At 62.8% G+C, this 113869-nt stretch carries 110 protein-coding genes, 1 tRNA gene and 1 pseudogene (1 of these 112 cut by a window edge); 34 read left to right on the forward strand and 78 right to left on the reverse strand.

Annotation, left to right across the window (positions count from 1 at the left end):
• From E4M07_RS29130 to E4M07_RS17315, 6 genes and pseudogenes are all read left to right on the forward strand, one after another.
• Positions 1 to 182: pseudogene (locus E4M07_RS29130) on the forward strand (ammonium transporter); the annotation flags it as partial.
• Between the two features lie 13 nt (positions 183 to 195).
• A complete protein-coding gene (locus E4M07_RS17295; RefSeq protein WP_136659645.1) occupies positions 196 to 414 on the forward strand; it encodes a hypothetical protein in 219 nt (72 codons plus the stop codon).
• Between the two features lie 189 nt (positions 415 to 603).
• Positions 604 to 1236: a LysE family translocator gene (locus E4M07_RS17300; RefSeq protein ID WP_136659646.1), complete on the forward strand. Its 633-nt coding sequence runs from the start codon at positions 604 to 606 to the stop codon at positions 1234 to 1236.
• A gap of 8 nt (positions 1237 to 1244) precedes the next feature.
• Positions 1245 to 1889 (forward strand): hypothetical protein, encoded by a 645-nt coding sequence (locus E4M07_RS17305; protein ID WP_136659647.1) that lies wholly within the window; start codon positions 1245 to 1247, stop codon positions 1887 to 1889.
• Between the two features lie 31 nt (positions 1890 to 1920).
• Positions 1921 to 2655: a 16S rRNA (uracil(1498)-N(3))-methyltransferase gene (locus E4M07_RS17310; protein WP_136659648.1), complete on the forward strand. Its 735-nt coding sequence runs from the start codon at positions 1921 to 1923 to the stop codon at positions 2653 to 2655.
• 209 nt (positions 2656 to 2864) lie between these two features.
• Complete coding sequence (locus E4M07_RS17315; protein WP_136659649.1) at positions 2865 to 4238, forward strand: glutamate--cysteine ligase; 1374 nt, start codon at positions 2865 to 2867, stop codon at positions 4236 to 4238.
• Between the two features lie 56 nt (positions 4239 to 4294).
• Here E4M07_RS17315 and E4M07_RS17320 read toward each other — a convergent pair whose 3' ends face one another.
• From E4M07_RS17320 to E4M07_RS17330, 3 genes are read right to left on the reverse strand one after another with little or no spacing between them, the layout of a single operon-like run.
• Positions 4295 to 5830, reverse strand: a complete 1536-nt coding sequence (locus E4M07_RS17320) for an SAF domain-containing protein (RefSeq protein WP_136659650.1) — start codon at positions 5828 to 5830, stop codon at positions 4295 to 4297.
• 15 nt (positions 5831 to 5845) lie between these two features.
• Positions 5846 to 7036, reverse strand: coding sequence for a hypothetical protein (locus E4M07_RS17325; RefSeq protein WP_136659651.1), 1191 nt, complete (start codon positions 7034 to 7036; stop codon positions 5846 to 5848).
• Positions 7037 to 7048: 12 nt separating this feature from the next.
• Positions 7049 to 7585 (reverse strand): hypothetical protein, encoded by a 537-nt coding sequence (locus E4M07_RS17330; RefSeq protein WP_136659652.1) that lies wholly within the window; start codon positions 7583 to 7585, stop codon positions 7049 to 7051.
• Positions 7586 to 7829: 244 nt separating this feature from the next.
• On the opposite strand from E4M07_RS17330, the gene E4M07_RS17335 reads away from it, so the two are divergent.
• Positions 7830 to 8621: a DUF937 domain-containing protein gene (locus tag E4M07_RS17335; protein WP_136659653.1), complete on the forward strand. Its 792-nt coding sequence runs from the start codon at positions 7830 to 7832 to the stop codon at positions 8619 to 8621.
• Positions 8622 to 8822: 201 nt separating this feature from the next.
• On the opposite strand, the gene E4M07_RS17340 is transcribed toward E4M07_RS17335, so the two are convergent.
• Positions 8823 to 9098, reverse strand: a complete 276-nt coding sequence (locus E4M07_RS17340; protein ID WP_136659654.1) for a DUF1127 domain-containing protein — start codon at positions 9096 to 9098, stop codon at positions 8823 to 8825.
• Between the two features lie 217 nt (positions 9099 to 9315).
• On the opposite strand from E4M07_RS17340, the gene E4M07_RS17345 reads away from it, so the two are divergent.
• From E4M07_RS17345 to E4M07_RS17355, 3 genes are read left to right on the forward strand one after another with little or no spacing between them, the layout of a single operon-like run.
• Positions 9316 to 10260 carry a LysR substrate-binding domain-containing protein gene (locus tag E4M07_RS17345; RefSeq protein WP_136659655.1) on the forward strand — a complete coding sequence of 315 codons (945 nt, stop codon included), beginning with the start codon at positions 9316 to 9318 and terminating at the stop codon, positions 10258 to 10260.
• A 42-nt stretch (positions 10261 to 10302) separates the two neighbouring features.
• Positions 10303 to 11889: an exodeoxyribonuclease VII large subunit gene (gene xseA, locus E4M07_RS17350; RefSeq protein WP_136659656.1), complete on the forward strand. Its 1587-nt coding sequence runs from the start codon at positions 10303 to 10305 to the stop codon at positions 11887 to 11889.
• Between the two features lie 60 nt (positions 11890 to 11949).
• Positions 11950 to 12459, forward strand: a complete 510-nt coding sequence (locus tag E4M07_RS17355) for a cupin domain-containing protein (protein ID WP_136659657.1) — start codon at positions 11950 to 11952, stop codon at positions 12457 to 12459.
• A 9-nt stretch (positions 12460 to 12468) separates the two neighbouring features.
• On the opposite strand, the gene E4M07_RS17360 is transcribed toward E4M07_RS17355, so the two are convergent.
• The 4 genes from E4M07_RS17360 to E4M07_RS17375 form a co-directional block, all read right to left on the reverse strand.
• A complete protein-coding gene (locus tag E4M07_RS17360; protein WP_136659658.1) occupies positions 12469 to 13140 on the reverse strand; it encodes an AcvB/VirJ family lysyl-phosphatidylglycerol hydrolase in 672 nt (223 codons plus the stop codon).
• 11 nt (positions 13141 to 13151) lie between these two features.
• Entirely contained in the window at positions 13152 to 15719 is a 2568-nt protein-coding gene (mprF, locus tag E4M07_RS17365; protein WP_136659659.1) for a bifunctional lysylphosphatidylglycerol flippase/synthetase MprF, read from the reverse strand.
• 122 nt (positions 15720 to 15841) lie between these two features.
• Positions 15842 to 15918, reverse strand: a tRNA-His gene (locus tag E4M07_RS17370).
• A gap of 140 nt (positions 15919 to 16058) precedes the next feature.
• Complete coding sequence (locus tag E4M07_RS17375; protein WP_136659660.1) at positions 16059 to 16514, reverse strand: phasin; 456 nt, start codon at positions 16512 to 16514, stop codon at positions 16059 to 16061.
• A 333-nt stretch (positions 16515 to 16847) separates the two neighbouring features.
• Between E4M07_RS17375 and E4M07_RS17380 the strand changes: the two genes are divergently transcribed.
• A complete protein-coding gene (locus E4M07_RS17380; protein ID WP_136659661.1) occupies positions 16848 to 20159 on the forward strand; it encodes a PAS domain S-box protein in 3312 nt (1103 codons plus the stop codon).
• A 113-nt stretch (positions 20160 to 20272) separates the two neighbouring features.
• Positions 20273 to 22018 carry an iron ABC transporter permease gene (locus E4M07_RS17385; protein WP_136659662.1) on the forward strand — a complete coding sequence of 582 codons (1746 nt, stop codon included), beginning with the start codon at positions 20273 to 20275 and terminating at the stop codon, positions 22016 to 22018.
• 288 nt (positions 22019 to 22306) lie between these two features.
• On the opposite strand, the gene E4M07_RS17390 is transcribed toward E4M07_RS17385, so the two are convergent.
• A complete protein-coding gene (locus tag E4M07_RS17390; protein WP_136659663.1) occupies positions 22307 to 24259 on the reverse strand; it encodes an acetoacetate--CoA ligase in 1953 nt (650 codons plus the stop codon).
• A 249-nt stretch (positions 24260 to 24508) separates the two neighbouring features.
• On the opposite strand from E4M07_RS17390, the gene E4M07_RS17395 reads away from it, so the two are divergent.
• From E4M07_RS17395 to E4M07_RS17415, 5 genes are all read left to right on the forward strand, one after another.
• Positions 24509 to 26326, forward strand: a complete 1818-nt coding sequence (locus E4M07_RS17395; RefSeq protein WP_169054265.1) for an AsmA-like C-terminal region-containing protein — start codon at positions 24509 to 24511, stop codon at positions 26324 to 26326.
• 121 nt (positions 26327 to 26447) lie between these two features.
• A complete protein-coding gene (locus E4M07_RS17400) occupies positions 26448 to 27053 on the forward strand; it encodes a 2-hydroxychromene-2-carboxylate isomerase (RefSeq protein ID WP_136659665.1) in 606 nt (201 codons plus the stop codon).
• Positions 27054 to 27119: 66 nt separating this feature from the next.
• On the forward strand, positions 27120 to 28661 hold the full coding sequence (locus tag E4M07_RS17405) for an alpha/beta fold hydrolase (RefSeq protein ID WP_136659666.1): 1542 nt from the start codon (positions 27120 to 27122) through the stop codon (positions 28659 to 28661).
• Positions 28662 to 28905: 244 nt separating this feature from the next.
• Positions 28906 to 29313 carry a hypothetical protein gene (locus E4M07_RS17410; RefSeq protein WP_136659667.1) on the forward strand — a complete coding sequence of 136 codons (408 nt, stop codon included), beginning with the start codon at positions 28906 to 28908 and terminating at the stop codon, positions 29311 to 29313.
• Entirely contained in the window at positions 29303 to 30337 is a 1035-nt protein-coding gene (locus E4M07_RS17415) for an aldehyde reductase (protein ID WP_136659668.1), read from the forward strand. The genes E4M07_RS17410 and E4M07_RS17415 overlap by 11 nt, the downstream gene beginning before the upstream one ends.
• A gap of 18 nt (positions 30338 to 30355) precedes the next feature.
• Here the strand turns inward: E4M07_RS17415 and E4M07_RS17420 are convergent, their stop codons facing one another.
• A complete protein-coding gene (locus E4M07_RS17420) occupies positions 30356 to 31777 on the reverse strand; it encodes an XRE family transcriptional regulator (RefSeq protein WP_136659669.1) in 1422 nt (473 codons plus the stop codon).
• Positions 31778 to 32007: 230 nt separating this feature from the next.
• On the opposite strand from E4M07_RS17420, the gene aceA reads away from it, so the two are divergent.
• Both aceA and E4M07_RS17430 read left to right on the forward strand, forming a co-directional pair.
• Entirely contained in the window at positions 32008 to 33297 is a 1290-nt protein-coding gene (gene aceA / locus E4M07_RS17425; protein WP_136659670.1) for an isocitrate lyase, read from the forward strand.
• Between the two features lie 77 nt (positions 33298 to 33374).
• Positions 33375 to 33611, forward strand: coding sequence for a hypothetical protein (locus E4M07_RS17430; RefSeq protein WP_136659671.1), 237 nt, complete (start codon positions 33375 to 33377; stop codon positions 33609 to 33611).
• Positions 33612 to 33765: 154 nt separating this feature from the next.
• Here E4M07_RS17430 and tmpT read toward each other — a convergent pair whose 3' ends face one another.
• Entirely contained in the window at positions 33766 to 34422 is a 657-nt protein-coding gene (tmpT, locus tag E4M07_RS17435) for a thiopurine S-methyltransferase (RefSeq protein WP_136659672.1), read from the reverse strand.
• Positions 34423 to 34470: 48 nt separating this feature from the next.
• Entirely contained in the window at positions 34471 to 34593 is a 123-nt protein-coding gene (locus E4M07_RS29890; RefSeq protein WP_281404990.1) for a hypothetical protein, read from the reverse strand.
• Between the two features lie 104 nt (positions 34594 to 34697).
• Here E4M07_RS29890 and E4M07_RS17440 point away from each other — a divergent pair, with 104 nt between their 5' ends.
• The 5 genes from E4M07_RS17440 (at position 34698) to edd (ending at position 41221) form a co-directional block, all read left to right on the forward strand.
• Positions 34698 to 36143: a glutamine synthetase family protein gene (locus E4M07_RS17440; protein ID WP_136659673.1), complete on the forward strand. Its 1446-nt coding sequence runs from the start codon at positions 34698 to 34700 to the stop codon at positions 36141 to 36143.
• Between the two features lie 258 nt (positions 36144 to 36401).
• Positions 36402 to 36860 carry a DUF3237 domain-containing protein gene (locus E4M07_RS17445; protein WP_169054266.1) on the forward strand — a complete coding sequence of 153 codons (459 nt, stop codon included), beginning with the start codon at positions 36402 to 36404 and terminating at the stop codon, positions 36858 to 36860.
• 244 nt (positions 36861 to 37104) lie between these two features.
• Complete coding sequence (gene zwf / locus E4M07_RS17450; RefSeq protein ID WP_136659675.1) at positions 37105 to 38580, forward strand: glucose-6-phosphate dehydrogenase; 1476 nt, start codon at positions 37105 to 37107, stop codon at positions 38578 to 38580.
• Entirely contained in the window at positions 38567 to 39280 is a 714-nt protein-coding gene (pgl, locus tag E4M07_RS17455) for a 6-phosphogluconolactonase (protein WP_136659676.1), read from the forward strand. Before zwf ends, pgl begins: the two co-directional genes overlap by 14 nt.
• A 120-nt stretch (positions 39281 to 39400) precedes the next feature.
• Positions 39401 to 41221, forward strand: coding sequence for a phosphogluconate dehydratase (edd, locus tag E4M07_RS17460; RefSeq protein ID WP_136659677.1), 1821 nt, complete (start codon positions 39401 to 39403; stop codon positions 41219 to 41221).
• Between the two features lie 6 nt (positions 41222 to 41227).
• Here the strand turns inward: edd and folD are convergent, their stop codons facing one another.
• The 3 genes from folD to E4M07_RS17475 all read right to left on the reverse strand — a co-directional run bounded on the left by folD (position 41228) and on the right by E4M07_RS17475 (position 45563).
• The gene (gene folD, locus E4M07_RS17465) at positions 41228 to 42145 is read right to left on the reverse strand and encodes a bifunctional methylenetetrahydrofolate dehydrogenase/methenyltetrahydrofolate cyclohydrolase FolD (RefSeq protein ID WP_136659678.1); all 918 of its coding nucleotides are present in this window, start codon (positions 42143 to 42145) and stop codon (positions 41228 to 41230) included.
• Positions 42146 to 42325: 180 nt separating this feature from the next.
• Positions 42326 to 44398 carry a GumC family protein gene (locus E4M07_RS17470; protein WP_136659679.1) on the reverse strand — a complete coding sequence of 691 codons (2073 nt, stop codon included), beginning with the start codon at positions 44396 to 44398 and terminating at the stop codon, positions 42326 to 42328.
• Positions 44399 to 44543: 145 nt separating this feature from the next.
• Positions 44544 to 45563 (reverse strand): endo-1,4-beta-xylanase, encoded by a 1020-nt coding sequence (locus E4M07_RS17475; RefSeq protein ID WP_246660491.1) that lies wholly within the window; start codon positions 45561 to 45563, stop codon positions 44544 to 44546.
• 128 nt (positions 45564 to 45691) lie between these two features.
• On the opposite strand from E4M07_RS17475, the gene E4M07_RS17480 reads away from it, so the two are divergent.
• Positions 45692 to 46957, forward strand: a complete 1266-nt coding sequence (locus tag E4M07_RS17480; protein ID WP_246660492.1) for a lipopolysaccharide biosynthesis protein — start codon at positions 45692 to 45694, stop codon at positions 46955 to 46957.
• Positions 46958 to 46975: 18 nt separating this feature from the next.
• Here the strand turns inward: E4M07_RS17480 and E4M07_RS17485 are convergent, their stop codons facing one another.
• From E4M07_RS17485 to E4M07_RS17495, 3 genes are all read right to left on the reverse strand, one after another.
• On the reverse strand, positions 46976 to 47848 hold the full coding sequence (locus tag E4M07_RS17485; RefSeq protein ID WP_136659681.1) for a DUF6492 family protein: 873 nt from the start codon (positions 47846 to 47848) through the stop codon (positions 46976 to 46978).
• Between the two features lie 19 nt (positions 47849 to 47867).
• On the reverse strand, positions 47868 to 48662 hold the full coding sequence (locus tag E4M07_RS17490) for a WecB/TagA/CpsF family glycosyltransferase (RefSeq protein ID WP_169054267.1): 795 nt from the start codon (positions 48660 to 48662) through the stop codon (positions 47868 to 47870).
• Positions 48663 to 48851: 189 nt separating this feature from the next.
• A complete protein-coding gene (locus tag E4M07_RS17495) occupies positions 48852 to 50027 on the reverse strand; it encodes a glycosyltransferase family 4 protein (RefSeq protein ID WP_136659683.1) in 1176 nt (391 codons plus the stop codon).
• A 139-nt stretch (positions 50028 to 50166) separates the two neighbouring features.
• On the opposite strand from E4M07_RS17495, the gene E4M07_RS17500 reads away from it, so the two are divergent.
• Together E4M07_RS17500 and E4M07_RS29345 are read left to right on the forward strand one after the other, a co-directional pair.
• Positions 50167 to 51156 (forward strand): glycosyltransferase, encoded by a 990-nt coding sequence (locus E4M07_RS17500; protein ID WP_136659684.1) that lies wholly within the window; start codon positions 50167 to 50169, stop codon positions 51154 to 51156.
• A gap of 31 nt (positions 51157 to 51187) precedes the next feature.
• The gene (locus tag E4M07_RS29345; RefSeq protein WP_206057306.1) at positions 51188 to 51334 is read left to right on the forward strand and encodes a hypothetical protein; all 147 of its coding nucleotides are present in this window, start codon (positions 51188 to 51190) and stop codon (positions 51332 to 51334) included.
• On the opposite strand, the gene E4M07_RS17505 is transcribed toward E4M07_RS29345, so the two are convergent.
• From E4M07_RS17505 to flhA, 9 genes are all read right to left on the reverse strand, one after another.
• Complete coding sequence (locus E4M07_RS17505) at positions 51327 to 52691, reverse strand: hypothetical protein (RefSeq protein WP_136659685.1); 1365 nt, start codon at positions 52689 to 52691, stop codon at positions 51327 to 51329. The genes E4M07_RS29345 and E4M07_RS17505 overlap by 8 nt on opposite strands.
• 519 nt (positions 52692 to 53210) lie before the next feature.
• Positions 53211 to 54017 carry a hypothetical protein gene (locus tag E4M07_RS17510; RefSeq protein ID WP_136659686.1) on the reverse strand — a complete coding sequence of 269 codons (807 nt, stop codon included), beginning with the start codon at positions 54015 to 54017 and terminating at the stop codon, positions 53211 to 53213.
• Positions 54018 to 54066: 49 nt separating this feature from the next.
• A complete protein-coding gene (locus E4M07_RS17515) occupies positions 54067 to 54438 on the reverse strand; it encodes a hypothetical protein (RefSeq protein ID WP_136659687.1) in 372 nt (123 codons plus the stop codon).
• Positions 54439 to 54787: 349 nt separating this feature from the next.
• The gene (locus tag E4M07_RS17520; protein WP_136659688.1) at positions 54788 to 55297 is read right to left on the reverse strand and encodes a hypothetical protein; all 510 of its coding nucleotides are present in this window, start codon (positions 55295 to 55297) and stop codon (positions 54788 to 54790) included.
• Positions 55294 to 55662, reverse strand: coding sequence for a hypothetical protein (locus tag E4M07_RS17525; protein ID WP_136659689.1), 369 nt, complete (start codon positions 55660 to 55662; stop codon positions 55294 to 55296). Before E4M07_RS17525 ends, E4M07_RS17520 begins: the two co-directional genes overlap by 4 nt.
• A 38-nt stretch (positions 55663 to 55700) precedes the next feature.
• Entirely contained in the window at positions 55701 to 56213 is a 513-nt protein-coding gene (locus E4M07_RS17530) for a rod-binding protein (protein WP_136659690.1), read from the reverse strand.
• 29 nt (positions 56214 to 56242) lie between these two features.
• On the reverse strand, positions 56243 to 56692 hold the full coding sequence (locus E4M07_RS17535; protein ID WP_136659691.1) for a hypothetical protein: 450 nt from the start codon (positions 56690 to 56692) through the stop codon (positions 56243 to 56245).
• Positions 56682 to 57434 (reverse strand): flagellar biosynthetic protein FliR, encoded by a 753-nt coding sequence (gene fliR, locus E4M07_RS17540; RefSeq protein ID WP_136659692.1) that lies wholly within the window; start codon positions 57432 to 57434, stop codon positions 56682 to 56684. The genes E4M07_RS17535 and fliR overlap by 11 nt, the downstream gene beginning before the upstream one ends.
• Positions 57431 to 59518, reverse strand: a complete 2088-nt coding sequence (gene flhA / locus E4M07_RS17545) for a flagellar biosynthesis protein FlhA (RefSeq protein ID WP_136659693.1) — start codon at positions 59516 to 59518, stop codon at positions 57431 to 57433. The genes fliR and flhA overlap by 4 nt, the downstream gene beginning before the upstream one ends.
• A 206-nt stretch (positions 59519 to 59724) precedes the next feature.
• Between flhA and E4M07_RS17550 the strand changes: the two genes are divergently transcribed.
• A complete protein-coding gene (locus E4M07_RS17550; protein WP_136659694.1) occupies positions 59725 to 60141 on the forward strand; it encodes a metallopeptidase family protein in 417 nt (138 codons plus the stop codon).
• Between the two features lie 20 nt (positions 60142 to 60161).
• On the opposite strand, the gene E4M07_RS17555 is transcribed toward E4M07_RS17550, so the two are convergent.
• The 33 genes from E4M07_RS17555 to E4M07_RS17715 form a co-directional block, all read right to left on the reverse strand.
• The gene (locus E4M07_RS17555) at positions 60162 to 60983 is read right to left on the reverse strand and encodes a citryl-CoA lyase (RefSeq protein WP_136659695.1); all 822 of its coding nucleotides are present in this window, start codon (positions 60981 to 60983) and stop codon (positions 60162 to 60164) included.
• Positions 60980 to 62173 (reverse strand): CaiB/BaiF CoA-transferase family protein, encoded by a 1194-nt coding sequence (locus E4M07_RS17560; RefSeq protein WP_136659696.1) that lies wholly within the window; start codon positions 62171 to 62173, stop codon positions 60980 to 60982. The genes E4M07_RS17555 and E4M07_RS17560 overlap by 4 nt, the downstream gene beginning before the upstream one ends.
• 59 nt (positions 62174 to 62232) lie before the next feature.
• Positions 62233 to 63255 (reverse strand): glycosyltransferase, encoded by a 1023-nt coding sequence (locus tag E4M07_RS17565; RefSeq protein WP_169054268.1) that lies wholly within the window; start codon positions 63253 to 63255, stop codon positions 62233 to 62235.
• A 299-nt stretch (positions 63256 to 63554) separates the two neighbouring features.
• Complete coding sequence (gene fliQ / locus E4M07_RS17570; RefSeq protein WP_136659698.1) at positions 63555 to 63821, reverse strand: flagellar biosynthesis protein FliQ; 267 nt, start codon at positions 63819 to 63821, stop codon at positions 63555 to 63557.
• A 13-nt stretch (positions 63822 to 63834) separates the two neighbouring features.
• Positions 63835 to 64236 carry a flagellar hook assembly protein FlgD gene (gene flgD, locus E4M07_RS17575; RefSeq protein WP_136659699.1) on the reverse strand — a complete coding sequence of 134 codons (402 nt, stop codon included), beginning with the start codon at positions 64234 to 64236 and terminating at the stop codon, positions 63835 to 63837.
• A complete protein-coding gene (gene flbT / locus E4M07_RS17580; protein WP_136659700.1) occupies positions 64227 to 64676 on the reverse strand; it encodes a flagellar biosynthesis repressor FlbT in 450 nt (149 codons plus the stop codon). Before flbT ends, flgD begins: the two co-directional genes overlap by 10 nt.
• Positions 64673 to 65020 (reverse strand): flagellar biosynthesis regulator FlaF, encoded by a 348-nt coding sequence (gene flaF, locus E4M07_RS17585; RefSeq protein ID WP_136659701.1) that lies wholly within the window; start codon positions 65018 to 65020, stop codon positions 64673 to 64675. Before flaF ends, flbT begins: the two co-directional genes overlap by 4 nt.
• 45 nt (positions 65021 to 65065) lie before the next feature.
• Entirely contained in the window at positions 65066 to 66118 is a 1053-nt protein-coding gene (locus E4M07_RS17590; RefSeq protein WP_136659702.1) for a flagellar hook-associated family protein, read from the reverse strand.
• Positions 66119 to 66122: 4 nt separating this feature from the next.
• On the reverse strand, positions 66123 to 67577 hold the full coding sequence (flgK, locus tag E4M07_RS17595; RefSeq protein ID WP_136659703.1) for a flagellar hook-associated protein FlgK: 1455 nt from the start codon (positions 67575 to 67577) through the stop codon (positions 66123 to 66125).
• Between the two features lie 35 nt (positions 67578 to 67612).
• Complete coding sequence (locus E4M07_RS17600) at positions 67613 to 68869, reverse strand: flagellar hook protein FlgE (protein ID WP_136659704.1); 1257 nt, start codon at positions 68867 to 68869, stop codon at positions 67613 to 67615.
• A gap of 136 nt (positions 68870 to 69005) precedes the next feature.
• Complete coding sequence (locus tag E4M07_RS17605; protein ID WP_136659705.1) at positions 69006 to 69677, reverse strand: response regulator transcription factor; 672 nt, start codon at positions 69675 to 69677, stop codon at positions 69006 to 69008.
• Positions 69678 to 69958: 281 nt separating this feature from the next.
• A complete protein-coding gene (locus tag E4M07_RS17610; RefSeq protein WP_136659990.1) occupies positions 69959 to 70498 on the reverse strand; it encodes a transglycosylase SLT domain-containing protein in 540 nt (179 codons plus the stop codon).
• Complete coding sequence (locus E4M07_RS17615; protein ID WP_136659706.1) at positions 70461 to 71894, reverse strand: flagellar hook-length control protein FliK; 1434 nt, start codon at positions 71892 to 71894, stop codon at positions 70461 to 70463. Before E4M07_RS17615 ends, E4M07_RS17610 begins: the two co-directional genes overlap by 38 nt.
• Positions 71887 to 73152 carry a chemotaxis protein gene (locus E4M07_RS17620; RefSeq protein WP_136659707.1) on the reverse strand — a complete coding sequence of 422 codons (1266 nt, stop codon included), beginning with the start codon at positions 73150 to 73152 and terminating at the stop codon, positions 71887 to 71889. The genes E4M07_RS17615 and E4M07_RS17620 overlap by 8 nt, the downstream gene beginning before the upstream one ends.
• Positions 73153 to 73158: 6 nt before the next feature.
• Positions 73159 to 74448: a MotB family protein gene (locus tag E4M07_RS17625; RefSeq protein WP_246660493.1), complete on the reverse strand. Its 1290-nt coding sequence runs from the start codon at positions 74446 to 74448 to the stop codon at positions 73159 to 73161.
• The gene (locus E4M07_RS17630; RefSeq protein ID WP_136659709.1) at positions 74445 to 75104 is read right to left on the reverse strand and encodes a hypothetical protein; all 660 of its coding nucleotides are present in this window, start codon (positions 75102 to 75104) and stop codon (positions 74445 to 74447) included. The genes E4M07_RS17625 and E4M07_RS17630 overlap by 4 nt, the downstream gene beginning before the upstream one ends.
• Positions 75105 to 75271: 167 nt before the next feature.
• Complete coding sequence (locus E4M07_RS17635; protein ID WP_136659710.1) at positions 75272 to 76237, reverse strand: flagellin; 966 nt, start codon at positions 76235 to 76237, stop codon at positions 75272 to 75274.
• 351 nt (positions 76238 to 76588) lie between these two features.
• The gene (locus E4M07_RS17640; protein WP_136659711.1) at positions 76589 to 77551 is read right to left on the reverse strand and encodes a flagellin; all 963 of its coding nucleotides are present in this window, start codon (positions 77549 to 77551) and stop codon (positions 76589 to 76591) included.
• Positions 77552 to 77951: 400 nt separating this feature from the next.
• The gene (locus E4M07_RS17645) at positions 77952 to 78914 is read right to left on the reverse strand and encodes a flagellin (RefSeq protein WP_136659712.1); all 963 of its coding nucleotides are present in this window, start codon (positions 78912 to 78914) and stop codon (positions 77952 to 77954) included.
• 242 nt (positions 78915 to 79156) lie between these two features.
• Complete coding sequence (gene fliP / locus E4M07_RS17650; RefSeq protein ID WP_136659713.1) at positions 79157 to 79894, reverse strand: flagellar type III secretion system pore protein FliP; 738 nt, start codon at positions 79892 to 79894, stop codon at positions 79157 to 79159.
• The gene (locus tag E4M07_RS17655) at positions 79891 to 80409 is read right to left on the reverse strand and encodes a flagellar basal body-associated FliL family protein (RefSeq protein ID WP_136659714.1); all 519 of its coding nucleotides are present in this window, start codon (positions 80407 to 80409) and stop codon (positions 79891 to 79893) included. The genes fliP and E4M07_RS17655 overlap by 4 nt, the downstream gene beginning before the upstream one ends.
• Before the next feature lie 17 nt (positions 80410 to 80426).
• The gene (flgH, locus tag E4M07_RS17660; protein WP_136659715.1) at positions 80427 to 81137 is read right to left on the reverse strand and encodes a flagellar basal body L-ring protein FlgH; all 711 of its coding nucleotides are present in this window, start codon (positions 81135 to 81137) and stop codon (positions 80427 to 80429) included.
• Positions 81134 to 81670: a MotE family protein gene (locus E4M07_RS17665; protein WP_246660494.1), complete on the reverse strand. Its 537-nt coding sequence runs from the start codon at positions 81668 to 81670 to the stop codon at positions 81134 to 81136. The genes flgH and E4M07_RS17665 overlap by 4 nt, the downstream gene beginning before the upstream one ends.
• Before the next feature lie 5 nt (positions 81671 to 81675).
• Positions 81676 to 82782, reverse strand: a complete 1107-nt coding sequence (locus E4M07_RS17670) for a flagellar basal body P-ring protein FlgI (protein WP_136659717.1) — start codon at positions 82780 to 82782, stop codon at positions 81676 to 81678.
• Positions 82779 to 83234, reverse strand: coding sequence for a flagellar basal body P-ring formation chaperone FlgA (gene flgA, locus E4M07_RS17675; protein WP_136659718.1), 456 nt, complete (start codon positions 83232 to 83234; stop codon positions 82779 to 82781). Before flgA ends, E4M07_RS17670 begins: the two co-directional genes overlap by 4 nt.
• Before the next feature lie 11 nt (positions 83235 to 83245).
• A complete protein-coding gene (gene flgG, locus E4M07_RS17680) occupies positions 83246 to 84031 on the reverse strand; it encodes a flagellar basal-body rod protein FlgG (protein WP_136659719.1) in 786 nt (261 codons plus the stop codon).
• 11 nt (positions 84032 to 84042) lie between these two features.
• Complete coding sequence (locus E4M07_RS17685; protein ID WP_136659720.1) at positions 84043 to 84360, reverse strand: flagellar hook-basal body complex protein FliE; 318 nt, start codon at positions 84358 to 84360, stop codon at positions 84043 to 84045.
• Positions 84357 to 84776 (reverse strand): flagellar basal body rod protein FlgC, encoded by a 420-nt coding sequence (flgC, locus tag E4M07_RS17690; protein ID WP_136659991.1) that lies wholly within the window; start codon positions 84774 to 84776, stop codon positions 84357 to 84359. Before flgC ends, E4M07_RS17685 begins: the two co-directional genes overlap by 4 nt.
• A gap of 5 nt (positions 84777 to 84781) precedes the next feature.
• Positions 84782 to 85159: a flagellar basal body rod protein FlgB gene (flgB, locus tag E4M07_RS17695; RefSeq protein WP_136659721.1), complete on the reverse strand. Its 378-nt coding sequence runs from the start codon at positions 85157 to 85159 to the stop codon at positions 84782 to 84784.
• A 98-nt stretch (positions 85160 to 85257) separates the two neighbouring features.
• Positions 85258 to 85821 (reverse strand): flagellar protein, encoded by a 564-nt coding sequence (locus E4M07_RS17700; RefSeq protein WP_169054269.1) that lies wholly within the window; start codon positions 85819 to 85821, stop codon positions 85258 to 85260.
• 14 nt (positions 85822 to 85835) lie between these two features.
• Positions 85836 to 87230, reverse strand: a complete 1395-nt coding sequence (fliI, locus tag E4M07_RS17705; protein ID WP_136659993.1) for a flagellar protein export ATPase FliI — start codon at positions 87228 to 87230, stop codon at positions 85836 to 85838.
• Positions 87231 to 87267: 37 nt separating this feature from the next.
• Positions 87268 to 87978 (reverse strand): flagellar basal-body rod protein FlgF, encoded by a 711-nt coding sequence (flgF, locus tag E4M07_RS17710; protein ID WP_136659722.1) that lies wholly within the window; start codon positions 87976 to 87978, stop codon positions 87268 to 87270.
• A gap of 10 nt (positions 87979 to 87988) precedes the next feature.
• Entirely contained in the window at positions 87989 to 88765 is a 777-nt protein-coding gene (locus E4M07_RS17715) for a DUF1217 domain-containing protein (RefSeq protein ID WP_136659723.1), read from the reverse strand.
• A 188-nt stretch (positions 88766 to 88953) separates the two neighbouring features.
• On the opposite strand from E4M07_RS17715, the gene motA reads away from it, so the two are divergent.
• From motA to E4M07_RS17745, 6 genes are all read left to right on the forward strand, one after another.
• On the forward strand, positions 88954 to 89832 hold the full coding sequence (gene motA, locus E4M07_RS17720) for a flagellar motor stator protein MotA (protein ID WP_136659724.1): 879 nt from the start codon (positions 88954 to 88956) through the stop codon (positions 89830 to 89832).
• A 4-nt stretch (positions 89833 to 89836) separates the two neighbouring features.
• Complete coding sequence (locus E4M07_RS17725) at positions 89837 to 90781, forward strand: FliM/FliN family flagellar motor switch protein (protein WP_169054270.1); 945 nt, start codon at positions 89837 to 89839, stop codon at positions 90779 to 90781.
• 59 nt (positions 90782 to 90840) lie between these two features.
• Complete coding sequence (fliN, locus tag E4M07_RS17730) at positions 90841 to 91389, forward strand: flagellar motor switch protein FliN (protein WP_246660495.1); 549 nt, start codon at positions 90841 to 90843, stop codon at positions 91387 to 91389.
• A complete protein-coding gene (locus E4M07_RS17735; RefSeq protein WP_136659995.1) occupies positions 91389 to 92429 on the forward strand; it encodes a flagellar motor switch protein FliG in 1041 nt (346 codons plus the stop codon). The genes fliN and E4M07_RS17735 overlap by 1 nt, the downstream gene beginning before the upstream one ends.
• Before the next feature lie 238 nt (positions 92430 to 92667).
• Complete coding sequence (gene flhB, locus E4M07_RS17740; protein ID WP_136659726.1) at positions 92668 to 93744, forward strand: flagellar biosynthesis protein FlhB; 1077 nt, start codon at positions 92668 to 92670, stop codon at positions 93742 to 93744.
• 7 nt (positions 93745 to 93751) lie between these two features.
• Entirely contained in the window at positions 93752 to 94189 is a 438-nt protein-coding gene (locus tag E4M07_RS17745) for a hypothetical protein (RefSeq protein ID WP_136659727.1), read from the forward strand.
• 16 nt (positions 94190 to 94205) lie between these two features.
• Here E4M07_RS17745 and E4M07_RS17750 read toward each other — a convergent pair whose 3' ends face one another.
• The 18 genes from E4M07_RS17750 to E4M07_RS17835 form a co-directional block, all read right to left on the reverse strand.
• Positions 94206 to 94814: a helix-turn-helix transcriptional regulator gene (locus tag E4M07_RS17750; protein WP_136659728.1), complete on the reverse strand. Its 609-nt coding sequence runs from the start codon at positions 94812 to 94814 to the stop codon at positions 94206 to 94208.
• A gap of 223 nt (positions 94815 to 95037) precedes the next feature.
• Positions 95038 to 95706 (reverse strand): helix-turn-helix transcriptional regulator, encoded by a 669-nt coding sequence (locus tag E4M07_RS17755; RefSeq protein WP_136659729.1) that lies wholly within the window; start codon positions 95704 to 95706, stop codon positions 95038 to 95040.
• Between the two features lie 343 nt (positions 95707 to 96049).
• A complete protein-coding gene (fliF, locus tag E4M07_RS17760) occupies positions 96050 to 97771 on the reverse strand; it encodes a flagellar basal-body MS-ring/collar protein FliF (protein ID WP_136659730.1) in 1722 nt (573 codons plus the stop codon).
• 181 nt (positions 97772 to 97952) lie between these two features.
• Positions 97953 to 98357, reverse strand: a complete 405-nt coding sequence (locus E4M07_RS17765) for a hypothetical protein (protein WP_136659731.1) — start codon at positions 98355 to 98357, stop codon at positions 97953 to 97955.
• A 71-nt stretch (positions 98358 to 98428) separates the two neighbouring features.
• A complete protein-coding gene (locus tag E4M07_RS17770; RefSeq protein WP_136659732.1) occupies positions 98429 to 98977 on the reverse strand; it encodes a chemotaxis protein CheD in 549 nt (182 codons plus the stop codon).
• Positions 98977 to 99363: a response regulator gene (locus E4M07_RS17775; RefSeq protein WP_136659733.1), complete on the reverse strand. Its 387-nt coding sequence runs from the start codon at positions 99361 to 99363 to the stop codon at positions 98977 to 98979. The genes E4M07_RS17770 and E4M07_RS17775 overlap by 1 nt, the downstream gene beginning before the upstream one ends.
• Positions 99363 to 100421 carry a chemotaxis response regulator protein-glutamate methylesterase gene (locus tag E4M07_RS17780; RefSeq protein WP_281404991.1) on the reverse strand — a complete coding sequence of 353 codons (1059 nt, stop codon included), beginning with the start codon at positions 100419 to 100421 and terminating at the stop codon, positions 99363 to 99365. The genes E4M07_RS17775 and E4M07_RS17780 overlap by 1 nt, the downstream gene beginning before the upstream one ends.
• The gene (locus tag E4M07_RS17785) at positions 100421 to 101242 is read right to left on the reverse strand and encodes a protein-glutamate O-methyltransferase (RefSeq protein ID WP_246660511.1); all 822 of its coding nucleotides are present in this window, start codon (positions 101240 to 101242) and stop codon (positions 100421 to 100423) included. Before E4M07_RS17785 ends, E4M07_RS17780 begins: the two co-directional genes overlap by 1 nt.
• A gap of 104 nt (positions 101243 to 101346) precedes the next feature.
• Positions 101347 to 101814 carry a chemotaxis protein CheW gene (locus E4M07_RS17790; protein WP_136659734.1) on the reverse strand — a complete coding sequence of 156 codons (468 nt, stop codon included), beginning with the start codon at positions 101812 to 101814 and terminating at the stop codon, positions 101347 to 101349.
• Between the two features lie 4 nt (positions 101815 to 101818).
• Positions 101819 to 104125 (reverse strand): chemotaxis protein CheA, encoded by a 2307-nt coding sequence (locus E4M07_RS17795; RefSeq protein ID WP_136659735.1) that lies wholly within the window; start codon positions 104123 to 104125, stop codon positions 101819 to 101821.
• A gap of 13 nt (positions 104126 to 104138) precedes the next feature.
• On the reverse strand, positions 104139 to 104507 hold the full coding sequence (locus E4M07_RS17800; RefSeq protein ID WP_136659736.1) for a response regulator: 369 nt from the start codon (positions 104505 to 104507) through the stop codon (positions 104139 to 104141).
• The gene (locus E4M07_RS17805; protein WP_136659737.1) at positions 104504 to 104806 is read right to left on the reverse strand and encodes an STAS domain-containing protein; all 303 of its coding nucleotides are present in this window, start codon (positions 104804 to 104806) and stop codon (positions 104504 to 104506) included. Before E4M07_RS17805 ends, E4M07_RS17800 begins: the two co-directional genes overlap by 4 nt.
• A 47-nt stretch (positions 104807 to 104853) precedes the next feature.
• Positions 104854 to 106821, reverse strand: a complete 1968-nt coding sequence (locus tag E4M07_RS17810) for a HAMP domain-containing methyl-accepting chemotaxis protein (protein WP_136659738.1) — start codon at positions 106819 to 106821, stop codon at positions 104854 to 104856.
• Between the two features lie 82 nt (positions 106822 to 106903).
• Positions 106904 to 108514, reverse strand: coding sequence for a methyl-accepting chemotaxis protein (locus tag E4M07_RS29350; protein ID WP_206057307.1), 1611 nt, complete (start codon positions 108512 to 108514; stop codon positions 106904 to 106906).
• Between the two features lie 755 nt (positions 108515 to 109269).
• Complete coding sequence (locus tag E4M07_RS17820) at positions 109270 to 110214, reverse strand: LysR family transcriptional regulator (RefSeq protein ID WP_136659739.1); 945 nt, start codon at positions 110212 to 110214, stop codon at positions 109270 to 109272.
• Between the two features lie 138 nt (positions 110215 to 110352).
• Positions 110353 to 111312, reverse strand: a complete 960-nt coding sequence (locus E4M07_RS17825; RefSeq protein WP_136659740.1) for a 2-dehydro-3-deoxygalactonokinase — start codon at positions 111310 to 111312, stop codon at positions 110353 to 110355.
• 19 nt (positions 111313 to 111331) lie between these two features.
• Positions 111332 to 112498, reverse strand: a complete 1167-nt coding sequence (locus tag E4M07_RS17830) for a mandelate racemase/muconate lactonizing enzyme family protein (protein ID WP_136659741.1) — start codon at positions 112496 to 112498, stop codon at positions 111332 to 111334.
• Positions 112495 to 113869 carry the 3' portion of an aldehyde dehydrogenase family protein gene (locus tag E4M07_RS17835; protein WP_136659742.1) on the reverse strand. It continues 71 nt past the right edge of the window, so the window shows 1375 of its 1446 coding nt (coding positions 72–1446); the start codon falls outside the window, past its right edge; the stop codon is at positions 112495 to 112497. The genes E4M07_RS17830 and E4M07_RS17835 overlap by 4 nt, the downstream gene beginning before the upstream one ends.

Genomic DNA, 113869 nt, shown 5'->3' on the forward strand with positions numbered 1-113869 from the left:
TCATCATGTTCTTCGTGCTCGGCTTCCTGCCGGCCTGGATCGGATCGAAGGTGCTCAATGCCATGGGGCTCCTGCGGGTTCCGGAGAAGGTCGAGCTCGAGGGTCTCGATTTCGAATCCGAACAGCAATACCAGGCCGCGATGGCCGACGTCATCTCCGCCGAGCAGGCGCTCGTGAAATAGAAGGAGCACGATCATGTCCACGAACGGAATGAGCGACTGGGCCGTTGACCTGGCCGAAACCGGGGCGGTCTACCCGCTGCAGGGCTGGGAAGTGCCGATGTACGTCATCGGACTGGCATTCTGGCTGTGGTGGCACTGGGCGCAGCTGCGCCAGGAAGCCACCGAAATCCGCCACGAAACCGAGGCCGACGCTTCCGGCGACCAGGCCAGAGACGCAATAGCACGGTACTGAAACCCAAACCCGCGGGAGCCGGCGTCATCGCCGGCTCCCGCACAGGTGCCGATCCGGGGCAGCGAACCGGCACCGCCTGTCCGACACCGGCGGAACTCCCGGACGAAAGCCGTGCATTTTTTGATCGCTTTTTTGTGTCCGATCTGCATTTAGTGGCGGGATCGAAGCAAACAAGCCAAGGTCCGCGGCATGCCGGTCTCCTACGAAACCCTTCTGACATTCGCCATCGCAAGCATGGTCCTGCTGGTCATTCCGGGTCCGACAATCATCATGGTCGTCTCCCAGGCGCTCGCCCACGGCCGCAAGGTGGCGTTCGCCAGCATTGCCGGCGTCGGGCTCGGCGATCTCGCCGCCGCGTCGCTGTCGATCATCGGCGTGGGGACGATCCTCGCCGCCTCGGCCACGGTCTTTGCTATCATAAAGTGGGCCGGCGCGGTCTACCTCGTCTATATCGGCATCAAGATGTGGACGACGCCCGTATCGGTGCCCGACATCGGCGCATTGCCCCTCAAGGACGGCCGCTGGTCGGTGTTCCGCGATTCCTTTCTCGTTACGCTGCTTAACCCGAAGGGCATCGTCTTCTTCATGGCGTTCGTGCCGCAATTCATTACACCGAGCGCGGACTTCGCGCCGCAGGCGGCGGTCTTCGTCGTCGTGTTCGTCGTGCTCGGCATCGTCAATGCCTGGGGCTACGCCATGCTGGCGAGCGGGGCCCGCAAGGTCATCCGGCGCCCGTCGGTGCTGCGGGCAGCCACGCGTACGGGCGCCTGTTTCCTGATCGGCGCGGGCGTTTTCTCGGCGCTGGCGCGCAGAAGCGCCTGACGGCCGCCATGCCGCTGCAGAACAGGGTCACACCGTTCGGCGAGCTGGTGCGCACACCGGCCCGGGGTACCATGATGGGCAACCGCGGCGGGCGAATCCACGACAACGAAAAACGGGTTTTGTTGCGCCGCCGCTGGGCCAACCGGCGGTGGATCGTGTGCGTGACCGCGTTCCGCGGCCGCAGGCGGCCGGTCATGCAGCCGAACCGCTACACGGAGATGTTCTTTCTCGACGAGGCGACGGCGTTTGCCGCCGGACACAGGCCCTGTTTCGAGTGCCGCAACCGGGATGCCAAAACCTTTGCTGCTGCGTTCTTCGACGGTGCGGCGTACGAGAAAGAAGGCGCCGACGCAATGGACGCGATATTGCACACGGAGCGGTGCCTGAGCGGAACCGGCGCCGTCGACCTGACACCCGAGGAAACCCGCTCTCTTCCGCGGGGTGCCGTGTTCGCGCTTGGATCGGACTGCGTTGCCGTCGGCGATGACGGGCTCTTTCTTTGGCAATTCGAGGGATACCGCAGGTTACCGGCAGACTGGCTGGATACCGGACTTTCCCAGCGGGCCATGCCGAGACTGCTGACGCCGCCGTCCATTGTCGCGGCATTGCGCGCCGGTTACCGGGTGCAGATGCATCCGTCCGCCGGCGCTTGAGTTTCCCGGCACGGTCAGGCACACAGCAATCATGCGCGCGAACTACAAGATACAGCGGCTCTTCGTGGAGGACAGTCTGCATGCCGGCGCCGACATAAACGCCGACAAGGACCAGTTCACCTATCTTGCGCATGTCCTGCGCATGGGCGAAGGCGACGCGCTGCTGGTGTTCAACGGGCGCGACGGCGAGTGGTCTGCGCGCCTCGGTTTCGAAGGCAAGAAGAAGATCGTCCTGCGCATCGGGGAGCAGGTGCGCCCGCAGCCCGAGGCCTCCGACCTTGTCTACCTCTTCGCGCCCCTGAAACAGGCGCGGCTCGACTACATCGTGCAAAAGGCCGTCGAAATGGGCGCCGGCGTGCTTCAGCCGGTGCTGACGCACCACACGCAGACGAGCCGGATCAGCAATCACCGGCTCCTGCGCAACGCCATCGAGGCGGCGGAACAATGCGGCATCCTGTCGATCCCTGAATGCCCGGATCCGGTCAGGCTGGCGCCTCTCCTCGAGAACTGGGACGCGGACCGGCGCATCATCTATTGCGACGAATCGGCAAAGACGCACAATCCGCTGCCGATCCTCCAGTCGATCACCGAGCGCCGTCTCGCTGTTCTGATCGGCCCGGAAGGCGGCTTGTCCGACGACGAGCGCGGCCTGCTCCAGTCCCGCGATTTCGTCACCGCCATACCGCTCGGGCCGCGCATCCTGAGGGCCGACACGGCGGCCGTGGCGGCCATGGCCGTCATCCAGGCAACCATAGGCGACTGGTGAGGCTTTTGCGGACATCAACAAATTCTGAACGCTGCGATCAACGATTTTTGCTTGCACAGCGGCGCAAAGCAGTCCAAGCAGCGCTGGTGCCGCCGGAAACGGCGCGCAACAGAGTTTACGGCTGACGGTGGAGCGGGAGGAGCTCACTTTGCACGCGTTGACCCCATTGGCCCGGGTCCGGGCAACCTTGATCGGGAACTAGTATAGCCATGGCGCGCGATACGACCGACCAGACGCCCGTTAGCTCGATGGAAGAGCTCGTTTCGTACCTTGCCGATGGCTGCAAGCCGGCGGACGACTTCCGCATCGGAACCGAGCACGAAAAGTTTGCCTTCTTTCTCGATGACAATTCACCGGTTCCATATGAAGGGGAGCGCTCGATCTCGGCCCTGCTGACGGGCATGCGGGACGTCCTCGGCTGGGAGCCGATCCTGGATGAGGGCAAGATCATCGGCCTCGTCGAGCCGACGGGCATGGGCGCGATTTCGCTGGAGCCCGGCGGCCAGTTCGAGCTTTCCGGCGCGGCGCTCGAAAACATCCACCAGACCTGCCGCGAATCGAATGCCCACCTTGCACAGCTCCGGGAAATCGCCGAGCCGCTGGGCATCGGCTTCCTCGGCCTCGGCGGCAGCCCGCTATGGACCCGCGAACAGACACCGCGCATGCCGAAATCGCGCTACGACATCATGACGGCCTATATGCCGAAGGTCGGCAGCCAGGGCATCGACATGATGTACCGCACCTGCACGATCCAGGTGAACCTGGACTTCTCGTCCGAGGCCGACATGCGCCGCAAGATGCAGGTTTCCATGCGCCTGCAGCCGCTGGCGACCGCGCTTTTCGCCCTGTCGCCGTTTACCGACGGCAAGCCCAACGGGCTGTTATCGTGGCGCTCGGACATCTGGCGCGACACCGACAACAACCGCTCCGGCATCCTGCCCTTCGTGTTCGCAGAGGATTTCGGCTTCGCCGACTATGCGGAATGGGCGCTCGACGTTCCGATGTATTTCGTCGTGCGTGACGGCCACTATCACGACTGCACGCATGTGACGTTCCGCCAGTTCATGGACGGCGCGCTGTCGAACGCGGTTCCGGACGGGCAGCCGACGATGGGCGACTGGACGAACCATCTGTCGACGCTGTTTCCCGAAGTGCGGCTGAAGCGGTTCCTGGAAATGCGCGGTGCCGACGGCGGGCCGTGGCGCAAGATCTGCGCACTGCCGGCTTTCTGGGTCGGGCTGCTCTACGACGATGGCGCGCTCGATGCGGCGATGGAGCTGACCAAGGGCTGGCGCTTCGAGGAGGTCAAGGCATTGCGCGACAGCGTGCCGCGGTCCGGCCTCGACTCGGAGATCGCCGGCAAGAGCCTGCACAAGATATCGCGCGAGGTGCTGGCCATCGCCCGGGCCGGGCTCCAGGCGCGCGGCAGGCTGAACGAGGAAGACAATGACGAGGCGCATTTCCTCGCGCCGCTCGAAGAGACGGTGGCACGCGGCAAGACGGGCGCGGGCGAACTGCTCGATCTCTACAACGGCCCCTGGGGCGCCTCCGTCGAGCCGGTCTTTACCGAATACGCCTATTAGAAACCGGGTCCCGGCTCATCTTGAGTACAATATTGGTGCGGCACCGCTGATGCCGGCTATTCCTGTTCTGATGGAAGTACAAGCGGCGCGTTGCAGTGGAACTCGACCTCGACTCTGCGGTTGGACTGCTTGTCGGCGCCGTCGTCGGTCCATTCCGCAAGCCGCCGCTCGCCCCACCAGGTCACGACGATCATCTTCTTGCCCTTCTCGTCTTCACTGTAAAGCTCTGAATTAACGGTGTTCCTGCGCTCCTTATCGGACTTCCAGAGCGATCCGTAGAGATCCGTTGACTTGGCGTATCCCGCACCGGCGAGTTCGTACACCAGTCGATCGGCGACAGTTTCGGCGCGGTCCTTCGAAATCTGGAGATTGAGCGCGTCGTTCCCCGTGGCGTCGGCGTGTCCCGTTACGAGGAAGAGGCAGTTGACATCATCCGGCATATGCCGCGCGATATCGGTCAGGACGAGGAGGCTGTCGCTCTGTTCGCCGGTGATGAGATCACGCGGGTCCGTGTAGTGAAGGAGGATTTCCCGGCTTTTCGGTCCCATCGGCGGCTTCGATTGCCCCGTCAGGACACCAAAAATGCGCCTTGCAACGGCAGACAGCAGGTCGTCCGTGCGACCAGCGGCTATTTTGCCAAGCTCCCTTTTGTATGCTTCGACGAACGCATTTTCGGTTACCTGTTCGCCGCTGCTGGTTATTTGCGCCCATGCAGTGCCGCCGGCCGTTACCAGTTTGGCGATATTGTCCACCAGCGAGGATTTGCCGCTGGACCCGGCCTGCAACTGCTCCAGCAACCTCCGCAGCTCGTCCAACTTCTCATCGGGGACGGAGCTTTCGCCATTCCCCGCTTCCTTGTCGCCACCGGTTTCGATTGCCGATTGGATGGCACCCAATTTGTCCTCGATCTCTTCAAGAACTTCCAGGAGCGTCTCAAACTCCTTTGTGTCAGCGGGCGGTTGCTCGCTGGTCTGCGATCCCTCTTCGTTTTCCCCCATACCCGGGAACTTCCGCAATTCCACAATAATCTCACGCATGAGACGGATCGTCTTCAACGCGTCAGACAGCCTTTGGGTCGGCGGTATGGGTTGGGTCACTGTCCCGTCGTCGACCGTTTCGGGGGCCATGACGACGACCCTCGGCAGAACCGCGACGAGCATGTTTGCGATATCGGCCAACACGGCAAGGCGATCGCCATCGATCAGGCCGCCTCCATCCTTGCCTCCCCCGTCTGGTTTTTTGGGAGGCGGCGCCAGATCCGCCCTCAACAGCGGCTGGCCGCCCTTGATCAGCGAATTGGTCACCAGGCCGACCGCCTGCCTCGGCTGCGTGACCAGTTTGTGTTTTTTGTCCGGCCGCCTGGCCAGTTTGACGTACAGATCCTCGTTGGTGATCTTCTGCCCCTTGCCGATATCGCGCGCCGCCTCGACATAGACGGTCAGGGGCCGCAAGCGGTCACTTCCGAGAATCTCGTGGCTGAGGACCGCCGCCCACAGCGCCAGGATCGCCGTCACGAAAACGGGGGTAAGCAGCCGGATGCGGACGGTCGGTCCGTCCGGCCTGTATTCCAGATTTTCCGAAGTGTCGGTCACGTAAACGCCACTCCCTCAGGACCCTTTGTCTTCATCGATCTCTTTCAGCGTGAAATTCTGGATCGTTCCGTAGGCCGCGAGCTGGTGGAGTTCCGTCCACTGGGCCCTCTCGGCCTCCAGGTCCTCCGGCCGCGGCCGGTTCAGGGCATCCATCAGATCAAGACGGAACAGGTCGCAGGCGGCGCGCAGTGTGCTGCCGAATTCCTTCGCCGCGGGAACAGCCATTTCGTAGGACAGTCCCGCGACGATTGCCGCAAAAAGCGATGCGATGAACCAGGCGAACCAGGAAACGTCTCCGTTGACCCACGGCCCGTATGCGGGGATCAGCACGGCGGTAACGGCGGCGGAGTTCGCCATCGCAAGGGAAAAATCCAGATAGGCCTTCTTGTCCTGGATCACCGTGTTGTAGTTGTCCGGCGTGACCTGGACCAGGCGCGGCCAGAACAGCACGCCGGACATTCCATAGCGGCCGTCGGGATAGTCGTTGTAGGATTCGACGATATTGCCGAGACGGGTCGGGCGAATACGCGCATAGGACCCGTAGTCGAGATCGAATTGAATCCGGCTCGCATCGATCCCTTTGTCGACTTTATCGCTTCGGCGCAACAGGGTCTGGTTGACAAACCGGTACAGTTTACGGAGTTCGTCAGGTTTGTACCTCACGAACAGCGGCACAATCTGTTCTTCCAGGATATTCATGAACAATGCGGGATCTTCCTTGGCCTCGACGGCGGCCATGACGCGCCGCGCTTTTCGCCGTCCCGCTGCGTCCAGTTCGCTCTTTCCCTGCGTGACGTTCCAATGGGGATCGAGCTGTTCCCTCAATTCGCTAACCAGATCGCCCCATTGATCCTCCTCGAACTGGATCGCCCGCAGCTTGATGTATCGTTCCCGGTTGTATTGGAGCAGCTCACGCGTCAGCAACGGAATCCAGATCAGGCGACCGCTCCAGAGCAGGAGCGTCGGACCGCGCAGCGACGCATAGATATAAGCCAGGACAAACGTGCCGACGAAAAGGGCGAACGGAAGAAGCGTCAGGTAGACGCCGTCCAGTGCCCCGTACCAGACCGCCACGGAACCGGGTCCGATCATGAGGACAACGAACAAGACGTTTGCAGAAATGAACAGCAGGGCCGGCAGGAAGGAGGCGAACATGAACGTCCGGTTCAGGAACCCGCCCAGCGCATTCAGCAACGTGTCGATCACGTGCGGATACTCTTACTGTCGTATGGGTGCCGGACAGTCATAGCAGAAACCGTTATCCATGTCCGGGTTGGGATGTCCCCGTTCGCAGTAGAACACGGGCGCCTTACCGAGCAGGCTGTTGAGCAACTCGCCCTGATAGAAGTACCAGCCGATCCATCGATGCGTCGGGTCCTGAACCGGAAACAACGGATTGCCACCGTACCGGGTCACCGATTCAACGGTCGACGTCACCGGCAAAGCCGGGCCGACCATCGCCGGCTGTGTCTTCAGATGTCCCAGAAATGTGCCGATCGGCAATTCCGCGATATTGGCCCCGGCGGCAAACGCAGCAGGGTCCTTGCCCGCGATCTCGTCCCTGTTCATTTTCTCGTAGGCCGGCTTCAGCCAGTCGCCGGAGACGAACCAGTGCGGCCGGTCCCCGCTGCTTATGATGACGGCGCCGGTCTGCCGGTCGCTCATTTTCCGGAACGTGGAACGCACGGTCGCGCCCAGATCCAATTGGGGTATTGCGTTGTAACCCACAAAGGCGTTTGTTTCGGTCAGTTTCATGCGCACCCCCGCAACATAAAATTTCCCTCGCGATAAATTACAATCTAAAACTGCAATTGACCATAGTTATCGCCAATTCGCCGCCGCAGAGCGTTCCCGCGCGCAAGCAATTTCTCAGGTGCGCGCCGATATTCGGGGCCTCCGGCGAAAGCCGCTCGCATTGCCTGACCCGGTCAAATCTGATTCTATGCGGCGTGCGAGCCCGGTTCGGTCGAGCTGCTCGCCGACCAAGGAGGATCACAGGATGCTGCCGCTTTACGAGATGATGATGCGGGCCCAGAACGGAGAGGCCATGCGCGCCATGGCCGGCCAGTTCGGCCTGGACGAGGACCAGGTGACACGCGCGATGGAAGCGCTGATGCCGGCCTTTGCGACCGGTTTCAGGCGCAGCACCGCCAACCCGCAGGATTTCGGCAGCCTGATGCAGTCCATGGCGAGCGGCAACTACGCGGACTATTTCAACAACCTCGCCGCCGCGTTCACGCCACAGGGCATCGCCGACGGCAACGCGATGCTCGGCAAGATCTTCGGCTCGAAACAGATCAGCGACGCCATCGCGCAGCAGGCGGCCCTGGCAACCGGCATCGCACAGGATATCTACAACCGGATGCTTCCGGTCGTCGCGTCGGTGCTGGCGGGCGGCCTCTTCTCGCAAGGCGGCAACATGGCTTCGGGCGGAAATCCGTTCGCCGATATGATGGGGCAGATGATGTCGCACGCCGCTGCCTCGCAAAAACAGGCCGCGGACTTCACCGAGCAGCTCGGCAAGATGATGGAAAACACGTTCGGCGGCGGCAAGGCGTCCGACAAGGACGGTTCCCAGACGGCCAATCCGTTCGCGGACATGATGGACACGATGATGAAGGCCGGATTTCCGGGAATGGCGGAGGAGGCCGAGCCAGAAGATCCGGAGAACCCCTACTCGAAATTCGTCAGCGACATGTTCGACGCCGGCATCAAGGTGCAGAAGGACTACCAGAAGAGCCTGGACACCATCTTCGACAGTTACATGAACGGCATGAAAAAAGACGGCTAAGCTTCTGAATGGCAAAAGCCCGACGACTGTCGAGCAGCCGTCGGGAAGGAGCGGGCACAGGGCATGCGGCCCGCTGGGGAAGCGGCGTCGGATATGCGCCGGGGAAAACGCATCCGCCACGGTGTGCCGCCCGCCGGGAGGGAACGCGGGCCAGCTTCTTTAAGATCCGAAACGGATATGGACGCCGCCGGGGGGACTCGGTCAGAGCGCGGTCATTCGGGAGCGACGGCGCAGGGCCGCGCGCATCAGGTCCATCGAATGATCGTCAAACGCTCCGCCGCGAAGGGCGAAGCGCAGATCGTCCCGTGTCAATCCGATATCGGCAAGCTGATGATCGTTGAATTCATTCAGCGAAACCACCTGCCGACGATTGCGATAGCGCACGAAGAGAGAAACGATCGCGCTCTGCAATGCGCTCCAAATCGTACGATGCTTGCCGGTTGCCGATGTGTCGAGGCTTCTGTGAATAGTGGTCATTTCATCTCTCCTTTCCGAGCCCGCGCCTCTCGTTGGGCAGTCGGGACTCCAGTGATCGCGGCATGAATCGTCGTCAGCAGTAGGTTCAAGAATTTTGGAAACAAGCCGCCGCCGCGACCCCGGAAGGTGCGGCAGGAGGCAATATTTCAGAGCTTGACTAATTAATCCAGTGAATGTTTCTAATGATAAAGATCAACATATTTGATGGACAAAACACATGGCCGCCCCGCTGGATATCGATCAACTCAAAACATTCATCGCCATCGTCGACATGGGCAGCTTCACGCGCGCCGCCGAGGAGGTCAACAAGACCCAGTCGGCCGTCTCCATGCAGATGCGGCGCCTGGAGGAGCGCGTCGGCAAGGTGCTGTTCGAGAAGGACGGGCGGATCAACCGGCTGACCGGGGACGGCGAGCGGCTTCTGGCCTATGCGCGCCGGCTGGTTCGGCTCAACAACGAGACGCTCGCCGCCTTCGACGAGGAGGCGCTCGCCGGGACGATCCGGCTCGGCACGCCGGACGACTACGCCGACCGCTACATGCCCGACATCATTGCGCGGTTCGCCAAGACCAATCCGCATGTCGAGCTGACCATTACGTGTGAGCCGTCGAAGGACCTGATCGAGAAGCTCAACCGCAACGAGCTTGATATCGCGCTGGTCACCCACAATCCGAAGGTCCGCAACTCCATCATGGTCCGCTCGGAGCCGCTGCTGTGGGTCACGTCGATGGCCCATTCCGCGCACTCGGAAACGCCGGTGCCGCTGGCGGTGGGGCGGCGCGACTGCGACTGGCGGCAGCTCGGCTGCGCGGCGCTCGACTCGGTCGGGCGGGAATACGGCATCCTCTTTACCAGCTGGTCGTCGACGGTCGTCGCCTCCGCCGTTCTGGCCGGTCTTGCCGTGTCGCTGCTGCCGGAATCGGCGCTGCGGCCGGGCATGCGCATCCTGACCCCCGCGGACGGGTTTCCCGCCCTGCCCCCGGCGGAGATCGGCATGATCCGGCGGCCCGGCGTTCCGACCGTGCTGATGGATGCGATCACCGACCATATCGCCGCGAGCCTCGACAACATGACGCCGCCGGAGGATGGCAGCGACCCGCGGTCGCCGAACCGCAAGGGGCGCAACCGGCAAAAGGGCCACCTGATGATGTCGAGCTGGTAAGGCGGTCTTGACCCCTGCCGGCGATCAATGCGCTATAGGGTCATGGCGAGCACATTTTTCGACGATTCGCAGAGCAATCTGACCGAGTACACGGTCAGCGAGATCTCCGGTTCCATAAAACGCACCGTCGAGGACGCGTTCGGCCATGTGCGCATCCGCGGCGAGATTTCGGGCTATCGCGGCCCGCATTCCTCCGGCCACGCCTATTTCGCGCTCAAGGACGAGCGGGCGCGCATCGAGGCGGTGATCTGGCGGGGCGTCTTCGGCAAGCTCAAGTTCAAGCCAGAGGAAGGCATGGAGATGATCGCCACCGGCAAGGTAACGACCTATCCGGGCTCGTCCAAGTACCAGATCGTCATCGATTCGCTCGAACCGGCCGGCGCCGGCGCGCTGATGGCATTGCTCGAGGAACGGCGCAGGAAGCTCGCCGCCGAGGGGCTGTTCGACGAGACCCGCAAGCAGCTCCTGCCGCATATGCCCAGGGTAATCGGCGTAGTGACCTCTCCGACGGGCGCCGTTATCCGTGACATCCTGCACCGCATCACGGACCGGTTTCCGGTGCATGTGATCGTCTGGCCCGTGCGGGTGCAGGGCGAAACGAGCGGCGACGAAGTCGCGGCGGCGATCCGCGGCTTCAACGCGCTTAAGCCCGGCGATCCCATCGCACGGCCGGACGTCCTCATAGTCGCGCGCGGCGGAGGAAGCCTCGAGGACCTGTGGGGCTTCAACGATGAGGCGGTGGTGCGCGCCGCCGCCGCATCGGATATCCCGTTGATTTCGGCGGTCGGCCACGAGACCGACTGGACGCTGCTCGACCACGTGGCCGACAGGCGGGCGCCGACACCCACGGGTGCGGCGGAGATTGCCGTTCCGGTCAGGGCCGAACTGGAGGCCGGGCTGGCGATGCTCTCGGCCAGGCTCTCCGGCGGCATGTCGCGCGGGCTGGACGGCAACCGGCAGAAGCTGCGGGCACTTGCGCGCGCCCTGCCCTCGATCGACATGCTCCTGGCATTGCCAAGGCGGCGCTTCGACGAATCGGCCGCCGGCCTCGGCCGCGCACTGCGGCTCAACACTGCCAACAAGAGGCAGGTGTTCGAGCGCCGCGCCGCGCAACTGACGCCGGCGACATTGCAGCGTCGCGTGCTCGAAAAAAGACAGCGGGTCGGCGAGCTCGGCAACCGCGCCGAACGCCGTGTGGACCGGGCAATCGACCGTTCGGCGGCGCGGCTCTCAAACGCCGCCGCACGGCTCACCCTGCGCCCGGCGACCGACCGCATCGCACGCAGCCGCGAGCGCCTGCAGGTGCTGGCCGGCCGCTCGGGCCAGCTGATCTCGCTGCTGTCCGAACGGCGGCGGCGCCAGTTGCAGGAAGCCGCGCGGCTCCTGAACTCAATGTCCTATCGCAACGTGCTCAAGCGCGGATACGCCGTCGTGCGCGATGCCGGCGAGCGGGCCGTCGACAGCGCCGGGGCGCTTTCTGCCGGGGACCCCGTCTCGCTGGAATTCGCAGACGGCCGGGTCAATGCCGTCACGACGGACGGGACAAAGCCGGCACCCGCCAAACCGGCGGCGAAACGACCGGAAAAGAAGGCCGCCCGCGCCAGCAAGGACCAGGGCAGCCTGTTTTAAGCGACCGTTACATCAGGCGCCTAATACGGCGGCCACACGCCATCCAAGGCAGGAGCGCACATGTCGAAATCCGAACAATATGTCGTCCGCACGTCGCAAATACCGCAGGAGCAGACATTTCACTTCAGCCATCCGCTGAACCGGGCGTCGGAAATGCGCATCATGCCGCTGTCGGACCGGATCGGGCTGAAGCGGCTCGGCGTCAGCATCGGACGAATCCCGCCGGGCAAGGAGGGGTTCCTGCCCCATGCGCACACGGCCCAAGAGGAGTTCGTCTTCGTTCTCGAAGGCGAAGGAACGCTGACGATCGACGGCGACAGCACGACCATCGGCCCGGGCGACTATGTCGGTTTTCCAACCGACGGTTCCGTCCATCACATCGAGAACAGGGGCATGCGCGACCTCGTCTATCTGATGGGCGGCGAGCGCACGATGACGGACGTCGCCTTTTTCCCGACCATCGGCAAGACCGGTTACTGGGCCAACGGCGCGATGCACTACGTTGATGACGACGCGGTCCGGACGTTCAGGCCGGAGGAATTTGCCGCCCCGAAAGACAGCGACAGTTAGCAGCCGATCTCAGTCGGACCGGCGGCGGTCGAACGCCGCATGGACGATATCGGCGATCAGCAGCCAGTTCCTGTCGTAATTGTGTCCGCCGGGCACGCTGTCCACCTCGTAGCCCGCCGACAGGCTGCAAGCCATGCCGGTCTCCTCTTCGCCGGTCAGGCACAGAACACGGTCCGAGGGCAGCGCTTCGATAGCCGGCGCGACATCATGATCGCCGTGAACAATGCCGAGCATGCCGCGGAAGGAGACTTCGAAATCGGTCTTCCTGAAGGGGCTGAGAAGCGCAATCAGGACGGTTTTGTCCTGCGTCTCGGCGGACATCGCCGGCCAGGCAAAGGGAATCGTGTCGGCGCCGAAGGAGTAACCGGCCAGGATCACGTGGTCGGTCCGCCATCGATCGGTGAAATGGGCGACAAGCCGGTCGATGTCCCGCGCCATCGTCTCGGGCGCCTTCTCGGACCAGAAATAACGCAGCGCACTGATGCCGACGACACCGTAGCCGCGTTCGGCGAGCCCGTCGGCGATACCTTGCATTGTGCCCGTCCAGCCCGTGTCGCCGGACCACAGGATGACCACCGCGCGGACATTGCCCGCCTGCGGCCCGGTCAGGTGGATAGGCAGGTCGGTCAAAGGAATGCCGGCGCGGGCCGGCGCGAGGCCGATGGCCAGCAGCAACGCCATCAAGAGCGCCCTCACCTGCGGACCGCCTTGAGCCTGCCGCCGGAAAGCAGCGTGGTGACGTCAATGAGCACCTTGGGCACCGCGAAACCGCCGGGACAGGCGAGATAGTTGGGCGACCAGGCGGGGCCGAACTTCTCCTTGAATGCCCGCAGCCCCTCGAAATGGTAGAACTCCTCGCCATGCTGGTAGATCATCGTGCCGATGCGGTTCCACGAGGTCGCCAGCGGGTGATCGGCCAGGCCGGCGAGCGGCGCGGCACCGAGATCGAACCACTTGTAGCCCTCCGCCTGAGCGTCGAGCAGCACCTCGGCGAACAGGAAATCCATCATCACCGGCGAGACCTTCGGCCGGTAGCGCATCAGGTCGACGGACATCTCGTTCTTCTGCGCGCCGCGCAGAATGTTGGCGAAGGCGACAACCTCGCCGTCCTTGCGTACAACGGCGCAGTCGAAGCAGCTCAGGTAGTCCTCCTTGAAATAGCCCAGAGCGAAGCGTTTCTCGCCGCCCGTCTTGATCGACAGCCAGGCATCCGACACCTGCTTGAGTTCCGGCAGAAGGGGCGGAATGTCCTCCTTCGGAACGATGGCGAAGCTCAGTCCGTCCTTTTCCGCGCGCCGCCGCGCATAGCGCATGTCCTTTTGCTGCGGCACGTCCAGCGTGAATGTGGACAGATCGACGCGCGCCACTTCGCCGATCTTCAGGATCGACAGTCCCATGTCGAGATAGAGCGGCAGATAGTCCGACTTGGCGGCATAAAAGACGGTGCGATAGCCGCTCTCATCCGCCATTTCCCGGAACCGCCAGGCCAGCGCCTCGCCCTCCTGCCGGTCGCCGACCGGATCGCCCTTGGAAATGAAACTGCCGCCCGAAACGCCGTACATCAAAAACGCGCTTTCGTCCTCGGAGACCAGGAAGTGCTTGTCGCCCAGCAGCGCGATCGTCGAATCGGGATCGGGCGACTGGTCGACCAGCCTGCGGACGCTGTCGGGCACCGGCTCGAGCGCCGGCACCTGGATGGTGCGCCGGTTGAGGATCATGTGCAGGCCGAGCGCGAACAGCGCGGCGACGACGGCAACGCTGGTGCGCAGGAAACGCGGCGCATCGCCGCTCCACGAAAACTCCCACCAGAGCTGGTTGGAGTATTCGACATGGCGGTAGGCAAAGAAACCCAGCCAGACGGCCGCCGCGACGGTGATGGCCATGACCGACAGCCACGCCGGCGTTACCGCGAGGACCGAGCCGCCCGACTTGCGGTAGAAGGCGGACCGGAACGGCAGCAGAAAGAGGACGATTGCGACCAGGAGCACGGCCTCCTCGTAATCGAGGCCCTTGGTCAGTGCGAAGACCGCCCCGGCCCCCAGTAGCGCGATCGCCAAGTAAAAGGCGCTCTCGCGCCGGCGCAGCAGGGCATGCGCGACCACCAGCAGCGCAAGGCCAACCATACTGGCCAGGAGGTGCGACGATTCAACGAACGGCAGCGGCAGGACCGAGCGGATCCATTCATGCTGTGCGGCGCTGTCCGGCAGCGACCCGGACAGCAGCAGCACCAGCCCGCCGACAAAGGTAACACCCGCAGCGATCGGCGGCACCAGCGGCTCGGACGCCCTGCCGATCTCGCGGACGGACTGGCGGATCGCCCGGTGTCCGCGCGCGACCTCGAGAAAGAGCAGGGTCAGCGACACCGGCACCAGCGGCAGGAAATAGTAGATAAAGCGGTAAAGCAGCAGCGCGCCGAGCACGTCGGAGCGCCCCGCGACACCCAGCCCGGCCATCATCGTCGCCTCGAAGACCCCGAGTCCGCCCGGCGAATGGCTGATCGCGCCGAGGATGACCGCGGACATGTAGACGACGAAAAAGCCGCTCAACGTGTGCACCGCGTCCGCCGGCAGCAGAATGTAGAGCGTCGTGGCGGACGCGCCGATATCGACCACGCCAGCGACCAGCATCAGAACGCTGGTGCCGCCGGCGGGCAGGCCAACCCGCAATCCGCGCACGGCAATCGAGCGGCGCCCGGTCGCCACCCACAGGATATAAAGCGCGAACAGTGCCAGCACGGCAAAGCCGACGGCGCGGATCGCATCGGTCGGCAGGCCGTTCAGCACAAGTGCGCCGCCCGGGAACAGCGCCAGCGCGGTTCCGACGGTGAAGGCCATGCCAAGCCACAGCGACATCCAGGAAAGTGCCACGATGTGGCCGATCAGCGGCACCTCCAGCCCCTTCTGGCTGTAGACCCGGTAGCGCAGCGCACCGCCCGTCAGGACATGGAAACCGGCGACATCGGAAATGGCGAACCCGGCAACGCCGGCCCAGGCGGCCGTCAGATACGAGACGCGCCCGGGGGCAGCGGTGCGCACCGCGAGGATTTCGTAGAACGCGATCGCCGTAAAGCTGACGGACGTTGCCAGGACCGCAAGAAGCACATGGCTCGTCGGCGTCTGCCGAATATCCCTGACGACGTCCGCCAGCGACATGTCGGCCGTGAAATGATGCAGCAGGTAGAAGGAGAAAACGGTAATGGCGATCGCGAATACGCCTGTCAGAACGGTTCTGACATTGATGCCGTGTTTCTGTTGCGCCATGGGCGTTCGCGATCCTTTGTCCACGCTCTCTGCAAATTACTAGCAGAGTCGCGGATCAAAAGGCAGCCGGCTGTTTTCTTCGGAGTTCGCTGTGTCCGGGAGGAGCGGCAGATTATCGAGAATGGTACGGTTGGGTGGGTTCGAACCACCGACCTCTGGATCCACAATCCAGCGCTCTAACCAGCTGAGCTACAACCGCACGGCACCGCTTGAGATGCTAGAGGCGTGACATACGGCTCAATGGCGGTTTTGGCAAGGGGTCGGCCGGGTGCAAACAACAAAAAACCGGACCCGAAGGCCCGGTTCTGGATTGGCGCTTTGTCGCTTCCGCCGGCGTTGTCAGCCGACCTTGAAGTTCTTGGCGGCCTTCTCGTAAGCGTCCTTGCCCGGCTTGGAAACCTGGTCGGCGACCTTGCGGGCGGCTTCCTGGAGTTCCTTGGCCTGGTCGACGGCAGCTTCAGCCTGCTTGCGGATGAAAGCGGACTGCAGTTCGAAAAGCTCGGCCACCGACTTGACGCCCAGCAGGGCTTCAAGATGGGTCAGCGAGGAGTCGGCGTTGGCACGGGCGGCGTCGATAGCCTTCATGCTCAGCTCGACGGTGCCGGCCTGGGCGTTTTCGAGGGTCTGTTCAACGGTCTTGGTGGCATCCTCGGCAGCGGTCTTCAGCTTGTCGTAAGCTTCTTTGGACTGGACGAGGCCCTTTTCAGCGAATTCACGGTAGGTTTCCGTGAGCTTCGAGGGGTCCATTGCGACGAATGCGAATGCATCTTCGGTTGCGGTCTTCTTGGTAGCCATGATCTGCGCTCCTTTTCATGCGGGCCCTTCCATAGGCGCCCGCGACGTTCATCGTGGTCGCAGCGTATATAGCAACGATTATTGTGCATTGCAACATAATTTTTGCAATGCACAATAATCCCGTTAACCCTGTTGGCAGGAAAGGGCCGGATGTGGCCCGGTCGTTCTAGACCCGGCCACTATTGCGACTTATTAACTAAGTCTTAACTAATAATGCGCGGACAGGCTGGAATTCGGCATTTTCGGGTCCCAGCCAAAGCAACCGTCCGGGGACATCAGGCCGCCGAACCACGGGAACCGCCGGCGACCCGACAGAGTGAAGCAGGAGCAGCCATGCCGACGGGGCGTTACCCTTTCATCGATATCGCCGTGCATGACAAGGTTCGCGCGCATTTCGCGTCCGGCGAGGCGGTGATCGTGTTGTCGGCGACGCTCGATGCGATCCACTGGGTCAACGGCAGCGGCGCACGCCTTTTCGGGCATGAATCCCTTTACGAATGCATGGACGAGGGGCTCGATCCGGCCACGGTCGCCTATCGCCAGATCGAGGCCGCGGCGAAGGCCGTCCGCAGCCGCGATGCCGGCACCGCCTACGCGTTCGTCATGCGCGCCGGCGCGGGTTTCCGCCGTCCGCTCCTTTCCGCCAGCATGGAACAGATCGCCCTGCCCGACGGCCAGAACGCGCTGCTGCTGACAGCCGGAGAGGGGGAAGCAGCGGCGAGTGCCGAAGAGATGGCGTCGCATATCCTGGACGGTTTCGAGGAAATGGACACGCACGCGGCGGTGCTCGATGACAACGGCGCGGTGCTCGAGGCGACCCATTCCTTCGAAAGGCTGCAGCTCGGCGACGCGGTCCGGCGGGAAATCGTCTCGGAAGCATCGGCCGGCAGCGAGCGCCTCGTCAAGCACCCGATCCCGACGGCCCTCGGGCAGTTGCCGGCGGCGGTTGCGCGCATCTGCGACACCCCGGCACTGTTCCTGCTCTTCGCCGTCGAATTGCCGGCCGGCGAAACCCTACCCGCCGCCGCGGAGCCCGCGGCGCAACGGGTTCCGGAAGCGCCCAAAAGACCGGTTGCAAAAGCGGCGCCGCCAGCGCCCCGACGGGACGCGATCCCGTCCGTCCTCAACATGGCGCCGGAAAAACCGGCGGCGAAACCGGCTCCCGCCGAACCGGGCAGTTCCGGGTCCGCTGCCGAAAAACCGGCGGCAGCCGCACCGATCGAAAAACCGTCATTCGTGTTCGATCCGGACAAGCGGCCGACGCGCTTCGTCTGGAAAATCGACGCCGAGGGCTGTTTCGACGAAATCTCGCGGGAGTTCGCCGAGACCGTCGGCCCCAATGCCGCCGACGTGCAGGGACGCAAATTCGCCGACGTGGCGCAGGTCTTCAACATCGATCCGGACCATACGATCGGCGATCTGCTGCACAAGCGCGATACCTGGTCCGGCAAAACCGTCATGTGGCCCGTGCAGGGCACCGATCTGCGCGTCCCGGTCGATCTGGCGGCGCTTCCCACCTATTCGCGCGAGCGCGAATTCGACGGCTTCCGTGGCTTCGGCATCGTCAGGCCGGCGGATTCGGTCAGCGATCCGGAACGCATCGGCCTGGCGCTTTCAAGCGCCGGCGTGTTGAACCTGGACCAGATCGGGCAGCAGGTGCCGGCGGAAGACACAGATACACCGGAACCGGTTGCGGGCGCGGAAACCGGCGACGGCGATACAGCACCGACCAACGAGGCGGAGCCGGCCGGAACCGACGCGGGTCCTGAAGGTGAAAGCGCACCGGACGACCAGCCGGCGCTGGAAATCAGCGACACACCGGGCCGGCGCCACACCGATAAGGTCATCCGGCTGGAGGAGCGCCGACAGCGCTCGCGCGAGGGCCTCAGCAAAACCGAGAAACAGGCTTTGCGCGAGATCGCGGAGCAGCTTGGCGGAGAAGGCGGCGAGGACGATGAGCAGCCGGCGCAGCCTTTCGGCAAGCGCAGCGCTCCGCCGGAGACGGCACACAATGACGATGCGGCCGGAGCCGGTGAGCCGGCCGCCGATCAGCGCCGGCCCGATGTCTTCGAACCGGAAGAGCCGCAGGCGGACGAAAGCGAAGCCTCGCATCAGGCGGACAGGTCGGTTACGGCGGCGGTCCTCGAACAGCTGCCGGTGCCCGTCATTATCCATGACGGCACGACCATCTTTTACATCAACGAAGAGTTCCGTCAGTTCACCGGATACCTGACGAAGACGGAACTCAACGAGGCCGGGGGAATGGTCGCCCTGTTCGATGACGGCAACGGCGGCGCCGGCGACGAGGCAGTCTCGACCGGCGGGAACCTGGTGCTGTGCACCTACGACGGCGCACGCGCCAGCGTCCGGGCGAAACTGCGGTCGGTGCTTTGGGACGGCGGCCGTGCGCTCATGCTCGCCCTGCAGCCGATGTCAGACGCCTCGCCCGATGTGGCACCGGATGAACCGGAGACGGCCGCCCGCGAAATGACCCGCGCACAGGAGCCCGACCAGCAGCTGTCGGCGCTCGAGGTCGAGGTGGACGAATTGCGGTCCATTCTCGAGACAGCCACCGACGGTGTGGTTCTGATCGGCGAAGACGGCATCATCCGGTCGATGAACAACTCCGCCTGCGCGCTGTTCGACTACGACGAGACGGAAACCAGCGGCCGGCCGTTCGCCATGCTGTTTGCCCACGAAAGCCAGCGCGCCGTCCAGGACTATCTTTCCGGCCTGACCGGCAATGGCGTGGCCAGCGTGCTCAATGACGGCCGCGAGGTCATCGGACGCGAAGCCTCAGGCGGTTTCCTGCCGCTGTTCATGACCATCGGCCATCTTTCCGGCTCGAACGGGTATTGCGCCGTCATGCGCGACATCACCCAGTGGAAGCGCGCGGAGGAAGAACTGCGCTCGGCCAAGCGGGAGGCGGAAACCGCAAGCTCGCACAAAAGCGAGTTCCTTGCCCGGGTCAGCCACGAGATCCGCACGCCGCTCAACGCGATCATCGGCTTCGCCGAACTGATGGCCGAGGAGCGGTTCGGCCCGATCGGCAGCCCGCGCTACGTCGAATATGCCAACGATATCCGCCGTTCCGGCAAGCATGTGCTCGACATCGTCAACGACCTGCTCGACATCTCCAAGATCGAGGCCGGCGAGCAGGAGCTTGATTTCAGCGCCGTTTCGCTGAACGACGCGCTGCTGGAGACGATTTCGATCCTGCAGCCACAAGCCAACAGCCAGCGTGTCATCGTGCGCACGAGCCTTTCGTCGGCCGTTCCGGAAGTGGTCGCCGACAGGCGCTCCATCAAGCAGATCGCCATCAATATTCTGTCCAACGCAATCCGCTTCACGCCCGCAGGGGGACAAATCGTCGTCTCGACGACCTACGAGCCCAGCGGCAATGTCAGCCTGCGCATTCGTGATACCGGCGTCGGCATGACGCGCTTCCAGCTTGAACAGGCGATGAAACCGTTCAAACAGGTCGCCGGATTCCATCGTCAGCGCGGCGAAGGCACGGGCCTCGGACTGCCTCTCGCCAAGGCAATGGCCGAGGCGAACCGGGCGCAGTTCGCGATGAATTCGCAGCCCGGACAGGGCACGCTGGTGGAGATCATCTTCCCCTCGCAGCGCGTCCTGGCCGAATAGGCATCATGGGGTCGCGAGCCAGTTTAGAACATTTCTAAACTATTGATTTTGCAGATTTTCTTGACGCTGGACCTCATATCTGCTTTCGAGGCCTGTTAGGACGGCGCGCGCACATGCGGGCGCTGTGCCACTGGAAGTCACCCGGTCGGGGTCAGTCGAAATTGCACAAGCCGCTCCTGCAAATCAGCACAAGCACGATCCGCAGCGAGAATCCGTTTCTCCTGGCGCTGGCCGGCTTCGTTGCCGTGTTCGTACTGGTGCCGGTCGCGGCGCTGGTCTACCTGGCCGTCACCGGGCAAAGCAGCGAATGGCCGCACCTGATCCGCTATGTGATTCCGCATTCGGTGTGGACGACGGCCGCGCTCCTTGCCGGCGTTGCCGTAACCGCGGGCTCCATGGGTATCCTCAGCGCCTGGCTCGTCGTCTCATTCGATTTTCCTGCACGGCGGGTCCTGTCCTGGGCCCTGGTTCTGCCTTTTGCCGTGCCCACCTACCTTGCCGCCTATTCCTATGGTGAGTTTCTCGATTTCACCGGGCCGGTCCAGTCGACGCTGCGCTCGATTTTCGGGTTCCGGTCCGGCACGGATTACTGGTTTCCGGAGGTCCGGTCGCTTCCCGGCGCGACGCTCGTGCTTTCGAGCGTGCTTTATCCGTATGTCTACCTGACGACACGGGCGCTGTTCCTTATGCAGGGCCGCACGGCCAGCGACGTCGCAAGGACCCTCGGCGCCGGTCCGCTGCTTGTCTTCTGGCGGGTCCAGCTGCCCATGGCACGCCCCGCCATTGTCATCGGCATTACCCTGGCGCTGATGGAAACGGTCAACGACATCGGCGCGGTTGAATATCTCGGCGTCAACACGCTGACCTTCGCCATATACGACACCTGGCTCAATCGCGGCGACCTTGCCGGCGCCGTGCAGATAGCCTGCGCGATGCTGTTCCTTGCCGTGGCCGCCGTGTTCGTCGAGCGATGGGGCCGCCGCAGGCAGCGCTACAATATGAACCGAACGACGGGTGCGGTTCACGATGCGGTGCCGGTGCCGCTACGGGGCGTTCGAAAATGGCTGGCGACCGCACTATGCCTGATGCCGATCGCACTGGGTTTCGGCATTCCGGGCTACGTCATGGGCAGCTACGCGGTCAAGCGCTTCGAACAGCTTCTTGACGGGCGGATCTATTCGGCCCTCATGGACAGTCTGATGGTGTCAAGCGCGACGGCAGTCTGCACGGTGCTGCTGGCTTTCGCGCTCGCCTACGCGGCGCGGGTCTCGCGGCAGCGCTTCGTATCGCTGACGAGCAAGATCGCATCCTTCGGCTACGCAATTCCCGGTACCGTACTCGCTCTCGGCGTCCTGATACCCTTTTCAGCCCTCGACGGCGCAATCAATACATTCACGCGGGACAATTTCGATTTCAGCGTCGGCCTCATATTCACCGGATCCGGCATCGCGATCATCTACGCCTGCAGCATCCGCTTTCTGACCATGGCGGAAGGTTCGATCGAATCCGGGTTCCAGAAACTCTCGCCGCATCTGGATATGGCCGCACGCACCCTCGGCCGCAGCGCAGGCCAGACCTTCTGGAGCGTCCTGCTGCCGGTCATGAAACCGGCGGTTGTAACGGCGGCACTCCTGGTTTTCATCGACACGCTCAAGGAGCTGTCGGCCACGTTGCTGCTGCGGCCGTTCAACTTCAACACGCTCGCCACCCTCGTCTACGAGGATGCCTCGCGGGCAAGGGTCGAGGAGGCGTCCGTCGCCGCCCTCATCATCATCATCGCCGGGATTGTGCCGGTGATCTTCCTGTCGCGCAGCATGATCGACAACGGCAACCGGTTTCGGGGCCTGATCCGGCGCTGACAGAAATTTCCGTTTGTTTTCAACGGGTAAAAAAAAGGTGCGCGGAGCGCACCTTTAATGTCTGTATGCTGTTTGCGGGGCACGGTATTCAATGTCCGGACATTGTCGCGGGCACGTCGGAGAATACGTTAATGGTTGGTATCGTAAGGCCTTGATTGCTAACGCATCCTTAACAAAGCTTCACGAATTGTAACCAATGGCCTGTTGTGGCGAAGACGGTAAATTTCCCGGTAACGGTCCGTTAACCAAAGCCGGCGTGCGTTCGGTGAACCGCAGGTTGATTGCCGCCTATTTCAGTTCCGCCAGATCGGCATAAAGATCGAGCGCTTCGGGGTTGGCAAGCGCCTCCTTGTTCTTCACCGGCCGTCCGTGAACGACATCGCGCACCGCAAGCTCCGTGATCTTGCCCGACTTCGTGCGCGGGATGTCGGCGACGGCGATCACCAGCGCCGGCACGTGACGCGGAGAAGCGCCGGTGCGTATGCGCGTCTTGATGCGGCTAACGAGATCGTCATCGAGGACCGCACCGTCGGCCAGGCGAACGAACAGCAGCACGCGGACATCGTCCTGCCAGTCCTGGCCGATGCAGATCGCCTCCAGGACCTCGTCCATCTGCTCGACCTGATTGTAGATTTCGGCTGTGCCGATGCGCACGCCGCCGGGATTGAGCGTCGCGTCCGACCGCCCGTGGATGACAAGGCCGCCATGAGCCGTCCACTCGGCGAAATCCCCGTGGCACCAGATATTGTCGAAGCGCTCGAAATAGGCGGACCGGTATTTGGCGCCATCGGGATCGTTCCAAAACATGATGGGCATGCAGGGAAAGGCCCTGGTGCAGACCAGTTCGCCCTTTTCGCCGGTGACCGGTCTGCCGTCGTCGTCCCACACGTCCACCGCCATGCCAAGACCCGCTCCCTGGATCTCCCCGCGCCACACGGGTTTCAGCGGAATCCCCAGAACGAAGCACGACACGATGTCCGTGCCGCCCGATATGGATGCCAGGTGCACGTCCGATTTGATGCCGTCATAGACGAACGAAAATCCTTCCGGAGAAAGCGGCGAGCCCGTCGACGCGACCATGCGCAGCGACGACAGATCGTGGGTGGTTTTCGGTGTGAGCCCGGATTTTCGCAACGCGTCGATGAACTTCGCCGATGTGCCGAACACCGCGAATTTCTCCTCCGCCGCATAGTCGAAGAGAACGTTCCCGTCCGGATAGAAGGGCGAGCCGTCAAACAGGCACAGCGTCGCGCCGGTCGCGAGGCCCGATGCCAGCCAGTTCCACATCATCCAGCCGCAGGTGGTGAAATAGAACAGCCGTTCGCCCGACCGCAGGTTGGAATGGAGCTGTTGCTCCTTCAGGTGCTGCAGCAATGTGCCGCCGGCGGAGTGGACGATGCATTTCGGAATGCCCGTCGTGCCGGAGGAAAACAGGATGTAAAGGGGATGATCGAACGGAAGCTGTTCGAACGTGACCGCGCGCGCATCGAACGGCTCGATGAAACCGTTCAGCGTCAGCGCGTTTTCAAGCGACGCGGCCAGCGTTTCGGCATCTCCGGCATAGGGCACGATGACGGTGCGCAGCGGCTTCAGTTCGGCCTCGACTGTCCGCAATTTCTCCGAAACGTCCTGGCGCTTGCCGTTGTACCAGTAGCCGTCGCAGGCAATGAACAGCTTCGGCTCGATCTGGCCGAACCGGTCGAGAACGCCCTTGTCGCCGAAATCGGGAGAACACGAAGACCAGATGGCGCCGATCGAGGCGACCGCCAGCATCGCGGCGACGGTCTCGGGCAGGTTGGGCATCATCGCGGCGACACGGTCGCCCTTGCCGATGCCGAGGGCGCGGATCGCCTGCTGCAGTCGCGATACCAGCGCGTGAAGCTCATCCCAGCTCATGCTGGTGCGGACCTTGTCCTCGCCGCGAAACAGCATCGCGGTATCGCCGCCGGTGCGGCTCAGGAGGTTTTCGGCGAAATTCAACGTGGCCTGCGGGAAAAACCGCGCACCGGGCATGGCGCCGCCGTTTTCCAGCACGACATCGCCCTTCTGCCCCCTGACGCCGCAAAAATCCCAAATGGCCGACCAGAAGTCGGCGCGGTTTTCGACAGACCAGGCATGGAGCGCGTCATAATCGGTCAGTTCGTGACCGGACCGTTCCGCGCAGAACCGGGCAAAGGCCGTCATTACGGCCGTATCCTTCAACTCCTCAGACGGCGTCCATAACGGTTTGTCGTCGATCATCCGGCCCTCCCAGCGCGCACGTATTCGATTGGCGGCCTCTTTAACATGTTGCATCGCAACAAATAAAGCACCCGCCGCCGAAATCGGCATGTTAAGCCAATTTTTAAGCTTCAATTGCTTTCGCCCGCGCAACCAATTACCCCTATGGCCGTTGGTGCGTTGTGGCGCGCACCGAAACAAAAGGTCAGACGGGACTTGGAACACAGGAGACTATATCGAAGGCGCTGGTTTCGCTGGATCCTGGCCGCCGTGATCGTCGCGAGCCTCGTGATCGTGGTCAGCGGCATCGCCCTGCCTTTTGCGATTTCCACCGATCTCGTCCGCGACCGGCTCGAGCGCGACATCTCGGAATGGACCGGTCACGAGGTGGAACTGCTCGACAACCCGGAAATCGGTTTCTGGCCCGTCCCGCGCATCGAACTGAACCGCATCAGCGTCTCGTCACGAACCAACGAGGAAGCCCAACCGATCGTCTTCGCGGACGAACTGAAGGCCGATTTTAGCATTCTGTCCGCGCTGCGCGGCAAGCCGAGCTTCTCGAATTTCATCCTGGTCCGGCCGGTCTTTACGGTTGAACGGTTCCCGGAAGGCATCACCAGCTGGAACAGCGAATCCGGGCGCATCGCCGAGGGAATGAGCATTTCGGTCACGCATGCCGACACGAATGGCGACAGCGAAGCCAATCTGCAACCGATACCTGCCTATCGGCTCGGCGAGGTCACGGTCGAAAACGGCACCTTCACATGGATCGATCACGACACGGGCGATACGGAAAAGGTCACCGCCATCAACGGCGCCATCAGCTGGCCCAGGCTGAACGGCGGCATCAGGGCCGATATCAGCGGCATTTACCGGGGCGAGGCCGCCTCTCTCGGCCTGACATCCAGCCAGCCGCTGCTCCTGCTTTCGCAAAGAACCGCGCAGGTCTCCGTCAACCTGCAGTCGACGCCCATGAGCGCCAGTTTCGAAGGCACGGCAAGCCTGTCCGATCCGCCCTTCGCCAACGGAACGGTTACCATGCAGAGCCCGTCCATGCGCCAGGCTCTCGAGTGGGTCGGCACGCAGATCAAGCCGGGTGAGGCGATCGGCGCGCTGTCGCTGGACGCGGAACTGCAGTGGCAGAACGGCCGCGCCATGTTCGACAAACTCATCGTCGAGCTGGAGGGAAACCGCGGAATAGGCGTGCTCGACTTCAAGCAGTATGACGACAAGCCCGGGATTTCCGGCACGCTGGCATTCAACTCGCTCGATATCGCCTCGTTCCTGCGCGCCTTCACGCCGCTGCCGAGGACCGGGGAGGACATTGCCCAGACGATCGACACCTCGTTCCTCAGTCAGCTCATGCTCGATATGCGGCTTTCCTCGCAGTCGGCGAGCTTCGGCCCCATCAGCATGACGAATGTCGCCGCCACGGCGAAAATCGACGAGGGGCGCGCGACCTTCGATATCGGCGACGCGACCGCCTATAACGGCTCCGTGCTCGGCCGCATAACGCTCGCCGAAAGCGGCATAGAGGGCGGCGGCGAAATCCGCTTTTCCGCCAGGAACATCAATCTTGAACAGGCCCTCAACGATCTCGGGATCAGCGGCCCGTTCCCGCAGGGCACCGCGACGATCAACGTTGCGCTTTCAACGCCGTTTCCCACCTGGGCAACGGGCCTGTCGGACCTTGCCGGCAAGTTCGACCTCTCCATTGTCAACGGCTTCGTTCCCTCCTTCGACGCCGCCCGCTTCCGGGAACTCGCCGCGACCGAACGTTTCTTCGGGCTTGGCGGCATCTCCTCGGGCTCCTTCCCGTTCACGTCGGCCGAATTCGAGGCGCGCTTCGCCAACGGCATCGCCGAGATCGTCAAGGGAGAGATCGACGCCGAGAACGCGCATCTGAGCCTTACCGGCATCATTCCCTACCAGCGCGGCGGCCTGGCGCTTATCGGCGTGCTCAACGAAGTCGCCGAGCCGGCCGAAGACGCGGGAACGGAACAGGCCGCTGTCACCGACGAGAGCGTGCAGTTCTTCGTCGGCGGCTCCTGGCCGACACCGGTCATCTCGCCGATCATCAGCAACTGAGACGGGCCGCAGCGCGCCGCTGGGCCTGGCCGCCATCGACCGGACTTGCGGGATCGCGGTCGAATTGATCTTATGGCGGAGCACAAGGGACGCATCGACCCAAAAACGCCGGGAGGGGCGAATGGGGATTCAGTTCTGGTTTTCCATCGGCAGTACATACACGTATCTGACCGTCACGCGGCTGCCCGCCATCGAGAAGGCGACCGGCATCGAATTCGAATGGTACCCGTTCAGCATTCGCGCAATCATGAAGGAAATGAACAATATCCCGTTCCAGAAGAAACCGGTGAAAACCCGGCATATGTGGCGCGATATCGAGCGGCGCGCGCAAATATACGGTATGAAGCCGCACGTTCCGGCACCCTATCCCCTTGAACAGTTCGACATGGCCAATCGCGTGGCGGTCCACGCAATGGACAAGGACTGGCTCAGGGACTACGTGATCGTCACCTACCGCAAGTGGTTCGAGGATGGCGAGCCGGCCGGCAGCGAACCCAACCTGACCACGACCCTCCGGGAAATCGGCCAGGATCCGGAAACGGTCATCGCTGCGGCGAATTCCCCCGAAACCGAGGCCGCCTACCAGGCCATGACGGACAGGGCGCGCGCTAAGGACATTTTCGGCGTTCCGTCCTTTGTCGTCGGCGACGAGCTATTCTGGGGCGACGACCGTCTTGAAGATGCCATCGCGTGGCACCGACACGGGCACCTCGGCCAGGACCGGTAGCGCCATGTCCGGCCATCGAACCCTGCGGAAAGGCACGGCTGTTCCAACACCGGCGGCCTTCGGCTGATGCAGAAAAGCGGTGGTAAGTGGCAGGGCTGGCAAAAGGCGATGTCGCTCGCCAGCGATGTCGACGACACCTTCGCCGACGATGGTTCCGGTCTTGTCGAAGCCAACCTAAAGGCCAGGAAATACCGGCAGATTTTCGAGCGGATCGGCCTTCCGGGCGCCGCCTACGACCGTAACGGCACGATGCTTTACGTCGATGCCGGGCTATCCGGCGAGGCTCCGCAGCGGCTGGAGGCCGACCAGGAGACCGGGTTTGACGCAAGCGCCTCCGGCACCGCACTGCTGATGATCCACGATCTCGGCAGGAAGGCCTGGCCCGGCGAACCGGACCATCCCGCGGCCCGCTACCTGGTGCTGTGCATCGAAAAACCGGCATTCGAGCGTCTCATGTCCACGGTCTGGCCGGGCCTCGCCCTCACCGGTGCGGAGTTCCGCCTCGTGGTGTCGCTGCTTGCCGGCCGGTCGCTGCGCGAGACCGCACAGGCCGACGGCCTGTCCTACAACACGAAGCGCAAGCAACTCCTGTCCGTCACGGCAAAGGCCGGTGTATCGGGTCAGACCGATGTGACCAGGATCATCGGATTCGCGCTGACGGACCATTTGCTTGACCGCCTCGCTTTCCCGGTTCCCGAGAGAAACGACGTCACCTTCTTCAAGGACAGTTACGGGTCGGCGTTGCGCATCCATGACGTGACCGTGGGGTCGCAAGACCGCCTGCGGGTCTTCGAGCTCGGACCGAGGGACGGCCGGCCCTGCCTGCTCTACCATCCCATGCTGTTTCCGGTCCTGCCGCTGCAAGGCGAATTGCGCGCGCTGGAGCTGCACAATGTCCGGCTGCTCATTCCGGTCAGACCATGGTTTTGCGGCTCGGAACGGCAGAAATCGTCCGTGCCGCCAGCCAGGAAACTGGTCGCGCAGATGGCCGAGGAAACGGCGACCATGATCCAGCTTTTCGGGCTCGGCCGCGTGCCCGTCATCGCGACCGTCTTTGGCGCCGTGTGGGCAAGCGCGCTGGCCCACCATGCACCCGATCTCGTTTCGCGGCTGGTGTTCGTTTCGGCGCCCACGCCCTACGACAAGTCCGCAGCGACGCGCAGCTTCGTTCACGCCATGCTGCCGTTCGTGCGGGAGACGCCGCTCATCGCGGAGGCCTTCGTCCGCCTCCACGCGCGGATTCTCACCTCATCGCGGCTGGCGGAATTGGGTTTCCTGCGGACCTACAAATCGAGCGCTGCCGACACGGCCACGCTCCGCCAGCTTCTGGCCGAGGGCTGGATCCAGCGCTGCGTGCGGCAGGTGCTCACCTATTCAGGTTCCGGCGTCGCCAACGAGCTGCGGGCCAATGTGCTCGACTGGACCTCAGCGCTGGCGGGCGTCGATACCGAGATGGTGTTCCTGCACGGCGAGGAGGATCTCATGAGCCCGCTGGCGCTGATCGAGCCGCTGGTGGAACGCCTGCCCCAGGCCCGCCTGGAGGTCGTCGAAAATGCCGGACAGCTCTTTTACCTCGATCGCTTCGAGCGGATCCTGCAAGCCGTTTGAACCACAGGCGAAATGACCATCTTATGATCCAAATGGGTAATGACAGCCGCGACCCGGTGACTTCAATCTGCAGACAAATCGCCGCGTAGGGCCGGTTTCCGGACGCTTTCGAACGTCACCGAGTCGATTCCGACGCGAGGGATCACTGTCGGCAGTTTGAGGATCGCCGCTGATGGTTTGCGCTGAAAGGGCAATTGACCACCCCGTTTTCCACGATCCGGCAGAAGATCATGCCGGGAAGCGCGTGGGAACCGAACGTGCCGGTCCGTGGCTCGCTACGGGATTTGTGCTTGTAAGCGCAGCAGCGGTCCTGAACTGCGTGCAGGATGTGCCGCCTGTTCTCGTGGATGCCATTCAAGTCGGCGGGCTTGCGGCCGCGGCGACGGGCCTGTCGCAAGCGCGTACCGGCAGGTTTAGTTCCGATTTCGCGGCAATCGCAGCGTGGTTGCTGGCGGCGGGCAGCCTTCTGTCCGTTTGCCTGTCGGGCCTGGGGGGATGGGGCTACGGCTGGACGGTCGGTTGCGCGGTGGCGACGATTCAGATTCCCGCGGAGCCCGTTCCGGGCGCGGCACGGTCGGCGATGGGTGCGGCGCTGGCGATTTGCTGCCTCAGTCTGCAATCAATGCAAAGGACCTCGACCCATGTCCAATGACCAGACCATCTTCGTAACGGGTGCGTCGGGCTTTATTGCCGAGCACATCATCCTGCAGGCGCTGGAGGCGGGCCACCGGGTCCGCGGATCGCTGCGGGACATGAAAAAGGCGGCTGCAATCCGAGAAGCGCTCTCCGGCCACCTGTCGCAGCCGGACGCAGCCGCCGAACGGCTGGACTTCGTGGAGCTCGACCTTTCCAGCGACAGGGGCTGGAACGAGGCGCTGAGCGGTGTCGACGCGTTGATCCACACGGCCTCGCCGTTCCCGTTCGCCCAGCCCAAGGATGAAAACGCGGTGATCGGGCCGGCGGTCGAGGGTGCGCTGCGGGCCTTGCGGGCCGCCAGCGCCAACGGTGTAAAGCGGGTTGTCCTGACATCTTCGGGCTTCGCCATGATCGAAAAGGAACTCGAGCCGGGGCGGACTCACTACAACGAGAACGACTGGTCGGATCCGGCCAACCCGACCTCGACGCCCTATTCCCGCTCCAAGACGCTTGCCGAACGGGCGGCGTGGGATTTCGTGGCCGGCGAAGCACCCGGGATCGGCCTGACGGTCATCAACCCGGCGATGGTGCTCGGACCGCCGCTCGACAAGAACCTGAGCACATCGGTCCAGGTCATAAAGCGCCTGCTGGACGGGCGCGATCCCGCATTGCCCAATTTCGGCTTCCCGGTCGTCGATGTCCGGGATGTCGCCAAGGCGCATCTGCGCGCGCTGGCCACGCCGGACGCAATCGGCAAACGGATCATTGTCTCGGACGATTTCCTGTGGTTTGTCGACATGGCCACGGCGATCAAGGCGGCGTTCCCGGAGCGCAAGATCGTAACCCGGGTGGCACCGAACTGGCTGATCCGCATCCTGGCGCTGTTTGACAGGGAGATCCGGCCGATCGCCCCGGTGCTGGGCGTCAAGCGTGCAGTGTCCAACGAGCAGGCCAGGAACCTGCTCGGCCTGGACTTCATCGATGCCCGGGAAAGCGCCGTCGAGAGCGCCCGGTTCCTGATCGAAAACCGCATCGCGTAGCGGGCGCGCGCGCCCGCTCTACTGGAAATCGAAGGCGCTCAATCCGGTGACCATCTCGTCGAGGCCAGAGGGGCGCGCGAGCGGCGGCTCGGCGCGCGAAAGACAGCCCTGGCGCTCGCAAAGACGGCAGGCCGGCCCGACCGGTGTCGGCTTCATGGCGGTTCCGGTCACCGCGTCGCCGTAGACGATCTCGTCGCGCAAGCCGATATCGCAGCCGACCAGGATCGCGGTGCGACGGACGCGTTCGTTGAAGGCGCCCTGCGGGCCCTCCAGTGTGCGCGAGACAACCAGAAACTCGGCCCCGTCCGGCATCTCCACGGCGTCGACGAAAATCTGCCCCGGCTGGGTGAAGGCGGCGTGGATGTTGAGCTTGGGACAGGCGCCGCCGAAACGCGATTGCGGAAACCCGCGCGCGCCGGCGCGGCGGAAGCGGTTCCCCGCGTTGTCCACCTCGAGCATGAAGAACGGCACGCCCGCGGAACCCGGCCGCTGCAGCATGGTGACGCGGTTGGCAACCTGCTCGAAGGAGACATGGAAACGCGAGCGCAGCACGTCGAGGTCGTATTTTGCCCGCATGGCCGCCGCCTGGAACGGGCCATAGGGCATCATCAGGGCGTGGGCGGCGTAGCGGGCGATCTCGAAACGGCCGAGGCGCGTTGCTTCGTCGGAGGAAAAGTCGAGCTCTTCCAACTCGGCCATGATCTGGTCGCGAAAGGCAAGCTGCGTCACCTCGACGGCGATTTCGCGCAGCTGGTCGAACGGCGACAGCCGTTCGGACAGGAACAGGCGCATCGAGTGGCGGTCGAAGCGGCGGCGCCAGTTGGGCATGGTGTGGACCGGCAGGAGCCGCACGACGATGCCATGCTCGCGGGCGAGCCAGGCGCGCAGCGCGCCGTTCAGGTCTTCACCCGGCTTGAGTTTTTCATGGAACGCCTCGGCCGCCTCCTCGATGGCGGCGATGTAGTTGGGCCGACGCTCGAAAACCTCGCGCACCTCGTCCACCGGCAGGCGGGCACCGGCGACCGAGGTGGTATGCCCTTCCCGCGCCAGGAGCTCCGACAGGCCCGAAAGGCGCGACTGGGCCTCCTTGTAGGCCCGATAGAGCTTGACGATGCCCGTAGCCGCATTGGGCGCTGCATCTGCTACCTCGATCAATTCCTGGTCGCCCGGCAACGCATCCGCAAGCAACGGATCGGAAAAGACCTCCTTCAGGGCGCTCGTCGTTCCGGTGGTCTCGCCCTGCAGTTCCTCGAGGTCGATCTTGTAGACGGAGGTCAGCTTTAAAAGCAGCTGCACCGTCAAAGGCCGCTGATTGCGCTCGATCAGGTTGAGATAGGACGGTGAAATGCCGAGTTCCTCGGCCATCGCCGTCTGCGTGAGTTCCAGCTGATTGCGTATTCGGCGCAACCGGGGGCCGGCAAAGATCTTTTGTTCCGCCATCGTTTTTACAGAGTTTGACAAAATTTTCCGCAATCAGGCTATTACAAATTTTACAAATTTACAACGGCGCGCTGTCACAACTTACACAGCGTGACCCTTTTATCGCTCTGTTTTCCGTGATTTTTCTGTCTCTTTTGTGCGGTGCATTGTAAAAACAGTCACATCAAATTCAAAACACACGCAGCTTCGCGAGATCGGAAGCTCAACAGTACAAGTAATTGGAGATCGGCATGACTGATTTTTACAACCTGGTTCCGAGCGCCCCGGAAGGCCGCTTCGACGGTATCGACCGCCCCTACACGGCCGAGGACGTCCAGAAGCTGCGGGGATCGGTTCAGATCAAGTACTCGCTTGCCGAAAACGGCGCCAATCGGCTTTGGCAGCTGATCCACAGCGAGGACTTCGTCAACGCGCTTGGCGCGCTGTCGGGCAACCAGGCCATGCAGATGGTCCGCGCCGGACTGCAGGCCATCTATCTCTCGGGCTGGCAGGTCGCCGCCGACGCCAACACGGCTTCCGCGATGTACCCGGACCAGTCGCTCTATCCGGCCAATGCCGGCCCCGAGCTTGCCAAGCGCATCAACAAGACGCTGCAGCGCGCCGACCAGATCGAGACCGCTGAAGGCAACGGCCTTTCGGTCGATACCTGGTTCGCGCCGATCGTCGCCGATGCCGAGGCCGGCTTCGGCGGACCGCTGAATTCCTTCGAGCTGATGAAGGCCTATATCGAGGCGGGCGCCGCGGGCGTCCACTACGAAGACCAGCTGGCATCGGAAAAGAAATGCGGCCATCTCGGCGGCAAGGTCCTGATCCCGACCGCAGCGCACATCCGCAACCTCAATGCGGCGCGCCTCGCGGCCGACGTCATGGGCACGCCGACGCTGGTCATCGCCCGCACCGACGCGGAAGCCGCCAAGCTGCTGACGTCCGACATCGACGAGCGCGACCGGCCCTTCGTCGACTACGACGGCGGACGCACCGCGGAAGGTTTCTACCGGGTCCACAACGGTCTCGAATCCTGCATCGCCCGCGCCATCGCCTATGCGCCGCATGCGGACCTGATCTGGTGCGAGACCTCCAAGCCGGACCTGGAACAGGCCAGGCGCTTCGCCGAAGGCGTGCGCAGGGAGCATCCCGACCAGCTGCTCGCCTATAACTGTTCGCCGTCCTTCAACTGGAAGCAGAACCTGGACGACGCGACCATCGCCAAGTTCCAGCGCGAGCTGGGCGCCATGGGCTACAAGTTCCAGTTCATCACGCTCGCCGGCTTCCACCAGCTGAACCACGGCATGTTCGAACTGGCCCGCGGCTACAAGGACCGCCAGATGGCGGCCTATTCGGAGCTGCAGGAAGCGGAATTCGCCAGCGAGACCGACGGCTATACGGCAACCAAGCACCAGCGCGAAGTCGGCACCGGCTATTTCGATGCCGTTTCCATGGCGATCACCGGCGGCCAGTCCTCGACCACGGCGATGGGCGAATCGACCGAGACCGCACAGTTCAAGCCGGCTGCCGAGTAACCGGCGGCCGGGGACGGGCAGACCTGTGACTGCCCGTCCCTCCCAAAACTGCAAACGCCAGTAAAGGAGAGTTCAAGATGGCACCGCAGACCCGCGTCAAAGAACGGGCTGAAGAACAGTCCTCCGCCATGACCGCAGACCAGCAGGCTGCGATCCGCATGGTTGCCAACGACCTGCACAGGCTGAACCAGTCCGTGATGAAGGCCGTCGATGCGGGCGTGTCCGTCGAACTCGTACGCTCGGCCCGTCACCATGGCGGCGACGGCAACTGGGGGGATCTCTTAATCCCTGTCATCGTTACGCAGGGGTCCTGACCCCGCGCCAAAACGGTCGGACCGGTTTATTCTGAGCCTCCTAACCGGTCCCGCCGGCATCCGCCGCACAATCGCCAAGCAGCTCTTCTGCAAAGCCAATGCGGCGGATTGCAACACCCTTCATCAACCGGCACGCCGCCGACGGTTGCCGACTTTACGCGGTAATGCTCGCCGACCGCGGATCCAGAAGCCAGGCTTCCTCGTTGCCGTCGCAGCGCTGTGCCAGCGGGCCTGCAATCTCTCGCCTTGAAAGCAACTCGACATCGAAGCCGTTTTCGTAGAGGTCGCGGATTTCCCGCTCCGGCACCGAGAAGGGCGGTCCGTCCATTTGGCTTTGGTCATAATCCAAACTGATCAGCAACTGCCGGGCGGCTCCGGTCAAATCGGCGAGACGGGAAGCATAACCGGGCCGCGCATGGCCGGGAAGCGCCACAAGCGCCGCCCGATCGTAGACCGCATCCGTGCGCCGGAGCATGGAACCGGTCAGATCGAAGAAATCGCCGACAAAAATTTGGAGAGCACCGGCGCTGAAACAGATTGTATTGCCTGCGTCCCGGATTTGCGGGGTAAGTGCCAGTCGCGCGAAGACCTCCTCGACCGCCTGCCTGCTGAACTCCACGCCAGTCACGCGAAGGCCCCGGTCCAAAAGCCAGTCGAGATCCACGGATTTTCCGCATAGAGGCACAAAGACCGCGTCTCCGGCGCTCAGACCCAGGCGGTCAAAATGCCCCAGAAGCATCTCGTGCGGCCTGTCTTCGTGAAACCCGGTCCTGTTCTCGCGCCAGCGCGCCTGCCAGAATTCCTCGTCCATTCGATCCCTGTTCCTTTTCACATAAGCCGATTCTTCGTTTATACGAGTTCAAGTCCACTTGAGGTCAAGAGCCATGGTCAACCCGGCGCCGCGGCCGCGCCCCGCCGCCTCGATGGCGCACATCATGCCGGCGGCGCCGAGGTTGAGAACGAGGACATCAACCCGCCGCACGAAGGTTATCCCCGCTGCCGCGAAGCCGCGAAACCGGCTCCTGTTCCAAATCGCCTCGGCTTGCTCTATGAGAACCGCAACGTGATGTCGCCGACGAGTTGTTCATGGCCCAGAAATCCAAGAAGACGTCTTCAGAAAGAGCCGCGGACGGCAAGAAAGCGCCGCGAAAGCCCGCCTATGTGGACAACAAGCGCGGCGTTGAAAACTGGAAGCAGGCGGGCGAGTGGCTGAGGTGGCGCGGTATCGAGGACCTCGAGTGCATCACGCCGGACCTTGCGGGCGTGCCGCGCGGCAAGATGATGCCGACATCCAAGTTCACCTCCAACACGTCGCTCTCGCTGCCGTCGGCCCTCTACCGGCAGACGATTTCCGGAGAATACCCCGCCGAGACGGGCAATTTCCGCTACGACCCGCAGGATGGCGACCTGAAGCTGATGCCGGACCTTTCGACGCTTACTGCCGTGCCCTGGGAAAGCGACCCGACGGCGCAGGTGATTTGCGACATCGTCGATCCGCAAGGAAATGACGTCGCCTACGCGCCGCGCAACGTGCTGAAGAACGTGCTCTCCCATTACAGGGAAAAGGGCTGGCGCCCGGCTGTCGCGCCGGAGATCGAATTCTATCTCGTGGCGGTCAATGACGATCCCGATTATCCGCTGCAGCCACCGCTGGGGCGGTCCGGGCGCCCCATGGCGCGCGGCCAGTCCTATTCCATCGCCGGCGTCAACGAGTTCGACGAGCTGATCGACGACATCTACCATTTCTCAGAGGCGCAGGGCCTGGAGATCGACACGTTAATCCACGAGGAAGGGCCGGCGCAGCTCGAGATCAACCTGCGGCACGGCGATCCGCTGCTGCTTGCCGACCAGGTGTTCATGTTCAAGCGCACCATCCGCGAGGCGGCGCTCAAGCACGGCATCTACGCGACCTTCATGGCCAAGCCGATGCAGGCGCAGGCCGGCTCGGCCATGCACATCCACCAGTCGGTCACCGACATCAAAACCGGGCGCAACATCTTCTGCAACGCCGACGGCACGCCCTCGATGCATTTCTTCTCCTTCATCGGCGGCATGCAGCACTTCGTGCCGAAGACGCTGGTGATGATGGCGCCCTATGTCAATTCCTACCGGCGCCTGACGCCGCAGATGGCCTGCCCGGTCAACAACGCCTGGGGATACGACAACCGCACGGCGGCCTTCCGGGTGCCGAATTCCGATCCGAGCGCAAGGCGCGTCGAGAACCGGCTGCCGTCCTCCGACGCCAATCCCTACCTGGCGCTTGCCGCGTCGCTCGCCTGCGGCTGGCTCGGCATGGTGCGCGGCATCGTCCCCGACAGCCCGACGGAGACCACCGCCAATGCCGGCACCACGGTCGATCTTCCGCGGGGCCTGCTTGAGGCCGTCTCGCTGCTTGAGAGCGAGCCGGCCTTCGCGGAGGTGCTGGGCGCGGAATTCGTCGACATCTATGCCGGCGTCAAGCGCGGCGAATTCGAGACCTTCATGGAGGTCATCAGCCCGTGGGAACGCGAATACCTGCTGCTTAACGTCTAGTGAATAGGTTGGTACCGGCAGTTTCATGTGCTGTGAGGTAAGGTGACGCCAAATTCAATGTATTGATTTTCAGGAAGGTCGATTATGTGGACGAAGCAGACACGATGACCTCTGCCGAAGGCTCCTTGCAGCGGCAATACTATGGCGATGAATTTCACAGTAAGGAGTGTTTGTTGTTTTACATCGGCTGTTGAGACCTGATTTGAGGCTAATTGCTGTCATATACTGTCGTGTGTGGATGGCAGGAGGAAAGCACCTGTGAAAAAGGAACCTCAACTTAATTACCGTTATCTGGGCTCAGCTCAGGCAGAGCTCGAAAGCCCACCCGTACTTATCGGATCGAGGATCATCGTGAATGTCCTTGGTGGTACTTTCGAGGGCCCCGAAATGAGCGGCAAGATCCTGCATTCCGGCGGGGATTGGCTTTCTGTTCGACCGGATGGGTCGATGGCCATAGATGTAAGATCAACTCTCGAAACCGATGATGGGGCCCTGATCTTTACATGGTATTCTGGGCGAATTGTGCTTCCACCGGAAATGCACGAAATGGATGCTGCCGAGCGACACACCGTCGATCCCTCGAAGTATTATTTCCGAGCCGCGCCCTACTATCAAACCGTGTCTGAGAAGTACGCATGGCTGAACAACATACAGGCGGTTGCAGTGGGAAGAATGACAGAGAACGGTGTCGCCTACGATATATTTGAAATCCTCTAACGCACGTAGTTTTTGATGATAAATGCTGGCGAACCCTCTGCGGCGTAGAATGGCTAGACAATGTCCGCTCCAGGCTCAGAGCGGCCATCCGACTATCTGAGAACACTGCCGGTCCAGACTCCTGTGCAGGCTGAATTGAAACCGGTTCCGCCCTCTTCGACAAATTTGCTCTGGCCTTTTTAAATCGATTAGATTATGAGGAGGCCGGACATTCCGACACAATCCGCATTGCGAGCCAGCAGCGATGAGCAGTCAGATCATTCCCGTCGAGCCGTTCGACTATGTCGTCTTTGGCGGCACCGGCGATCTCGCCGAGCGCAAGCTACTTCCGGCGCTCTATCACCGGCAGATTTCCGGGCAGTTGACGGAGCCGACCCGCATTATCGGCGCCTCCCGCTCCGAATTGGACGACGAGGGTTACCGGGCATTCGCCGGCGACGCGTTTTCGCGGCATCTGACCGGCGGCGATTTCGATGAAAACGAGGTCAAGCGCTTCCTCGACCGGCTGCATTACGTCTCGGTCGACGCGAGCTCGGAACGCGGCTGGGACGACCTGGCAAAACTGCTCGCGGAAGGCGGCGACCGGGTTCGCGCCTTCTATCTGGCCGTTGGTCCTTCGATCTTCGGCGACATTTGCGACCGCATACACAGCCACGGTCTGGTCAACGACAATACACGCATCGTCGTCGAGAAACCGATCGGCCGTGATCTCGAGTCCGCCCGGGCCCTGAACGACACGATCGGCCATGCTTTTTCCGAAGACCAGATCTTCCGCATCGACCACTATCTCGGCAAGGAAACGGTGCAGAACCTGATGGCGCTGCGCTTCGCCAACGCCCTTTACGAACCCCTGTGGAACTCGGCCCATATCGATCACGTTCAGATCACGGTGGCCGAGTCGGTGGGGCTCGAGGGCCGCGCCGGCTACTACGACCGTGCGGGGGCGCTGCGCGACATGGTGCAGAACCACCTCCTGCAGCTCTTGTGTCTGGTGGCGATGGAAGCTCCCACCTCGATCGATGCCGAGGCGGTGCGCGATGAAAAGCTCAAGGTTCTCCGGGCGCTGCACCCGATCAATGCCGGCAACGCCTCCAGACTGACGGTGCGCGGGCAGTACCGCGCCGGCGCCTCCGCCGGCGGCGCGGTCGACGGCTATCTCGAGGAGCTCGGAGACGGCAACTCGAACACGGAGACTTTCGTCGCCATCAAGGCGGAGATCGAGAACTGGCGCTGGGCGGGCGTTCCCTTCTATATGCGCACCGGCAAGCGCATGGCCCAGCGGGTTTCCGAAATCGTCATCAATTTCAAGCCGATACCGCATTCGATCTTTAGCGAGGGCACGGGCCAGATCATCGCCAACCAACTGGTCATCCGGCTGCAGCCGGACGAAGGCGTCAAGCAGTGGATCATGATCAAGGATCCGGGCCCCGGCGGCATGCGGCTGCGGCACGTGCCGCTCGACATGAGTTTCGCGGCGAGCTTCGGCGTGCGCAATCCCGACGCCTATGAGCGGCTTTTGATGGATGTCATCCGCTGCAACCAGACGCTGTTCATGCGGCGCGACGAGGTCGAGGCGGCCTGGCAATGGGTCGACCCGATCCTGTCGGCCTGGGAGGAGACGGACCAGCCCTGCCACGGCTATACGGCCGGCACGTCCGGCCCGACCAACGCCATTGCGCTTATCGAAAGGGACGGCCGCACCTGGCATGAAAGCAGATAGGCACGAACCGCGGATCAACCGCCACGCCAACGGACAGGCGCTCGCCGAAGCGTTGTCCTCGGATATCGCGGCCGCACTGAAAACGGCGATCGAGCGCGACGGGGCGGCCGTGCTCGCGGTTTCCGGCGGCTCCACTCCGCGGCAGATGTTCCAGGCGCTGAGCCGGACCGAGATCGAATGGTCGAAGGTCACGGTGACGCTCGTCGACGAACGCTTCGTCGCGCCGTCGCACGAGCGCTCGAACCACCGGCTGGTAGCAACCCATCTTTTGCAGAACGAAGCGGCATTCGCCCGGTTCATTCCCCTCTATCGCGAAGGCCGCCCGCCACCGGAAGCGGCCGTGGATGCGGCGTCTGACGTCGACGCGCTGGAACAGTCGATCGACATTGCCGTGCTCGGCCTCGGAACGGACGGACACACCGCCTCCTGGTTTCCGGGAAGCCCGGAACTCGCGGCCGTCACCGATCCGCAGCAGACGAAGACGGTGATGGCCGTCGAGGCACCCGGCGTTCCCGAAGTCCGCCTGACCCTGACCCAGCCGGTGCTGTGCCGCGCGGGAACCGTTGTCCTGCACATCGAGGGCCAGGAAAAAAGCAAAGTTCTGGAAGCAGCGCTCGAGCCCGGCCCGGTGGAGGCCTTGCCGGTGCGCGCTATCTTGAGAAAAACCAGGGCGCCATTGCAGGTCTACTGGGCGCCATGACAGCGCCGCGCGGCGACGCGGGCGACTGACGAACAATCATAGGGCCGGTTCGACCGGCCGCGTATATGCGAGTTTGTGAACACACCCAAACGGCAGGAAAACCCAAACGGCAGGAAAACCATGTCCGCACACGCATCCGTCCTTTCGATCACCCAGCGTCTCGTCGAGCGATCCAAGCCGACCCGTGAGGCCTATATTGAACGCACCCGCAAGGCCGCCGAGGAGGGACCGAACCGAACCGTCTTGTCCTGCGGCAACCTCGCCCACGGTTTCGCCGCCTGCGGCCTGTCCGACAAGGAGGCGCTGGCCGGCGCCCGGGTGGCCAATCTCGGCATCATCACCGCCTATAACGACATGCTTTCCGCGCATCAGCCGTTCGAGACCTTCCCGGCGCTGATCCGCCAGGCGGCGCGCGAGGCGGGCGGCGTGGCGCAGGTGGCCGGCGGCGTTCCGGCCATGTGCGACGGTGTCACCCAGGGCCAGCCGGGCATGGACCTTTCCCTGTTCTCGCGCGACGTGATCGCGCTTTCGGCGGCTGTCGGCCTTTCGCACAACATGTTCGACGCGGCGGCCTTCCTCGGCGTCTGCGACAAGATCGTTCCGGGGCTGGTGATCGCCGCGCTGACTTTCGGGCACCTGCCCGCCGTCTTCATTCCGGCGGGCCCCATGACCTCCGGACTGCCCAATGAGGAGAAGGTGCGCATCCGCCAGCTCTACGCGGAAGGAAAGGTCGGGCGGGCGGAGCTTCTGGACGCCGAATCCAAATCCTATCACGGCCCCGGCACCTGCACGTTCTACGGCACCGCAAACTCCAACCAGATGCTGATGGAAATCATGGGCTTTCACCTGCCCGGCGCTTCCTTCATCAATCCAGGCACGCCGCTGCGCGAAGCGCTGACCAAAGAGGCCGCGAAGCGGGCGCTGGCAATCACCGCGCTCGGCAACGAATACACGCCGGCCGGCATCATGTTCGACGAGCGCAGCGTGATCAACGGCCTCGTCGGCCTGCACGCGACCGGCGGCTCGACCAACCACACCATGCATCTCATCGCCATGGCGCACGCCGCCGGCATCGTGCTGACATGGGAGGACATCTCCGAACTTTCGGATATCGTGCCGCTGCTGGCGCGGGTCTATCCGAACGGCCCGTCCGACGTGAACCACTTCCACGCCGCCGGCGGCATGGGCTATCTGATAGCGCAGCTTCTCGAAGGCGGCCTGCTGCATGACGACGTGCGCACCGTGTGGGGCGAAGGCCTTGCCGATTATGCCATCGAGCCGAAACTCAACAGCGACGGCACGATTTCCCGCGAACCGGCGCCGCCGGTCAGTGCCAATCCGAAGATCCTGTCGACCATCGAGGCGCCGTTCCAGGACAATGGCGGCCTGAAGATGCTGAGCGGCAATCTCGGCAAGTCGGTCATCAAGATCTCGGCGGTGAAGCCGGAACGGCATGTGATCGAAGCGCCGGCGAAGATCTTCTCGTCGCAGCAGGCGCTGCAGGCGGCGTTCAAGGCCGGCGAGCTCGACCGCGATTTCGTCGCCGTCGTGCGCTTCCAGGGGCCGCGCGCCAACGGCATGCCGGAACTGCACAAGATGACCCCTCCCCTCGGCGTGCTGCAGGACCGCGGCTTCAAGGTGGCGCTGGTGACGGACGGGCGCATGTCGGGCGCCTCCGGCAAGGTGCCCGCGGCCATCCACATCACGCCGGAAGCCCTCGACGAAGGGCCCATCGCCCGGCTGCGCGACGGCGACATGATCCGGCTCGATGCATCAAAGGGAACGCTCAATGTGCTGGTCGACGCGGCCGAGTTCGCCGCGCGCCGGCCCGCGGCCGCCGACCTTTCGGAGGGTGCGCACGGCATGGGCCGCGAGCTGTTCGCGAATTTCCGCGCCATCGCCGGCCGGGCCGACAACGGAGCCAGCGTGCTCTATAGCTGATATGGCTCAGAAGACGGGCGGTGTCCGGCCGGCGTGGCGGCACGCCGACACCAGCGTGTTGGCCATCAGCATGGCGATGGTCATCGGGCCGACCCCGCCCGGAACCGGCGTGATCGCGCCCGCGACCTCCGCGCATTCCGCATAGGCGACATCGCCGACAAGGCGTGTCTTGCCTTCACCGCGCTCCGGCGCGGGTATGCGGTTGATCCCGACATCGATCACCGTTGCGCCGGGCTTGACCCAGTCGCCGCGAACCATTTCGGGCCGCCCAGCGGCGGCCACCAGGATATCGGCGTTGCGGCACGTGGCCGGAAGGTCGGGCGTGCGGCTGTGGCAGACGGTGACGGTCGCGTTGGCGGCCAAGAGCAGGCTTGCCATCGGCTTGCCGACAATGTTCGACCGGCCGACCACGACGGCATTGAGACCGGAAAGGTCCTTGCCGCGCACCCGCTCGACCAGCAGCATCGATCCGGCCGGCGTGCAGGGAACGAAGGCGGCGTCGATCTCGCCGGTGGTCAGCTTGCCGGCGTTGATGACGTGGAATCCGTCGACATCCTTTTGCGGACTGATCGCCTGGATCACCACACCGTCATCGATGTGATCGGGCAACGGCAGTTGCACGAGGATGCCGTGGATCTGCGGATCGTCGTTGAGCTCCTCGACCAGGGCAAGGAGGTCGGCTTCGCTGGTCGATTCGGCCAGGGTGTGCTGAACGGAATGAAAGCCGCATTCCCGCGCTTTCTTGCCCTTCGAGGCCACGTAGACCTGGCTGGCCGGATCCTCGCCGACGATGACGACGGCAATTCCGGGAACGACGCCGGTCGCCTCCTTCAGGTCCGCGGCGGCTGATTTGACCGTCTCGACGACGCTTTCGGCGACGGCCCTGCCGTCGATCACGGTTGCCGTTTCCGTAACTGCTGTCATTCACGATGCTCCCAGTAAAAAGGGCCGGCCGCGCTCAACACCATGAGCCGGACGCGCCGTTATTCGCCGGTCCGGTGCATAATGCAATTTTCACGGATAGGAAATGGCCGGCATGCGCCTTTTATGCAGAAATGGCGCGCCCCGTGCGCACGTTTGCGCCATGGCCCCGTCGCGATACTGTCAATGCGAGGCGTAGGTGCCGCGGATGCGCGCCTCCTCGCGCGCCTTCTTCAGCCGCTCAACCGCCTCGCGTACCTGCCGTATGTCGTGGCGTATGCTTTCGGCGTCGTCCTCGAAATCCGGGTCGCCGGGCCCGAGGATCGGCTGCTGCGGCCAATCGTCCTCAGCCCCTTGATGCGCGGCCCTTTCCCCCTGCCCGCCGGGTGACGGCGTATCGACGACCGGCGGCAGCTCGGCAGCCGGGGCGGGCTGCGGCGGTTCTTCCACGGCGATCCCGGGTCCGGCGGGTGCCGGCGCAGGTCCGGGCACGGGCGCCGCGCCGCGCTGGATTCCCGATGCCAGGCTTCGATAGGCGCCAAGCATCATGACGACGGCGAGACCGGCAAGGAAACCGAGGACAGCACCGCCAGCCGCTATGATCTTTCGCGAGGGGCCGGTCGGCTTGATCGGCGGCGTCGCTTCGGAGATGACGCGGATGTTGCTGGTGTTCAGGTTCTGCTGCTCGCGCGTTTCGCGCGCCCGCTTCAGGAAGGATTCGTAAATGGCCGAGGTCGCACTTGCTTCGCGCTCGAGTTCCCTCAGGCGAACCAGGTCCGTCGACGTGGTGACCTGCTTGCTCTTCAGGATCGCCAGATCGGCAGCGAGCTGCTGCTCGGACTGGACGATCCGCCTGAGTTCGGTCTGCGTCGCCTCGACAATGCGGCGCAGTTCGTTGCGGATTTCGGAACGCGCCGTTTTCAGTGCCTGTTCGGCGGCGATGCGCTGCGGATGACGCGGCCCGAGGCTGGTGGCAAGCGCGTCGGCAGCGCGTTTCGCGCCGGCATATTCGGCGCGCAACTCACCGATGGTGGAAGACTGCAGGATTTCCGGCGCGGTTCCGGACAGCACGGAATCGATGTCAAGCTGGCTGGCGGTCTCGGCCCTGACCTGAACCTCGGCCCTCTGGGCGCGCAACTGGGCAAGCTGCTGGTTGAGACGGATGATCTGCTCGTCGCTGATCAGGCTGCCGCCGGCGTCGACAAGATCGTTGTCGGCCTTGTACTGCTCGACCCGCGTTTCCGCCGCCTCGACATCCTGCCTCAGCTCGTCGAGCTGGCGGGTCAGTGCCGCCGATGTGCGTTCGAACAGCGCCGATTGCGCCTCGCGCTGCTTGGCGATGTAGACGTCGACGATCCGGTTGGCGATCAGTGCCGATTTCCCGGGATCCTCGGTCGTCACCGAAACATAGACGATGAATGTCTTCTCGCCGCGATAGACCGCCACATCCCGGGACAGGGACTGCACCGCCAGGAAATTGCGGTTGGCCTGGGCGTCCCCTTGTCCGGTAAAGAGATCGCGGACGAAGCCGACCACACCGCCGATGCCGGCGGACGCCAGGCCGTTGAATTCCGGATCGTCCGCCAGGTCCAGATCGTCGACCACCGTCTGCAGCACGGGACTTGAGTTGACGATTTTCACCTGGCTGTCGACAAGCGCGAGCATGGCTTCGGCCGAATAGGATTGCGGCAGGAAGTCGGTATCGGTGAGGCGCAGTTCGCGCGGATCGAGCACCAGTTGGCTGACCGCCTCGTATTTGTGGGGCGTCGAAAGCGCCAGCATGACGCCGAGCGCGGCGCCGAGCAGGGTCATGAAGATGATGAACAGGCGATGGTGCCAGGCGGTTGCGATCAGGGTCACGGGGTCGACGAGCGCACCGTCCCGCGGTCCGGATCCGCCGCCACCGCCCGTTCTCGAAGGCGCGGCAGGTTGCCCGGCGGGCATTGCGCCTGCCTTGCCCGCCGCCGAAGTCCCGTGTCCCGGCATCGCAGGCGCGTCATTGCCGGACATCGCCGCCGCCCCGTCCTCGCGTATGTCGCCGGCCGCCGCGCGTATGCGCTCGATCAGGGCCTGCCGGTCAACGGGTGCTTCACCGGCGGATTTTCTCACGCCGATAATGTCCTCGAGTTCATCGCGGGCGGTGCCGTTGTCCACGGGCGCATGTTCTTCACCGGCCGCGCCTGCCCGGCGATCCCGTGTGAAATCGAGAAGCGACCTGCGCCGCCCGGTGCCGCCGTCTGTATCCGGATCGAACATCGATACCTTCCGAACTCATTCGTGTCTCGTCCGCTTATGCCTAACGCAAACTAAAAAACTATGGAAAAGATTTGGTTAATGGCCGGCCTCGCGCATGGGTGCGGCTCCGCCCGGTAGCGCGGGCAATTCCGGGACATTGCGTCATTCAGGCCGACAGGTAGCGCTGGATGACTTCGTACATCGGTTTTGGTTTCAGTGCCTCGTCGAACGGAAGCGGCCGGTTTGGCGCGCCGGCCCGATGGGGCATCACATCCGAGATCCAGGAATAACGGTCGCTCAGGCCCCATGTCGAAACCGAGCGCGGAAGCGCAGCCGAGAAGGCCGCGTCGAGGAGATTGCCGACATGTTCGGCCGCCATTTCATCGCGCAATGCAGCGTCCGGTGGCAGATTCCAGTCGATCACGTCGATCTCGGTCAGGCGGTAACCGACACCGAGGGCTTCCAGGTCCCGGATGAACCGGCCAAGCCCTTGATGATCGATGGGAATTTCCGGATAGAGATGTCCCTGGATGCCGATCGCATCGATGCGCAATTGCCTGTCCTGCAACCGACGGACAAGGTCAAGCACCGCCTCGCGGCGGGCGTCATAGCGCGGCCCCGTGAACTCGAGATCATAGTCATTGACGGCAAGTTCGGCGCCGGGTGCCGCCTCGGCAGCCGCCGAAAAGGCGATGTCCACGTGTGCGGGTCCCAGCAGCCGCATCCACAGGCTGTCGCGCCACGGGCCCTCATGTGCCGGATCGTGGGCGATCACCTCGTTGACAACATCCCACACGGGCACCCGCCCGGAAAAACGGGAGGCCACCGTCCGCACGTGATCGATCAGTGCCGCCTCCGCCTGTGCGGGCCGATCGATCTCCTCAACCCATTGCGGCAGCGCATTGTACCAAACGAATGTGTGGCCGTAGGTGCCGCGGCCGAGCGTTTCTGCAAACGACAGGATGTCGTCCGCCCGGGAGAAGTCGAATTCGCCCGGACACGCCTGCAGCGCGTCCCATTTCAGCGCGTTCATCGGAAAGATCATGTCACAGTGGCTGACAAACAGCGCCGTGTAGTCGGGATCACTGATGAAATGGTCGTATTCGAGGGCAGCGCCGAAGGGCACCCGCCGAGCGGTCCGGACGGTCGTTGCCGACGTGTCCTGCGTCACGGCACCGGCAGCCACCGTCGCGCCTGCGACGGCCAGCAAAGAACGGCGTGTTAAGGATTTTGCGCTACGCTTGCGGTCGGTGACAAATCGATAGTCGGACGGCATGTCTCGCACTTCACTCCAATCATCTCCGGTAGGCCACGTTGCCACAAAACTGGCTAGAAATTGTTAAGCGCAACACAGGTATTTTACGGGGCTATGTCTGGGCGCTCAGCGGCTCGGCAGGGCGCCTCGTCATATCCCTCGCCTACTTCATCGCCATCGCCAACACGCTGTCGATCGCGGAATTCGGCGTCTTTGCGACCGCGTCCGCCATGGGCGTGGTGCTCTCGCGGGTGGCGGCGCTCGGATTCTCGTCGCCGCTCTACCGGGTGGCCACCGTCAAGCCGCGCCTGATCGGCGCCTATTCTGCGGGCTACATCGCCGCGCTCGCCATCTCGGTGCCCCTCGTCGCCCTGGCCGCGCTGGTCGCCTTTCATCTGGTGTTTGCCGCCGACATCTCCCTTTTGGCCTATGCCGTCATCATCTGCGCGGAAGTGCTTTTGTGGCGCTCGGCTGAAATGGTCATCATCGTGTGCAACGGCATGGGACGCTTCGCCCGGGCGGCGCTGCTCGTCGTCACCGGATCGGCGCTGCGCGCCGCCGCCGCGCTTTTGTTCGCGGCCATCGGTTCGGCGACCCTGCAGCAATGGGCCTGGTACTACCTGGCCGCCAACGCGATCGCCATGGCCGTCGCCATCGCGTTCTTCTACCCGCGCTACCGGCTTCGCTGGTCGCCGGCGCTCTACCTGCGCCGCTGGCGCGATTCCGTCTCGGTCGCCGGAGCGGAAATCCTGTTTTACCTGCAGTCCGAACTCGACAAGCTTCTCGTGCTCGGCATCGGCGGGCCCGAGACCGCCGGCCTTTACGCCATTATCATGCGGCTGGTCGATCTGACGGCGCTGCCGATACGCACGTTCAACATGATGCTCGTGCAGGCGATCATGCGGGCGCGCGATACCATCAAGTCGCTCAGGACGCGGGTCCTGATCGAGGGCGGCATCGCACTCGCATCGACCGTGACGCTGCTGTTCTTTGCCGGCTTCCTGGCACTCTACCCGGCGGCGCTGGGCAGCAACGTGGCGGAAGCCGCGCCCCTGCTGATCCTTGTCGCCGCGGTTCCGGCCCTGCGCAATCTGATCGAATACCAGTCGGAGCTGCTTTACGCGACGGGGCGGACCTTCGTGCGCACCGTCAACATGTCGCTGATCGGGCTCGCAAAGGCGGCGATGCTGTCAGGCCTGCTGCTGATATTCGGCGATTTCGGCCAGTGGGCCCTGCTCCTCAACGGTGTCTTCCTGCTGCTTTACATGCTTTCCGCAGGGCTGACCTACCCGGCGCTTCGGAAGGCGGGACGGCGCGTGATCTGAAACCGGGCACGCTCCAATTCAGGGCAGAACGGCGCGGCGGATATCGGCAAGGTCATGGCCGATGAAGGACTGGATGCCGATGCCGACCTGCTGCGGCTCCATGCCGGCCAGGAAGCCGGCGATATCTCCGCCCTGCGGAGACCTGCCGCTGCCGTTCCACATCACGTGACACAGAGAACGGTCGGTGTGCACGTGGCCGGCGCCCTGGCGGACCTCGTCCACGAAACGACCGTAGAAAGTGCATTCCGATATGGCGCGGCTGCGGGTGATGGCGCGCATCCAGTTTTCGCCGCTGACGCTTTCTATGTGCTCAAGCAGCGCGCGCAGCGTGTCGGTGCGCCAGCCGATCAGCGTGTTTATATAGTCATGATAGGGCGGAGGCCCGGTCTCACCGGCGCGCCCGAGCAGCGCGTCCGTCCGTTTAATCCAGCGCAGGTGATCGGCCATGGCGGCGATCGTGGCATTGTCGCGCCGATACAGTTTGAGCTTGTCGCCCTGCCACAGCCCGGCCGGATCGAACGACCGCAACAGGGCAACGTCGGAATCGGCGGAGAAGATCGCCGGCTCGTCCAGCAGCCGACCCATGCCGAGCCGGCGGAGCTGCTGTACATGCCAGCCGCGCAGCGGCATCGCGTGCGGCCCGAGCCACATGCGGCGCCGCCCGAAAGAGAGCGGATCCGGAAACGGCCGCAGCCAGTCCGGCAGGATCTCCCGCTCATCGACCACGACACGGCGCGGCCCAGTCAGCGCACGGAACAGCTCCAGATCGCGCTGTTCCACCAGGATGTAGTGCGTCCAGTCGCCGTTCAGCCAGACATCCATGCTGTCGCTGAGCAACCTGCAGCGTTCAAGATCCACCGCATAAGAGGCTGTCACAACGGCTGTTCGCATCTGCCGATCTCCCGGGCCATCATACCGCTGCCGGTCCGCCCGCGTCCTTTCGCCGGAAATATTTGTACCGTAGCACGCGAAAGAAGAATATCGGGTTACCGACAAGGTAGCGCCGCCACAGGCGCCGGGGTTCACAGACAAGCCGGAAAACCCATTCGCAGCGCAGCCGGCGAATCCAGAGCGGCGCACGTGGCACTGCTCCGGACACGAAATCGAACAGTGCCCCGACAGCGAAAACGACTTTTCCGTGTTTGCCGCGGATGTTGTTCTCGATCCACAGTTCCTGCCGCGGGCTGCCCATGGCAACAAGCACGATGTCCGGCCTGATGTCAGACAGCTCCGCCAATGCCCTTTGTCCGCCGTCGCCGTCGAAAAACCCGTCCGACACGGCAGTGAACTCGTGCCACGGGCAGCGCTGCCGCAAGGCTTGCGTGGCCTTGGCGAGGACCTCGGGACGCGCTCCGATCAGCGCGACACGGCGCGGTTCCCTGAGATAGGTCAACAGAGCGGGAATGAAGTCCGTTCCGTTGAGATTGGCCGGGAACGGCGACCCGTGAAGCGCGCGCGCCGCCATATCGACGCCGAGGCCGTCGGGCAGGATGGTGGAATGCGCCAGCGCATTGCGGAACGCGGTATTTTTCGTCGCCAGGTTGGCGTTGTTGGCGTTGAGGAAGGCGAAAACGGTCTGTCCGTCGGCGGCGAGAGCCTCCTTTATGCAGACAAAGGCCTGCGGCCAGTCGAGCCACGCGACTTCGATATCAAGTATGTCCCGGCGTGCGGGCTTTTGTATCGTCTTCACCGACGCGTCTGTCATCGACATCTCTGTGGTTGCGAAATGGGGTCGCCCGCCGAATGGAGGCCCGGACCGTTTCAGCCACCTGTCACATCATCAATGCATAATTTCTAGATTATGAAGGCGGTGATTTACTATGGTCATTCGATGCAATTTAACTACTCCGCGAAAAAATGGTTAACGAGCAGGTTCTATATTAATATTCCACAGTCAATTTTCAGCGATTGATGTAATTCCCATCTCTATAGCCTTTATAAGCGCTTCCTTTTGCTTACGGTAAAACTCTCCTCCGTCCAGGAGTCCGCCGTTTTTTTCTTGCGTGGCATGCAAATTGGACACAAGTGCCGCCGCAAACTCGGCCGGATCGTCCGCAATCGTGCAATTTTTCGGGATGGAACTGATGCCGCGCACCGCCGTTTGCGTGGCCACCGTCGGCAGTCCTTGCTCGAATGCCTCGATGGTCTTGAGCTGGACACCGGTGCCAGCGGTGCTGGCGAGCGGTATGACGGCGCAGGAACGAAGGAACGCCGGCGCATCGGGCACCCGGCCCAGGAAACGCACGCCCGGATGGGCGATGGCGGGTTGCGGCCCGGCCAGCGCACCGGCGATGGCGATCGTGGCGGTTTCCGGCAGTTTCGGAACCACCTCGCCCAGGAACCAGTCGAGGCCGATGCGGTTCGGCCTCCAGCTCCAGGAACCGATCAGCCCGAAATCATGGGCGATGGCGCGGCCGGGCTCGAGCGGCGGCGGCGGTTCGGTCCCGGTCACCATCGGCAGAACGGCGGAGCGCGTCCGGTCATCGCCGGCAAGAAACTGCCGGTCTTCCTGCGACAGCGTCCAGAGGAACCGGGCCTGTCTGCACAGGTCCCTTTCTATCCGGTCGAGCAGCCGGGCCTCGCGCCGGAACAGAAGCGTCTCGAACGGGTTGCCGGCATGACGGGCGTTCTCGGCCGCCGACCGGGCCTCGATATTGTGGGCGACAAAAATGGACCTGTGTCGCGCAAATTCCCCGGCGAAGGCCCCGGGCAATTGAACGGAATTGAGAATGACCCCGTCAAAGGGCGCAAGCCGGTCGATCGAGCGCAGCAGCGCCGACCTGCCGCAGGCCAGCATCTTGGCCGAAGAGAACGTGGTCCCGTGACGCATTGCCGTTGCAAGCCAGCGCAGTTTGGTTGCCGCGGACACCCGCTCGGTCGTCACTTCCTGCTCGCCCAGTACGACCGTTTCATCCGCCTCGGCCAGCGGCACAGACGGAAGCTTGTAGCCAAGCATGCTGACCCTTGCGCCCTGCTCACGGACGGCATCGAGGATGACCCGGTTGGCGATATCAAACCCGGAAACCGGACGCGCGGGCGGAAGCAGCGATGATACGAACACCAGATGCATGCGGGCCTGTTCCTTGCCGTTGTCGTGCCGGGGGACCTTAGGCGCAAAAGATGAACGCACCGTATTCAGTCAATATTCAGAAATGCGTGATATTCCCGCAAAAGCCGGGATTGCAATGAGTGCACAACGGGCAGCGCAGATGACCGAACCAACCCATCCGGATACCAGCCTCCATTACCGGTCGCCGTCGTTCGACGCCGATGCCGCCGAGATCGTCGTGACGGTCCCGACATTCCGCCGGCCGCAGATGCTGGCGAGAACGCTCGCCTCGATCGCCAACCAGGATTTCACGGAGCCCTATTGCGTGGTGGTCATCGAGAACGATGCCGAAAAACGCGCCGGCGCCGAAGCCGCCAAGCGGTTTTTGCAGGCGTCGCGGCTGCCCGGCCTCGTCCTCCTGGCGCACCAAAGGGGCAATTGCCATGCCTACAACGCCGGCTGGCGGCTGGTTCGGGAATCCTTCACCAATTACAGCGCCGTCGCCGTCATCGATGACGACGAGGAAGCCGACCCGCGCTGGCTGAGCGCACTTTGCGGGACGGCGCAAGATGTCGGCGCTGACATTGTCGGCGGGCCGCAAGTCCCGGTCTTCGAGACCGGCCATGCACCGCTGGCACGCCATCCCGTCTTCGCGCCGCCCTACGAAACCACCGGGCTCGTGCCGATCCTCTACTCATCCGGCAATGTTCTCATCGCTCGCCAGGTGCTTGAATCGATGCCGATGCCGTTTCTCGACCCGGCCTTCAACTTCATCGGCGGCGGCGACAGCGATTTCTACAGCCGCGCCAGGGAACACGGGTTCTTCTTCGCCTGGTGCGCGGAAGCGCCGGTTTACGAATCGATCCCGGCACGGCGCACCACCCGGTCGTGGCTCAGCGCACGGGGCCGCCGCGAGGGCGCCATATCCGCGCTGATCGAAAACCGCCGCCGCCCCGGATTTACCGGGCACATGCGCACGCTGGCAAAATCGTTTCTCATGCTGGCCGCGGCGCCGCTGAGGGCCTTAAGGCACGGGTTCGAGGCACGGTCGGCGTTGCACGGGATGTATTACATTCACGCCGCCACGGGACGCCTTGGCGCCGAATTCGGCCAGATCAACGAGCAGTATCGCAATCCGGAGGCGAACTAGCGCGAAGCGCCTGGCCGGATCATCCTTCAAGATGACAACAAACGGCAAATCCGACGAGCCGGTCCGGCTCGTCGGCGCAGAGGACATGCGGTATTCATGGACCATGCAGGCCGGCGATTGCGGGCCTGTTCGATCCGGCCCGCAATTGCCCGCGTTGCGGCTGGCGGCGCTTACCTGAGCGACGTGAAGGACGTCGCCGAAACCGCACCGATCGCGGAGATCGAGACCGAAGCCCCGGCACCGCTGACCGTGCCGCTGGTGATCGAAGCGGCGGCATTGGTGATCGCACCGCTGTTGACCGCCGTCTGGCTGATCGCGCCGGTGGCGGGTGAACCGAAGGACTGGGCTTCGTTGATGCTCGTGAACGAGACGGCCGATACCGCGCCCGTGGCACTGACCGCGGCCGAGGCGCCGTCGCCGGTGATGCTGGCCACGGTGATCGCGTGGCCGACATCGGCCGCGCCCCTGGATCCCATGCCCCGGTTGGTCACCGCGCCCTGGTTCTGCGTGTTCTGGTAGATCGTGCCCGCGGCGATCGACGGCGTGCCGCCGATTCCGGTGCTGTTGATGCTGGAGACGGACACGGCGGATGCCGCGCCGGCTGCCGAAACGCTGACCGAAGCGCCATTGCCGGAAACCGAGCCGACATTCAGCGCACCGCCGGAATTGCGCGACGTGCCCTGGTGATTGTTGATCACATCGCCACCCAGGTTGCGGGTGGTCTGGCTGATGTTGCCGAACGCCAGGTTGTCGATCTCGCTTGAGCCGACATGGGTCGGCGACACCGACGAAGCCGCACCCAGCGACGAAATGGACGCCGATGCTCCGGCACCGCTGATCGAGAACGGCGAGGCGTTGGAAAACGCGCCGAAATTGCTGACATCGGCACCGGTTGCCAGCGTCGTCGACTGGGTCACGTTGCCGGTGGTCAGGTCGCCGCCGGAGGCGCCGATCATCGTTGCGCCGGTGGAGGATGCCGCGCCCGTCGCCGAAACCGACGCGGAAACGCCGGAACCGGTCAGGCCGCCGACGCTGATGCGGCCCGCTGTGCCGCTGCCGTTCGTCACATCGACATTGTTTGTGGTGCTCTGGCGGATATCGGCGATCGACACATCAGACAGGCCCGCGGCGCCGATGCCGCTCACCGATACGGACGAGACGGCGCCCGTTGCCGAGACCGATGCCGCAGCACCCGGTCCGTTGACCGTCGAGGAAATGTCGATGGTACCGCCGGCATTGGTGACGACACCGTTGTTGGTAGTCGACTGGGTGATGTTGCCGAAGCCGGCAGATGGCGTGACGAAGTTCTGGCCAATGCCCTGAACGCTGACGGACGAAGCCGCTCCGGTCGCCGAGACCGCGGCGCTTCCGCCGGGCGCGCTCAACTGACCGTTGACATCGACAAGGCCGCTTGCCTGGTTGATCGTATTGGAGTTTGTGGTGGATTGTGTGATTGCGGTCTGTGCGGTCGCGCCGCTAGCCCCGGCCAGCATCACAAGCAGCGTGATGCCCGCGACCGATTTGGTCGAGTACATTGCAGTTCTCCTCATACGCGCATCATGCGCGCCCCTGAAATCAGGCCCTGCCATTTCGGTCCCGACCCCTCCGCACCCGTTTGCCTGATGCAGACCGTACGGTCGGATGATCCCGGTTCAACAACACGCTCAACAGCATGTAAGCGCGCCGCCGCTGACAAGGCCCAGGCACAGACGACCAGTTCCTTTCGGGATACCAACTGCAGGTACCCGGAGCTGCATCGCCGCCCAACCAACCTCGGCAAACTCATTTTCCGACTAAATTGAATTGCGCGCCGGTCGTTCCAGGATCGCGGATTTTATGCGCATCCGCTGATCCCGCCCCCAACCGGTGCGACAATCCAATGGATTGGCTCGGCTGGAGCATAAGAACCTATACTGTTAAATTTTGAGTTAATTCAGATTAGTGCAAGTATTTCCTTGCCTATTGGCAAAGTTTTACAGTATCCGTAATTGCAACTTCTACGCTATATTATTCGGCAAAAACTTGAGGAGGCGCGTCTTTTCAGCCGGCTATCGTCATGTTTCGGCGTCCAGCAGATCCCCGACGATCCGGCGACAGTTGTTGCCGGCATGCGGGAATTCCTTCATCACCACATCCGCAACACCGAGCGCGATCGGACCGTTCAGCGCTTCCAACTGCAAGCGCTCCTGGTTCTGAAAGGCGACGTTCCCCGAGGCGAGCGTATTGCCGAAGGTGCGCCCGACACCGGCACCGAGCTGGGTGTAGCGGACCGGCCGCTGGATCATGCTCATCTGCCGGTTGACCCGGGTCGAGGATTCATCGAGCTGAATCGACAGGCTGAGTTGCGCCCAGCCGATGCCGACCGTCGGTCCGACGCCGCCGACGCGAACGTCGGCCTTCACCGGAAGGCTGAAATCCAGGCTGTTGTAGATGCCGTTGATCGCATAATCGGTGGGAACCGCCTCGGTCGGCGCGCCGAAATAGGTGGAAACGACGGTCGCACCCGCCTTGGACAGCGAATCCGTGACATAGGCCGCACTGCCCCCTTGCGGCAGGAAATTGCCGGTCGCGCCCGAGGCCACCGCGTTTATCTTGCCGGTGCTGTCGGCGAAACTGCCGACGACGAAGGTCTTCCCCTTCAAAACCTCCGTCCCGCGGATACAGGCCAGCGTGTCCTCGATACGGGTGTAGGTCTGGACCTTTGTCGGCAGGGGCGCCTGCGTCACCGGCACCGCGGCAGGCCGGTCGACCTCGTTGCCGCGCGGCACTGTGCAGGACGCCGCGGCGACGGCCACTGCCGGCAGGACCAGCGATCCCTTCAATATCGATGTTAGCCTTCCCAACGCATGCCGAAGAACCATGAGTTCCCACTCCACTGGACACAACAACGCCGGTGCTTCGCCGCCCGCGCTAGCGGGTGTTGATTTCACCGTCGTTGCTGACATCGCCCGTGTTGGAACTCGTCTGGTCCGCCGTGATGTCTGCGATGTTGCCGTTGCCGATGATCGACGTGCTGACCACCGTCTGGCTGCCGATCGCCTGGATCGTGAAAGTGCCGGCCGCGCCGTTGTCGTACAGCAATCCGTCTTCCGCCGCGTTGACCTGTCCCGCCACGATTCCATTGGCGAGATGCGCCTCGGAAGATTCGACGGCGCCGCCCACCGCGACGCCGGAGCCGTCCGTCCCCCACATATGTCCGGCGGAATAACCGATATTGTCGGCCTGTGCAGCGGTGGCAAGCAGATACAATGCCGATGCGGCAACTAGAAACAAATATTTCACACCCTGTCCCCTGATTTACAGCCGAAACCATCGGCGGTATAAGCTACCACCGATTGTATATATCGTTCTTTTTCAACTTATATTGATTCTGACGGCTGTTCTGACTGTTCCTATATTTATATTCACTGTCTCCGCCCATCAGACAATCAATTAAAAACAAATTGAAATCAGAAAAACAGTCAAGTCATCAGCTGTTGATAACTGTTGATACTGCACATTCCCGTTGACAGGGTAACGAATAAGGCACTTCTCCCGAAGGCCGCCGAATAAATACCGGTTGTTCCGGCAAACACGGCTGGCACGTAACATTGTCGAAGATTGCAGAGCCGAGCCCGGGGCCAGGCTTCGATCAGCCGTCCTCGCCGACCGATTTGACCGGAGGCGGCGGCAGGCGGCGCTGACGAGCCTTGTTGCGGACCTCAGCCTTGGTCAGGAACTCCATCTGCTCGACAAGCACCTCGTGGAAGACCTTCTTCTTCAGCCGCTCGTTCAGGCGGTCGCGGATGACGACCCTGAAGGCCTCGAGGTCGAACTCCTCTACCCGGGTGAGATCGATCACCCGCTCGCCGACAAGCAGGCTGAAAAGCTCGTCGGTGATCAGCATTTCCGGCGGCAGGCTCAGCTTCTTGAGCACGTCCGGTTCGGCCGTATAGACGAGCCGGGTGATGAAATAGCCGCGAACCTCGCCCTGGTGAATTGCCGGGATCGACATCAGGTCGGAGCGCACATAGTCGAGGCCGCCGAAGAAGTCGCTCTGGTCGCCCTTGTCGTTCGGCTCTGAGGCCATCTGAAGCGAAAAATAGACCGAGGCCAGCGTGACGGCGCAGATCCAGACCCCGGAGATGACAAGTTTGATCATCCGGCCTCACGCAAGTAGAACTGCTCGGCGGTATAGGTGCCGTCGGCTTCCGCCTCGCGGGCCGCATCGCGCAGAAGGTCCGTGACACGGCGCACCGCCTCCAGATGCGCCTTCACCTTCGCGGTGTTGCGATCCAGCTTTTCGCGGATGACCTTCAGCGCTTCGCCGTGCGAGCGGCTCATCTGCTGCGGCGGCACGGCCTTCGTCAGCAGGGAAAGTTCGTAAAGACACCGGCTCTTGTGGTTATTCGAGGCATTGACGTCAAAGTCCGGATCCGTACCGAGAGCGTTGTTTTCCGCCTCGAGTATGGCGTCGAGCCGGCCCAGCACCTTCGTCACCCGGTCATCCGTATTCTCGCTGCCCATGTCACCTCGGCTCCCGATTCATTTGCACTTCGACTGTCCTACGCCTTGCCGCCAAAAAGACCGGCGCGCTCGTCGGCGCTCCGCAGAATGTCGAGCTGGATCTGCTGCACCAGGCCGTTGGCGTAGTTGCGGTTGTCACCCATGGCCTGCGCATGCTCCGCGTCGGCCTCGGCGGGCTGGCGCTGGGCCGACAGTTGCTCGGCAATGCCGATGCCGCCGCCCTCGGCGAGCGCCTTGCCCAGCTGCTCGGCCATCATGCCCTTCCAGATATCGCCGGCGGTGCCGCTGCCATAGAGGTTCTCCGCATCCGTCGGCAACATGCTCTTGATGAAGGACTGGAGCACCATCGCCTCGAATTCGCGGTAGGCCTCGGGCGCCTTGCCGCCCGGTTTCACGTCGGTGCCGACCGGCCTGCCGGCAGCCGCCTCGAAACCCGCGCCCGCCGCCTCGGATGCCTTGGCGAGAAGCTTGCGGTGGGCTTCGCGCACGCTCGACGGATCGGCGGCGCGGACCACATCAAGAACCAGGTCGCTGGGCGGTGAGATGGCCAATGAATCATCCTTTGCGTCTTCGCCGGCAACTATGCACGACGAAGCTTACGGGAGGCTTGAGCACGGTCCGGCTCTCCCCCGGAGGTCGCCCCCTTCACCGCGTCGAGAAGATCCAGGATGGATTCTTCCTCGCGCATCATTTCGGCCTCGCCCGCGGCGGCCGCCAGATGTTCGCCGATGCGGTCCTGCTTGGTCCGTTCGCGCAGGACCTTCTGCTCCTGCAATTGCGCCTGCGCGGTCAGGGTGCTTTCCCGGCTCTTCAACTTCACCATCTGCCGCGCGTAGAGCTGCGGAAACAGGCGGTGCACCTGCGACAGCCCGCCCATCACCTCGACGAGCCTGGCGATCTGCTCACCGACCGCGATGCGCTGACGGTTGGTCTCGGCCAGCTCGGACTCGGCCAGCTTGTGCAACTGGCGCTGCAGGGCGGCGAGCCGGCGCAGGTTCCGCGCCCTTTTTTCAAGTGCGTCAGCGGCCATCGAACACCGGAAGGAAACTGTCGGCGAATTGGCGGAAGAACTCGCCCGAGCCGAAAAACAGCAGGAAAAGGCCGCCGGTCAGGATGAACGGCAGCGAGATGAAATAGACCGGAATCTGCGGCGCCAGCTTGTTGACCATGCCGACCGCGAGATTGAAGATCAGGCCGTAGATGATGAACGGGCTGATCAGCCGCAGGATGATCATGAAGGACGACGACAGGGTGTCGGAAAGGGTGATCAGCGCCATCTGCGGATCGAAGCTGCCGCCGACCGGCATCAGGTCGTAGGACATCGTCAGCGCCTCGATGACGATGTGATGAAAATCCAGCATGAACAGGATCAGGAGCCCGGTCAGGCCGATCAGCGAGCCGAGCTCGGTCTGCGGTTCGTTCTCCTCGACGCCGCTGCTGGCCATGGCGTTGTACCCGATCATCATCGAGACGGCCGTTCCGGCGAATTGCAGGGAAAGCGCGTAGAACCGGGCGACGAGACCGAGCACCGCGCCGATCAGGATTTCCACGAATATCAGCGAGACGTATCCGGCGGTCGAGACCGACACCTTGGGATAGATCGACTGCCACATCAGCGGCAGCAGCGCCATCGAGGCGGCGATGGCGACGAACAGGCGGATCTGCGCGGGAACGCGGAAGCTGCCGAGACCCGGCATCAGCATGAAACAGGCGCCGATGCGGCTGAAGGAGGCGACCAGTGCGAGCACCGTTCCCTCCAGATCGTTGATCATGAGATCGAACCCAGGATCTGGATCTCGATGCCCTTGGCGATCTCGACATGCGAAATGACCGGGAGGGTGGCGAACAGCCGCTCGATGATCATGCGCACATAGGGCCGCGCGTCCGGAGCGGTGACGAGCACGAAGCGCGTGCCGGCGTCGAGATGCTCGCGGATCACCTTGGTGGCCTGTTCGCTGAATTCCTCGAGCAGCGCCGGCTCGATGTCGAACTCGACGACATCGCCCTTGGCGTCACGCTTCAGCGCCTGGTGGAAGGCAAGGTCCCAGCGGTTGCCGAGCCGCAGCACGCGCAACACGCCATTGTCGGCGAGATCGCCGCACAGCTGCTGCGCCATGCGGATGCGCACATGCTCGACGATCTGCTCGGTCTTGCGCAGATGCGGCGCCAGTTCCGCGACCGCCTCGAGGATGAGATGCAGGTTGCGGATCGACACGCGCTCGGCGAGAAGCAGCTTCAGCACCGCCTGCAGGCCGGAATAGGACATGTGGTTGGAGCAGATCTCGTCGGCGAGCTTGCGGTATTCCGGATCGAGCCTGTCGAGCAGCGCCTTCATGTCCTTGTAGGACAGGAGCTGCGGCAGGTTGTTGCGGATCACCTCGCTCAGGTGGGTCAGCACCACCGAAACATTGTCGATCGGCTGGAAGCCCTCGCGCTTGACCTCCTCGACGAGGCTCTCGGGCACCGAAACCGCAGGCAGCCCGAAGGCGGGCTCGCGGATCTCGTCGCCGGGGACCGATGGCTTGCGGCCGTTGCCGATCACCACCATGACCTCGCCGACGCGCAGTTCGTTGGCGGCCACCGCGGTGCCGTGGATGCGGATCTGGTAGGACTTGTCCGGAACGGCGAAATCGTCCGTGACCTTGATCTCGGGAACGACGAAACCGTATTGCGAGGCGAATTTCTTCCTGATCTTGCCGACCCGGAATGCCAGTTCCTGATGGGCGCCCAACAGGCGCGCCGACACATGCTTGCCGAGGCAAAGCTCGATCTCGCTGGTGTGCAGGACGTTCTTGACCGAATCCTTCTCCTGCTTCTTCTGCTCCAGCAGCTTTTGCTCCTCGTTGTGCCGGATCGCCTGGTTGTGCCGCTCCAGCTGCCTGGGAATGAACCAGCCGGCGAAGGCCATGGCACTGCCCAGGATCATGAACGGCAGAAAGGGCAGCCCCGGCACGACCGCGAGCAGGATCATCAGGCCGGCGGCGACGAACAGCGCCCGCGGATAGCCGCTCAACTGGCCGAGCACCGCGACATCGGCCGATCCCACATTGCCGCCGCGCGAGACCAGCAGGCCGGCCGCCAGCGAAACGATCAGCGCCGGAATCTGCGAGACCAGTCCGTCGCCGACGGAAAGCTTGGTGAAGACATCGGCCGCGTCGCCGATCTCCATGTTGTGGCGGGTGTAGCCGATGATGATGCCGCCGAAGATGTTGATGGCCGTGATGATGAGGCCGGCGATGGCATCGCCGCGGACGAATTTCGACGCGCCGTCCATGGAGCCGAAGAAGGAGCTTTCCTCCTCCAGTTCGCGGCGCCTTGCCTGGGCGGTCTTCTCGTCGATCAGGCCGGCGGAGAGATCGGCGTCGATCGACATCTGCTTGCCGGGGATCGCATCGAGGGTGAAGCGCGCGCCGACTTCCGCGATGCGCGTCGCGCCCTTGGTGATGACGATGAAATTGACAACGACCAGGATCAGGAACACGATGACGCCGATGACGAAATCGCCGGACATCACCATCTGCGAGAAGCCGCCGATGACATAGCCGGCCGCGGTCGTTCCCTCGTGCCCCTCGGACAGGATGATGCGTGTCGTGGCGATGTTGAGCGACAGCCGCGTCATGGTGGCGATCAGCAGGATCGTCGGAAACGACGAGAAATCCAGCGGCCGCTGGATCCACAGGGCGACCATCAGGATCAAAACCGAGAAGGCGATGGAGAAGGCGAGCCCGATATCGATCAGGAATGCCGGGATCGGCAGGAACAGGATCGACAGGATGATGACGATGCCGATGGCAAAGGTGACATCGCGGCCCCTGCCCTCAAGCGGCGGCACTGCTACGGCTGTTGATTCCGCCATGTCCTACCTTGTCCGATCATGACAATTGCGGGGCCGCGCACGGCGTCCCGGTGCTCCTTCGTCAAACTAGCGGGCGAAGCTTGCGCGAGGGTGGCTGCGGATTTCCGGCGGAGCGGGACTGGTGGACAGGCCGCTCAACACCTACTTTAAAGATATTGATTGAACTTGACGGAAATTACCGTAACGCGTTGAAGGAAACTGATTTCATGGAATCCGCATCGCCCTGGACGGGACGCCTTTCGCCGTCGCTCGCCGATTTCGAGCGGCTCGGGCAGGAAGCGTTCGACGGGCTGCCCCAGGAATTCCGCAGCCTTTGCTCGGACATCCAGATCACCGTTGCCGACTTTGCGGAAAAGGACGTCCTGAAATCGCTCGACCTTGCAAGCCCGTTCGATCTGCTCGGCCTGTTCCAGGGGATCGGCATGGCGCAGGGCGCGACGGAAATCCGCACCGGCCAGATGCCCAACCGGATCTGGCTTTACCGCCGCGCCATCCTGGAATACTGGATCGAGCGCGAAGAGAGTCTCGACACCATCGTCCGGCACGTGCTCATCCACGAAATCGGCCACCATTTCGGCCTCTCCGATGACGACATGGAAGCCATCGAGGCCGAAGCCGATTGAGGGTCGGGTCGTAAACCTGTCTAATTCGTCCTGTCGATCGGGTTCGGCCCGGTATAGGTCCAGCGATGGGCCGGCGGCGTCGGCCCCTTGTTGCGGCCGCCCTCGTTCATCTGCTCCCAGGCATGGGCAATGAAACCGACCGAGCGCGACAGGCAGAACAGACCGCGCGCCAGGGGACCGGCGAAACCGAGTTCTGCGTAAATGATCGCAGTCGCTCCGTCGATGTTCATCGGCACCGGTTTGCCCTTCCGGCCATCGAGCACCGCCTGGATCGCCCGGCCGATCGCCGCAAAACGGCCCGAGACCGTGCCGGCGGCGGCGGCCTCGTCAACCAGCGCCAGCAGCCGCGGCGCGCGCGGATCCTCCGGCTTGTGGAAGCGGTGGCCGAAGCCGGGAATGTAGACGCCGTGCCCGGCCTGCCAGTTGTCGATCATCGCGGCCGCGGCGGCGTCCAGCGGCGTTCCCGCGCGAACGGCCTCATCGATCATGCCGTAAAGCGCCACCGCCTGCTCTCCGGCACCGCCATGGATGTCGTCGAGCATGTTGACGGCCGAGGCCATCGCGCCGTTAAGGCCCAGCCCGCAGGTGACCGCCATGCGCGCGGCGGCGATCGACGGCGCCTGTGGCCCATGATCGACTGCCGCCACCAGTGCGCATTCGAGCAGCTTCGCCTCGGCCTCCGACGGCAGGTCGCCCCGGGTCATCAGCCATATCATCTGCGGAAAGGTAACGGTGCCGATAAGTTCCTCGACCGGGTGCCCGCGGAGGCGAATCTTCCCGGGCGCCATATCGATGATGGATGTGGTCCACCAATCGGACACGTCGTTGCGCTTGTCGCTCATATCGTTCCTCCGCGCCTCAGATCGTCCAGTTCTTCCCGCGACACGCCGATTTCCCTCCAGATGGCCTCGTTGTCCTGGCCGAGCTGTGGCGGGGGCCGGTCGACGCCGGGCGCCTCGCCGTCCAGCTTTATCCCGGTGGTCACCACTTCGATATCCCGCCCGACGCCGGGAACATCGGTAAAACCGGCAAGAAAGCCGCGGTCGGCGATCTGCGGCATGGCCAGGACTTCCGGCACAGACAGAACGGCGCCGGCCGGTACGCCGATGCGGTTCAACTCCTTCGCCCAATCGCGTGCCGGCCGCCCCTTCAGAACCTCCTCGAGTTCCCGCTTGAGGGCCGCGCGGTTTGCCTTGCGGTCCTCGCGCGTCGCATATTCCGGTCTGTTGCGCAGATCGGCGAGCCCGAGATGATCGGTCAGCAACACCCACTGCTCATCCTTGTTGGCGGCGATGTTGATCAGGCCGCCGCCGGCTTCGAAAGCGCCGGAGGGCGCCGATGTCGGGTTTTCATTGCCGTTGGCCCGCGGTTCGATGCCGCCGATCAGGTAGTTGGAGACGACCCATCCCATGGTAGCGAGGACGGATTCCAGCATAGAGACGTCGATGAACGATCCGCGCGGCTTCGCGTTCAGCGCCGCGGCGATTGCGAAGGCCGCCGTCATGCCGCCGACGGTATCGGCGATCGGGTATCCGACCCGCAGCGGCCGGCCCTGCGCGTCACCGGTGATGGACATGACACCCGACGCACCCTGGATGATCTGGTCATAGGCGGGACGGTGTACCCACAGTCCCTCCTGCCCGAAGCCGGAAATGGCGCAGTAAATGAGATCCGGCCGGACCGTCTTGAGCGCCTCGTAGCCGACGCCGAGCCGTTCCATCACTCCGGGCCGGAAATTCTCGACGACCACATCGGCCGTTTTCACAAGGCGCCTGAAGAGTTCCTTTCCCGCCTCGTGCTTGAGGTTGACGGTCACCGATTTCTTGCCGGCGTTCTGGGCGAGAAAGGACACGCCCATTCCCCGGCGGTTCAGTTCCGGATCGCCGCCAAGCTGGCGAGCGAGATCGCCGCGCCCCGCGGCCTCGACCTTGATGACTTCGGCGCCCAGGTGGACGAGCTGATGGCAGCAGAAGGGTCCGGCGAGGACATTGGTGAGATCGAGGACGCGCACGCCCCTGAGCGGTTTTGTCATGGTGTGTCCTCCCGTCGGCGCAGGCGCCGGTGAAGGTTATCCTTGCTCCGGGAAATGATCTAGAGCGCCAGTCGCCCCGAAGCATCCGCAATGCTGCGCCGCACGGAATTGTCCAGCTGCCGCAGCAGCGGTTCTTCGGCGCTCAACGCCTGGTTCCGCTTGTGGCGCAGGCGCCAGGCCTGAGGGTTCAGTATCCAGTGCAACCGCTTGCCGCGCAATTCGCTCAGCCCGCGATCCAGCTCGCGGCGTCTGTTGCCGACCCGTATCCATTCCTGCAGCGGTGACACCGATTCCGTTTCGCCGCCGGTGACGCGGGCCTCAGTAAACCCGGTTTGGTGAAGCGCCCTTATCTGGTCCGAGGCCAGTTCGAAAAGCTCCAGACACATCCGCACATAGGCCTGTTTGTCCCATTGCCTCGTCTGCTTGTGGTGAACAAATTCGGCAACCGTCTCGGGGTAGATTCCGAAACTGACATGGGTGGCATACAAAGCGCCCCAGGCGACGTCGCCAATATGCCCGAACTCGCTCGGAAAGGGCCATTCCTTCAGGCAATCCGTCCGATAGAGATTGCTCGCCGAACTGCCCAGAATGGACGAAGGCAAATAGCGAGTTGCAAAATAAGTGGCGCTCTCGGTCGTCAGTCTGAGCGGCGTGCGGATATCGTACTGGTCGATGATCCGGTGGATGGGCCAGGAATGTTCGGCGGGCTCACCATCGTCAGTCTTCATCCGCGGCGGACTGATCACCACATCGCAATCCAGTGAAACGGCCGTTTCATAGAGGGCCGTGAGACCGTCGAGGGATATCGTGTCTCCAACGGTGGAGAAATATGTAAATGGCGACCTGGATTGGGAAACGCCGAAATTCCAGCTCTCGTAGAGCCCCGGGGGATGTTGCAGAAAACCGATGTTGTCGCCCGCAAGATTGCTCTTCAGGTAATCCCACGTGCCGTCCTCGGAATGGCTGTCAACGACAACGACCCGTTCCACATGCGGCGCCCATTCCCGCATCGCAGAAACATGGCGCTGCATCATGGACATCGAATTGTATGTCGGCGCCACAACGGTGATCGGAAGAACCATAGGGGGTACCATGCACGTCGTGCCTGTCGTCGCGGCAGGCGTTCAAAAGGCGATCTTGCGGATTCCTCAAATCCGCTGCTTTCGATCAGCGCGGGAATTTCTGATCGGGACGGATCCGGCTGGACTTCGGGATAGACCATATTTGTGGACCCGACAACGATTCCGGAAATGTCTGTCCCGATCTGCTGTGTAAAACCTGTGGTGGTGTTGCCGACCTGATACGCAGCCGCAGTCGGTCGGCTCTCGAAAGGGGTGCGTTGCCGCGCCGGCGAACGAGCCGGCACCGGCCTCGTGCCGCTTTAGAAGCCGCTTTCGATGCGCGAGAACACGAGATTGGTGAAGCTGGAGATCTGGGCGCCGACAAAGGGGGCCGACACGGCGACGGTCACGAGGATCGCGACAATCTTCGGAACGAAGGTGAGCGTGATCTCCTGGACCTGGGTCAGCGCCTGAAGGAAGGCGATGCCGACACCGACGAACATCGCAACGAAGACCGCCGGTCCGGAGGCCGCCAGGATGGTCCAGATGGCTTTCTGGACGATGTCGAGCGCGTCGGCTTCGCTCATCTCATTGGCCGCCTCAGGAGACCGTCAGGCCGGCACCCATGACCACTTTCTCACCGGTGTCGAGAACCGCGACGACGCCGTCATCGTAGAGCTCGACCTGCTCGACGACGCCGCTGACGGTGCCGTCATTCGATGTGACGGTGCGGCCGATCAGCGAGCCGGCCTGCGAAACCGAATTCGCCGCAAGCAGCTCCTCCAGCCGCGCGTTGGTCTGGATGGTCTGCTCGACCTGTGAGAACGAGGCGAGCTGCGCGATGTACTCGGTCGAATCCATCGGCTCGGTCGGGTCCTGGTTCTGCATCTCGGCGACCAGCAGCTGCAGGAACGTGTCATAGTCGACAGTTGCCTGCTCGGCCGCGCTCGCGGCCGCCGAGGAGCCTGTATACGTGCTGTTAGAAACTGCCTCTACCGCCATGGCGCAATCTCCTTCTTGATGTCTTCCAGCGTCTCAACCGGCATCTGACGGTTGTTGAGGATGTCCTCCTCGACCTTGTAGAGCGCGCGGATCGCCTTGAGCGATTCGAAGACGCGGCCCTCGGTGACCATCGCGTCGATGTGCTTGAGCTCGGTCAGGATCTGTTCGTTGCTGAAGCAGTTGAGCAGCATGACGATGGACTTTTTGAACATCGCGTGGGACTGCTCGGCCCCTTCGGGATTGATCAGCATCATCTGCACGATGAAATAGAGCTGGCGCAGCGGCGTCGACGCGTCCTCGGGCTGCAGGACGTGGTTCTCCAGCAGGAATGTTACGTCATTGAGGAACTCAAGACCGACTTTTCTGTCCACCCGGAGCACGGCCCCGTTGATGAAGATCTTTTCCCCGGTCTTGAGCGAAATGCGCAATGAACTCTTCATTTAAGACCGTCCCGAATAATGGATGAAATATCGATTATGCCTTCGTAATTCTGGGATTCCCCCGACCGGATCTTCTCGGTCTCGCGCAGGATCCAGATGCCGATGGAAATGAGATTGGCGCGCAGTTCCTGCTCCAGCTCGTTTTCGGGCGAACCGAGATCCTCGATGAAACGCACCCATACGCGGTTCACGAAGAACAGGGCCTCTATGGACTCTCGGGATTTCGGACCGTGCTCCTTCGCCTCCTCGAGCATCCTGATGGATTTGTCGAGGACCTGCCGTTCACGGTCCTTGGAGTCAGCAACTGCATCTTGCTGCACTTCCGCATATGAGAACTGATACATTTCAGCTACCTTCGCCCTCTCCGTTACTCACCATTGCGCGACCCACTAAAGGTAATTGGTCAAGCTCAACTGCTGGATCCTCGCCGTTAAAGCGTATGAGGTTTCGACCTGGGTCATCAGCAGAGTCAGACGCGTCGAAGCCTCATAGACATCGACGTTCTCCAGCTCGCCGATATAGACGGACATCAGATCGATCTGGACCTGGATCGACTCGTTGGCCTTCTCAATGCGCTGCTCCGACAAGCCGAGCTGAGCGCGCTGGAAGTCGATCCCGGTTATGGCCTGGCCGACATAGTCGATGGCGCGCTCGACGAGCTCCTGTCTCGTGTCGCTCGATAATGGCGTGGCCAGCATTTCCATGATGATCGTCGAGGCCATGGCCATGTTTTTCGGACCGTCAGCATTGATCGTGGCTGAACTGTCGACCACCTCGTTGGAATTGATGCGGTTGGTCATGACCTGGTCGTCGGCGTTCGACCAGTCGGCATCCCACCCGGCACCGAGAATGAGCGGCTCGACCTGGTTCGTCAGAAAATCGTCCATCTGCGCGGTCGTGATGCCCGACGCCGCGGCGTCGTTCTGGGTAAAGCCGAAATAGGCCAGGTACGCGGCGTCGAAGCTCGCCTTGGCGGCCGAGCCGGTCTCCGTGTAGTCGGCCAACGGCTTCACATCGGTGTTGATGCCGGCAAACAGGAATTCGCCGCTGGCCGAGGAATTGGCAAAGGCCGTAAAGTTCTGAAACGCCGTCTGCACCGTTTCGACGGCGACGTCGAGACGGCCCTGGTCGTCGATATCGACCATGCTGATCAGCGTATCGAGCACCTGCTGCGCGCTTCCCGCCATCTGTTCCAGCGCGTTTTGGGACGAGGACAGGCGGTTGGTGACAAGCGCGTTGCTGTCAATGATCGTGTTGAGGCGGGCGACATCGCGATTGAGCGATATCGTCTGGGCCGTCTGGGCGCCGAGTTCCAGGCCGATATCGGCATGACGACCCGTCGTCGCCTCGGTCTGCGCATTCATCATCTCAGTCTGCGCGCGCTGGACCGTCAGCCGCAGGGCGCTTTGGATGGCGAGCGTTGAAACGAAGGTCGTCTTCATCGCCCTACCCCACCGCCATCAGCGCCGCGAGCATCTCGTCGATGGTCGACAGCAATTGGGTGGACGCCCTGTAGGATTGCTCCAGGTCGAGCAGCAGCGCCATTTCCTCGTCAATATTGACGCCGGTCTCATTGCTGAAGCTCTCAAAAATGCGCACGGTCGCGGCTTCGCGCGTTTCGGAGGACTCATAGGCCTGGGACCGGTAGAGCTCGAGCCAGCCGATGGAGTCGGACGCGTAGCCGATGATGCCGGCGCTATCGCCGGCAAGGGCGGCCGGGTCAAAGGAGATCGGCTCCTCCAACCCTGTCACATAGCCGTCCAGCAGGGCGGAGAAGCCCGTCGCGCCGGTGGCGTTGGAAATGTAGGAGGCCCCGTTGATACCGCCGTCGCGCAACAGGGCCGGGTTGCCGGTGTCCACCAGCACCGCCGGGTTCACGGAAAAGGTCGCGGAGATTCCGGGCTCGATCGTCGCGGCGGACGGCACAGTGCCGCCGGACCAGGTGAAGAGACCCGGCAGATCCGGCAGCGCCGATCCGCTCTGGTCGTGTTCGGCGAAGACGACCACCAGACCGCGGGCTATTTCGTCGAGCTGGGCCTGATAGGTCGGGGCCACATTGTCCCTGATCTGGAGCTGGGCGGCCAGCTCTCCGGTCGCGGTCGTCTGCGCACCGTTACCCGCCTGCAGGGCGACGCCGTCAATATAGACCGCGTTGCCGCTGATCGTTGCGTCAAAACCGTTGGTGGGCGTGAACGAGACCGACCGCGGCACCGTCTCGAACAGGGTCTGGCCGCCGGTCGTATAGATGGCGATGTCGTTGCTTTCGCGCGTGAGCGTGCGAATGCCGACCAGCGTCGAGATCTCCCGCAACAGCGCCTCGCGCGAATCCAGCGCCTGGGAAACATCATCGCCCGTGCTCGTGCCAGCGACGACTTCCCTGTTGACCTCCTCGAACTGCACCAGCAGGTTGTTGAGCGTTTCGACGCCCTCGCTGATCGCCTGGTCGGCCTCGAGGCGAAGCTGCTGCGTGGCGGCCGATGCGTCGTTGATGCTGTTGGCGACGTCCTGGGCGGCGGAGATTACCGAGGCGGTGAGCGTGGAATCGCCGGGCGTTGCCGCCAGCGTCTGCAGCATGTCGCGCAGATCGCCGATGTAGCGTGACGGGGACAGCTCGTAGTCATTGCCGCCCATCGAAATCTTCAGCTGCTCAAGTCCGTCATAGACTATATTCTGGGCGCTGCTGACAGAAAGGTACTCAAGCGACTGGTTGAACAGGACAGTATTTTCGGCGCGCTGTACGGAGATCGACAGCTCTCCGCCGAAATAGGTCTGAATCGTCGGCGCGCGCCGCGCATAGTCTGGATTGCCCGCATTGGCGATGTTGTCGGATACCACCAAGGTCTGTTTGGATGTATTCGACAGAATGGACTGTGCAGTACTGATCGCCGATGACAGTGACATTGCTTGGTCTTACGCCTCCAGGGCCATTGACGGCCCTAACGTTTCAGATTGACGAGGACTTCCATCAAATCCGATCCAGTTTGAAACACCTTCGAGTTCGCGGTGTAGCTGCGCTGGGATTCGATCATGCTCGTCAGTTCGTCGGCTATGTCGACATTGGACGATTCCAGCGCTCCCGAAACGATGTCGCCGAAATTTCCGGATCCCGCGAAACCCGTGGTCACGACCCCGGATTCACTGTTCTGGGCGAAGACATTGCCGGAAATCGGCGTCAGTTCGTCGGGGCTCGGCACATCGGCGAGCGCGATCCGGTACTTAGGCTCGAGCGTGCCGTTCTCATACTTCGCGAAGACCGTGCCGTCGGTGGTTATCTCAACGCTCTCCACCTTGCTCGGCGCGTTGCCGTTGACGCTCGCATCGCCGACGTTGAATTCATAGGCGAGCTGGGTCATATCGGAAAAGTCGATGGCGAGGCTCTGACCGCCGGGGACCGGAACGGTGATGGATGTCGGGCTGGTTCCCGAAAGGCTGCCGGACGTCGCATCGAAATCCAGAGTGACCGTGGACAACGCGGCGGACGAATACGGGAAAGAGGTTCCGGGCGTTGCGTCGGCCTGGTCATAGACCGCAACTTCCCACGTGTTGGCTGCGGTCTTGGTGTAATAGAAGTCAAGCAGCACCTCGCTGCCGAGATCGTCGTAGACAACCAGCGAGCTCTTGTGGGTGTATTCGGAGGTCGCAAGGTTCGCCGACGGCAGCGTGCCGGTCACGATGGCGGCATCGGAATCGAGGTTCGCGGTGAAGATGCCGGACGTCGATGCGTCGGCGAGCAATTCGCCCTGCAACACATTGATCGCCACCAGGCCGTCAAATCCATTGACCACCGGCGTCGGGGATCCGCCGGAATAATCGTATCCCATCAGCGAGTAGCCCGCCGCGTTCACAAGATTGCCGTCAGCGTCCGGGATGAAGGACCCGGCCCGCGTCAGGAAGGACACGCCCGAGGTGTCCTGCACGACAAAGAAACCGTCGCCGCCGATGGCAAGATCGGTGATCGACGTGGTGAACTGAAGCGCGCCTTCTTCCGAGATGGCATACCGCACCGACGTGCTGACGCCGCCGGAATTGTAAGTTCCGCCCGCGCTCGGGAGAACAAGAGACGAAAACTCGGTCGAGCTGCGCTTGTATCCGGTGGTGTTGGCGTTGGCGATATTGTCGGCAACCGTTCCCAGGCGCACCGCCTGGGCGTTCATGCCGGATACACCAGTCCGCATCATTCCATAGAGGCTCATCGCACAATTCCCCGTTTGCGTTTGCGACAAGGTAGTTCGGCAGGCTTGCGCGAAACTGGCTTGCCGATTGAATTCCGCGAGGCATTAGAGCGGGATGGGCGAGGCACGCGCGCGCTGATCGGCAAACCGGAGGCGCCTACTGCCAGTCGATGCGGTAGCCGAGAAAACGTTTCGAATCGATCGGATCGAAATCAAGGCGCATGCGCAGCTTCTTGCGCAGCTTGCTGATGTGGCTCTCAACGACGTTCTCTTCGACATCGTCGTCGAAGATGCCGTAGATGGCGTTGAAGATCTGCGCCTTGGTCACCCGGCGGCCGCGATTGGCGACGAGATATTCGAGAATCCGCCGCTCGCGCCGCGGCAGCGGGAAGGCCTGTCCGTCGATCTCCGGATCGCGCCCATCGGAATAGACACGGATTCTGCCGATCTCGGTGTATTCGAGCTCCGGCTCAAGCCGGCGGCGGATGGCGGCGGCACGCGCCAGGATTTCACGTGGGTGGATCGGCTTGCGCACAACGTCGTCTGCGCCGCAATCGAAAAATGCCAGTGTGGTGTCCAGGGAGGGCTTGTCGCTGACCGCGATCACCGGGGCCTTTGAGCGGTCCCTGATGACCCGCGGGAGAACCATGTTGTCGCTGCCCTGACCGATCAGGAACGCTTCCACCGCGTCGATATCGGAGTCCGCCGCCGTGTGGACCCATTCACCGAATTCGTCGGGATCAAAACCGGCAGATGGAACCCCTTCCCTGCCGAACAGTGACGTGTACCCCTCCGTCACCAACTCACGCTCATCAACCACAACGATCATCAGTCCGCCCCCGAATCACTTTGCATCCCCGTTAATCAATTGGTAACGAAAGGGCGGAATCATCGACAATTATAGAAAGTTAATGGTGCTTTTTAGTAGTTGAACACGACATGAGCCGTGATTTGCCACTAGATATAGTGTCAGGCTGTGGGTAGATACATATTAGCTGTGGAAATGTTAACACTTCCGTTGGACGATTAACGAATTGTGTCTTGACAGACCACGCCATCGTCACAATTCAGCGCACAACCCGCCAAAACGGCAACTACTACTTTTACGTGTTATTTGCAGAAGGTCTTTGCCTCGGCTGTCCACCGTCCGTATCCGGTCGCGACCAGGTTGCGGATGACGCGGCAAACATACTTTTTCTGTGCCGGGTCGTTGTGCGGACCGGCGTGGTAACGGGCGACCGCCATCGTCCAGCTGCTGTGCCGTCTGCGCAGGTCGGCGAGGAATTTCGCCGCGTAGTCGACGTTCTTCGCCGGATCCAGCATCGACCTCAAATTGGCAAATTCACCGCGGTGGTAATGGTGATTGATCTGCATGCAGCCGAGATCGATGAGTTTCCGGCCCTTTGCTCTGGCCCGGTGAAAAGCCTGGAGCGCCTCGCCGATGTCGCTCGCAAACACCGCCTGCCCCTCGATGTTCAGCGCATAGGGATGCAGCGATCCCTTGCGGCCGGTCTCGGCAAGGCCAACGGAGTAGAGAATTCCGACCGGAACGCCGTGCCTCTTTGCGGCCGAGGCGATCTGCCGTTCGCACGAATTGGCCGCTGCGGCGGCCTCAAAGATAAACAGCGTCAGACAGACCGGCAGCATCATCAGCAGCCGGCTGGTCACCCGAATTGTTGCGATCATTGTCCTGCCCGTCCCTGTCGCGCCGGCCCGGGCTGTCGCCCGTTCCGTTGTCCGCGGAATTCTGCTGTCCGGACTGCAGGGAAGCGTCACCGGAAGTCTGACTGCCGCCCTGCGAGGCGGTGACCGACTGCTGGATCAGTCCGCGCTCCTGTCCGGGCGGCTGGATGGTGATGTGTTCAACCGCATATCCCTGGCCCTTGAGCGCCTTTATTATCTGCTGCTGGCCGTCGGCGAGGTGCCGATAGGCCTCGATTGTCTCGACCTTCAGTTCGACCAGAAGCTGCCCGCCCGACAGTTTCAGCGTTGCGTCGACGGATCCAAGCTCGGCCGGATTGAGGCGGATCTTGAGCGTATTGACCGTATTCTGCGCCTGATCGAGGCTTTGCGCGGAAATCGATTCCGCTCCGCGCAGCATCGCACTCCAGGACGCGTCGCCGGTTACAGCGCTGACCACGGCGGCCGCGCTCGACTGGCTGGCCGACAATCCCGGAAACTGCCGTGCCTCGATCACTGTCACCATGTTGCTGGACAGGCTGACCGGTTCAGCGCCGCCGGCCGGCGGCTGGGGCGTTCCACCCCCGCCCGGCGTAACCGCGTCCCTGCTGCGGGCAAATCCGAACAGGTCGAGCACCCGGCGGGCGCCCCCCGGCGCATCGGCATCGCCCTGCTGCCTGCCGCCGGACCGGTCACCGTCGCCGCGCATGTGCGGCCCAGTCGCGTCGTTTGCCGAAGTCCCTGCGTCGCTGCGCCCGGCAAGGACAGCATCGGCGGTCGGCCGTGTGGGTGAATCCGCGTTGGCACTGGAACGCGACATTTCCCGCTGCGATGCATGCCCCGGCATTATGCCGTGAACAGGCGCCGGCGGCAGGTCCTGTAACGGGTTTGCAGCGCGCGGCAATTCCGTCACGTCCCTGTCCGCGGGCGTATCCGTCATCTTTCCCGGATCGCCGGCTTCGACCGCGGCCCGCATTTGCGGTTTCCCCGCGTCCGGGCCGCCCGGGTCCATGTCCGGGGGCAGCGGCTCGGCGCGTGTTCCCCCGGGCGCCGGGCCCGGTGCTGGCGCTGCGATCTCTCCATCCTTGAGGGCTGACTTGTCCATGATGGTGACGAGCGGCCGTTCGGAACGCGGCTGCGGATCTGCACGTCCCGCGCCTGCGTCATCCGCGGTTCCGGTGGTCTTCGCCGGCGTTCCCGGCGGATCCGACGGGGCGTTGCCCCGAGCCTCGAGAACGGCCGCGTCGAAGGCGGATCCGTCCGCGGATTTCGAAGCACCCTGTTGTTTCGGCCCGGTCCCCTTGCCGAGGAGGGCGGCGGTGTCGGCAGCGCCCTTGCCCGGGCCCGATGGCGCATTGCTATTCATCACTGCTCCCGTCCAGCATGGAATCGATGTCCTCTATCGTGGCTCTCTTTGCGGCAAGGAACAGGTCGTGGCCGTCGCTTTCCACCACCGGGGCATCCGCCTCCGGATCGTCCTTTTCCATGTCGTCAGCCGCCGTTAACTCAGATGACGGCACCGGCATGGCCAGCCTTTGCGGATCGGGCGGCGCCGTCACCTGCCTGGCAATCGTCTTTGCGGCGTCCCGCAGGGCGCGGTCCCGCTGCGAAAGCTTGTCATCCGGAATCGCCGCGATGGTTTCGATCGCTTCCGTCACGTCGCCTGTCGGAACCTTCGCAATGCCGGCATAGAACCCGGCCAGATCGCGCACGACATCGCGGGTCTCGCCCGACAGCGACTCGGCACGCGAGGCCGCAAGAAGCGCGATGTCCTCCTTGCCGGCGATCGTTCCCATGCGCGCCATGCGCAAATAGATTTCGCGCTGCCGCGAGCGGTCCATCAGCGAAAGGATGTACTCCACCCGCTCACGGTCGACGCTTTCGGAGTGATAGACGATGGCATAGACGAAGATATCGACGAACTGGCTGGCATAGGGCGAATGCAGGAAACGGCGCACATAGCGCTCGGCATTGTCGAGCGCGCGGCCGACGTCACCCGTGCGCGATGCAATGTGTGTCGCCCGCCGAAGCGCCGATTCCTCGATGATGGTTCCGGGCGCGAGAAGGCGGGCCCAATCGAACAGGCGCAGCGCCTCTTCCTCGTTCTTTGCCGCGACGACATTGGCGGTGACCAGCATCAGATAGGCGCCGATCCGGCTGTCGGCGAATTCGGGAAGCAGTCCTTGAAATACGGGCCGCGCGGCCTCCGGCGAACCCGAGAAATAGGCATTGAGCGCGGCCGAGAGCCGGCGGTCGAACCGCTCCTCGACATCGTTTTCGACCAACAACACCAGCGTTTCCGGATTGCCGCCGCTCATCGCGTAGATAAAGGCGGCCTCGACATTGCGGTTGTCTTCAAACGTTTCCTGGCTCGCGGAGCGCAGGTTCTGGTCAACGATCTTGAGCAGATGGCGCTGCATCTCGCCGGCCGAATGGTCGCCCTGCACCACCGCGTCCTGCACGAATTGCAGCGAGCGGACGATCTTGTAGGGCGCAAGGCCCGCATCACCGTCATCGGCCGCAGAATGGGCCACCGCCGCGAAAAACGGCAAAACGAGCATTGGCAGGGCGCGGCGGACACACCGTGCGATCGATCCTGCCATGCGCTCTTGAACGGATACCATCGGCCGCTACCCCGCAGGCCCGACGATCAGGATCTCGATGCGCCTGTTGGCATCGGCCAGCGGGTCCTCCGCGTCCTTCAGCTTGCGGTCGGCGAATCCGGAAACCTCGACGATCCGGTTTTCATCCAAGCCGCCGCGGATGAGCATGTAGTAGGCGCTGTGCGCCCGGGCCATGGAGAGCTTCCAGTTGTCGTTCTTCGTCCCGGCAAACGGGCGGGCATCCGTGTGGCCTCGAATGGCGACGGCCCCCTGGCGTTCGGACAAGATACGGCCGATCTCGGCCATCGCGAGGACAAGGTCCCGTTTCGGAACCGCGGAGCCCACATTGAACATGCCGCCCTTCACTTCGTCGGTAAGGGAAACCAGCAATCCACCTTCGGCGGGTGCCACCGTCAGCCCGTCGCCAAGCTGGATCTGGTCCTCCGAGAGCGCCTGCTCGATCTGTTCCTTGAGTTCGGTCGCCTCCTGCTCCTGCTCTACAGTCGGCGCCTCTTCTAGCGCTGCCGGATCGGCCGCCTCCTCGACCTGAACCTCGCCGTCGGCGTCAACGACAAGCCGGCCGGTCTTGCCGCCGGCCGCCTCTCCGGCGGCCTCCACCGAGCGTTCCAGTTCCTCGCTGACCGGTGCGGCCGCTTCCAGCGCTTCCTCGATGGCATCGCGGCTGCCGCCCTCAAGGATGCCCTTCTCGGTGCCGGTCTCCGTCACATCGGACGACGTTGCTATCTCGATCGCCTTTGACCAGAAGTCGGGATCGAAGGGATCGCGATACGCTTCGCCGCCGGAGGCGCCGGTCGCCGGTCCGGACGTGTTCGCCCCGCCCTCTCCGGCGGCGCTGACGTTGGTCTGCTGGCCTGTCTCGAGGGCTATTTCGGCGAGTATTGAATACGGGTTTTCAAAAAAGTCGGCATCCGAGTACTTGGCTTCCTCGCCCGCCGCGGAATCGATGTCGTCGCCGCCGCCGGTCTGCGGACCGGCCTCGTAGCCGGCCTTGTCGCTGTCCGACAGATATTCGACCTCGTCGCCCACCGTCGCCTGATCCTGCTGCTTCAGGCCGCGCTCGGCAGGTTTGTTGTCGGTCAGCCTGATGGGGTTGAAATAGCTGGCGACAGCCGCCCTGGTCTCGTCATTGGAGGCATTGATCAACCACATGACCAGAAAGAAGGCCATCATGGCGGTCATGAAGTCGGCATAGGCGATCTTCCAGGCGCCGCCGTGGTGACCGTCATGACCACCGCCGCGCTTCTTGACGATGATGACCTCTCCACCGGAGTGGTGTCTCGACTGGCTCTCGCTCAAGGCAGCACCTCGCGGAGGCGGTCCGCCCATTCGGACAGCCTGGTGCACAGCACGGCGTCGTCGACACGGACGGTCAGATCGAATTCATCGCTCTCGACGAATTCGAGCTGCGCGGCGTCCTCGCCGAGCGCGGTCTTGAGGTTTTCGAATATCGAGGCCGGGCCGGTGACCGTCATCACCGTCGCCGTCCGGTCCTTCAGCGTCTGCCGTATGGCGGCGGCAAGGGAGGCGACCATCTGCTCGCTCAGCGACTGTTCGAAGAGCGGTGCGAGAATGCGGGTGACCTGGGCTCCCAACGCCTCCACCAACTCGTCGCACAGCGCGTCGTAGCGGGTCGCGACAACGGTGGTCAAATCCTGTTCGTAGCGCGTGCGCAGTTCGTTGATCTCATCGCGGTGGCGGCCACGCTCCTCCTCGAAAGCTTCGTTGAGTCGGATTTCGGCCGCCTGCGCACCCTCCAGCCGGCCGCGTTCCATGGCCTCGGCCCTTTCGGCCTCCACATCGACGGCCGCCGCGACCGGCAGCGTCGACTGCGGTGCCACCGTCACCGCATCCTGAGGTTCGGGCGGTCCCGGCAGCAATTCGATATCGTCGGCAACCACAAAAGTCTCGGGCTTTCCGAAGTCTTTCAGATAGCGCTCGATCGCAATGGCCATTCAATCACCTCCGGGCCTGCAACGCCGGTGCGCCCGCGTGCAGCATTTGCCGCGAAGCATAGGTTTTGAAACTTGTGCGAAGGTGATGGAAAAACCGGCGTGCTGCGGCTGAAAGGAGCAGGAAAGACGGCCGGGTTGCCGGCCGTCTCAATGTCGTATGCTCAGCGCTAGCCCTGGAAGAGCTGCAGGACGTTCTGCGACGTGGAGTTGGCGATCGACAGCGCCTGGATGCCCAGCTGCTGCTGGGTTTGCAGCGCGTTCAGCCGTGTCGATTCCTCGTTCATGTCGGCATCGACCAGGCGTCCGACGCCCTTGTCGATGGAGTCCATCAGGTTGGACACGAAGGTCTCCTGCATCTGGACACGGCTGTTGATCGCACCGAGATCCGATGCCACATCGGTGAGCTGGTTGAGGATCTCGTCGGCGACGCGGATCATGGCCTCGACCTCGGCGTCGGTGGTTGATCCGGACAGGGCGATTTCCGTACCCGTGCCGCCGGTGCCGCCCGCATCGATCAGGAACCAATTGTCAACGGTGCCGGACGGCGTATCAAGCAATTGGTCAGCGTCAATGTCCTTGGTCAGGATGCCGCCGGCATCTGACGTCGTGTCGATCAGGACGACAGCCGCGACATCGACATCAAGCGTTGCGATCGAGACATTGCCGGATGCGGAGCGGTTGAAGGAGCCAACGATCGAGGCCGTCGCTGCAGCCGCGCCGGTGTCATTGAAGAGCCAGTTCTCGCCGCTGAAGGAGGCCGATTCGGCAATCGACGAAAGCTGCTTCTTCAGCTCGGCGAGTTCCGAGTTGATCTTTACCTTGTCGACGCCGGGTTCGGCAGCGGCGACCAGCTTGGACTTGATCTCGTCGACAACGTCGATGGCGCTGGAAAGAGCCGTATAGGCGACATCGACCTTGGCGGCGCCGAGGCCGAGCGCATCGCTGACGGTGGACAGCGCCTTGTTGTCGGAGCGCATGGTCGTGGCGATCGACCAGTAGGCGGCGTTGTCGGAAGCGGTCTCGACGCGGTAGCCCGATGAAATTCGTGCCTGCGTCGTTTCCATTGAAGAGTTGATGCCACGGAGCGTCTGCAGGGCCGCCATGGCGGCGGCATTGGTCATAATGCTGGTCATCGGGCTGCCCCTGTTACCAAAAAATTATAGAAAGGGGACATGCCGGATCGGTCGTGCCGGCAATGGCGGCTGGCATCATGCCCGCTGATCCGGATCGAAAAAGGTCAACCCGCCATTCGTTAACAAATCTACTAAGACTATGGTTAACAGAGTATTAACCCGCACCGCAAGCGGTTAAATATCGTAACGAAAACGTAAATAAAAACAGATTGATAAAAAGAGAAACCGCACCACTTGCGTGATGCGGTTCCAATTTTTGCCGGATATCTGCGCCGAGGCGAATCGCTGGCGTGAAATGCCGCTGCGTCCGCCTTGGCGGTCCCGGCCCTGAAGAGGGCCGGGTGTCTGCCATTACTGGAAGAGCCGCAGGATATTCTGCGAGGAGGAGTTGGCGATCGACAGCGCCTGGATGCCGAGCTGCTGCTGGGTCTGCAGGGCCGACAGGCGTGTCGATTCCTCGTTCATATCGGCATCGACCAGGCGTCCGACGCCCTTGTCGATGGAGTCCATCAGGTTGGACACGAAGGTCTCCTGCATCTCGACGCGACTGTTGATCGCACCGAGATCCGATGCCACATCGGTGAGCTGGTTGAGGATCTCGTCGGCGACGCGGATCATGGCCTCGACCTCGGCGTCGGTGGTTGCCGTGGACAGGGCGATTTCCGTGCCGGTACCGCCGGTGCCGCCGCCATCGATCAGGAACCAATTGTCAACGGTGCCGGACGGCGTATCAAGCAATTGGTCAGCATCAATGTCCTTGGTCAGGATGCCGCCGGCATCTGACGTCGTGTCGATCAGGACGACAGCCGCGACATCGACGTCAAGCGTTGCGATCGAGACATTGCCGGATGCGGAGCGGTTGAAGGAGCCAACGATCGAGGCTGTCGCTGCAGCCGCGCCGGTGTCGTTGTAAAGCCAGTTCTCGCCGCTGAAGGAGGCCGATTCGGCAATCGACGAAAGCTGCTTCTTCAGCTCGGCGAGTTCCGAATTGATCTTTTCCTTGTCGACGCCGGGTTCGGCAGCGGCGACCAGCTTGGACTTGATCTCGTCGACAACGTCGATGGCGCTGTCGAGCGCCGTATAAGCGACATCGACCTTGGCAGCGCCGAGGCCGAGCGCGTCGCTGACGGTGGACAGCGCCTTGTTGTCGGAGCGCATGGTCGTCGCGATCGACCAGTAGGCGGCGTTGTCGGAAGCGGTTTCAACGCGATAGCCGGAAGAAATCCGAGCCTGCGTCATTTCCATGGAAGAGTTGATGCCACGGAGCGTTTGCAGCGCGGCCATGGCGGCGGTGTTGGTCATAATGCTTGTCATTGTCTGCCCCTTCTGACAGTCGACATCTAAGGGACATGCCGGAGTGGACCGGCAACGACGGTGTCGCATCATGCTCACCTGGGGTCCACCTGCGTAAAGGCGCCAACCCGGTCCGTCATTCGTCGCCAATACAACACATTATTAAGGTTAATCAATTCTGAACAAAGCCGCACAAGCGGTTGTTTTTTTTGGTTAATGGACGGTAAACGTTTACCTCTTGTTAACGAACGGCCCTGCCAGCGCCCTGATCTGCGGAAAAAGCGCACAATACAAAACGCCGCAATCCCCTGCGGGATGCGGCGTTTCATCGTGCTGAACGAAAACAAAGTCAGCCAACTGGAAAGGAGCGGCCAAGAGGCCGCTCCCCGGTTTTACCTCATTCCGTCAATTGACGGCGCTCTTAACGGAAGAGCGAAAGGACGTTCTGGGTGTTCGAGTTGGCGATCGAGAGCGCCTGGATGCCCAGCTGCTGCTGGGTCTGCAGGGCCGCCAGCCTTGTCGATTCCTCGTTCATGTCGGCATCGACCAGGCGTCCGACGCCCTGGTCAATCGCGTCCATCAGGTTGGAAACGAAGTCCTCCTGCATGGAGATACGGGAGTTGACCGCACCCAGGCTGGAAGCCGCATCGGTCAGCTGGCTCATGATCTCGTCGGCGACGCGGATCATGGCTTCGATTTCAGCATCCGTGGTGGATGAGGACAGGGAGATCTCCGTGCCCGTGCCGCCCGTGCCGCCGCCATCGATCAGGAAGTAGTTGTCAGCCGTGCCGGTCGGTGTGTCGAGCAGCGCGTCCGCATCGATGTCCTGCGTCAGGATACCGCCGGCATCCGAGGTGGTGTCGATCAGAACGACGCTGGCAACGTCGACGTCAAGCGTCGCGATGGAGACATTGCCGGAGGCCGAACGGTTGAACGATCCGACGATCGAGGCGGTGGAAGCCGCAGATCCGGTGTCGTTGTAGAGCCAGTTCTCGCCACTGAAGGAAGCCGATTCTGCAATCGAGGAAAGCTGGTTCTTCAGCTCGGTAAGTTCCGAGTTGATCTTTTCAACGTCGACGCCCGGTTCGGCGGCAGCGACCAGCTTGGACTTGATTTCATCGACAACGTCGATGGCGCTTTCAAGGCCCGTGTAGGCGATGTCGGTCTTCGCGGCACCAAGGCCCAGCGCGTCGCTGACGGTGGACAGTGCCTTGTTGTCGGAACGCATGGTCGTTGCGATCGACCAGTAGGCGGCGTTGTCGGATGCCGTTTCAACGCGATAACCGGAAGAAATACGCGCCTGCGTCGTCTCAAGTCCGGAGTTGATGGAACGCAGCGTCTGCAGCGCAGCCATCGCAGCATTGTTGGTATTAATACTCGTCATGGATTTGTCCCTCGGGTAACCCGATACGATAGGGGACATACCGGACTTGATTACCGGTGATGGCGGATCGGCATCATGCCTGCCGGCCACCCGACGCACGCGTGGGGACCTTTCCCGTCATGTTGCCGGGCACTGTGACAATCAGCGGTTACGAAATGGCTAACGCCCTGCGGCAGCCGCACGGGCGCAACAAACAACTAAAAAACATGGTTAACAAAGGGTTTACCCCGCCCGGCAGCGGCTCACACGAAGGAGCGCACCAGGCTCCCGACCAGCAGGTTCCAGCCGTCGATCAGGACGAAGAACAGGATCTTGAACGGCAGCGATATCGCCGTCGGCGGCAGCATCATCATGCCCATGGACATGGTGATTGTCGCCACGACCAGATCGATGACCAGGAACGGGAGGACGACAAGGAAGCCGATCTCGAATCCGCGCCTGATCTCCGAGATCATGAAAGCCGGGATCAGCACGCGCAGATCGACCTTGCCGTCCGTGGATACCGGCTGTCCGCGCTCCGCGGCGAGGTCGACAAACAGGTTCAGGTCCTTGTCGCGCGTGTTGGACAGCATGAAGTCGCGGAACGGATCGCCGATGCGCTCGAAGGCCTCCGCCTCGCCGATCTGGTTGTCGAGCAGCGGCTGGACGCCGTTTTCCCAGGCGCGGTCGAAGGTCGGCGCCATGACGTAGAAAGTCATGAACAGCGCCAGGCTGATGAGGATGAGGTTCGCCGGTGTCGTCATCAGCCCCATGCCCGCCCGCAGGATCGCGAAGGCGATGACAAATCGAGGGAAGCTGGTCACCATGATGAGTATGCCGGGCGCGATGGACAGCACCGTCAGCAGACCGAAGGTGCGGATGATCCAGCTCGCGACCGAACCGTCCACGGGCTGCGTGAGTATGTTCGGGTCCAGGGTCTGGGCTTCGGCCGTGGCCACCATCGCCATCATGGCGAGTGCTGCCAGAAGTAATCGTATCATTCGATCAGAAAGGTCCGGAAAAGCAGTTTCGAGACACGGCCGTTGGAGCGGATCACGGCACGTTCGGAGAGATCGTCGCGCAGGTGCTGGAACCCGCGCGGTCCTTCGATCTGGGGAAGCGAAACAGTACGCATGTAGGCCATCACGTCCTGGTGGATCAGTTCGGCCAGGGTGGGATCGGGCTCCCTGTCGAATACCAGGGCCACTTCCACCCGGACCCAGCTGTTGGACGGAAAGGACAGATTGGTGGTGATCGGCGCCAGAGTGAGAATCTGGTGATCGGCGATCACGGCAGCGGTTACGCTGTCGTCCGCGTCGGCATCCTCCTCGGAGCCCATCTTTTCCCGCGCGGCCTTCTCGAGCGCCGCGGACGCCATTTCCTTGTTTTTGGCGCCGGCAATCATGCCGACCAGCCATCCGCCGCCGCCGGCCAGGGCCGACAGCACCAACAGCACCGCTGCCGTCACGATGAAGGACCCGCCGCTTTTCTTCGTCTTTTCTCCAGGTGTCTTCATGTCACCCTGCTTGGCATCTAAATTGGTGAGTAAATATCCACGATCTGCTGGCCGACCGGCGGCTGCTGGACCTCCATCAACCGGCCGCGACCGCCGTAGGAGACACGCGCCTCGGCAATCTTCTCGTAGGCGATCGTGTTGTAGGCGTCGACGTCGCGCGGACGCACGATGCCGGCAATGTTCAGGATGCGCATCTCGTAGTTGACGCGCACCTCCTGCGAGCCGCTGATCACCAGGTTGCCGTTGTCGAGGACGCCGGTGACCACGGCCGCGACGCGCAGCTCAAGCGTCTCGGAACGCGCGGTGGTGCCCTTGCCTTCGGTGCTGGTGTTGGAGCCGAAGGTCAAACCGAATTCCCCGTCGGACCCCGATCCGTTGACCGCGTAGCTGCCGCCGGCGTTGATCCCACTGGAATTCGTGCGGTCCCTGTCGGTGGCATTATCGAAGGTCGCCTTGTCGTTGATGGCGATGTTCACCGTCAGAATGTCGCCGACGGACATGGCGCGGGCATCCTTGAACAAGTCGCTTTGCGCGTCGGTCCAAAGGGAATAGCCATTGCCCGGCTTGCGCGGCGGTTTCGGATAAAGCGCCATCTGGGGCGTCTGGCCGTAGCGCAACCCGCTGCCCATCGGGCTCATGGTCGGGGCGCGGCCGATGTCGTTGAATGTGCTGGACCCGCAGCCGGCCAGAACAAATGAAAGCAGTATCAGCAAGAAACGGCCAATCATGAGGGTTCGTCCGGAATGTTGGTGTCGGCGGCGCTGGCTATGATGCTGGTGAGATTCGCCGCGGTCTCGGCGTCCATCTCGTTGAGGATCTGGCTGGCGAGCCGGGGTTTCAGTTTCATGACGATGGCGGCGGCGACATTCACATCGACGAGTTCGAGCTTCTCGGCGGCTGAATCGGCGCGCATGTTCTTGTAGATCTCCACCAGACCGCCTTCCGCCTTGACCAGGAACTCATTGCGCAGGTTCAGCCAGTGCTCGTATTCGGCGCGGCGCTTTTCCAGCGTCGCGATACGGTCCTCGATGTCGGCCTGCAACTGCTCGAGCTCCTGTTTCTGGAGGAGATAACGACGGTCGCGGGCGGCGTCTGCAATGTTGGTGCAGAAGGCGCGGATCTCGTCCGAGATCTCGTTCTGCATCGTTTCCGCGTCCTTTTCGGCCGCCAGGGAAAGGTTCAGGGGCAGTCCCCAGGCGCCGAAGGCGGTCGCCAGGGCCAGGGACGCTGCCAGTGTCTTGGTCAGGAATGATCGCACCATTTTCCTCATTGCAGCACCAGCTCAGCCTGCAGCGCGCCGGCCGACTTAATGCCCTGCAGGATCGCGATGATCCCGTCGGGGCGCACGCCGATGCTGTTGAGCCCGGCGACCAGCGTCTGGAGGTTGGGTCCGTTGAGAATGGCGACCTGGCCGCCCTCCGTCATGGCGGTGATATCGGTCAACGGCTCGACCGCGGTAACGCCGTCGCTGAACGGCAGGGGCTGCGAGATGATCGGCGATTCGTTGACCCGAATGGTGAGTGTCCCGTGACTGACGGCGACTTTCGAAATGCGGACATCGTGCCCCATGACGATGGTTCCGGTGCGCTCGTTGACCACGACGCGTGCCGGCGCATCGGTCTCGACCACCAGCCGCTCGATCTCGGCGACGAACCGCGGCAGCGCGACGTTCTTGGGCCGCGCCACGCGCACCGTGGTCGAATCGTTGGCGCTGGCCAGCATGCCGCCGTAGCGTTTGCCGGTATGGCGGTTGATGGCGTCGGCAACCGAGACCGCAGTCGAGAAATCCGGATTGCGCAACTGAAAGATCAGATGGCCGGTGTCGGTGAAGCGCATCGGGATCTCGCGCTCGATGATTGCGCCGCCCGGCACCCGCCCGGTGGTGGTCACACCCGACGTGAGGGTCTGCGCGTCACCCTCGGCGGTGAACCCGGAGACGACCACGGAACCCTGGGAAACGGCGTAGATCTCGCCGTCGGCCGCCGAGAGCGGCGTCATGACAAGAATACCGCCGCGCAGCGATGTCGCATCGCCGAGCGACGAGACACTGACATCGATGCGCGAACCAACGCTGGCAAAGGGCGGCAGGTCAGCCGTCGCGATGACCGCCGCGACGTTGTTGACGCGGGCGGCGGCACCCTCCGTGGCGATACCGAGATTCTCCAGCATGGCGCGCAGCGACTGCTCGGTAAAGGGAGAGCCGCGCAGGCTGTCGCCGGTTCCCTGCAGGCCGATGACAAGGCCGTAGCCGATGAGCTGGTTCTGGCGTGCGCTCTGGAGGGAGGCGATATCCTTGATGCGCGACGCCGCGCCGGCCGGCAAGGCGGAAGCAAAGGCCAGGACAACCGCGAATGCCGCCGCCCGCCACCTCATTGGGCTGCGACCCTGACCGTGCCGTCGGCCATAACCGTGCCGGAAACCATGACGCCGGTGTTGACGTTGCGCACCCGGATGAAATCGCCGACGGACCCGTTCTTCAATGGACTGCCGGGCGCGGTGATGGTCAGGCCGTTCTGGGAAAACACCATGGTGACCACGGAACCGCGTTCGACCGTGTAGGGTTCACGCACGGACGAGACCGGAACCACGCGCCCGGGAAGCAGCGTGCGCTTGGCGACCATGCCCTCGACCTCGTCCATCGAGGACGCATAGTCGCGCCGCACGTTCCTGTTGGTGACCTTGACCATTTCGAGCATGTGCGCCTCGACGGTCTCGCCGGGATAGATGATCCGTTTCGGAATGACGGCGAACGGTTCCGCAGCCGCCACGCGCCAAACACCTGTCAGCAGGATCAGCAGGACGGCAAGGGCGGTTCTGAACTTCATCTACGGTCCGATCACATGCTCTGCGAAACGATGGACGCCATTTCATCGGCCGCCTTGATGACCTTCGAGTTCATCTCATAGGCGCGCTGAGCGGAGATCAGGTCGGTGATCTCCTTCACGGCATCGACATTGGAGGCTTCCAGGTATCCCTGTTCGATCGATGCGAAACCCGGATCATCCGGGACCCCGACGATCGCCGTTCCGGATGCATCGGTCTCCTGGAACAGATTGTCGCCGAGCGGCGCCAGTCCGGCCTCGTTCACGAAGTTGGCGATGGTGATCTGACCGACCTCCTGCAGGTCGACGTCATCGCCGACCCGCACGAAGACCTGGCCCGACTTGGTGACGACGGTCTCACTGGTGCCTTCGGGAAGCGCGATGGCGGGTTCAAGCAGGTAACCGTCGGCGGTGACGATTTCGCCGTTGGCGTTGGTATTGAGGGCGCCGGACCGCGTGTAGAGCGTTTCACCGTCAGTACTCTGCACCTGGAACCAGCCGCGTCCGACGAGCGCCAGGTCCATGGAATTGCCGGTATTGACCAGTGATCCCTGGATGTGAACGTTGCGTATCGCCATGGTCTGGACGCCAAGGCCGACATAGGCGCCTTCGGGGACAATCGCCTGGTTGGCGGCCGTCGGAACGCCCTGCGCCTTTTCAACCTGGTAGAGCAGGTCCGAAAACTCGGCGCGGGCGCGCTTGAAGCCGGTCGTGTTGATGTTGGCGATGTTGTTCGCAATCACCTCGAGATTGAGTTGCTGGGCGTTCATGCCCGTCGCAGCGATGGCCAGTGCTTTCATTGCGGTTCTCCTCAGATGGCCATACGGCTGATTTCGAGATAGGCGGTGACGATCTTGTCGCGCACGGCGATCGCCGTCTGCAGGGTCCGCTCGGCGCTCATGACCGCCTCGACCACTTCCTGCGTTCCGGCCTGGCCGTTGATCCCCTTGATGGACATTTCCTCGCCCCGGTGCATGGTCGCCGTCATGTCGGAAACCATGTCGGACAACATCGCCGAGAATTCCGATCCGCCGGAACCGGACGCGGGGCCGGTGGCGCCCGCTTCCGCGGTCTGCTCGACGGGACGCGTCAGGGAGGTGATTGCGGCGGCGCCGACGGCATCGATCATGACGACGTCCTCAACAGGTCAATGGTCATCGAAATCAGTTCGCGCGCCTGCTTGATCGTCTGCAGGTTGGCCTCGTAGGAGCGGTTTGCCTCGCGCATGTCGGCCATTTCCACGAGCACGTTGACATTCGGCAGTTTCACCATGCCGTTTTCATCGGCGGCCGAATGGCCGGGATCGAACTCGATGGAGAATTCGGAATTGTCCCGGCCGATCGATTCGATCCGGACCATCGATGCGCCGGTAAGCGCATCGAGCTCCGACACGAAGCCGATGGTCTTGCGCTGATAGGGATTCTCGCCCGGCGCCGAGCCCGTTGTCTGGGCATTGGCCATGTTCTCCGCCACGACACGCAGGCGCACCGACTGCGCCTCAAGGCCGGATGCGGCGGTCTTCAAAGCCGCGGAAAGAGGATCGATCACGGTCATTTCGCCACCGTCAGAAGCATCATGCGATGAAAAGAGCGCAAAAGGCCGGTGCTGAGTTCGTATTCCTTGCGGATCTCACCCGCCTTGATCAGCTCTTCTTCCAGCGACACTGCATTGCCGGAGGGCGCTATGTCGAAGCCCTGATCGGTGCCCGCCCGCACCGATCCGCGCAAGGGATCTTCGGTCAGATGCGCCGGATGGGTGGCCGCCATTTGCGTACCGACCGTATCGAGCACCGTTTCGAACGGGTCGATGTCCATCGCGACATAGTCCGGCGTGTTGGCGTTGGCGATGTTGCCGGCCACGACACTTTGCCGGACGGACAGCCAATGGGCCTTGTCCGACGCAAGTTCAAACAGCTGGATCGGCTCCATCCGAATCTCCCCTTTGCGGGGCAAATTAGAAATTCAATCTTGCGCGGGACTTGCGGGTGCGGCGCCGTGCACAAGAATTGCACCGGTCGCGCCTGAAACTAGCGCTCGATGACCTCACCCTCGGAGGTGACGATGACCCAGCGCCCGTCCCTTTGTTCGAGCGTCGCCAGCCGGCTGTCGTCCGGCAGGATCGATCCCACCCGCACCACATAGACCCCGTTGCCGTCCTCGATCAGCGCCCGGCCATTGACAACGTGCAGCAGACGGAAGGCGGACCTGACGCCCGGGAAGGCCTGTTGGGGGACCTCGCCGTCATCCTCTGCCTCGAACTCCCCCTCGCGGCCGTCGAGGGTGACGGTCGCAGTGGTGATCGAGTCGAAATCCTCGTCTTCTGCGTTCTCGTCCGCATCGGGAATCGAAAGCGGCGACACGCTGACGGCGCCGCGGCCGGGCATGCCGGCCATATCGCGCCCGGTCGACAACGCGTAGGGCTGTATCCCGAATTTCTCCTGGTTGAGAAAAACATACCAGGGGAAAAAGGCGGCAAAGGCGGCAATCCCCAGACCCGCAACGATCAGGACGCGGTCGGCGCGGTCTCCGTCGCCGCGCGGCAGCTCCGGAAGGTCCTGTCCGGCGCTGTTTTTCTCGGCTCTATCGCTCATGGAATGCGCTCATCTCATTGTCCGGGCTTTTGCTCCTGCTGCGCCCTGGCGGCGGCCTGTTTCATTGCGTCAGCCAGGTCGTTGAAGGCGTCACGCGCCGGCTTGTCATGCGGCTGCTGCTTGAGGATGTCGTAAATCACCGGGACCTGCTGCACGGCGAGGTCCAGTTCGGCGTCCGATCCGGGCTTGTAGCCGCCCAGCAGTCTCAGGTCCTTGGTTTCCTCGAACCGCTGGATCAGCGCGCGCAGCCGGATGACCAGCTTTTCCTCGTCGGACTCCCAGGCGGTTCGCGCCAGCCGCGAGATCGAGGCGAGAGGATTGATCGGCGGATAACGCCCCTCCTCGGCCAGTGCGCGTTCGAGGACGATGTGGCCGTCGAGGATCCCGCGGGTCGAATCGGCGATCGGATCGTTGTGATTGTCGCCGTCCACGAGGATCGAGACGATGGCGGTTATGGATCCGGCATTGGCGCCTCCGGGCCCGGCACGCTCCAGCAGCCGCGGCAGTTCCGTGAACACGGTCGCCGGATAACCGCGGGCGACGGGCAGCTCGCCGGACGCCACACTGACCTCGCGGATGGCATGGGCAAAGCGGGTAATGCTGTCGACCACGAGAAGAACGTTCTCGCCGTTGTCGCGAAAGTGCTCGGCCACGGTCATCGCCGTCATCGGCGCCATGCGGCGGACCATCGGGCTTTCGTCGCTCGTCGCAACGACGGCGACCGATTTGCCGAGCTGTTCGCCGAGCGTGTCCTCGATGAACTCGCGAACCTCCCGCCCGCGCTCGCCGACCAGCGCGATGACCGCGCGGTCGAAGGCGTCGGCGCGGGTGAGCATGGACAAAAGGGTCGACTTGCCGACCCCGGACCCGGCAAAAATGCCGAGGCGCTGCCCGAGGCAGAGGGGCGAGAAGATGTCGATGGCGCGGATCCCCGTCTTCAACGGCTTGTTGACGCGCTGGCGGGTCATCGAGGCCGGGGCGTCATTGGCGACGGCGCGGCGCCGCTTTCCCGGCTCGAGCGCGCCCAGCCCGTCGATCGGCTGCCCGAGCGCGTTGATGGTGCGTCCGCACCAGCTCGCGTCCGGCGCGATGCGGAAGGCGCCGAACCGGATCACCGGGTCGCCGATTGCGATCGCCTCACCGCGCTCTACCGGGCATACGATGACGGCATGCGGCTCGACCTTGACCACTTCGCCAAGCGTCATGCCGGCCCGCCCGTGATGCTCGACATAGTCTCCAAGGCAAACATGGGGCGAAAGTCCGGAGACCTCGTAATTGTTGGGCGTGATGGTGGTAACGAGGCCACCGCGGCGCACCAGCTCGTCGGGACTGGAGAAGCGCCCGACCAGCCGCTCCAGGGCGTCGAGCGTTACCGACCGGCGCCGGCTATCGGGCTGCGGAGCGGTCACCTCGGACAACGATCACCCCCTCGGCGCGCGGTCCGCATCAGGTGGACCCGAGCGTCCTGACCGCCTCATCGAGGGTGTTTTCTCCCTCCTTGATTAGGCTGGCGGCGTTTTCGAACGCGCGTGTCACCATGATAAGCCGGCTCATTTCCGACATGGCATTGACGCCGGACTCTTCGAGATATCCCTGCAGCACACCGGATTCGGCGCTGTCGACGATGGGTTCCGGCCTCGCGGTCGGCACGACGCCGCTGTTTTCAAAGCGGACGAATCCCTGATCGATGTCGACCGTATAGACCCCTATGGAGCCGACGACCGCTCCGTTCTGCCGAAGCAGGCCGTCGCGCGAGACCTTCGGCGGACCGGAGGCGCCGTCGAGCTGGATCGGCGCACCGCCCGGATCGAGCACCGGGTAGCCCTGAAGCGTGACAAGATCGCCGCCCTCCGCCATGGTGAAGCGTCCGTCCCGGGTCAGGGTCAGGCCGGCGGGCGTTTCTATGGCAAACCACCCCTCGCCCTGAACGGCGAAATCCAGCGCGTTTTCCGTCTGGGTCAATCCGCCGCCGATCGAAGACAGATAGGTCTGACCCTCCGACACGAATGCGGTGGTGCCGTTGAGCAGCGATTCGAACCGGATTTCGGTCGGCCGGTATCCGATGGTGCCGGAATTGGCGATGTTGTCTGCCAGCGTGTTCAGCCGGTTCTCGAGAGCGATCTGCGAGGATAGGGCAACGTAGAGTGATGACTGCATGGTCTGCGCCTTAGCCGCCGAGCTTGAGATTGTTGATGGCGATCATCAGGTCGGGGGAGATGTCCCTCGACGTTGAGGTTGAAAGCAGGGAGGCCGCATTCAGCGTGGTGGACGGATTGCTGATTTCCCATAGGCTGGTGAAGCGCTGCATCAGCTCGCCGAGTTTCTGTGGATCCTGGAAATCCTCGAAATTCAGATTGGCCTCGAAAAAGTCCGCCTGCATATCGATGTCTGTATAGGCATATTCATCAGGCAGGCTGAGCAGGGTGCGCGCGACGGTCGAAAGCGCGGTATCGGAGAGGATCTCGTAGGCATTGCTGAGCGTGGGCGCCATGCGCTCGAAATAAAGCGCAAGACGCACGCCCTCATTGCTGTTGCCCGCGTCTTCCTCCAGCGTCTGGCGCATGTATTTGTCGACCGTTCCCTGCTGGGCCACGGTGAAGATCGTCGCCGTTTCGCCGTGCCGGGCGAAATTGAAAGCCTCGGCCAGGTCCCGATAGCGCGTGTCGGTCAACTGGTTGGCAAAAGCCTCGGAATCGTCGATCCCCTCGGTCAGGACCTTGCGGATGAAGGCCTTGGCGTAGGACATCTCCTCAAGGCCATGCGCCTTGAGCGCATAATTGTAGATGCGGCTGTCGGCCATGAATTCGTCGACGGAATCGATGGTTCCGATCGTCGCCAGGTAATATTCGGTCTCGCGGGCGACGATGGGCTGTTCACCGACCAGTTCGATGGAACGGTCCAGATTGTTGGCAATGTTCAGGTAGCTGGTGTAGGTGGTTACCATCGTGCTCTCGTCGTTTGAAATCGGCGCAGGCCGCCAAGTTCCCTTCTTTTGCCGGAGCCGAAACTACGGTTGCAGCCTTGTGCGAAGCTTTCGCAGGGCGGCCCGCGCATCATGCGAGGTCAAGCTTCACGCAAGCCAGAGCACGTACCTCTAGCGCGACGTTACATTGAACAGAGTCGTGCCCGCTCATGAACATCATCATCGGACTTGTCGTTACCTTTGGCTGCATCCTCGGCGGCTATATGGCCATGGGCGGTTATATCGGCGTTCTGATGCAGCCCTATGAGCTTCTGATCATCGGCGGTGCGGCTCTGGGCAGCTTCCTGGTCGCCAATCCGATGAAGATTATCAAGGATTCCGGAAGGGCGATCTGGGAGGCATTCAAATTCGCTGTCCCAAAGGAGCGCGACTATCTCGACACCCTGGCGGTGCTCTACGGCCTGATGCGCGACCTTCGGTCAAAGTCACGCAACGAGATCGAGGCCCATATCGACAATCCGGAGGAATCCAGCATCTTCCAGACGGCACCGTCGGTGCTCGCCAACCACGAGCTGACGGCATTCATCTGCGACTATGTCCGGCTGATCATTATCGGCAACGCCCGGCCGCACGAAATCGAGGCGCTGATGGACGAGGAAATCCAGACGATTGAGCATGACAAGCTGAAATCCTACCAGGCCATACTGACCGTTTCCGATGCATGTCCTGCCATCGGCATCATTGCGGCGGTCCTCGGTGTCATCAAGGCGATGGGCGCGATCGACCAGTCGCCGGAAATCCTCGGCGCCCTGATCGGCGCCGCTCTGGTCGGGACGTTTCTCGGCATTTTCCTGTCCTATTCCATACTCGGGCCGATCGCCGCACAGATCAAGCTGGTGCGCGAGAAGCAGAACCGCCTCTACGTCATCGTCAAGCAGACACTGCTTGCCTATATGAACGGCTCGGTTCCGCAGGTGGCGCTCGAACACGGCCGCAAGACCATCTCCTCCTACGAGCGCCCGTCGATCGACGCGGTGGAACAGGAAATGATGAATGCCGGAAACGGTGGCGAAGCGAAAGCGGCCTGAGTTTATGAGCGACGGTCCATCAACAGCCATCAAGAGCCTGGACGCGGCGCTCCTGCAGCGCATGACAGGACAGTCCGGCGACCGGGAAACGCTGGAGACGCAATGCCTGATGCTGGCGGAGATGACCGGTCTTTCGCTGGCGCTCAATGCCGGGAAGGCCATCGGAGAGCCGGTCGATGTCGAATTCGACAGTTTCAACGCCGGTCCCCGGTCGCAACTGCTTGCCGAGTTCGACGTCAACTCGGTTGTCTGCCCGGCCTATATTGACGGATGGTGCGACGACATTACGCTCGCCGCCAACACGGTTTTCGTCATCGCCGTCATGGAATGCATGCTTGGCGGCGCGATTCCCGAGGGAAAGAAGTTAAAGCCGCGCGCGCTGTCCGACATCGAACTCGATGTATCATCGATCCTGTTCGCGCAATTTGCCGAGAGCCTGAAATCCGCGATCGCGGACCCGCAGCCCAAGGCGGCAACCGCCGGCCAGGCGACGCAGGAACAGCCGGAGCCGGAAGAGGGCACCGAAGACACGCCGTGCGTCATGCTCACATTCCAGCTGCGCCTCGGTTCGGTGGAAGCGCCGTTCCTGGTGGTCCTGCCGCAACGGCCGCTGCTGAAATCGAGAATCGCCGAGCGCGAGGACGGCAAGCCCGCAAAACCGGAGCGCCCCAGCTGGGCCAGGCAACTGACGACGCAGGTCAGCCATTCGCATGTGCTGCTGGAAGCGCGCATATCGCTAAACGAGCTGACGCTGGGCGAGGTCGCCCGTCTGCAGACGGGCGATGTTCTGCCCTTCGACGACGAGGGCGGGGTGCGCACGCTGCTGTCGGCAGGCGGAAAGGAACTTTTCTGGTGCGAGTTCGGCAAGGCCGGCAACCGGTACACGGTCCGGGTTCAGGAGCCGCATCGCCGTGAGCATGAACTGATTAAGGACATCGCACCGGGGTAAACAAAACGGCCGCTGCGGCGGCCAACGTGGCGAAGGCAACAACCGAAGGACACATGACAATGTCTGACAACAAGGCCATGAAGGAAGACGAAGCGCCGGTCGAGGAGCCGGAGGCGGAACTGGACCAGGCCATCGACGATCTGAGAGGCGTTCTCGAGAAGGATGCCGCCGGCACTCTCAACCCGGGCAATGAAGACGAAAACCCCTTTGGTGCAGACAGCCTTTCCATGGACGACTTTCCCGAAACCGCAAACACAGACACCGATCCCCTGGCGGATGCCGGGGATTTCGGAGCAGATTTTTCGGCACAGCCCGAGGCGGCTGATATTGGCCAGCCGACGGGGGCAACCGGCAATATACCCAATGCCGACATCATCATGGACATCCCCGTCGACGTTCAGATCGTCCTCGGCAAGACCCGCATGAAGGTCTCCAGCCTCATGAGCCTCGACGAGGGCGCCACCATCTCGCTGGACCGGAAGATCGGCGAGACCGTCGACATCATGGTCAATGGCCGGATGATCGGGCACGGTGAAATCACGGTTCTTGAAGAAGACGAGACGCGCTTCGGCGTGCGGCTGACGGAAATCCTCGGCAGCACAAAATGATGCAGGAATTCGAAGATCTGTCCGCCGGCAAGTCCGTCGGCCAAGCCCTGTCCAAACCCCAGAAGGCGGCCGCCATCCTGATCGCCATGGGCAAGCCGGTCGCCGGCAAGCTTCTGAAGTTCTTCGCTCCTTCCGAGCTGCAGACAATCATCTCCAGCGCGCAGTCGCTGCGCAGCATCCCGCCGAACGAGCTCGAGGACGTCGTCAGCGAGTTCGAAGACCTGTTCACCGAGGGAACGGGCCTGATGGACAATGCGCAGGCCATGGAGGGTATCCTCGAAGAGGGGCTTGCGCCGGAGGAACTGGAAGGTCTTCTCGGGCGCAAGGATTCAGGGCGGAGCAGCGACGCGACCATTTGGGACCGGCTGCAGGATGCCGACCCCGCAACCGTCGGCAAGTTCCTGTCAAAGGAACATCCGCAGACGATCGCCTATGTGGTCTCCATGCTGCCCTCCTCCTTTGCTGCCAAGATCCTGCTCGAGGTCCCCGCAAAGCAGCGCGCCGACATTGTCCATCGCGCCGTCAACATGAAATCGGTCAATCCGAAGATCTCGGAGATCATCGAGCAGCGTGTATCGGCGATGATCGATGACCTGCAGGGCGAACAGAACACCGAGGCGACCAGCCGTGTTGCGGACCTCATGAACGAGCTGGAAAAACCGGTGGTCGACGCACTGCTCGGCGATCTCGAGTCGATCAGCTCGGAGGATGTGGCGAAGGTCAAGCCGAAGGTCTTCCTGTTCGACGATATCCTCACCATGCCGCAGCGCAGCCGCGTGATGCTGTTCAACGATATCGGCAGCGAGACGATCACCCTAGCGCTGCGCGGGGCCGACGAGGATGTCAAGGAGGCGGTCCTTTCGTCCATCGGGGCACGGCAGCGCCGCATGATCGAGGCGGACCTTTCGGAGGAAATGCAGAACATCACGACGCGCGACATCGCCGTCGCCCGCCGGGCGATCACCCAGGAGGCGATCCGGCTTGCGTCGCTGGGGCAGATCAGGCTTGTCGACGAAGAGCAGGGCGAAGAGGCGGCGTGACGCCGGCCACGCATCGCGGGACCAGAGCAATTCTGAGTTGGATTGGAACATTTGATTTTCCCCACCCTGCAAAGGAAAGAAGATGTTGAAAACCGACGATGAATGGGCCGGGCGATTTTGCTCCCTGGCGTCGTTGGCTCGCGCTTGTGGTGGGCCCGCACCACGGCGCGCAATCCGCCTAGCCAGAGACCAAAATCGCCGCGGTCAAATGATCCAATCCAACTCAGAATTGCTCTAGATGGCCGAAGAACAGGACCAGGAAAGCAAAACAGAAGAACCGACGGAGAAGAAGATCCGTGACGCGATCGAGAAGGGCAACATTCCCTTCTCACGCGAGGTGCCGATCTTCGCATCCTCCACCGCTATCCTGGTGTTCTGCATATTCTTCATGCCGTCGGGCGCCTCCTATGTCGCCGTTTCGCTGGCGGACATCTTCGCCAATTCCTCCCTGCATTCCGTCAGCAGCGGCGACGATGTCGTATCGCTGTTTAATCACCTGTTCTGGGAAACCAGCCACCTGCTCCTGCCGGCATTCGCGCTGATGATGAGCTTCGGGATCGCCGCATCCGTCATGCAGAACATACCGCGGCCAGCGGTCGAGCGCATCAAGCCGCAATTGTCGCGGCTGTCGATCAGCAAGGGATTTCAACGCCTGTTTGGCGCCCAGGGCCTGGTCGATTTCGCAAAATCCATCACCAAGATCCTGGTGATCTCGTCCATCATCGGCTTCGCCATGCTGGGCGACTATTTCACGGTCCTGAGCGGCATGTTCTCGGACCCCGTTACCGTCCCGCGGACCATGGCGCGGCTGGCGGGAAAGGTGTTCGCCATCGTCATGATCGCCACGGCGGTACTGGCCATCGCCGACCTTTTGTGGACGCGGTACCACTGGCGCCACAAGCTGCGCATGACGCGCCAGGAACTGAAGGATGAAATCAAGCAGTCGGACGGCGACCCGATCGTCAAGGCGAGGCAGCGCTCGCTTGCCCGGGACCGGGCGCGCAAGCGCATGATCTCGGACGTGCCGAGGGCGACGCTGGTGATTGCCAACCCGACGCACTATGCGGTTGCGCTACGCTATGTGCGTGAGGAAAGCGACGCGCCCGTCGTGGTCGCCAAGGGGCAAGACCTGGTCGCTCTGAGAATCCGTGAAGTGGCTGAAAACAATGAAATTCCGGTATTCGAAGACCCGCCGCTCGCGCGCTCCATTTTTGCACAAGCTTCGGTTGGTAGTGTCATTCCACCGGCCTTCTACAAGGCCGTCGCGGAACTGATCCATGTGGTCTACTCGAAATCGCCTGCCAGGATGAACTAGTCCGTTCATGAAGATCTGTCCCTACACACACCAGCGCGAAGAGATCGTCGCTCACGCCATACGGTCCGTCGCCAGCGAGCTGCGCCTGATCGATGCCGCCGACCTGATCGCCATGCTCCGGCTCGGATGCCACAGCGATCTCGCAGACCTCGTGTCATCGGCGGCGGAACTGTTCTTCCAGCCCGGCACGGTCAATTTCGGCGTCGGCGGGGATTACAGTCTCGATTGGGGCACGACGCCGCAGGTCACGCTGGACCTGGAGTTGAAGCCGGACGGCATGACGGTATTTGCGCGCCTCACGCTGCTGGAGAGCCACGGCCAGATCGAGATCAACCACATCTCTTTCGACGATCCGTCGTCGAATCCCGATGAGAATACGGCCCTGCTGGCTGCCAATCTGAAAGCCAGCGCCTTCAACGACTTTCTCCTGCCCCACCCAAACTAGGGCAGGACAGGACTGTTCAGCCAATCAGGCCGAGCCTGATCGCCTTGGCGATAGCCTGGATGCGGTTGACTGCATCGAGCTTAGTCGCCGCGAAGCCGAGATAGGCGTTTACGGTATGCACCGACAGGGCCAGTTCCTCGGCTATCGCTTCACTCTTGTGACCGTCCGCTGCAAGCTGAAGGCACTGCAATTCGCGGTCATTGAGATTCTGATGCGGGGAAATGCGCTGCACGTCCAAGGTCAGCAATTCCCGCATGATGCGGTAGGTATCGCGGTGGAACTCGACCACGCGATCGCCGACCAGATCCAGTCCGGAGCCGAAGAACAGGGCAAATCCATTGCCCATAATGCCGAGTTTCACGGGAAAACCGACACCGGCAACCGACGTGTCGCCGACGGACAGTTCCTCGACGAACGGGCCGCTCGCCGCCGCGCCTTCCTCGCCTTGCCAGGTAAAGGGCAGCAGCGACCATTCCATATGGGCCTCGATGGCCGGACCAATGGTCGCAAGTGTTTTACGCATCTGCCGGTCGACCGAGCTCAAAACCACAGTAATGCGTTGACTGTTGCTCGATGCGAACCGGTTGACCCGACACACGACGTAACCGTCGGCGCCGAGGATCATCCTCAGCTCCTGTGCCGCGTCCTCCAACTCCGTCGATCCCTCGGGATCCCGGTCGGATTTCTGTGGCCATGCCTGACAATCCTCGAGATTGTCATTGACCGATTTTCTAAGTGCCGTCTCCAACGTCTCGCCCCCGTTTTTGACGAACTGCAAAATGAACTAATTTACGAAACAAAAGAATGCGTTTCGAAAAAACGAATGCGGATTTTCCGTATCCGCGCCTTTAAATGAGATTGTTTCTTACGGCATGGGCAATGGCCTCCGACCTGGTTTTGGTTGACGTTTTCTTCATGATGCTGGTGATGTAGTTGTTCACCGTGTTGCGGGAAATACCGATGATCAGGGAGATCTCGTCGCTCGTCTTGCCTTCGGCGATCCACGACAGGCACTCAAGCTCGCGGTCCGTGAGATCCTGAAGCACCTCGACGCCGAAGATATCCTGCTGGTAGTTCGCCAGATGGTAGGCGCAGACCTGCGCGACATCATGCAGCCGGCTCTGCGAAAAGATCATCCCGTCGACGAAGCACAGCATCAGCACCATGCGCGCCGGTCCGACATCAAACGGCACAACGCAGAGCTGACGGCTGAGATGCGGCGGCATCGCGATCGCCTGCGGGCAATCCAGGAACGACGGCAGCATGGCCGAGGTGCAGCGCTCGATTTCGGTGATCTTGAACTGTGCCCTGACCAGGATCGAACCGAGCGTCCGCACCAGGTCGAACGGCCAGTTCGCGGACACCGCGAATTCAAGGCTGCCTTCCGAGTAGACGTCCCAGCGGGCAAGCATGTAGTTGGCCGCACCCGCGTAGTCGGCAATCAGCTTCAGGCCGTCGGCGATATCGCCGCTCTGGCCTGCAATCTTCACGTCCTCTAGCAACCGTGCCCTGCTCATTCGCTTACTCCCGCAACCGGGGGAGTCGGCACCGCCGAACGCTCTATGAGAGATTTTTCAACGCGCGGAACCGCACAAAAACGTGCACGCTGCCCGCGACCAATGCCCCTTCGCAACAATTCAATCCCCGTACGCTTCCCGTCGCCCCGAGTGGGATGTCCGGCAATATCGACTCAAAACGGGGTTGCCGAACCTGGATGAAGCTATCATCCCCCCTGCGTAATCCGAATGGTCACTTCTAGCACTTTACACAATAAGTCAAATGTGACCGCGGTGATTCGTATTCATAAACTGTGGATACAACCTCGCAGCCATAACCTGCAGTTGTCAATGCCCGTCGACGCTAAGCCGCATCTTCGATGGCCCACTTCCGCAATATCTTCGCCGCGCGCTCTTCGTTGATCTCGACCATACGCGCGAGGCGTTTTTCGGGGCCTTCCTTCACGCGGCGACTGATGTCCTCGGCCTGCGGGGCCATTCCCGGCATCGGGCCAGCGGCCGCGGCAGCCGCGGCGGCCGGATCGGCATCGAGGGCGAACGGCGCGGCTTCGGCCGGCGCTTCCTCGGAGGGGTCAAACCCGAAATCGGCGCCAAATCCGTCCATGGCGGCGGTGCCCGGGCTGAAATCGGGCAGGTCGGGACCATTCGCATCGTCCTGCTGCGTCGCCGACGTCAGCGCATTTGCCAGCGGACGGAAGCCGAACCAGACGACCAAAAGCGCGACCAGTACGAAGGCCCCGGCGTTGATCATGCTTCCGAGATGCCGGCCGACCGTCTGTCCAATTCCCTCGCCCTGGGCGGCTTCGTTCAACAGTTCGGTTTCGAGAAACTTGACCACCGTCAGCTTGATCTGATCGCCGCGGTCCGCATCCAGGCCGGAAGCCGAGGAAACGATCTGCTGCAACTCGGCCAGATGGGCGTCGATATCGGCTTGCGTCGCCCCCTCGCCCAGCATGGCCATGATGCGGCCCTCGTTGATCACCACCGCGATGGAGAGCCTTTCGATGCTGTAGCTGTTCCTGACGGTGGCGATGGTGCGCGAATTGATCTCGTAATTCGTCTGCTCTTCCTTGCGTTCGTTGGATTCGGACGATTGCGGCCCGCCCGAACTCTGCACCTGCTCGGTCGGCAGGTTCTGCTCAACCGTTGCCGGCGCATTGGTCTCCGAGCTGTTCGAGGCCTTGTTCTCGCGGGTCACCCTGACCGACCGCTCCACCCGGGAATCGGGATCGAACACCGTCTCCTGAATCTGTTGCGTATCGGTGTTTATGTTGGCGCGGACGCTGGCGCGGAAATTGTCGATGCCGAGAAACGGCGCGAGGGCCTTGTCGATATTGCTGACGATTTCCGATTCCACCGTCTGGACGATATTGAGGGAGCGGTTCATCGTGCTGTTGGAGAAATCGTCGCCGGACGCCAGCAATTGACCGGTGGAATCGAGCACGGTGACATCGTCGACGCTCAGGCCCGGAACCGACGACGCGACGAGATGGCGGATCGACTGGGCCGCCCGCTGCCCGTCATTGCCGATGGCACGCACCATGACCGATGCGGACGGCTTTTGTTCGCCGCGACGGAAACTGCCCCGGTCGGGCATGACGATGTGCACGCGGGCCGCGGAAATGCCGTTTATGGAACGGATGGTGCGGGCGATTTCGCCCTCGAGCGCGCGGACCCGCGTCACTTCCTGCATGAAGGACGTCAGGCCGAGCGAGCCGACATTGTCGAAGAGTTCATAGCCTGACGTGGAGCTGTTGGGCAGCCCCCGCTCGGCCAGCGTCATGCGCGCGCGGCCGGTCATGCCGGCCGGAACGCCGATCGTGCCGCCATCCGAGCTGACCTCGAAGGGAATTCCCATTTCGCCGAGGGCAATCGCGATCTGGTTCGAGTCGCTTCCCTCCAGACCGACATACAGCGTTTCATAGCTCGGACGGTTCAGGAACATCGCGGCGACGGCGATCAGCGCGACGGCAAGCACACCGGTCCCGGCAAGCGCGAGCAGCCGACTTGTTCCGAGAGACGATAGCGTAGCCGGTAGGCTGGAAAGTTGGTTCAACAGATTCATTCTGTCTCCACATCGCACACCGCCGCCGCCAACGGCGGCGCCGGCCGGACCTGTGAAGGCCGGACGACCGCACGCTACAAATCGAAGCTTGCGCGAGGGTGATGTGAAGGACGTAACCGCCGAAATTCAATGCGGTTTACCGGTGCCTGTCGCGGGATTTCGGGAGCGCCAGCCGGCGGCGTCAGAACAGCTCGGTGTCGCCCGCGGCCTGTCGCAATTCCGTGTCCCTGACCGGATAGGGGCGCAGACGCTGCTGCAATTCGCTGAGCGTCAGAACGTTGAGCGCGGTCGTGGTGTCGATCAGCCAATCCTGCGGCGCATCGCCGGCAAGCTCGGCGAGGAAATCGCTCAAGCCCTTTGTCTTCTGGATGGCCAGGTCCATTCCCTGGATCACCGGGACATCTTCCGGATTGACGTGCTTTCCGTCGCCGTGCACCCGGCACAGAACGGCTTCCGCCGCTTCGATGAGCTGTGCCACTTCCGCCAACTCAAGCTGCAGTTTGAGCAAGAGGGTCGTCAGGGATTCCGCCGCCCGTTCCGATGCCTCGCCGCCTGTTTTTGCCAGGTTTTCGCCTGTCCCCGCCATAACGCAATACTCCGCTGGGTCGCCCGTCAATTACTATGCACGGATGCAGTTTCAATCCGCTTAACGGCCGGTCAGAAAAACTCGACCTCATCCGCCGGCGCCGGCTTAGGCGCGACCGGCTGCTCGCGGGCGACCGCCTTGAGCGTCTCGTTGCCGCTCAGGATATTCTGCCGGGCCCGGCCGCTGACCGGCCAGAACTCCACCTTGCGGCCGAGGTCGCCGCCCAAGCTGGAGCTGACGACGCTGATGCCCTCGTCACCGAGGAATTTCTCTGCAAAAATCCCGTTCTTGCGCCCGACATCCGAAAGCCGCGACATGGTCTGGGCGCCGCCGAACAACTTGGCCTCGAGGCGGCCCTTGCGGGCGCCCTTCTGGAGCAGCGCATTGATCAGAAGCTCCATGAGATGCACGCCGTAGCGTGTCGCCTCGCCGCTCCCGCCGCCGTTCGCGTTGCCCGGTAAAAGAAAATGGTTCATCCCGCCGACGCCGGCGACCGGGTCGCGCAGGCAGGCGGCGACGCACGAACCGAGGATTGTCGTCAACACAACATCCGGCTGATCGGATACCAGGAACTTTCCCTGAATGACATGCAGGCGTTTGCGCGAAACATCGGCATTCATTACAGCGCTCCGAAAACAGCCTCGATCGCGGCTTTCATCTTGTCGATCGTGAACGGTTTCGCCAGCACGTTGTTGGCGCCGAGGGATGCCGCCTTCTGCACCAGGGCACGATCGCCCTGGGCCGTGAGGATTATGAACGCGGCCCGTTTCGTGGCGGCGTTGCCGCGTATCGCCTCGAGCAGGCCGAGACCGTCCATCTTGGGCATGTTGAAATCGGAAATGACCAGGTGGTGAGGGTCTTTCTGCATGATCTGGTAGGCCTGTTCTCCGTCGCCGGCAACCGTCACCTGGGTGAAGCCGAGTTGTTGCAGCGCGTCGCCCAGCAGCAATCTGCTGGTGACCTGATCGTCAACAATGAGGGCCTTAATCTTCTGGGCCATAGACATCAGGATGTCCCCCCTTTGCGGGATAATGTAGATTTAAGTATTTCCTCGCCGATACGGCGAAGCGGTAGTTGGTTTTCGACCGCGCCGATTTCAAACGCCGAACGCGGCATTCCGTAGACGACGCAGCTCGCTTCGTTCTGCCCGATCGTCGTCGCGCCCCCATTGCGCATCTCGAGCAGACCCTTCGCGCCGTCGCGCCCCATCCCCGTCAGGATGACCCCCACGGCCCGGCGGCCGCAGCGCTCGGCCACCGAATTGAACAGCACATCGACGGAGGGCCTGTGGCCGTTCACCGTCTCACCCTCGCGCAACCGGCAACGCAAAGATGTTCCGCCGACGACCTCGAGATGCCGGTCGCCGCCGGGCGCGACATAGACCTTGCCCGGAACAATCGGCGCGCCGTCGGCGGCCTCCTCGATTAGCGGCTGGCACAACCGGTTGAGCCGCGCCGCAAAACTGCTGGTGAAGGCCTCGGGCATGTGTTGCGTGATCAGCGTCGGCGGGCAGTTTTTCGGGTAGTTGGATAGCAGCGTGATCAGCGCTTCCACACCGCCCGTCGACGCCCCGATCGCAACGACATTGACGCCGGGCCGATAGTCTTCGATCACCGCCGTTCCGTTGACCTTCGTCGGCGCGGAGGCCGCGGCTGAGGCGATGCGCGCCTTGGATTTCCCGGCCTGCTTGACCTTCTCGATCAATCCGGCGAAGGGCTGCGGATCGCCGGCCGAAGGCTTGCCCACGCAATCGAACGCACCCAGTTCCAGCGCGGCCAGCGAAGCCTCGGCCCCCCTGCTCGTCAGGGTCGAGACCATGATCACCGGCATCGGCCGGAGCCGCATGATTTTCTCCAGGAATTCCAGCCCGTTCATGTTCGGCATCTCGACGTCCAGCGTGATGACGTCGGGATTGAGCTGCTTGATGGCGGTGCGCGCCTGGGCCGCGTCGCCGGCGGTGCCGATCACCTCGATGCCGGCGTCGGAATCGAGCACTGAGCTGATCATGCTGCGCATTGTCGGCGAGTCGTCGACGACGAGGACCTTCACCTTTCCGCTGTCCACTACGCGCCTCCCGTCCGTTTCTGGTAGGTTGTTATTCCCGAATTGCGGAAATGGTTCTTCGCCTCTCCGGAAACGCGCTCGGAATGACCGATATAGAGCCAGCCGCCCTCGGTCAGAAGGTCGCGGTAGCGCGCCCAGATCCTGGCCTGGGTCGGCTCGTCGAAATAGATCACGACATTCCTGCAGAAGAGCACGTCGAACGGCCCCTTGAACGGCCAGTCGCGCATCAGGTTGAGCTCGCGAAAGGTGATCAGCCGCTTGACCGCATCGTCGACACGCCATTGACCGGCCGTGCCGTGCGGCTTGAACCACTGGCGGCGCAACTCGGGCGAGACCGTTTCGATTGCCGCGTCGTCGTAGACGCCTTCCTTCGCATGGGCGATCACCATGGGGTCGATGTCGGTCGCGAGGATCTTGACATCATAACGCTCGGCGTCGGGCATGGCCGATAGAACCGTCAGCGCGATCGTGTAGGGCTCCTGCCCCTGGGAACAGCCGGCGGACCAGATGCGCACGCGGCCGCCGGCCTTGGCGCGGGACACGAGTTCGGGAAAGACCTCGTCGCGCAAATGATCGAAGTGGTGTTCCTCGCGAAAGAAGCGGGTGAAGTTGGTGGTCAGGAGCGACAGCATCTGCCGGCGCTCGTCCTTGCCCTGCGGGCCGGAGACAAGCTTGCAGTAACTCGCGAAACTGTCGACGCCGATGCGCCGGATACGCTTGGCAAGCCGGGAATAGACGAGAGACGCCTTGGTCTCGTTCAAATAGATCCCCGCGTCCTCGTAGATCATCGATGCGATGTCCCTGAGGTCCTTGGCGGTCATGCGAAACTCACCGTCAACGAGCACGTCGCCATTCGGCGCCCGTTCCCTGCCCGGTCCGGCGGTCCCGCCGGCCACCGCCGGCTTGCTCATGGCAGGCAATGCGCTCATGCAGCTTCACTTTCGCCTTCGGGGAATATCGATTCCAGCTCGATCAGGCAGATCATCCGTCCCTCGATCGCCAGCACGCCCTTGGCGAAGGACCGGTCGAGTTCCGACGACACTTCCGGCGTCGGCTGGATGTTGTCGTCGGTGACCGTCAGGATGTCGGACACCGCGTCGACGAGCAGGCCGACCACCTTCTGGTACACCTGGGCAACGATGATGACGTGACGGGCAGAGGGGTCCGATTCCTTCATCCCGAGCCGGCTTGAGAGATCGACGATCGGCAAAACCGCGCCGCGAAGATTGATGACGCCGAGGACATAGCCCGGGGAATGCGGCAGCGCCGTCGCCGGCGTCCAACCCCTGATTTCACGCACCGACATGATGTCGACGCAAAATTCCTGCTCGCCGATCCTGAATGCGATCAGTTCGCGGGCGTCCTCAGCAAGGTTCTTTGAAGTCTGATGCATGGTACTACCCCACAGCTGCAAGTGACATTTCGGATTTGAGCGCGCCGTTTCGCGATGCCGAGACAACCGCCTCGACATCGACGATCAGCGCCACCTGGCCGTCGCCAAGTATGGTGGCCGCGGCTATGCCGGGCACATTCGCGTAATTGGCCTCGAGGCTCTTGATCACCACCTGGCGCTGCCCCTGGATGGCATCCACCAGCAGGGCGCTCTGGCCGCCGTCCTCTGAATCGACCAGCAGGGCGACACCGGCAAGCGGATCCGTCGGCGCATTGCTGAAATTCAGGATCTGGCCGACATCGACCAGCGGCTTGAAGCTGTCGCGAATGGAGATCAGCTGACCGCTGGCGCCGAAGCCGTGTATGTGCTCGTTTTCCGGCTTGAGCGTTTCGATGATCGAGGTGAGCGGCACGACGAGCGTCTGATCGGCGACGGAGACGACCATGCCGTCGAGGACGGCCAGTGTCAGCGGCAGGCTCATGGTGAACACCGATCCCTTGCCGGGGGTCGACGTGATGCTGACGCGACCGCCGAGCGCCTGGATGGAACGCTTGACGACGTCCATCCCCACTCCGCGGCCGGAAATGTCGGACAGTTGCTCGGCCGTCGAGAACCCGGGCTGGAAGATCAGGTTGTCGATCTCCTCGTCGCTCAGCGTCGCCTCAGCCGAAATCAGGCCGCGGTCGACCGCCTTCTGCCGCACCCTCTCGCGGTCGATGCCGGCGCCGTCGTCGGCGATCTCGAGCACGATGCGTCCGGAGCGGTGCTTGGCCGACAATTTGACGATGCCTTCGGCCGGCTTGCCCGCGGCCTGCCGGTCCTCGGGCGTCTCCAGTCCGTGATCGACCGCGTTTCGGATCATGTGGGTCAGCGGCTCGGAGAGCTTGTCGATAACCGTCTTGTCGACCTCGGTTCCCTCCCCTTCGGTCACCAGGCGCACGTTCTTGCCGACCATTTCGGCCGCCTCGCGAACCGTGCGCGACATGCGCTGGAAGATCGGCTTGACCGGCTGGGCGCGGATGGCCATGACGCTGTCCTGGATTTCCCGGGTCAGTTGCTGGAGATCTTCCAGCCCCATGGTCACGGCGGAAGAGCCGGCGGTGGCCGATTCGGTCACGCTCTGCGCCAGCATGGCCTGGTTGATGACCAGCTCGCCGACGAGGTTGATCAGGCGGTCGATGCGGCCGAGTTCAACACGAATGGTCGAGCCCGCGCCGGTCGCCGATGCCCGTGCCTGGGTCTTCGGCGCAGCGGTGTTCTCGGCGGCGTCCTGCTTGTTGGCGTTCGCGGCCTGCTGCAATTCAATGACATTCGGCAATTCGAGCGTCTCCACCGGCGCGGCGGCGGCATCCTCCGCATCGTCCGCAGCGGCGGTTTCCGCCGGTTCCGGCGGCGAAGCGCCCTCGTCGGTTTCCGGCGCGCCGTCCTCAACCGGCTCGGCCTCGCCAGCCGTCGGCGCAGCATCTTCGTCCGCGGTGATCTCGAGCTCGCAGTCCCACTCGGCGAACTCGAACACCGAGCGCACGGCGTCTTCGTCCTCGGCTGTCGTCAGCGTTGCGTTCCAGGTCAGATAGGCGCCTTCCGGGTCGAGCGCGTCGAGGGCGGGCAGCTCAGACCAGTCGCAGTCGACCTCCAGCGTGCCGAGCTGATCGAGCTCGCGCAGAAGCAGCAGCGTTTCGTTGCCCTTGAGATAGAGGTCCGGCTTCGGCTTGAAGGCAATCTTGAAGCGGTTGCCGGCCGGCGCCTGGTCGGTGCCGAATTCGTCGAAGGAGAACGGGACCGGTTCGAATTCGGCATCGCTTTCCTGCAGATCGTCGAACTGGACCGGCACTGGTTTGAAATCGGATTCATCGTCGTCCGCAGGCTCGGCTTTGGACTCGGCTTCGGGCGCCGGCTCGTCGGCGACCGCATCATCGGACACGGGCACCTGGCCATTTGCCAGCGCCTCGAGATCGGCGACAAGCGCCTCGCAGCGCGATTTTTCGACACTGCCTCCATCGCGGGCGGCATTGGTCAGATCGGCGAGGACATCCGCGGATTTCAAGAGGACCTTGACGACATCGCGGGTCGGCTCAAGCTGCTTGGATCGAACGCAATCGAGGGTCGTTTCGAAGACGTGGGCAAAGCTGACAAGATCATCGAGCGCAAATGCGCCGGCGCCGCCCTTGATCGAATGGACCGCCCGGAAAACCGCGTTGACGGTTTCCGGATCGTCATCGCCGTCATTGATGGCGAGAAGACCGGTCTCCAGTTCCGCGAGTTGTTCCTCGCACTCCTGGAAGAAGATCGCTTTGATTTCGTTCATATCCATCGCGGTATCTCCGTCAGGCCGTGACGCGCTGAATCGCGTTGATGAGTTTTTCCGGGTCGAACGGCTTGATGATCCAGCCGGTGGCGCCGGCCTCGCGGGCACGGTTTTTCTTCTCGGCGTCGCTTTCGGTGGTCAGGACGAGAATCGGGACCGCGCGGTGACGCTCGCTCTTGCGAACGTTCTCGATAAAGCCGAAGCCGTCCATGCGGGGCATGTTGATGTCGGTGATGATGACGTCGGGCACGGAGTCGCCCAGGACCTCGAGACCGTGGACACCGTCCTCGGCCTGCAGGGTTTCAAACCCGGCGCCGCTCAGCGTCATCAGCAACATGTTGCGGATGGTGCGCGAGTCGTCGACTGTCAGTACGATCGTTTTTTTCATTGCGTTTGCTCCTTCACATGCAGGCTGTCCGGTCCCACCCCGAGCAGTGCAAGGGCCGAAAGGAAGTTGTTCGATGCATTCACGATCTCAAACGGCACGCCGTCATCGGCCCAGCTCTTGCTGGCACTCAGCAGCAGCTGGACACTCTGCCCCCCGATGCGCTCGACGGCCGATGCGTCGATGACCAGCGCACTGCCGCGCGACGACAGAAGGCTCTTGTGCAATGGTGTGACAGCCGTCAGGTCGAGATTCTCGGCCAGCTGCAGCTGTCCTGTCCCAGTTTGGCTTTCAACGCTCATTTCAGTCCCATCCTGTTCAAATCCGTTTGGCGGCAATCACCGGTCGCTCAGAACTCGGTCCAGTCCTCATCACTCGTTTCAGCGGCGGCAGCGGTCGCAACGGCGCCCCCCGTTGCAAAGGCACTGGCCAGTTTCTTGCCAAGGCTCCTGGCCGGGGAATCCACCGGCACGCTCTCCTCGTGCGCCGGTTCCGGCACCGCGGGCTGCACCGGCTCGGCGTGCGCGATGGCCGTTGCACCGGTGCTGAATGCCGACACGAGCTCCCGGAGCTTGCGGCTCTCGGCGGTCAGGTTCTGGCAGGCCGCATTGGTCTCCTCGACCATGGCCGCGTTCTGCTGGGTGACCTGGTCCATCTGGTTGATGGCCGTGTTGATCTCCTGCAGGCCGGCTGTCTGCTCGCGCGACGAGGTGACGATCGAGGCGACCCGGTCGTTGATTTTCAGGACATGCTGTTCGATTTCCTCCAGCGCCTCTCCGGTCCGGCTGACCAGCGACACGCCGTCTCCGACCTCGGCGACCGAATTGTTGATCAGGTCCTTGATCTCCTTGGCGGCATTGGCCGAACGCTGGGCCAGTTCGCGCACTTCCTGGGCGACGACGGCAAAACCCTTGCCGGCATCGCCGGCGCGCGCCGCCTCGACGCCGGCATTGAGCGCGAGGAGATTGGTCTGGAACGCGATATCGTCGATGACCCCGATGATCTGGCTGATCTGCCCCGACGACTGTTCGATGCGCTGCATCGCCGTAATCGCGTCCTTGACGATCGTCCCCGATTTACGGGCGCCGTCCTTGGCGTCGTCGACCATCTGGCCGGCTTCCTCGGCTGCGGTAGCGGAGTTGCGGACCGTGGTGGTGATCTCATCGAGCGCGGCTGCCGTTTCCTCGAGCGCCGCCGCCTGCTGCTCGGTACGGCGGGAAAGATCGTCCGCCGCCTGGGAGATTTCGGTGGAGCCGGTCTGCACGATATCCGTCGAACCGGTGATATCGGTGAGCGTCCTGTTGAGGGTGCCGACCGACTGATTGAAGGCGCTGCGCAGCTCCTCGTATTCGGCAATGAACGGCTCGCTCAGTTCGACAGAGAGATCGCCCTCGGCAAGGTGATGCAACCCGTTGGCGACGCTCTCGATGACAATGCGGCGCTGCCTGTCTTCCTCCTCGCGTCGGGCCGCGCTGTCGGATTCGGCCTCCTCGCGATTGCGGCGCTCCTGGTCGGCGGCATCGCGCGCGTCCCGGCCATCAATGATCGCCTGGCGGAACACCTCGACGGATTGCGCCATCTGGCCGATTTCGTCGGACCGGTTGGTGTAGGGAACCTCCTGGTCATAGGAGCCGGAGGCCAGCACGCCCATATAGTCGGTCATTTTCCCAATGGGACTCACGACCAGGCGGCGTATGGCGGCTATGCCGCCGAGCAGAAGGACAAGCGCGATCAGTGCCGCGGCGAGCGCCAGCGACTGGTAGAGCGTCGCCATCTGATGGGCCTGCGTCTCCTGCCGGGCAAGCGCCGCGTTGGTCTCGCCGACAACGGCCTGCAGGTTCTCGCGATGTTCGTGAAACACCCGGCGCAGCTCAGAAAGGGCAGGCAGCAACAGGAGGCCGTCGCCGGCTTCCATCGCCGGGATCACGCTGGTGTTGACAACCTCCCAGAACCGGTTGCCGTCGTTTTGCACGCTGGCTTCGATTCCGTCTTTCAACGTGGCGCTGATATGGGCATCGCGCCAGTGCTGGGAGCGTTCGTTGTAAAGGGTCTCGAGATCGCGAAGACGTGCAACATTTTCTTCAAGCAGGCTGCGCGTGCTCGCCGCCTCGAGGGTCATCATGTAGGCTTCGGCGAGAAACAGCGCCGGCGGCAGGACATCGGCCCGCAGGTCGTTGAGTTCGATGATGCGGTTGTATTCCGGGGAGCCGATCTCGACCTTGCTGATCGTCAGTGAATTAATACCGACCGCCGCCACAAAACCGAGCGATACGATCGTGCCAAAAACCAGCAGTCCCCTTGCAATCGTCAATCTCATCGATAATCCCCCGAAATATGCTTTGCCGGCGCGAAATGGCCGTCGTGTTTACACAAAATATGTTTCGTCACCCGGTTCATGATCATGCGCTCCGCCTGACCGGCGTGGCCGGAACGGCCCGCGCTTCCGGGTCGAATCGCGGATCGGCCACGTGCCGCTCCGCGCGCTGCGCTTCACCGTCCGGTGAAGACTGGTTGCCGGCCGGACCGCCCAGCCGGAACCGGCGGACGATTTCACCCAGCTGGACGATTGCCGCCTGGACATCCTCAACGGATTTCCGGGCGTTGTCGGAACGTGCGGCGACACCGGCGGCCTCCGCGCCCGCCGTCTCCAGATCGGCACGCAGCCGGCTTATTTCCTCAGCTTCCTGTCCCGACCCCTCAACCGTGCGGGCGATCGCCGTATCGATGTCCCCGAAGCGGTCGACCACCTCGTCGATCGCGGTGCCGGCCTTGCCGACCGCCTCCACGCCGGCGTCGATACGAGACTTGGTATCGCTGACGAGCGTCTCGATTTCCTTCGCTGCGTCGGTCGAGCGCTGGGCCAGCGCCCTGACCTCCTGGGCGACCACCGCGAAGCCGCGACCGGCCTCTCCCGCACGCGCCGCCTCGATGCCGGCATTCAGGGCCAAGAGGTTGGTCTGAAAGGCAATGTCGTCGATCGCGGCGGTGATCTGCCCGATCCGGTCGGCAAGCCCTTCTATGCCGTTCATCGCCTCGACCGCCCGGCCCATCACCTTGCCGCCGTTTTCGGCGCTGTCGCGGGCGCTGACGATTACCGTCTCAACGCCGCCGAAGGCATCGCGCGCGCCGCTTGCGTCTTGCAAGGCGGCCAGCGCGCCGGTGACGTCGCCGATCCGGCCGGCGGCCGATGCCGCATCCGAGGCAAGTTCGCCGACCGCGGCAACGGAGGTCTCGGCCCTGTCGTTCCCCGACAGCAGGCTTTTCACGATTGTCGCGAATGTCGACTGGATCCGGTCGAGCGCAACGTTGAAGGTCGCCGCCAGTTCGCGGTGGTCCGCCGGGACCGAACCGGTGATGCGGTTCTGCAGGTCGCCGACCATCAGGCCGCGGACGGCACTGCCGAACTCGGCGTTGACGGATTGCCGTTCCTGCGCCGCGCGCTCCTCGAATGCGGCTTCGGCAAGCGACTGGCTCTCCTCGCGGTGACCGGCCCAGAACAGGCCGGTTGTGCTTGCCAGCACGGAGAAGACGGCGGCAGTTTCGTCAACGGCCGCCTCAAGACTGTCCGGCGCGCTGCCGGAGCGCGAAAACATGCCCTTCGGCCAACGCTGCTTGAGGATCTCACGGACAACGGGTTTGAAAATATGAGTTTGCGCTGCCAGTGCCCATTGCGGATCGGCTTCGTCGCGGGCGCAGGAGCGGCCCACTGAGCGGGCAGCCTCCTCGTATTGCACGCGGCCTCCCGGTTCGCCCAATTCGCCGGCCGAACCCAGGACTCTCACCATGGCGGCCATGGCGTTGCGCTGGCTTTCGAATTCGTCTTGCCGGCTGTCAGACGGCGCACGCAATGACTGCAGGCTCGATTGAGCGGCATCCATGGCGGCGGCAAACTCGCTGCCGACCGTTTTGGCTGCGTCTGCGCCGGCGTCGCCCAGATTCAGAAAGTCACGCTGCTGGCGCGCACCCGGCGCCCGGTCGTGTTCTGTCTGTGTTGACGTCTGCCTGCGCACACGGTTTCCCCAACAACCCGGCGCCGTCGACCGGAACGTGTCGACGTGCCACTTCCTCCCGGACGGTCCCGGCGCGTTGACGATCGCGCGGTGAACCCTGGCGCAAGCCAGCCCAACACCCGTGGAGCGCTCACGGGGTTACGGTTCCAGTCAAAAAAATCTGAATTGAAAATACCGGATTACGACCGGTTCAACGGAGTAGCCTCATGCCCATGGACCGAACGCGCTTGCGCTGCTCCATTCCGCCGCACTGAAACGCTATGGCGAATTCGTTTCGCTAAGGTTAACAAAACCTTCAAAAATGTAGTGCGAATTAATCGATTCCACGCCAATTTTTATTAGGCAAATAGGTAAGCCAGTCTGGATTAATACTTATAGTTGTTGCACACCTTAATATTACTTGACTATGCAAAGCTCAAAGTCACAAGCTTCGAGCAAGCTTTCTCTGCAAGGTTGCAGCCTATTATCGGAGCAAGACCTAACGTGTTCCTGTCATGATGACTGTGTGGAGATGTGCTGAATGTTTGCTATCGGCTTGGTCGCCCTGTTTATCGTCGTTGTTATGTCGCTTGCATTTTCATTGTTGAACCTGCTGGACACACAAAGAAGAACGCACGCCTACCCGCGTATCTGACGCCACGCAGGGCGACGCCGCGTGACCGCCGGGCCGGTGCAGCCGAACAGGACGGCACGGGGATGCGCGGCACCGAACCGGGATCTTCCGGTTTGATATCACCCGAGCAACGGGAAAAGCATCAAATCCGCTCGCGCAGATCGGCCCCGGGCTGTGCCTGCCATTCACCGCTGGCGATCATCGACGCGATTTCATCCAGCAACAGTTCGAGAACGGCATCGGCGGCGCGCGTGTTCGGCCGCTGTGAGGGAACGCCAAGCACGAGCTGCCGCCACAATCCACCCGAGCCTATCGAGCGTGCCTTCAGCAGATCCTGGTCCAGCTCGGCTTTCAGCGAGGCCGGAGGCAGGAAAGAGTGACAGAGACCCGACATCACCATCGACTTGATGGCCCAGTAGGAGTCGACCTCATAGGGCACATTGATCGTGTGCCCCGCTTTCTTGGCGGTGCTTTCGACAAGGTGCCTGAGCGCATAGGGACGGCCGGGCAGCACAAGCGGCAGTTTCTCGACCGCGTCGAATCCGAGCTGCGGTCCGACACCTTCCAGAGAACCGGGCGGGCTGATGAGCACGACTTCCTCGTGAAGCAGCTCCTTCGTGCGTATGTGCAGATCGCTCGATGGCCCGTAGAGGAACGCGATGTCGACATCGCCGCGCTGGATCCAGGTGAGCACGTCGACCGAATAGCCTTCGCGGATCCGCAGGCTGACCTCCGGCAGTTCCCGGGCGGTGCGCTCGACCAGCCGCGTCGCGAACACCGTCGAAACCGTCGGCATCAGGGCGAGCGCGACATTGCCGCTGATTTCAGAATGCAGGGACTGCACATCCTGCATGGTCAATTCCAACTGCCGTATGACGCCGGAGACCCGGCGCAGCAATTCCGAACCGGCCTCCGTGAGCTCCATGCCGCGCACATGCCGGTCGAAAAGCGGCACACCGACTTCATGCTCAAGAAGCTTGATCTGGCGAGACAGAGCCGGTTGCGCGATGCGCATACGATCCGAAGCCCTGCTCAGCGAGCCTGACTCTGCAACGCATATAAACGTCTTCAGCTGGCGGAAATCCAACGCCCTAACCTTCGCATTCTGTTATTTTGTTATTGTAACTATAACCAAATTAAATAACAGCCGGCGGCCACTATGGGGCCGCGGGAGCGATGGCGCAAATTAAAGTGTCGACAGGTTCCAGGGGTCGCCAGCCGACAATCAGGAAAGCACACCCACTTCGGTGCAATAGGAACCGGTCGATCCGAACTGCTGTAAGCGACGCGTCCAAATCCGCCCTGCGGCATGGTAGAGGCCGGACCGGGCCATTTCCGAAGCATCGAGACAGGTGTGGTCAATGCCTGCGGTCGCAAGGGCCAGGCTGTAATTCCGGCACAGTGCACCTGACGATATCAATGTCAGCTTCCTGTTCGTGTCGTCACGCATTCCGGCGATTTCCAGCCCGATGAGCAGGCCCGAGAGCCGCGCCGCGCCATCGCTGCGCTCGGCACAATCGAGCAGCGGCGCGGCGCGCAGGGAGAACAGCGTCCTGAGGATATCCGACGGGGCATTGACCGAAGCGCGGACCGCATCGGCAAATACGCCGTTGCTTGCGTGTTTCGCGTCCGCATCTATGAAATGCGACAGGGTCGAGTTGCGCTCAAGCAGCGAGAACACCTCTCCCGTCATGGCCGTTGCGAACGCCGCGACACGGCCGGATTCAAGGCGGACCCACTTGGAATGGGTTCCCGGAAGGCAGACAATACCATCGGTGCAGCCTGCGAGCGCCGCGCCGAGAAGGAGCGTTTCCTCGCCGCGCATGACGTCCGGGCTTGACGGATTGCGCTGCGAAAGACCGGGCAGGATGCAGACTTCGCGCTTGCGCGAGCTTATCGAGATCGCCTGCCGGGGAAACGCGTCAAGCCGCGCCGGGATGTCGACATAGGGCGCTTCCTTCCAGCCCTGCGCCGAGCCCACCATACCGCAGGCGATGACCGGGAGATCCTCAGGCAGCGCCAGTTCGGCGAGCCCTTCTTCGAGCCTGCCCTGAAATTCGTCCGGACGCAGTCCGGACATGCCGCAGTCGCTGCGCAGTTCGGCGACGGCGCGGCCCACTGCATCCAGCGCCCACAGGCGGAAACTGGTCGTGCCCCAATCGACGGCAGCGCAAAAAACATCCATATCAAAGCGGCCCTATCGCTCACGTCACAGAATATCGTTCGATGAAACCGGGATCCGGCTCCACGCCCAGTCCCGGCCCCTCGGGCACACTGGCGTACCCGCCGCTTCGCCTTACCTGGGCCGGTATGTCCATCGGCTCGACCAGCAGATCATCGCGGAAAAGATTGTCGGTCGTGTCGAACTCGAGCATCGGTTCGCGCGGATTCAGGCCACCCGGGACCGGCGGCATTGCCGCCAGCAGATGCAGGTTGGCCGCCACCGCGACCGCAGAGCCCCAGACGTGATTGACGACGGGCGTGAAATGCGTATGCGCCAACGCCAGAACCTTCAGATATTCCGAGATTCCGCCCAGCGCGCAGACTTCGGGCTGCGCTATGTCGAGGCAGCGGCCTTCAAGCAAATGGCGCCAACCCCATCGGGTAAACTCGGCCTCGCCGCCGGAGATGTTGGTCTTGAGCCGCGTCCGCAACTCACCGTATCCGTCGAGATCCTCCGGGGCCACGGGTTCCTCGAACCAGTAGGCATTCATCTCATCGAGAGCCTGGCCGACGTAAAACGCATCCGCAACGGTGTAACAGTGGTTCGCATCGACCATGAACGGGAATTCCTCGCCGATGCCGGAACGGACGGCCTCGATGAGCCGGATGTCGTTCCTGTGGCCGAGACCGACCTTCATCTTCGTGGCGACGAAACCGGCTTCCTTGATGCCCGCCGCCTCGTCCCTGAAACGCGAGACATGCGCGTCGATATCCTCGCGACCGAGCATCATGCCGTATCCGTAGACCGGCACCCGGTCGCGGTGCCTGCCGCCGGCCAGCTTGCAAAGCGGCAGGCCGGCGATTTTGCCGGTCAGGTCCCACAACGCGATATCGACACCGGACAGGGCCTGTATCGGCATGCCCTTCTGACCGTGGTCGCGCAGGAGGTTGTAGACATTGTGCCAGATGGCGTCACGATCGACCGGATCGCAGCCGAGTATCATAGGCTGAATCACCTCTTCGACAATCGTGCGGTTGGCGATCGCCACATTGCCGGGGCCAAAACACTCGCCCCAGCCGGTCAGCCCCTCATCGGTCTGCACTTCGACCAGATGGGCCGAACGCCGACTGTAAAACTGCTGGGAATATCCCAGTTCCCGGTCCAGCTCGTACTGCAGGATGTGACTCTTTACGCGGGTGATCTTCATGCGCCATCGTCCCGTGAAACCAGGGCACGCGAAATGCGTTTGGGCGCCAGATAGTCGTGCAGCGCGAGGTGCGAGCAGTCGCAACCGATGCCGGACTGCTTGATGCCGATATGCGGAAGATCGATGGCATACTTGATGCCGTTGATCTGCACTTCGCCGAAGCGAAGCCTGGCGGCGCAGCGTTCCGCTTTCTCGATATCGCGGGTGAATACGTAGTCCGTCAGACCGGCATCGGTGTCATTGGCCGCGTCGAGCACCGACTTCTCGTCGTTGAATTCTATCAGGCTGACGACCGGGCCGAATATCTCCTCAGAATAGATGCGCATCGGGCTCGTCACGCCTTTCAGCACGGTCGGGGCGTAGAAATGGCCGCGATCGTGTCCCGGTGCGCGGCCGCCCCCGGCAAGAACCTGCGCACCGCCGGCAACGGCATCCCTGACGAGACCGTCAACGCGCTGGAAGGCGGCCGCGTCAATCAGCGGCCCCATGTCCACGGGTGCGTTCCGGTCGAAGCCGACCGCGACCGCCCTCGCCCGTTCGACGACCTTTTGCGCAAAAGCGTCTGCAACCGCAGATTCGACATAGACCCTGTTCGGGGTGACGCAAATCTGGCCGGCATTGCCGAACTTGACCGCGCCGACAATGTCTGCGGCCAGATCGAGATCGGCATCGGCGAACACCAGGACCGGCGCGTTGCCGCCGAGCTCCATGGAGTAGCGCTTGATCGAGGTCGCACCCTTTTCCATGACGCGCCGGCCGGTACGCGCCGACCCGATCAGGGTCAGCATTGCCGGGATCTTTGACGAGGACAGCGCATCGCCTACTTCCGCATCGTCGCCGCAGACGATGTTGACGACACCGGGCGGAAGCCCGATGCGGTGGCACAGCTCTCCGACCGCGTAGGCGGACAGCGGCGACTTGAAGGACGGTTTGATGACAATGGGGCAGCCGGCGGCCATGGCCGGGCCGATCTTGAAGGCGAGATTGAGCAGCGGAAAATTCCAGGCGATGAAGGCAACGGCCACGCCGACCGGCTCGTAGACCAGCGAATGGCTGTGCGTTCCCTCGCGGTCGACAAGCGCCTCCGGCCGCAGGCGCGAAATCTCCTCGGCGTAGAACTGCAGGCTGTTCACGAGACTGTCGAAATCCTCCTGCGTTCCGGCCCAGTTCTTGCCCATTTCAAGGTGAACGCACTCGCGCAAATGCTCCTCGCTGGCGATTACGGCATCGCGCAGCATGTGCATCCACCGCGCACGCTCGGAAATCGACGTCGCCGACCAGTCTGCGAACGCTGAATCGGCGGCGGCGAGCGCCGCCTCGGCATCGGCGGCAGTCGCCCATGCGACCTGCCCGACGGTCTCTTCCGTGGCG

Source organism: Nitratireductor sp. XY-223, from assembly GCF_004959855.1.
In the GTDB taxonomy this organism is placed as follows: Bacteria; Pseudomonadota; Alphaproteobacteria; order Rhizobiales; family Rhizobiaceae; genus Hoeflea_A.

What these genes read in the sequence shown, in the direction of transcription:
- E4M07_RS17295 (WP_136659645.1), top strand. Translation starts at nt 196, where the DNA reads ATGTCCACGAACGGAATGAGCGACTGGGCCGTTGACCTGGCCGAAACC.
- E4M07_RS17300 (WP_136659646.1), top strand. Translation starts at nt 604, where the DNA reads ATGCCGGTCTCCTACGAAACCCTTCTGACATTCGCCATCGCAAGCATG.
- E4M07_RS17305 (WP_136659647.1), top strand. Translation starts at nt 1,245, where the DNA reads ATGCCGCTGCAGAACAGGGTCACACCGTTCGGCGAGCTGGTGCGCACA.
- E4M07_RS17310 (WP_136659648.1), top strand. Translation starts at nt 1,921, where the DNA reads ATGCGCGCGAACTACAAGATACAGCGGCTCTTCGTGGAGGACAGTCTG.
- E4M07_RS17315 (WP_136659649.1), top strand. Translation starts at nt 2,865, where the DNA reads ATGGCGCGCGATACGACCGACCAGACGCCCGTTAGCTCGATGGAAGAG.
- E4M07_RS17330 (WP_136659652.1), bottom strand. Translation starts at nt 7,585, where the DNA reads ATGAAACTGACCGAAACAAACGCCTTTGTGGGTTACAACGCAATACCC.
- E4M07_RS17335 (WP_136659653.1), top strand. Translation starts at nt 7,830, where the DNA reads ATGCTGCCGCTTTACGAGATGATGATGCGGGCCCAGAACGGAGAGGCC.
- E4M07_RS17340 (WP_136659654.1), bottom strand. Translation starts at nt 9,098, where the DNA reads ATGACCACTATTCACAGAAGCCTCGACACATCGGCAACCGGCAAGCAT.
- E4M07_RS17345 (WP_136659655.1), top strand. Translation starts at nt 9,316, where the DNA reads ATGGCCGCCCCGCTGGATATCGATCAACTCAAAACATTCATCGCCATC.
- xseA (WP_136659656.1), top strand. Translation starts at nt 10,303, where the DNA reads ATGGCGAGCACATTTTTCGACGATTCGCAGAGCAATCTGACCGAGTAC.
- E4M07_RS17355 (WP_136659657.1), top strand. Translation starts at nt 11,950, where the DNA reads ATGTCGAAATCCGAACAATATGTCGTCCGCACGTCGCAAATACCGCAG.
- E4M07_RS17360 (WP_136659658.1), bottom strand. Translation starts at nt 13,140, where the DNA reads ATGGCGTTGCTGCTGGCCATCGGCCTCGCGCCGGCCCGCGCCGGCATT.
- mprF (WP_136659659.1), bottom strand. Translation starts at nt 15,719, where the DNA reads ATGGCGCAACAGAAACACGGCATCAATGTCAGAACCGTTCTGACAGGC.
- E4M07_RS17375 (WP_136659660.1), bottom strand. Translation starts at nt 16,514, where the DNA reads ATGGCTACCAAGAAGACCGCAACCGAAGATGCATTCGCATTCGTCGCA.
- E4M07_RS17380 (WP_136659661.1), top strand. Translation starts at nt 16,848, where the DNA reads ATGCCGACGGGGCGTTACCCTTTCATCGATATCGCCGTGCATGACAAG.
- E4M07_RS17385 (WP_136659662.1), top strand. Translation starts at nt 20,273, where the DNA reads ATGCGGGCGCTGTGCCACTGGAAGTCACCCGGTCGGGGTCAGTCGAAA.
- E4M07_RS17390 (WP_136659663.1), bottom strand. Translation starts at nt 24,259, where the DNA reads ATGATCGACGACAAACCGTTATGGACGCCGTCTGAGGAGTTGAAGGAT.
- E4M07_RS17400 (WP_136659665.1), top strand. Translation starts at nt 26,448, where the DNA reads ATGGGGATTCAGTTCTGGTTTTCCATCGGCAGTACATACACGTATCTG.
- E4M07_RS17405 (WP_136659666.1), top strand. Translation starts at nt 27,120, where the DNA reads ATGCAGAAAAGCGGTGGTAAGTGGCAGGGCTGGCAAAAGGCGATGTCG.
- E4M07_RS17415 (WP_136659668.1), top strand. Translation starts at nt 29,303, where the DNA reads ATGTCCAATGACCAGACCATCTTCGTAACGGGTGCGTCGGGCTTTATT.
- E4M07_RS17420 (WP_136659669.1), bottom strand. Translation starts at nt 31,777, where the DNA reads ATGGCGGAACAAAAGATCTTTGCCGGCCCCCGGTTGCGCCGAATACGC.
- aceA (WP_136659670.1), top strand. Translation starts at nt 32,008, where the DNA reads ATGACTGATTTTTACAACCTGGTTCCGAGCGCCCCGGAAGGCCGCTTC.
- E4M07_RS17430 (WP_136659671.1), top strand. Translation starts at nt 33,375, where the DNA reads ATGGCACCGCAGACCCGCGTCAAAGAACGGGCTGAAGAACAGTCCTCC.
- tmpT (WP_136659672.1), bottom strand. Translation starts at nt 34,422, where the DNA reads ATGGACGAGGAATTCTGGCAGGCGCGCTGGCGCGAGAACAGGACCGGG.
- E4M07_RS17440 (WP_136659673.1), top strand. Translation starts at nt 34,698, where the DNA reads ATGGCCCAGAAATCCAAGAAGACGTCTTCAGAAAGAGCCGCGGACGGC.
- zwf (WP_136659675.1), top strand. Translation starts at nt 37,105, where the DNA reads ATGAGCAGTCAGATCATTCCCGTCGAGCCGTTCGACTATGTCGTCTTT.
- pgl (WP_136659676.1), top strand. Translation starts at nt 38,567, where the DNA reads ATGAAAGCAGATAGGCACGAACCGCGGATCAACCGCCACGCCAACGGA.
- edd (WP_136659677.1), top strand. Translation starts at nt 39,401, where the DNA reads ATGTCCGCACACGCATCCGTCCTTTCGATCACCCAGCGTCTCGTCGAG.
- folD (WP_136659678.1), bottom strand. Translation starts at nt 42,145, where the DNA reads ATGACAGCAGTTACGGAAACGGCAACCGTGATCGACGGCAGGGCCGTC.
- E4M07_RS17470 (WP_136659679.1), bottom strand. Translation starts at nt 44,398, where the DNA reads ATGTTCGATCCGGATACAGACGGCGGCACCGGGCGGCGCAGGTCGCTT.
- E4M07_RS17485 (WP_136659681.1), bottom strand. Translation starts at nt 47,848, where the DNA reads ATGCGAACAGCCGTTGTGACAGCCTCTTATGCGGTGGATCTTGAACGC.
- E4M07_RS17490 (WP_169054267.1), bottom strand. Translation starts at nt 48,662, where the DNA reads ATGACAGACGCGTCGGTGAAGACGATACAAAAGCCCGCACGCCGGGAC.
- E4M07_RS17495 (WP_136659683.1), bottom strand. Translation starts at nt 50,027, where the DNA reads ATGCATCTGGTGTTCGTATCATCGCTGCTTCCGCCCGCGCGTCCGGTT.
- E4M07_RS17500 (WP_136659684.1), top strand. Translation starts at nt 50,167, where the DNA reads ATGACCGAACCAACCCATCCGGATACCAGCCTCCATTACCGGTCGCCG.
- E4M07_RS29345 (WP_206057306.1), top strand. Translation starts at nt 51,188, where the DNA reads ATGACAACAAACGGCAAATCCGACGAGCCGGTCCGGCTCGTCGGCGCA.
- E4M07_RS17505 (WP_136659685.1), bottom strand. Translation starts at nt 52,691, where the DNA reads ATGTACTCGACCAAATCGGTCGCGGGCATCACGCTGCTTGTGATGCTG.
- E4M07_RS17510 (WP_136659686.1), bottom strand. Translation starts at nt 54,017, where the DNA reads ATGGTTCTTCGGCATGCGTTGGGAAGGCTAACATCGATATTGAAGGGA.
- E4M07_RS17520 (WP_136659688.1), bottom strand. Translation starts at nt 55,297, where the DNA reads ATGATCAAACTTGTCATCTCCGGGGTCTGGATCTGCGCCGTCACGCTG.
- E4M07_RS17525 (WP_136659689.1), bottom strand. Translation starts at nt 55,662, where the DNA reads ATGGGCAGCGAGAATACGGATGACCGGGTGACGAAGGTGCTGGGCCGG.
- E4M07_RS17535 (WP_136659691.1), bottom strand. Translation starts at nt 56,692, where the DNA reads ATGGCCGCTGACGCACTTGAAAAAAGGGCGCGGAACCTGCGCCGGCTC.
- fliR (WP_136659692.1), bottom strand. Translation starts at nt 57,434, where the DNA reads ATGATCAACGATCTGGAGGGAACGGTGCTCGCACTGGTCGCCTCCTTC.
- flhA (WP_136659693.1), bottom strand. Translation starts at nt 59,518, where the DNA reads ATGGCGGAATCAACAGCCGTAGCAGTGCCGCCGCTTGAGGGCAGGGGC.
- E4M07_RS17550 (WP_136659694.1), top strand. Translation starts at nt 59,725, where the DNA reads ATGGAATCCGCATCGCCCTGGACGGGACGCCTTTCGCCGTCGCTCGCC.
- E4M07_RS17555 (WP_136659695.1), bottom strand. Translation starts at nt 60,983, where the DNA reads ATGAGCGACAAGCGCAACGACGTGTCCGATTGGTGGACCACATCCATC.
- E4M07_RS17560 (WP_136659696.1), bottom strand. Translation starts at nt 62,173, where the DNA reads ATGACAAAACCGCTCAGGGGCGTGCGCGTCCTCGATCTCACCAATGTC.
- E4M07_RS17565 (WP_169054268.1), bottom strand. Translation starts at nt 63,255, where the DNA reads ATGGTTCTTCCGATCACCGTTGTGGCGCCGACATACAATTCGATGTCC.
- fliQ (WP_136659698.1), bottom strand. Translation starts at nt 63,821, where the DNA reads ATGAGCGAAGCCGACGCGCTCGACATCGTCCAGAAAGCCATCTGGACC.
- flgD (WP_136659699.1), bottom strand. Translation starts at nt 64,236, where the DNA reads ATGGCGGTAGAGGCAGTTTCTAACAGCACGTATACAGGCTCCTCGGCG.
- flbT (WP_136659700.1), bottom strand. Translation starts at nt 64,676, where the DNA reads ATGAAGAGTTCATTGCGCATTTCGCTCAAGACCGGGGAAAAGATCTTC.
- flaF (WP_136659701.1), bottom strand. Translation starts at nt 65,020, where the DNA reads ATGTATCAGTTCTCATATGCGGAAGTGCAGCAAGATGCAGTTGCTGAC.
- E4M07_RS17590 (WP_136659702.1), bottom strand. Translation starts at nt 66,118, where the DNA reads ATGAAGACGACCTTCGTTTCAACGCTCGCCATCCAAAGCGCCCTGCGG.
- flgK (WP_136659703.1), bottom strand. Translation starts at nt 67,577, where the DNA reads ATGTCACTGTCATCGGCGATCAGTACTGCACAGTCCATTCTGTCGAAT.
- E4M07_RS17600 (WP_136659704.1), bottom strand. Translation starts at nt 68,869, where the DNA reads ATGAGCCTCTATGGAATGATGCGGACTGGTGTATCCGGCATGAACGCC.
- E4M07_RS17605 (WP_136659705.1), bottom strand. Translation starts at nt 69,677, where the DNA reads ATGATCGTTGTGGTTGATGAGCGTGAGTTGGTGACGGAGGGGTACACG.
- E4M07_RS17610 (WP_136659990.1), bottom strand. Translation starts at nt 70,498, where the DNA reads ATGATGCTGCCGGTCTGTCTGACGCTGTTTATCTTTGAGGCCGCCGCA.
- E4M07_RS17615 (WP_136659706.1), bottom strand. Translation starts at nt 71,894, where the DNA reads ATGAATAGCAATGCGCCATCGGGCCCGGGCAAGGGCGCTGCCGACACC.
- E4M07_RS17620 (WP_136659707.1), bottom strand. Translation starts at nt 73,152, where the DNA reads ATGGTATCCGTTCAAGAGCGCATGGCAGGATCGATCGCACGGTGTGTC.
- E4M07_RS17630 (WP_136659709.1), bottom strand. Translation starts at nt 75,104, where the DNA reads ATGGCCATTGCGATCGAGCGCTATCTGAAAGACTTCGGAAAGCCCGAG.
- E4M07_RS17635 (WP_136659710.1), bottom strand. Translation starts at nt 76,237, where the DNA reads ATGACCAGCATTATGACCAATGCCGCCGCCATGGCGGCCCTGCAGACG.
- E4M07_RS17640 (WP_136659711.1), bottom strand. Translation starts at nt 77,551, where the DNA reads ATGACAAGCATTATGACCAACACCGCCGCCATGGCCGCGCTGCAAACG.
- E4M07_RS17645 (WP_136659712.1), bottom strand. Translation starts at nt 78,914, where the DNA reads ATGACGAGTATTAATACCAACAATGCTGCGATGGCTGCGCTGCAGACG.
- fliP (WP_136659713.1), bottom strand. Translation starts at nt 79,894, where the DNA reads ATGATACGATTACTTCTGGCAGCACTCGCCATGATGGCGATGGTGGCC.
- E4M07_RS17655 (WP_136659714.1), bottom strand. Translation starts at nt 80,409, where the DNA reads ATGAAGACACCTGGAGAAAAGACGAAGAAAAGCGGCGGGTCCTTCATC.
- flgH (WP_136659715.1), bottom strand. Translation starts at nt 81,137, where the DNA reads ATGATTGGCCGTTTCTTGCTGATACTGCTTTCATTTGTTCTGGCCGGC.
- E4M07_RS17665 (WP_246660494.1), bottom strand. Translation starts at nt 81,670, where the DNA reads ATGGTGCGATCATTCCTGACCAAGACACTGGCAGCGTCCCTGGCCCTG.
- E4M07_RS17670 (WP_136659717.1), bottom strand. Translation starts at nt 82,782, where the DNA reads ATGAGGTGGCGGGCGGCGGCATTCGCGGTTGTCCTGGCCTTTGCTTCC.
- flgA (WP_136659718.1), bottom strand. Translation starts at nt 83,234, where the DNA reads ATGAAGTTCAGAACCGCCCTTGCCGTCCTGCTGATCCTGCTGACAGGT.
- flgG (WP_136659719.1), bottom strand. Translation starts at nt 84,031, where the DNA reads ATGAAAGCACTGGCCATCGCTGCGACGGGCATGAACGCCCAGCAACTC.
- E4M07_RS17685 (WP_136659720.1), bottom strand. Translation starts at nt 84,360, where the DNA reads ATGATCGATGCCGTCGGCGCCGCCGCAATCACCTCCCTGACGCGTCCC.
- flgB (WP_136659721.1), bottom strand. Translation starts at nt 85,159, where the DNA reads ATGGAGCCGATCCAGCTGTTTGAACTTGCGTCGGACAAGGCCCATTGG.
- E4M07_RS17700 (WP_169054269.1), bottom strand. Translation starts at nt 85,821, where the DNA reads ATGAGCGATAGAGCCGAGAAAAACAGCGCCGGACAGGACCTTCCGGAG.
- flgF (WP_136659722.1), bottom strand. Translation starts at nt 87,978, where the DNA reads ATGCAGTCATCACTCTACGTTGCCCTATCCTCGCAGATCGCTCTCGAG.
- E4M07_RS17715 (WP_136659723.1), bottom strand. Translation starts at nt 88,765, where the DNA reads ATGGTAACCACCTACACCAGCTACCTGAACATTGCCAACAATCTGGAC.
- motA (WP_136659724.1), top strand. Translation starts at nt 88,954, where the DNA reads ATGAACATCATCATCGGACTTGTCGTTACCTTTGGCTGCATCCTCGGC.
- E4M07_RS17725 (WP_169054270.1), top strand. Translation starts at nt 89,837, where the DNA reads ATGAGCGACGGTCCATCAACAGCCATCAAGAGCCTGGACGCGGCGCTC.
- fliN (WP_246660495.1), top strand. Translation starts at nt 90,841, where the DNA reads ATGTCTGACAACAAGGCCATGAAGGAAGACGAAGCGCCGGTCGAGGAG.
- E4M07_RS17735 (WP_136659995.1), top strand. Translation starts at nt 91,389, where the DNA reads ATGCAGGAATTCGAAGATCTGTCCGCCGGCAAGTCCGTCGGCCAAGCC.
- flhB (WP_136659726.1), top strand. Translation starts at nt 92,668, where the DNA reads ATGGCCGAAGAACAGGACCAGGAAAGCAAAACAGAAGAACCGACGGAG.
- E4M07_RS17745 (WP_136659727.1), top strand. Translation starts at nt 93,752, where the DNA reads ATGAAGATCTGTCCCTACACACACCAGCGCGAAGAGATCGTCGCTCAC.
- E4M07_RS17750 (WP_136659728.1), bottom strand. Translation starts at nt 94,814, where the DNA reads ATGATCCTCGGCGCCGACGGTTACGTCGTGTGTCGGGTCAACCGGTTC.
- E4M07_RS17755 (WP_136659729.1), bottom strand. Translation starts at nt 95,706, where the DNA reads ATGAGCAGGGCACGGTTGCTAGAGGACGTGAAGATTGCAGGCCAGAGC.
- fliF (WP_136659730.1), bottom strand. Translation starts at nt 97,771, where the DNA reads ATGAATCTGTTGAACCAACTTTCCAGCCTACCGGCTACGCTATCGTCT.
- E4M07_RS17765 (WP_136659731.1), bottom strand. Translation starts at nt 98,357, where the DNA reads ATGGCGGGGACAGGCGAAAACCTGGCAAAAACAGGCGGCGAGGCATCG.
- E4M07_RS17770 (WP_136659732.1), bottom strand. Translation starts at nt 98,977, where the DNA reads ATGAATGCCGATGTTTCGCGCAAACGCCTGCATGTCATTCAGGGAAAG.
- E4M07_RS17775 (WP_136659733.1), bottom strand. Translation starts at nt 99,363, where the DNA reads ATGTCTATGGCCCAGAAGATTAAGGCCCTCATTGTTGACGATCAGGTC.
- E4M07_RS17785 (WP_246660511.1), bottom strand. Translation starts at nt 101,242, where the DNA reads ATGACCGCCAAGGACCTCAGGGACATCGCATCGATGATCTACGAGGAC.
- E4M07_RS17790 (WP_136659734.1), bottom strand. Translation starts at nt 101,814, where the DNA reads ATGCATCAGACTTCAAAGAACCTTGCTGAGGACGCCCGCGAACTGATC.
- E4M07_RS17795 (WP_136659735.1), bottom strand. Translation starts at nt 104,125, where the DNA reads ATGGATATGAACGAAATCAAAGCGATCTTCTTCCAGGAGTGCGAGGAA.
- E4M07_RS17800 (WP_136659736.1), bottom strand. Translation starts at nt 104,507, where the DNA reads ATGAAAAAAACGATCGTACTGACAGTCGACGACTCGCGCACCATCCGC.
- E4M07_RS17805 (WP_136659737.1), bottom strand. Translation starts at nt 104,806, where the DNA reads ATGAGCGTTGAAAGCCAAACTGGGACAGGACAGCTGCAGCTGGCCGAG.
- E4M07_RS17810 (WP_136659738.1), bottom strand. Translation starts at nt 106,821, where the DNA reads ATGAGATTGACGATTGCAAGGGGACTGCTGGTTTTTGGCACGATCGTA.
- E4M07_RS17825 (WP_136659740.1), bottom strand. Translation starts at nt 111,312, where the DNA reads ATGGATGTTTTTTGCGCTGCCGTCGATTGGGGCACGACCAGTTTCCGC.
- E4M07_RS17830 (WP_136659741.1), bottom strand. Translation starts at nt 112,498, where the DNA reads ATGAAGATCACCCGCGTAAAGAGTCACATCCTGCAGTACGAGCTGGAC.